The organism is Jatrophihabitans endophyticus (assembly GCF_900129455.1).
Classification (GTDB): domain Bacteria; phylum Actinomycetota; class Actinomycetes; order Mycobacteriales; family Jatrophihabitantaceae; genus Jatrophihabitans; species Jatrophihabitans endophyticus.
Genome location: NZ_FQVU01000002.1, coordinates 675,883 through 791,225, shown reverse-complemented (window position 1 = coordinate 791,225; position 115,343 = coordinate 675,883). Strand labels below are relative to the sequence as shown.

Genomic DNA, 115,343 nt, shown 5'->3' with positions numbered 1-115,343 from the left:
ACTTGTACGTGCCGGCGTTCTTCGGCGTGTATCCCAGGGTCACCTTGCCGTTGACCAGCTTGCCGGTCGCGACGGTGGCCGGCGCCCCGCCACCGGTCACGCGCTTGAGCGTGACGGTGCCGGTGGGGGCCACCCCGTTGCTCGCCGTCACCGTCACCACGCCGCTGAGCTTCTTGCCGTGCGTGGCGGGGTTCGGGGTCATGGTGAGCCCGACGGTGCTCTTCGTCTTGGCGAAGGACACCAGCTGCGCCTTGTTGCCGACCGCGTTGTGGAAGTGGACCAGCAACGCGCCCTGCGCACCGTCGGCCGCGTAGGCCTTGGCGTCCCGCCGGATCTTGACGAACGTGTTCGGCGAGTCGACGTAGAGCAGCGGGTCGGTGTCGCCGTTGTACGAGCCGTACACGGCGACACCCGGGTTGAGCACGTCCATCGTCTTCGCGCCCACCAGCGTGTTGTCGGAACCGACGTCGCCGACCTGGTCGACCGGACCCGACGACGACCCGGTGAAGGTGAGCACCGAGTAGCTGATCCGCGACTTGGTCGAGCTCAGGCCGGGCAGGTACTGCAGCCCGACCGGGAGCACGAGGGTGTCGCTGTCGAACAGCGCGGCGTCGGTGTCGCCCAGCCGGGCGTCCAGACCCTCGACGTCGAGGGTCTTGCCGGTGTTCAGGTCGACCGTCTGGGCGACGAGGACGTCGGTCTGGTCGGCCCCGCTCGGCAACCGCGTGCTGTAGGTGACGACGTCGGCCTTCCCGTCGCCGGTGCTGTCGATGTAGACCTCGGCGTCCTGGTAGCCCGCCGGCGTGCGCCACGGCCCCTGCATGGAGACCGCGAAGTAGGCGAGGCCGTTGCCCTCGGAGGCCAACGGGTCCTCGTCGTTCGCGATCAGCTGCGGCGCGTTCGAGGTCGTCCCCACGTACTTGAGGTCGGCCCCGAGTTCTTCCGCCGAGTGCACGCAACCCGTGGTCACCGTCGCCGAGCACGTCGGCGCCTTGCCGCTCGTCGCCTGCAGCTCGAAGCCGGCGACCAGCGACTGCACCTTGGTGGCGCCGCTGCCCTGGTTGACGCGGTCACCGGTGAACGGCAGCTCGGCGGTGGCCACCTGCCCGCTCGGCAGCGTCACCGACTTGGCCTGCGTCATCGTCGACGTCGGCCGCGGTGCGGCGTAGACCGGCACCCGCAGCCCCGGGACGTTGCCCGAGGTCGGCGTCAGCGTGACCAGACCACTGGCGTCCGCCACGTACTCGCGCGGCACGCCCGCCTGCTCCCGGCTGACGGTCGGGTCGATCGTCTTGGTCAGCTGGTTGCGGGTGAGCGTCAGCGTCACGGTGACCGTCGAGGTCTCGCCGGCCGCGACGGTGACCGTCGCGGGCGAGACCGAGTACTCGGCGCCCGGGATGATCGTGCGGTCGTCGAAGTCGACGTCGTACGTCGCCGCCGCCGCGCCGGTGTTCTGGACCGTGATCGTCTTCTGCAGCTGGGTGTCCTTCGTGACCTCCAGCGGACCGAACGACGCGCTCACCGTGCCGGTCGGAACCCCGGTGCCGGTGGTGTAGGCGAGCACGGTGTTGTCGAGCGCGGCCTTCGCGTCGATCCGGCCCGCGCCGACCCGGTTGGGGGCGTAGGTGTCGCCGGTGTGGTTGGTGCCGGTGTAGAGGTCCTGGCCGGCGGTGTTCATGATGTCGGCCTTGACCTGCTCGGCCGACCACTCCGGGTGCTGCGAGGTGACCAACCCGGCGAGGCCGGCGGTCATCGGCGTGGCCATCGAGGTACCGCTCTCGTTGACGCCCTCGGTGCCGGTGCCGTCGGCGGCGGAGAACACCGTCGAGCCGACCGCGGTGACGTCGGGTTTGACGCCGTCCTTGCCCCGCACGCCGCGCGACGAGAAGTCCGCGAGGGTCTCGTTGAGCGACTCGTCCTCCTGCTTGGTGCCGTTGGCCGTCGTCGAGCCGATGGTGACGGTCGTGCCGGCCGCGAGCTGGTTGCGGATCGCCGTGGCACCCGACTGCGCGACGAGGACGCCCGGGATCTTGGCGCTGCCGGTTATGCCGGCGGAGAAGCTCTCCGCGTCGCTACCGAAGATGAACCCGGTGGCGCCGGCCGCGGCGAGGTTGCCGCTGCGCGCGACCGACCCGCACTCGGGCGCCGCGTCGTGCCAGTTGACGAAGGCGATCTTGCCGTTGACGGCCGCCGCGTCGGCGGCGTTCAGCGCCTTGCAGCCGGTGAGGTTCGTCGGGTCGGTCAGCCGGGCGACGTCGCCGGCCAGGTCGGGGTCGTTCGCCCAGTCGTAGGCGATCGAGCGCTCGGCCGGGTACTTGGCCGGCGCGGGCGCGGTGACGTTCAGCGAGTCGACGACGGCCGAGGCGTCCTGGCTGGCCGCCACGGTGAGCGCGGACGGCGCGTTGCCCGGCGAGCCGCCGGTGTCGTAGAGGTCGCCGTTGTTGCCCGAGGCGATGGCCATGGTCACGCCGGCGTCGGTGGCCTTCTGGACCAGCACCGTGTCGGCGTCACCGGGCGGCGCGAAGTCCGAGCCCAGCGACAGGTTCGCGACGTCGACGTGGTCGGCCGGGTCGCCGTCGCCGTTCGGGTCGATGGCCGCCTCGATGGCGGCACCGGTGAGGTCGGTGCTGCCCTCGCAGCCGAAGACGCGGAACGCGTACAGCTTGGCCTCGGGCGCCATGCCGGGGCCGATCTTGAAGTTGTCGAAGCTCGTGCCGGTGCCGTACGTGCCGGTGTAGGTGGAGCCGTCGGCGTTGACGCCCTGGCCGGCGGCGGTGCCGGCGACGTGCGAGCCGTGGCCGTTGCAGTCCAACGGGTTGTTGTCCGGCCGCGGGATCGGCTGGTAGGGGAAGGAGCCGTCCGGATCGGCGGTGGGGTCGGCGTTGTAGTCGTCCCCGGCGAAGTCGTAGCCGCCGATGACCTTGTCCGTCGGCAAGACGGTCGGGTTCGCCTGCTGCGCGCTCGAGCCGGCCTGGGCGTAGGCGGCCTGCGTGCCCGGGCCGCCGAAGTCGGTGTGGGTGTAGTCGATGCCGGTGTCGATGATGGCGATCGTGGCGTTCTGGCCACGGTCGCCGTACGTCTGCCACGCCTGCGGCGCGTTCTGGTGCGGCACCGCGTAGGAGTTGGTGGGCTTCTTGGGGGTGATCGGGTAGACGCCCGTCACGCCGTCGATGCCACGCAGCGCACCGTAGTTCTTGACGTCGGTGCGGACCGCGACGCCCGCGACCACGGAGCGCGTGCGGTAGATGACCTTCGAGCCGTCGGGCAGGTCACCGGTGACGCTGCGCTGCACCGTGGCGATCTTCGCGCTCTGCGTCTTCGCGGCGCTCCGGGCGGCGGCCTTGCCCTGCGCCCGCGCGGCCTTGGCGGCCGCGACGGTGGACTTCGCGTCGAGGGTGAGCAGGAAGCCGTACGAGCCCTTCTTCGGCACGCCGGCGGGCAGGCTGCCCAGCGACTTGCCGGCCGTCTTCCCGTGCAGCGAGTGCGACGGTGTCGCGATCCCGGGCGAGGGCTTCTTCGAGGCCGGCGCGGCCCCGGCGGTCGTGGCCGCGGCGAAGGAGGTCGCCACGACGGCTGCGGTCGTCACCGCAACGGCCAAGGGCAGGGATCTCCCGCCCGAACGGATCAAAGCCATGCCATCCCCAGCGACAGGGTTCTACGACCGTCGGATGCGCTCGTGACGCACCGGTCGAACGCCGCACCCGCGGACGTTCCGGTCAGCCTGCCGCGCGGATCGTAACCGGCCTCTCAGCGATCCGTCAGCAGCTCGACACACACAGAATTCATGATCGAACGTCATACGGACCACATATGCGGACGAAAGCCGCGGGCGGGAAAAGCCGTTGCCCCCGTCCCGTAGCGTCATCCGATCGTGGCTGCCGACCAGCGTCCGGACCCCGCATCCCCCACCTCCCACCCCGCCGCCGACCCCGTACTCGCCGCCGAGGGCGAGCATCTGGCGCACGCCCGTCGCTGCCTGCTCGCGATGGTCGACACCGCCGAGCACATCGCCGACTACGGCGTCGACGAGCTCGCCAGCCACGCGCTCGGCGCGCTGCGGGCGCAGCGGCTGACCACCCTCACCGCCGACCCCAACGCCCCCGCGTTCTTCGGCCGGACCGACCGGGAACCCGACGACGGCCGTCGCGGCCCCGAGGTGCTGCACATCGGCCGCCGGCACGTCCGCGACGACGCCGGCGACCCGGTGGTGATCGACTGGCGAGCACCGATCGCGCGCGGCTTCTACCGCGCGACCGCCGACGAGCCGATGGGCGTGCGGCTGCGACGCCGCTTCGGCTTCGCCGACGGCCGGCTGACGTCCTTCGAGGACGAGCAGCTCGACCGCGGCGAGGCGCTCGGGCTGGACTCCGAGCTGCTGCGCGCCGAGATCGAGCGACCCCGCGTGGGGCCGATGCGCGACATCGTGGCCACGATCCAGCCCGACCAGGACGAGCTCGTGCGCGCCGATCTCGACACCTCGCTGTGCGTCCAGGGTGCGCCCGGGACAGGCAAGACGGCGGTCGGCCTGCACCGCGCCGCCTACCTCCTCTACACCTTCCCGGAGCGGTTGCGACGCTCCGGCGTGCTGGTCGTCGGCCCCAACCAGGCCTTCCTGCACTACATCGCGCAGGTGCTGCCCTCGCTCGGCGAGGGCGGGATCACGCAGTCCACGGTCGCCGGGCTGCTCGGGCACCAGGCGCGCGGCGACGAGCCCGTCGCGCTGGCCGTCCTCAAGGGCGACGCCCGGCTGGCCGAGGTGATCCGGCGCGCCGTCGTCTCGCACGCGCGCAAACCCACCGAGGACCTCGTCGCGGTCGTGGGGACGAAGCGCTACCGGGTGTACGCGCACGGGCTGCGCCGCTACGTCGACGACGCCCGCCGAGCGCTGGGGCCGGGCCTGCGGTGGGCCGCCGCCCGCGACCGGCTGCGCATGCAGGCCGCCGAGGACGTCCGCCGGCAGCGCGAGGACGCCGGCGGCGCGCCCACCGACGCCGAGACGGCACGGGTCGCCCGCTCGCAGCCGGTGCGCGAGTGGGTGGACTCGGTCTGGCCCGAGCTGACGGCGCCGGCCCTGCTCGCCCGGCTCTACGACGACCCCGACTTCCTCGCGCGGTGCGCCGGCACGAGCCTGTCCGAGGCCGAGCGCGAGGCGCTGCACCGGCCGGCGCCGCGCTCGCTGCGCACGATCCGTTGGACGCCGGCCGACGTCGTCCTGCTCGACGAGATCGACGCGTTGCTGCGCCCCCAGGACACCTTCGTCCACGCCGTCGTCGACGAGGCGCAGGACCTCTCGGCCATGCAGTGCCGCGCCGTCGCGCGCCGCTGCCCCCTGGGGTCGGTGACCGTGCTCGGCGACCTCGCGCAGGCCACGACGCCGTGGGCCCCCGGGGACTGGGCACGCACCCTGGACCACCTCGGCCACGCCGCTGCGGTGCTGCCGCTGACCGCGGGGTACCGCGTGCCGGGCGAGGTGCTCGCCGTCGCGAACCGGCTGCTGCCCCACATCGCCCCCGGCGTCCCGCCCGCGACCTCGGTACGCCAGGGCGAGGACGCGTTCCGCCTCGTCCCCGGCGGCACCGTCGCGGCCGAGGTGCGCGACTGCCTGGCGGCGCCGGGCTCCGTCGGCGTCATCGTCCCCGACGCGCGGGCGAGCGCCGCGCTTGAGGACCTGCAGGCCGCCGGTGTCGCGGCGCGGCTGCTCGACGACGGACCCGACGACGGACCCGACGATGCCGCCACGCGGGTCACCGTCGTGCCGGCCTCGGCGGCCAAGGGACTCGAGTACGACTCGGTCGTGGTGGCCGAGCCCGCGGCGATCGTCGCCGCCGAACCGTCGCGGCTCGACGGCCTGCGCCGCCTCTACGTCGTCCTGACCCGCGCGGTGTCACGGGTGCGGGTCGTGCACGCCGAACCGCTCCCCGCCGAGCTCACCTGATCCTGCACTCTGCGCTCAGACCGCGGTGTGCACCAGCACCGTGAGGGCGACGAAGACGAAGACGAGGGCGGCCACCGCGAGGCCGCACCCCACGACGACGCCGATGATGCCGAACCTGCGCGCGTCAGCCGAGGCCTTGTGGGCACCGGCCACGTCGCCGCGGAACCAGAGGTCGTCCACCTTGTTGGCGGCGAGGAAGGCCGGGATCGCCAGCGGCCAGAACGTCAGCAGCGCTCCGATCGCCCACCCCACGTTGGTCGACGGCTTGAGGTGCGGCGGCAGCAGGCCGCGGGGCGGCGGCCCGTAGCCGTACGGCGCGACGGGGTACGGCGGCGGCACGGGGTACGACGGCGGCACGGGGTACGACGGCGGCACGGCCGGCGGCGATTCGTGCTTGTCCCAGTCGACCATGCCGTCCTCGCGATTTCGTGCGCGCCGCCGTGTCCTGACCGATCACTCGGCCGGCATCCTGCGTTCGGGAGCCGAGGTGACCGCCGTCACGGATATGGTAGGAACCCCTGTGTAGTCCGCCCGGTACGCCACCCCTGTACCAACGGACCGCACGGGTCAAGGCCCGATCGCACGAGGCGGACGTCCGGAAGACCCCGGCCGCCGTCGCCCAGCCGAGGAGTCGCGAGTGAGTGAACACGTCCATGCCGTGCACCCGGAGCCGGACCTCGTCCAGCTGCTGACACCCGAGGGTCAGCGCGTCGAGCACCCGGACTACCCGCTGGACATCACCGACGACGAGATCGGCTCGCTGTACCGCGACCTCGTGATGGTGCGCCGGATCGACACCGAGGCCATCGCGCTGCAGCGCCAGGGCGAGCTCGGCCTGTGGGCGTCGCTGCTCGGCCAGGAGGCCGCCCAGATCGGCGCCGGGCGCGCGCTGCGAACCCAGGACATGGCCTTCCCGACCTACCGCGAGCACGGCCTGGCCTGGTGCCGTGACGTCGACCCGCTCACGCTGCTGGGGCTCTACCGCGGCACCAACCTCGGCGGCTGGGACCCCAACGAGAACAACTTCAACCTGTACACGATCGTCATCGGTGCGCAGACGCTGCACGCGACCGGCTACGCGATGGGCGTCGTGCGCGACGGCGCGGTCGGCACCGGCGACCCGAACCGCGACACCGCGGTCATCGCGTTCTTCGGCGACGGCGCGTCGAGCCAGGGCGACGTCAACGAGGCCTTCGTCTGGGCGGGCGCGGCCAACCTGCCGGTCGTCTTCTTCTGCCAGAACAACCAGTGGGCGATCAGCGAGCCGGTCGGCGTGCAGAGCCGGGTGCCGCTCTACCGGCGGGCGAGCGGGTTCGGCTTCCCGGGGGTCCGCGTCGACGGCAACGACGTGCTCGCGAGCCTCGCGGTCACCCGCAAGGCGCTCGACGATGCCCGGAGCGCGCAGGGGCCGACGTTCATCGAGGCCTTCACCTACCGGATGAACCCGCACACCACCAACGACGACCCGCGCCGCTACCGGCTCGGCAGCGAGGCCGAGACCTGGAAGCTCAAGGACCCCCTCGAACGCGTCCGCGCCTACCTGAGCCGCGAGGCGGGTTTCGGCGCCGACTTCTTCGACGGCATCGAGGCCGAGGCCAAGGGGCTCGCCGAGCACGTCCGCGCCGGCTGCCGCGCCCTGCCCGACCCGACCCCGGAGTCGGTCTTCGAGCACGTCCACGTCACGATGCCCGACGACCTGCGCGGGCAGCGCGACGACTTCGTCGAGTTCGTCAGCGAGGTGTCGGCATGAGCGCGTCCCGCGGTGGTTCCGACTGGCGACTTCCCACGTCGACTGGCGACCTACCCGCCGACTGGCGACCTGTAGGTCGCCAGTCGGGCGGAAGGTCGCCAGTCGACAGAGCACCCGGCAACGCAGGACGACTTGCGGAGGTGTCGGCATGAGCGAGCCCGCCGCCGAGAAGAAGACGATGGCCAAGGCCCTCAACGACGGCCTGCGCAAGGCGCTCGAGGCCGACCCCAAGGTCGTCGTGATGGGCGAGGACGTCGGCAAGCTCGGCGGCGTCTTCCGCATCACCGACGGGCTGCAGAAGGACTTCGGCGAGGCCCGGGTGATCGACACGCCGCTCGCCGAGTCGGCGATCATCGGCACCGCCGTCGGCCTCGCGATCCGCGGGTACCGCCCGGTGTGCGAGATCCAGTTCGACGGCTTCGTCTTCCCCGGTTTCGACCAGATCGTCAGCCAGGTGGCCAAGTTCCACAACCGCTCGGCCGGCAAGGTCAAGATGCCGATCACGATCCGCATCCCGTCCGGTGGCGGCATCGGCGCCGTCGAGCACCACAGCGAGTCGGTCGAGACGTACTTCGCGCACACGGCCGGGCTGAAGGTCGTCGCGTGCAGCAACCCGTCCGACGCCTACTGGATGATCCAGGAGGCGATCGCCGACGACGACCCGGTGGTCTTCATCGAGCCCAAGCGGCTCTATCACGCCGCGAAGGCCGAGATCGCCGGATCGCCGACACCGCTGTACTCCGCGCGCGTCGTCCGCCCCGGCCGGCAGGTGACCCTGGCCGGCTACGGCCCCACCGTCCCCACCCTGATCGAGGCCGCCGCGGTCGCCGCCGAGGACGGGCTCGACCTCGAGGTCGTCGACCTGCGCTCGGTCTCGCCGCTGGACGTCCCCACGGTCGTCGAGTCGGTGCGGCGGACGGGCCGGCTGATCGTCGTGCACGAGGCGCCGCAGAGCTTCGGCGTCGGCGCGGAGATCGCCGCCAAGGTCACCGAGGAGGCGTTCTACTCGCTCGAGGCGCCAGTGCTGCGCGTCGCGGGTTACGACACGCCCTACCCGCCGAGCCGCCTCGAGCACGAGTGGCTGCCCAACCTCGACCGCGTCCTGGACGCCGTCGACACGATCCTGGAGTACTGACCAGCGTGAGCGAAGCCTGCGGAGCGAACCAATGTCACAGCGCGCCTCGTGCCTCGCGCCGTCGCCCGGAACGAAGTGAGGACGCGGCGTGAGCATCGAGCAGTTCAAGCTGCCGGATCTCGGCGAGGGGCTCACCGAGGGCGACATCCTCAAGTGGCTGGTCGCGGTCGGTGACACCGTCGAGGTCAACGACACCATCGCCGAGGTCGAGACGGTCAAGGCCGCGGTCGAGCTGCCGTCGCCGTTCGCCGGCGTCGTCACCGGGCTGCATGCGGTCGAGGGCGAGACCGTGCCGGTCGGCACCCCGATCATCTCGATCGACACCGGCGGCGTCGGCGACGGGGCAGCGGCGGCAGCGCCGGCCGCGGCCGAGGACCTCGTTCCCGCCGTCCCGACCGCCGCCGACGGCGTGGTCGCCGAGGCCGGCGAGGACAAGCAGCTGACCCTGGTCGGCTACGGCCCGCGGGAGAGCTCGGGCGGGCGACGCCGTCGACGCCGCGCCGAGCCGCCGCCGGTCACCGCCGCCGGCGCGCAGGTGTCGTTCAACCTGCCGCCGGCCACCGCCGAGCACCCCGCCCCCGGCCCGGCGGTGGCCGAGCCCCCGGCGCCCCCGGCGCCCCCGGCGCCCCCGGCGCCCCCGGCGCCCCCGGCGCCCCCGGCGCCGGTCGAGTCGGTCACGTCGCTGCGGCCGCTGGCCAAGCCGCCGGTGCGCAAGCTGGCGAAGGAGCTCGGCGTCGACCTGACCCTCGTCGCCCCGACCGGCCCGCACGGCACGATCTCGCGCGACGACGTCCAGCTCGCCGCGAACGGGTCGTCGTCGACACCGCCGGCACCGGCGGCAGCGGCGTCGGCCGCGCCGGCGCGGGCCGGTCACGGTGCGCGCGAGACCCGGATCCCGGTGAAGGGCGTCCGCAAGCACACCGCCGCGGCCATGGTCGCCTCCGCGTTCACGGCACCGCACGTCACCGAGTTCGTGACCGTCGACGTCTCCGCGACGATGGAGCTGCGCGACCGCGTCGCCGCCCGGCGCGAGTTCCGGGACGTGAAGGTGTCGCCGCTGCTCTTCGTCGCCAAGGCCGTCGTCCTCGCCGCAGCGCGCACGCCCGAGGTCAACGCCACGTGGGACGACGCCGCGGGCGAGATCGTGCTCAAGCACTACGTCAACCTGGGCATCGCGGCTGCGACCGACCGCGGGCTCGTCGTCCCCAACGTCAAGGACGCCGACCGCCTCTCGCTGCGGGAGCTGGCCGAGGCCATCGGCGCCCTCACCGCCACCGCCCGCGCGGGACGCACGTCGCCGGCCGACATGGCCGGCGGCACGTTCACGATCACCAACGTCGGCGTGTTCGGCGTCGACACCGGCACCCCCATCCTCAACCCGGGGGAGGCCGGCATCCTCGCCGTCGGCGCGATCCGCCGGATGCCGTGGGTGGTGGGCAGCGGCGCCGAGGAGCGGATCGAGCCACGGTGGGTCACCCAGCTCGGACTGTCCTTCGACCACCGGCTCGTGGACGGGCAGCAGGGCTCGCAGTTCCTGTCCGACGTCGCCACGATCCTCACCGACCCCGGGCTGGCGCTGCTCTGAGGATCCTGCGGTGAGACCGCGGTGAAGTACCTGGTGACGTTAGCCACTTTCGGGCATCCTGCCGTAATCTATTCCGTTCTTCCTCCGATTGACTTAACAAACGAAGGAGGAAGAGATGACCAACAAGATCAGCCGCCGGGTGGCTCGCCGCCGCCAGCTTCGCGAGTTCAACCGCGCCTTCGACAAGGCGTCGCCGGCCATGCAGCAGGAGCTCGTCGCTGCCGCGGCCCGCAGCGGCTTCTACAGCCGCTGACCCACGCGGGACGGTCCGCGGGATTACCGCGGGCGGCCCGCGGCTTGCATCAGGCGTGGACGCCGTGAGAACAGGCCCGCGGGTGCGGGCGCCGGAACTGGTGGCCGGCGACTGGTTCAACTCAGCCGAGCCACTGACCCTCGCCGGCCTGCGGGGCCGCTTCGTCCTGCTGGACTTCTGGACGTTCTGCTGCGGCAACTGCCTGCACGTGCTGGACGAGCTGCGCCCCTTCGAGCGCCGCTACGCCGAGGTGCTGACCGTGGTCGGCGTGCACTCGCCGAAGTTCCCCCACGAGGCCGACCCGGCCGCGCTCGCGGCCGCCGTCGAGCGCCACGAGGTGCACCACCCCGTCGTCAACGACCCGCGCCTCGCGACGTGGCAGCAGTACGCGGTGCGCGCCTGGCCCACGCTGGTGCTGATCGACCCGGAGGGGTACGTGGTCGCGCAGGCCGCCGGCGAGGGGCAGGTCGAGGCCCTGGGCGCCCTCGTCGACACCCTCGCGCCCGAGCACGAGGCGCGCGGGACGCTGCGGCGCGGCGACGACCCGTACCGCCCGCCGGCACCCGTCCCGGGAACGCTGCGCTTCCCCGCCGATGCGGTGCTGCTGCCCGCGCAGCGCACCGGCCGCGACCGGGACTCGCTGCTCGTCGCCGACGCCGGCCACCACCAGCTGGTCGAGCTCGAGCTCGACGGCACCACCGAGCTGCGCCGCATCGGGACCGGCGAGCGCGGCGCCCCCTTCGCCGAGCCGAACGGGCTCGCCCTGCTGCCCGCGGGGCTCACCGACTACGACGTCCTGGTCGCCGACACCGCCCAGCACGTGCTGCGCGGCGTCCGCCTCGCCGACGGTGCGCTGATCGCGACCCTCGACCTGCCGGCGCTGCTCGCCGACGAGCTCACCGTCACCGGCCCGATCCCGCTCGCGCTCTCGCCGTGGGACGTCGTCTGGTGGCCGGCCGCCGACCGTGCCGTCGTCGCCGCCGCGGGCGTCCACCTGCTGCTGGCCGTCGACCCGGTCGCCGGGACCGCCGAGGTGCTCGCCGGCACCACCGTCGAGGGGCTGCGCGACGGCGCCGCGCTCGACACCTGGCTCGCCCAGCCGTCCGGGCTCGCCGTGGCCGGCGAGCGGGTGTGGTTCGTGGACGCCGAGTCCTCCGCGCTGCGCCATCTCGACACCGACGGCGTCGTCCGGACCGTGGTCGGCGAGGGGCTGTTCGACTTCGGCCACGTGGACGGCCCGGCGGCGAGTGCGCGCTTCCAGCACCCGCTCGGAGTCACCGTGTTGCCCGACGGCTCCCCGGCCGTCCTCGACACCTACAACGGCGCCGTCCGGCGCTACGACCCGGCGACCGACGCCGTCACCACGCTGGCTCGCGACCTCGCCGAGCCGTCGGCCGCCCTGCTCGTCGGCGACACGCTCGTCGTCGTGGAGTCCGCCGGGCACCGCCTCACCGCCACCCCCCTGGGCGACGAGGTCGTCACCGGCGCGGCGCAGCGCACCGAGCGCCCGGCGACCGCCGTGGCAGCCGGCGAGGTCGAGCTCGCCGTGCTCTTCCGGGTACCGCCCGGACGCAAGCTCGACGACCGTTACGGCCCCTCGGTCCGGGTGGCGGTGACCGCGTCGCCACCGGAACTGCTCGTCGACGGTGCCGGCGAGTCCACCGACCTGCGGCGCCGGCTGCGGCTCGCGCCGGGCGCCGGCGTCCTGCACGTCACGGCCCAGGCCGCCTCCTGCGACGACGCGCCGGACGCCGACCATCCCGCGTGCTACCTGGCCCGGCAGGACTGGGGACTGCCCGTCACGGTCGGCGACGACGGCACCGGCCGGCTGGATCTCACCCTGCTGGGCTGACCCCACCCGCCCTGCCCGCTCGGGTGGTCGTTCCGCGGGGCGCCGCAGCGACCACGGCGACGGGCAGGCGATCAGTCGATGCGCATCGCGACGACGGCGACGTCGTCGGAGTGCCGCACGGCCGCGGCGGTCAGCCGTTCGATGAGCTGGCGCGGCGAGGCGTCCAGTGGCAGGGCGGCGGCGAGCCGGCACAGCTCGGCGAGCCCCTCGTCCATGTCCGGCTCCGGGCCGAAGGCGTCGGTGAGGCCGTCGGTGAAGCAGATGAGGGTGCTGCCCCGCTCCAGGGACACGACGGCGTCGGCGGGACGCGTCGAGTCCGCGAGCAGCCGCGAGACGCCGATCATGGGTCCCCGGGCGGCGTCGAGCACGTGCACCACGCCGTCGGGACCGCGCACGATCGCCGGTGGGTGACCCGCGCTGGAGTAGCGCAGCTGCGCACCGCGCTCGTCGAGGCTGAGCGTCGCGTAGACGCAAGTGGCCAGGAAGTCCAGGCCGCCGCCCTCGAGCAGCTCGTCGACCGCGGTGAGCACGGTCTGCGGCTCGCTGCCCGGCCAGCCGTAGGAGCGGACGATGGTGGAGAGCTTGCCCATCCGGGCGGCGGAGTCGAAGTTGTGCCCCATGACGTCGCCGACGACGACGCCGACACCCGCCCCGCCGCGCAGGGCGAAGACGTCGTACCAGTCACCGCCGACCGCGGCCTCGTCGGCGGCGGGGATGTACTCGGCGGCGATGGTGACGCCGTCGAGTCGGGGCAGTCGCGGCAGCAGACTGCGCTGCAGCGTCGCGGCGGCGGCGCGCTCGCGGGCGTAGAGCTGGGTGTTCTCGAGCATCAGCCCGGCGCGCACCGCGAGGTCCTGGACCAGTGCGAGGTCGGTCTCGCCGAACGGGGGTCGCGACTCGTCGGCGACGAGCGCGACGCAGCCGAGGATCCCCGAGCGGGCGAGCAGGGGGACCACGACGATGCTGCGGGTACCGAGCCGGCGCAGCAGTGCGGTGCGCTCGTCGTCGCCCGCCCCCGTCTCCGACGCCGGCGTGTCCTCGTAGTCGCGGATGAGCACGTCGCGGACCTCGCCGCGCAGGACCGGCCAGATGGGGCTGCTGCCGCGCAGCTGGTCGGGCACCACCGCGGTCAGCGACTCGACGAGGTCGGCGACCGCCGGGTCGATGTCGGCCCGCTCGTGCATGACGTACGGCCGCGAGACGTGCCCGGCGTCGTCCAGGGTGTAGAGGGCGCACCAGGTGCCGACCTGCGGGACCAGCGCGTCGGCCAGCAGCTGCAGGATGTGCGTGGGCTGCTGGCTCATCGCCATCCGCGACGTGAAGTCCGCGAGCAGCGCGAGCCGGTCGGCGGCGCGCGCGACCTGCGACAACGCGTCGTCACGCGACTGCTGCGCCTCGACGCGGCCGGTGACGTCGGCCTGCACGCCGACGAAGTGCGTCACCGCACCGTCGCTGTCACGCACGGGCGAGATCGACAGCTCGTTCCAGAAGGGCGTGCCGTCCTTGCGGTAGTTCAGCAACGTCGTGGTGAGCGGACGCTCCTCGCGCAGGCAGTCGCGGATCTGGTCGATGATCTCGCGATCGGTGCCCTCGCCCTGCAGGAAGCGGCAGTTGCGCCCGACCGCCTCGTCGAAGGTGTATCCGGTGGTCTGCGAGAACGCCGGGTTGACCCAGACGAGCGGGTCGTCGGGCTCGTTCGGGTCGGTGATCGTGAACGAGACCCGCGTCGCGAGCACGGCGCGGTCGCGCAGGTCGGCGGCGGACTCCTGCACGCCCGCGACCAGCCGGGCGTTGCGCGCGGGCAGGAACACGACCAGCGCCAGGTTCGCGAGCGCCGCGGGCGCGCCGTCGAGGGGCAGGCCGAGCACCCAGAGCACCTCGCGGGCGTCGGTGGCGGCGGTCGCCCGCATCGCGGTGATCGCCTCGCCGGTCGCCGGCTCGCCCTGCGCCACCCGCAGCAGGGACTCCGCCGGGCTGACGGTCGACTCGGTCGGCCCCTCGGGCAGGTGGCCGCCGGTGACGTCCTCGAGCCCCGCGGCCTGCGACCAGTCGTCCACCGAGATCGGCAGGTCGCGCTCGGGGGCCAGCTGCCGGGCCAGGTCGTTGGCGAAGGTGACCTCGCGCCGCTGCAGGTCGACCACCAGCACGGCGGCACTCGCCTCGTGGACGAGAGGGGGCAGCAGCGTCGCGAGGGCGGCGTCCGCTCCCGTCGCACCACCGTCCGTCGACTGCTCGGTCACCGCGTGATGCTATCGGGAAGGGCACGGGCACCGGGAGCCGAGCACTACCGTCGTGGGCATGGCGCGCGCGACGTGGTTCTTCCCGGTCCCCGACGAGGCGGAGCTCCCCGAACGGCTGCGGGGCCTGTTCGCGAAGGCTCGCGAACAGGTCGGCTTCGTGCCGAACGTGTTCCGCGCCTTCAGCTACCGACCGGAGCGCCTCTCCGCCTGGTTCGGGCACTACAAGCTGCTGCACGAGCCGACACCGGGGCTCGACGCGGCCGACCGCGAGATGATCGCCGTGGTCGTCAGCGCGTGGAACCGGTGCACCTACTGCATCGTGTCCCACGGGCACGCGCTCCGGGTCGCCCTGGGTGGGACGGCCGAGGCGGAGCTGACCGCCGACTACGTCGCGACGAACTGGCGGCACGCCGGGCTCGACGAGCGGCGCGCCGCCATCTGCGGGTACGCGGAGAAGCTCACCGCCCGTCCGCACGAGATGAGCGAGGCCGACCTCGTCGGGTTGCGCGACGTGGGCCTCACCGACCACGAGATCTGGGACGTCGCCGAGATCGCCAGCATGTACAACTTCACCAACCGGATGGCACTGGCCACCGGGCAGCGTCCCAACGAGGAGTACCACCACCTCGACCGCGGCCGGTAGCGACCGCTCAGCTGGTGACGTCCTTGCCGCCGAAGCGCGCCCAGGCCAGCGAGACGAACAGCGCCACGTAGCCGAGCGTCACGAGCAGGCCGGCCGCCATCCCGTCGGTGGCGACGGGGTCGCGCAGCAGGTCGACCCACCGCAGCCAGCGGTGGGTCGGCAGCCAACCCTGGATGACGGCGAGCTGCGGGACGGCGTCGGCGACCTGGCTCGCGATCGTGAGGGTGAGCGTGGCCGCGATGGCGGCGATCGGCACCTCGGTCATGGTCGACACGAACAGCCCGAGCGCCGCCACCATCAGCAACGAGGCCGCGACGTACGCCGACACCAGCGCCAGCCGGCCGAGGCCGTCGGTGTAGGAGACGGCACGGCCGGAGAGCAGGGTCAGCTCCCCGGAGGGGAACAGCACGAGTCCCGCGAGCACGCCGAGCACCGCGACCACCGCGACGCACGCGACGCACCATGCCGCGGCGGCGGCGAACTTCACCGCCAGCAGCCGGGTCCGACCGACCGGCACGCTCAGCAGGTAACGCAGCGTCCCGGAGTGCGCCTCGCCGGCGACGGCGTCACCCGCGACGACCGCCACGACCAGCGGCAGGAACAGCGGCCCGGCCACGAGCAGGGCGGCCAGGGCGGCGAACAGGCCGTTCTCGGTGATGCCGCCGAAGATCGTGCTGCCCCGGCCGGACCGTCCGCTGGCCCGCACCGACACGCAGATCAGCACCGGCACGAGGCCGAGCACCGAGAGCAGGACGGCGTTGCGGCGGCGGCCGAAGACCATGCCGAGCTCGGAACGCAGGAACCGGGCGGGGGCGCGCAGCTCAACCGGAGACATCGAACCCCTCTCCCGTCAACCCGACGAACTGCTCCTCGAGGCTCGGCGCCTCGACCCGGAAGCCGCGCACGCCGACGCCGGCGGCGACCAGCGCCGCCACCAGCCGCTCGGGCTGCAGCGCGGCGCCGGCGGTGCCGTGCACCGCGCCGTCCGAGCGTCGCAGGTCACCGACGTCGTGCTCGGCCAGCACCCGCTCGGCGGCCTCGGGTTGCCCGGTGTCGACCCGCACCACGGGGCGCTGCCGGCCGCGCAGCTCGGCCATGCTGCCCTGCCACACCAGCCGACCGACGCTCATCACCCCGACCTCGGTGCACAGGTGCTCGATCTCGCTCAGCAGATGGGAGGACAGGAAGACCGTCGTGCCGCCGCGGGACAGCTCGTCGATCAACGCCCGGACCTCGCGGGTGCCCTGCGGATCGAGACCGTTCGTGGGCTCGTCGAGGACGAGCAGGTCCCGGGGGCGCAGCAGGGCCGCGGCGATACCGAGCCGTTGCCGCATCCCGAGCGAGTAGGCGCGGTAGCGCTTGCGCGCCGCGGCGGCCAGCCCGACCCGGTCGAGGGCCTCGCCGATGCGCGCGGTGGCGGTGCGAGCGCTCGCGGTCCGATCGGCGGCGTCGAGCCGCGCCAGGTTCGCGCGGCCGGACAGGTACGGATGGAACGCCGGCCCCTCGACCAGTGCCCCGACGCGTTCCAGGGACATCGCGCCGGAACTCGCGAAATCGTGCCCCAGCAGCTGGTGGGTGCCCGAGCTCGGGAGCACCAGCCCCAGCAGCATCCGGATCGTGGTCGTCTTGCCCGACCCGTTGGGCCCGAGGAAGCCGTACACCGAGCCGGTCGGCACGGCGAGGTCGAGGCCGTCGACGACGGTGGCGGAGCCGAAGCGCTTCGTCAGCCCGGTCGACGCGATCGCCGACGTCATCGTCGACGTCATCTGCCGCCCCGGGGCTACTTAGCGGCGGCCGCGAAGAGCGCGTCCGGCTCGACGGCGCCGGCGAACACCCGGCCGTCGTCGATGACCAGCGCGTTCAGCAGATCGGAGCTCAGCAGCCGGCCCCGACCCCAACTGCCCGACACCGGGGTGGAGAGCTGACGCGCCGTGCCGTGCGTGAGCTTCGCGGCCCTGGCCCGGCCGACCTGCGCGCTCCACACGCTCGTCCAGCCGCTGCCCGTGACCTGCAGCCGATGCCGCTTCGGCCGGGCGGCACGATCCGTCCCGCTCGCGTCGACGTTGCCGTGCCGGTCCAGCTCGACGTGGCGCACGGTCGCGCCCGAGGGCGGGGTGAAGGAGAAGTACGTCCGCGACGGCCGCTCGAACCTGATGCTGGTGTAGGCGACGTCGATCGAGGGCGTCCGCGAGCCGCGGGCGTAGACCCGCACCCCCAGCGGCACCTTCGTCTTGCCGTCGACGGCGATGTGCACGGAGCCGACCCGCGTCGCGGCGGTGCGGGGCACGAGGACCAGCTCGTAGGCGTCGCGGTTGGCGACGCGGGCGTTCGAGCGGACCGACACCTTCGTCGTGGGATCGAGGTCGTGCAGCACACCGCTCGCCACGCCGGACGGGGTCAGGGTGGTGGCGGGGTCGGGCAGCTGCTCGGCGCCGGCGGGACGGGCCGGCAGCAGCGTGTGGATCGCGACCCGGTCGGCACTCGACCACTCCCACAGCTGGCGGCCGGAGCGGAAGAGGTCGGTCTCGTCGGTGGCGCCGAGCAGCGCGATGCGCTGCTGGGTGGCCCCGCCGTACCAGACCCGCAGGGTGTGCGAGCCGGTCAGCAGCGAGGCGAGCGACGAGCCGTCGTCGTCCCCGCCGAAGGAGGGCAGCTCGGGCAGGCCGAGCGACAGCCGGGAGACGACGGTGCCGGAGAAGCCGCTGTGCTCCGGTGACTGCACCGCGGCGATGATGGCCTTCGGCGACGTCGCCGGCAGCGACTCGGACGTCGCCTGGGCCCGGAAGACGCCGGTGGCCGCGAGCCCGGCGACGCCGACGACGGCGAGCGGGGCGAGCCAGCGCAGCGCCGGATGGCGCCGCACGACCGGAGGGACGTTCACCGGGCCAAGGGTGAAGAGACGGCGCTGTGGTGGGGCTGAGGTATGACCGTGGCTGTCGAGGTCCACACTGGCAGTCTGACAACCGCGTCCACCGACCGCTGACGTGCCCTCGGCACACCCACAGGTCGACCGATACGAGGGAGGTCCGCGCGTGCGCTTGCTGATCGTGGAGGACGAGATCCGGTTGGCCTCGGCCCTGCAGCGCGGTCTCGGCGCGGAGGGGTTCACCGTCGACGTCGCCCACACCGGTCCCGACGGGCTGCACCTGGCCCAGGAGACGACCTACGACGCCGTCATCCTCGACATCATGCTGCCGGAGCTCTCGGGCTACCGGATCATCGAGCAGCTGCGCGCGGCCGAGAACTGGGTGCCCATCCTGATGCTGACGGCCAAGGACGGCGAGTACGACGAGGCCGACGCGCTCGACCTCGGCGCCGACGACTACCTGACCAAGCCGTTCTCCTTCGTCGTCCTGCTCGCCCGGATCCGCGCCCTGCTGCGGCGCGGCGTGCAGCCGCGGCCCGCGTCGCTGACCGTCGGCGACCTGGTGCTCGACCCCGCCGCGCACACCGTCCACCGGGGCGAGACCGGCGTAGAGCTCACGCCCCGTGAGTTCTCGCTGCTCGAGTTCCTGATGCGCCGCGCCGGCGACGCCGTGAGCAAGGCCGACATCCTGCACCACGTCTGGGACGCCAACTACGACGGCGACGCCAACGTCGTCGAGGTGTACGTCGGCTACCTGCGCCGCAAGATCGACGTGCCGTTCGGCCGGCAGACGCTGCAGACGGTGCGCGGAGCGGGGTACCGGCTCACCGCCGAGGCGTGACGCCCCGGACCCGCGAGCACCCGAGCCGGCGATGAACTCGAGCGAGGCGGCGCGGCTGGTCGGCCGCGGCCTCGTGCTGCCGCGCGAGTGGTGGGCCCGCCAGTCCCTTCGCGCGCGGCTGACCCTGCTGGCGACGGCCCTGTTCTCGATCGCCGTCATCACCGGCGCCGTCCTGCTGCTGGTGCTGCAGCGCTACGCGCTCACCCGCGTCCTCGACCAGAACGCCGTGCAGACGGCGCGCGACATCGCGCGCCAGGTCCGTACCGGAGACGTCCCCAAGGTCGTGCAGCCGACGACCGGCGGCATCGCCGCGGTGCAGGTGCTCGACCGCAACGACTCGGTGCTCGCGGCGTCGCAGGGCACCGACCGCACGGTGTCGCTGCTGACGCCCGACCAGTTGGCCGAGGTGCGCGGGGGCAACCGCATCGAGTTCACATCCGGGGACGAGGGCAGCTCGGCACCGCGGTATCGCGCGGTCGCGCGCAATGTCGGCAGCCGCACCGTCGTCGTGCTCACCGACATCTACCGGGTGGACGACAGCCTGCGGATCCTCACCCGTGCCGCGCTCATCGGCGGCCCGCTCGCGGTGTTGCTGATGGCGGCGGCGACGTACGCCTCCGTCGCCCTGGCCCTGCGTCCGGTAGCGGCGCTGCGGCACGGCGCGGCCGACATCACCGCCGCGGGGCTCGCCGAGCAGCGGTTGCCGGTGCCGCGTGCCCAGGACGAGATCCACCGGCTCGCCGTCACGCTCAACGCCATGCTCGACCGCATCGACTCGGCGACCTCGCGGCAGCGCACCTTCGTCGGCGATGCCGCGCACGAGCTCCGCTCGCCGCTCGCCTCGTTGCGCGTCCAGCTCGAGGTGGGCCAGCGGCTCGGGCCGGAGGACGACTGGACGGGGCTCGTCGACGACGTCCTGGTCGACGTGGACCGCCTCGACCGGCTGGTGGAGGACCTGCTCTCCCTGGCGCGCCTGGACGAGACCGGCACCCTGCGGCGCGAAGCCGTCCCCCTGGCCGAGCTGGTCACGACGGTCGTCGGCGGCTACGGCCAGGCGCGGGTGCCGGTGACCGTGACGACCCCCGTGCCCTCCGGGGACCACCCCGGGCCGGCGGTCGACGGCGACCCCGACGCGCTGCGTCGCGTCGTCATCAATCTCGTCAACAACGCGGTGCGCTACGCCGCCACGGCCGTCGACGTCGACCTGGTCGAGGCGGCGCGGAGTGGCCGGCCGGGCGTGCGCCTCGGCGTCCAGGACGACGGCCCCGGCATCCCCGTCGGCGAGCGCGAGCGGGTCTTCGACCGCTTCTACCGGGTGCAGGAATCCCGTTCGCGCGACACCGGCGGCACCGGGCTCGGGCTGCCGATCGTGCGTGACATCGTGCGCAACCACGGCGGCCGCGTGCGGCTGACCGACCGCGCCGACGGCCACCCGGGCCTGCGCGCCGAGGTGTGGCTGCCGCTCGACGGCGGCTGAGGACGCCGGGTCACCGCGACGGCGACCCCGACGAGGACGACGACGTGCAGGCCGGCAGGGACGGCGTGGTCGCCGCCGTGCCCGACGGGTCGGGGGAGGCCGAGGTCGACCGCCCGGTGGGCGTCCCCGTCGGGGACGCCGGCGGCGTCGTGCAGGTCGGCGACGGACGCGAGTAGCGGTAGACCTCGAGGATGATCTTGGTCTTGACCGGGTACGAGCCGGCACCCGGTTCCTGCGCCGCGACGGTGCCGTCCTGCGACTGCTTGCGGGTGGTGCGCTCGCGGATCTCCGGGTCGCCGAAGTCGTCGGGGATCGCGTTGCGCGCGTCGTCGAGGGTCTTGCCCACGACATCGGGGAGCTTCAGCGTGCCGCTCGAGACGTAGAGCAGGATCTTCGTGCCGGGCTTGACCGCCTCGTTGGCCGACGTGCCCTGCTCCAGCACGGTGCCGCGCTTGTCCGCGCTGTTGCGGTACTTGCGGGTGTAGGAGAGGTTCGCGTTGCGCAGCAGCTCGACGGCGTCCTTGAACGAGCGGTCCTCGACGAGCGGGACGATCGAGAGCTTGGCCTTGTACGTGTAGTACTTCACCACCGAGTCCTCGGGGAGCTCGGTCCCCGGCGTCGGGCTGGTCAGGCAGACGTAGCCCTCGTTGACGGTGATGCTGGCGCCGCTGTCGTCCTTGCACGGACCGGGCGACTCGCCGCCGCGCTGTGGCTGCAGGTTCTGCTCGCGCAGCGATGTCACCGCGGCCTGGGGGGTCTGCCCGATGACCGAGTCGAGCGTGACCATCTTCTTCTCGTTGCCCGAGTCCGAGCCGAAGATCAGGAAGGTGCCGAGGCCGATGACGAGCAGCAGGGCGACGACGACGGCGGCCCAGATGAGCCCGGTGCGTCGATGGTCGCCCTCGTCGTCGTCGTAGTCGACGGGACGTGCGGGCACGGGTGCCGGCGCCGGGGTGCGGGCGATGAACTGGGTGCGCTCGGCGTCGGTCATCACCGCCTCGGCAGTGACCGGCTGGTCGGCGAGGGCTCGCTGCAGGTCCGAGCGCATGTCGCCGGCGGACTGGTAGCGATTGAGCTGGTTCTTGGCGAGCGCCTTCATGACGATCGAGTCGACCGCCCGCGGCACGTCGGCGTTGCGTGCCGACGGCATGACCGGGTTCTCCCGCACGTGCTGGTAGGCGACGGCGACCGGCGAGTCCCCCTGGAACGGCGGGACGCCCGTCACGAGCTCGTAGAGCACGCAGCCGGCGGAGTAGACGTCCGAACGCGCGTCGACGGACTCCCCGCGAGCCTGTTCGGGGGACAGGTACTGCGCGGTCCCGATGACGTTCGCCGTTTGGGTGACCGTCGCCGACGTGTCCGCGACCGCCCGCGCGATGCCGAAGTCCATCACCTTCACCGCACCGGCCTGCGTGATCATGACGTTGGCCGGCTTGATGTCGCGGTGGATGATCCCGTTGCGATGGCTGAACTCGAGCGCGTTGGCGATGTCGGCGACGATCTCCATGGCGCGACGTGCCGGCAGCGGCCCCTCGGAGCGCAGGATGTCGCGCAGGGTCCGGCCCTCCACGTACTCCATGACGATGAACGGGGCCGTGGAGCCGTCAGGGGTCGCGTCCTCGCCGGTGTCGTAGACCGCGACGATCGACGGATGGTTCAGGCCCGCGGCCGAGTGCGCCTCGCGCCGGAACCGGTTCAGGAAGGACGGGTCGCGGGCCAGGTCGGCGCGCAGCAGCTTGATCGCGACGTCACGGTTGAGGCGCAGGTCGCGGCCGCGGTGCACCTCGGCCATGCCGCCGTAGCCGATCAGCTCACCGAGCTCGTAGCGCTCGCCGACGATCCGCGGCTGGGTCATCTGTGGTCCTCGTTTCGCATGCTGCCGCCGCCCCGGGGGTGCGACGTCGAACTCGTCACTTGACACCGATCGAGCGCAGGTAGGCCAACATGACCTTCTTCGCCACCGGCGCGGCGGCCAGGCCGCCGGTCGTCTCGTTGCCGCTGACCCCGCCGTCCTCGATGATCACCGACACCGCGATCTTCGGGTCGCCCTTGGCGAGGGCGAAGCCGGTGAACCAGGCGTGCGGCGGCGGGAACTTGCCGTCCTTGCCCCGGACGCCGTGGTCGGCCGTGCCGGTCTTGCCGCCGACCTTGACCTCCTGCAGCTCCGGGATGCGGGCCGGGCCGCCGGTGCCCTGCGAGCTCTCGACCACACCCTCCATCATCTGGACCAGTTCGGCGTCGCGTTCGGGAGTGAGGACCTGGCTGAGCTGCTCGGGGTCGGCCTCGCGCAGCACGGAGAGGTCCGGCCGAAGCTCCTTGTTGATGAGGTAGGGCTTCATCAGCGTGCCGTTGTTGGCCACCGCGGCCGACAGCATCGCCGCCTGCAGCGGGGTGACGCCGACGTCGCGCTGCCCGATGGCGGTCTGCGCCAGGGTGTCGGGCGAGCGGAGGTCGCTCTCGCTGCCCGGCGTCGAGTGGCACACCGGCAACGGCACCTCGAACACCGCCGGCCGACACAGGTCGCCGGGGTCGTCGCCGCTGTACGGGGCGTCGAGACCGAACTTCTGCGCCATCTGCGCCAGCTTCGTCCCACCGAGGTCCTCGGCCACCAGCTTGGAGAACGTCGTGTTGCACGACTTGGCGAGCGCGAGGGCGAGGGTCGCGGTCTTGCCGTTGTCGCACACCTCGCCGTCGAAGTTCTCGACGCATGCCGCCTCGCCGTTGGCCGGGCACGCGCTCTTGCGCTCGGTGTCGAGCGGCCAGTAGCTGTTGGGCGCCGCGAGGCGGGTGCTGGCCGTCAGCTTCGAGTCGTCGGCCAACGCCGCGGCGGTGTCGATGACCTTGAACATCGACCCGGCCGGATACACCTGCTTGGTGGTGCGATTGAGCAGTGGGTCCTTGGTGCTCTTGTTGTAGGCCTCCCAGGCGCGCTGGATCGCGCCGGTGTCGTGCCCGGACAGCTTGTTCGGGTCGTAGGACGGCGTCGAGACCATTGCCAGGATCGCCCCGGTCTTGGGGTCGAGCGCCACGACCGCACCCCGCCGGTTGCCCATCGCCTCGTACGCCGCCTTCTGGGCGCGCGCGTTCAGGGTGAGTTGGACGCTGCCGCCCTTGGGGTCGCGGCCCGTGAGCAGGTCGGCCAGCTTCGTGCCGAACAGATCCGGGTCGTTGCCGGTCAGGATGCTGTTCGTGGAGTCCTCGATGCCTTCCTTGCCGTAGACGATGGAGTAGTAGCCGGTGGCGGGCGCGTAGACCGGGCCGTCGGGGTACTTGCGCAGGTACTTGAGCTGGTCGTCGGTGGCGACCGACTCGGCGACCGCGTCGCCGCCGACGGTGATCTGCCCGCGTGGGTTGGAGTACTCGTTGAGCAGCACCCGGCGGTTGTCGGTGTTATTGCGGTAGGAGCTGCCCTGCAGCACCTGCACCACGTTGAGGTTCACGAACAGCGCCAGGAACAGCACGGCGATCGCGATGGACACCTTGCGGATGGGCTTGTTCACGCCGGCACCGCCTCCTGCATCGCGGTCGTCGTGGGTGGCGGGGACGGGGGCGTGGTCGCCGGCCGCCGCGCGGCGTCGGAGACCCGGACGAGCAGGGCGAGGATCGCCCAGCTGCCCAGCATCGAGCTGCCGCCGTAGGACAGGAACGGTGTCGTGAGGCCGGTGGCCGGCAGCAGCCTCGTCACGCCGGAGACGACGACGAACAGCTGCAGGGCGAACAGGAACGCAAGGCCGCAGGCCAGCAGCTTGCCGAACGCGTCGCGCACCGCGAGGCCGGCGGCGAACCCGCGCGCCACCAGCAGGGCGTAGAGCGTGAGCAGCCCGATGAGCCCGAACAGGCCTGTCTCCTCGCCGAAGGAGGAGATGATGAAGTCGGTCGCCGGCAGCGGGACGAGCTCGGGGTGGCCGCTACCGAGACCGGTGCCGAAGATCCCGCCGGTGCCGAGTCCGAACAGCGACTGCCGCAGCTGGTAGGTCGGGTCGTAACCGGGGGACACGTTGGCCGCCGAGAACGGGTGCAGCCACACGCTCACGCGCTCCTGCACCTTGCCGAAGATCTGGTACGCGACGTACGCGCCGCCGGCGAAGAGCAGCACGCCGACGATGACCCAGCTGACCCGCTCGGTCGCGACGTAGAGCAGGACGACGAACAGGCCGAAGAACAGCAGCGAGGTGCCGAGGTCGCTGCCCCGCACCAGGATGGCGATGCACACCAGCCAGGCGAGCAGCAGCGGGCCGAAGTCGCGCCCGCGCGGGAAGTCGATGCCGAGCACGCGGCGGCCGGCGAGCGCCAGGACGTCCCGCTTCTGGACGAGGTAGGCCGCACCGAAGATCGTCAGCAGGATCTTGGCGATCTCGCCCGGCTGGATCGAGAAGCCCGCGACGCGGATCCAGATGTGGGCGCCGGGTGCTTCGGGGATCTCGCTGAACTGCGCCGGCAGCACGACCGGGAGCATGAGCAGGAACAGCCCGGCCAGGGCCAGCGTGTACGCGTAACGCTGCAACGCGCGGTGGTCGCGCACGACGAGCAGGATGGCGAGGAACAGCACCAGCCCCAGCGCGATCCAGACCACCTGCTTCGGCGCCTGGGCGGCGAAGTCGCTCGGGGACTGTTCCTGGCGACCGAGGTCGAGCCGATGGATCATCACCAGCCCGAGCCCGTTGAGCAGGACGACGATCGGCAGCATCAGCGGGTCGGCGTAGCGCGCCACCTGGCGGATCACCAGATGCGTGATGAGGCCGAGCGCCAGCGGCACCGCGGCGTACGTCAACAGGCGCGACGGCTCGAGCCTGCCCTCGCGCGCGGCCTCGACCGCGGTCTCGGCCGCCACCACGATCAGCACCGCGAAGACCAACAGCATCAGCTCGACGTTGCGGCGGGTCGGGATGCGCTGCAGCGGGGTCAGCGTGCCCGTCATCGGCAGTCCACCCCGGGTCGCGGCCGCGGCGTGGACGCCGTGGGTGCGGGGCTCGCCGCCGAGGTCGTCGTCCCCGCGGACGGAGTGGTCCGGGCGCCGGACGGCGCGCCGCGCCGCGGCTTGGCGGTCGACCTGCCCGGTGCCGCGCTGGACTTCCCGCTGGACTTGACGCTCGACTTCGCCGTGGGCGTCGGGGTCGGCGTGGGGGTCGGGGTGTCCGTCACGCACACCGGCAGCCGGTTGTCGCGGAGGTTGGTCACGATGCGCTCCGCGGCGGCGATGCTGTCGGCCGCGATCCCGCCCTCGACCTGGGAGCGGACCGACGCGTTTAGGTCGGCGATCTCGAGGTTGGTGTTCTTGTAGACGGTGAAGAACTTGAGCGGGCCGAACTCGGTGTTGACGCCGCGGAAGATGGCGACCTCGCTGCCCCTGCCGTCCGGGCCGACGAAGTACTGCGTCTGCGTCCACGCGTAGGCCCCGCCGAGGGCGGCGACCACCACCGCCACCACGGCCAGCCCGATCAACCACGGCTTCCACCGGAAGCGCCGGCGCCGGGTGGGCTCGGCCGGCTCGCTCGGCGGCGGGGCCGCGCCCTTCCGGGCCATCTGCGCGGCGCGCTCGGCGGCGCTCGCGTCGCCGGGGACGTCCGCCGCCGCCGGGTCGACGAAGGCGCCGGCGATGACGGGGACGTCGTCGATGACGTCACCGACGCGGGCGTTGATGACGTCGGCGACGATGACGGTGACGTTGTCCGGCCCGCCGCCGCGCAGCGCGAGCTCGACGAGCCGGTCGGCGGACTCCTGGACGTCGGGGATGCGCAGCGTCTCGAGGATGGTCTCGGACGAGACGACGTCGGACAGTCCGTCGGAGCACAGCAGGTAGCGGTCGCCGTGGCGTGCCTCGCGGATGGAGACGTCCGGCTCGACCTCGGTGCCGAGCAGCGCCCGCAGGATCACCGACTTGCGTGGGTGGTCCTTGGCCTCGTCGGGCGTCAGCTTGCCGCTGTCGACGAGGTACTGCACGTAGGTGTCGTCGTGGGTGATCTGCGTGAGCAGGTTGTTGCGCAGCAGGTAGGCGCGCGAGTCGCCGACGTGGACGAGCCCCACCTGCCCGCCGACGAAGCGCAGGGCGGTGAGGGTCGTCCCCATGCCCTCGAGCTCCTTGCGCTGCTTCACGGCGTCGGCGATGCCCTGGTTGGCCTCGTTGACCGTGTCGCGCAGCGAGCCCATCAGGTCGTCGATGCGGCGGTCCTCGTCCAGCGGCTCCATCGTCCCGATGACGATCTTGCTGGCGACCTCGCCCGCGGCGTGGCCGCCCATCCCGTCGGCGATCGCGAGCAGCCGCGGCCCGGCGTAGACGGAGTCCTCGTTGTTGTTGCGCACGAGACCGAGGTCCGAGCGCACCGCGTAGCGGAGGTACAGCGCCATCAGCGGCACGCTCCGTTGCGGGATGACCCCGCGATGCGCAGGTCCGCACTCATTCCGGTTGCCATCAGCGCAGTTCCAGGACGGTCTTGCCGATGCGCAGCGGAACACCGACCTCCAGCGGGACGGGGCCGTCGAGCTTGCGCTGGCCGAGGTAGGTGCCGTTGGTCGAGCCGAGGTCCTCGACGACCCACTGCGTGTCCTGCAGGCTGATGCGCGCGTGCCGGGTGCTGGCGTAGTCGTCCTCGAGGACGAGGGTGGAGTCGTTGGCGCGGCCGATGAGCACCGGCGCGCCGGTGAGCCCGATCCGGGTGCCGGTGAGGCCGCCCTCGGTGACGACCAGCTGCGTCGGCTGACCGGGCGTGCGGGCGGGAGCACCGGCAGCGTTCTTGCCACGACGGCGGGCCGGCGGGGGCGTCGCCACCCGCGACTGGCCGCTGGTGCGCAGGTCGGAGCGGATGACCCGCGTGCAGCCGAACACGAACAGCCACAGCAGGATCAGGAACCCGAAGCGGAACAGCTGCAGGGCGAGGGCAGAGTTCATGCGATCGCCCCGCGGCGTCTCGACCCGCGCGTCACGTGCGTTCCTGGTGGAAGACGATGCGGGTGTGGCCGATGCGGATCACGTCGCCGTGGCGCAGCAGCTGGCTGCTGATCTCGTGGCCGTTGACGGTCGTGCCGTTCGTCGAGCCGAGGTCGTAGGCGGTGGCGAAGTTGCCGTCGAACTGGATGTCGACGTGACGGCGGGAGATGCCCTGGTCGAGCAGCTGGAGGTCGCTGTCGGTGCCACGGCCGATGACGTTGCTGCCGCTGCGCAGGTCGAAACGACGGTTCGACTGGTCGACGATGAGCATCGCGGCCTGCCGGCGTGGCGGCGGCGGTTGTTGGTACCCGCCGCCGGGCTGGCCCTGCTGACCCTGGTCGAAGGGCGGCTGACCGTACTGCGGCTGGCCGTACTGGGGTTGCCCGTACTGCTGTTGCCCGTACTGCTGTTGGCCGTACTGCTGTTGGCCGTACTGCGGCTGACCCTGGGGCTGGCCGTGGGGCTGCTGCCCGGCCGCCGGGTCGCCGTAGGGGGACTGCCCGAATCCGGGGACCGCGGCCGGCTCGGCCGGCGGGGCGAACTGGCCGTGCGGGTGACCCGAGGCGCCGTTGCCCGCCGGCTCGGGGTACTCGCCGAGCGGGACGCCGGGGACGATCGGCATCGACAGCGAGTCGTGCGGGCGCCGGCGCGGGGGAGCGGCGGACTCCATGCGCGAGGCGACACCGAAGACGCCGGTGTGCAGCTCGTCGTCGCGTGCCAGGTAGACCTCGATGTCGCCCGTCGTCTGCCAGCTGCTCTCGTCCAGGTACTCCTGGACGAGCTCGGCCAGCGAGTTGGTGAGCTGGTTCTCCCACGGCACCAGTCGTTCGTAGTCCGACGGCGAGAGCGTCACGCGGTAACGGTTGGGCGAGAGGACCTGGCCGTTGCCCATCACGTTGCGCTTGTCGGCGGCCTCGCGCTGCAGCGCCGTGCCGATCTCGACCGGTTCGACCTGGCCTTTGAAGACCCGGGCGAACGCGCCGCCGACCAGCGCCTCGAGACGGCGCTCGAAGCGTTGCGCAAGGCTCACCGCGTCCCCCTGTCCTTCGTCGTCGATTCGGGCGTCCGGGCATACGGGGCTGCACGCCTGGCGACGTGAGCGGCGACGAGTCTATCGGGCGTCGCCCCAGGGGCCGATTTCCGGCACGTGGCGCGTGCTAACGTGGCGGAGCCAACCAGCGTTGCCCGGACCCGGTCCAGGTGCGCGAGCCCGGGCAAGTGGCGGAATGGCAGACGCGCACGGTTCAGGTCCGTGTGTCCGAAAGGACGTGGGGGTTCAACTCCCCCCTTGCCCACCCGATCTCTCCTTCCTCGGCGAGTTGGTTGATCAACAGGCTTGATGATCAACCAACTCGCCGAGGAAGGTGATGGGGGCGGCGGGATCAGAGCCGTTCGGCCAGCTTGGTCAGCATCGTCATGTTGCGGGCGGTGGTCGTGTTGTCCGGCAGGGCGTCGCGCCACTCCTTCGGGCCGAGGGTCGTCTCGGTCGACTTGGCGTGGATCAGCCAGTGGACGTCGCGGCCACGGATGAGCAGCTCGTCGTGGTCGTTGGACATGTCCTCGACGGCCTTCGTCTCGGCGGCGGTCATCTTGGTCAGGGGGAACAGCACGAAGTGGGTGTTCGGGGGCTCCACCGTCCCGAACGGCTTCGCCTCGACCAGCGTCCGGATCTGCGCCGCGGTGCGGACGAAGGTGGTGAGCTCGAAGTCGTACTCGGCCTCGAGCGCGGCGCGGATCTTCTTCTCCAGCGCCGCGGACCCGCCCGACGCGTCGAACATCAGGTTGCCGCTGTTGACGTAGCTCTCGACGTCGTCGTAACCGAGGTCCGCGAGCACACCACGGCAGGTGGCCATGGCCACCCGCCGTCTGCCGACGTTCACCGCACGCAGGAGCGCGACGTACCGGGTCATGCCGCCACATCCTGCCCGATGGAGTCACCCGGCGTGCGTAACCGACCCGGCGTCGGCCCGAGGTTCCGGCTCGACGTCCGTCGTCTGCACGACGACCTCGTCCGGCAGGATCAGCCGCAGCAGGATCGGCGTGATGACGGACGTCAGGACGGCGATGCCCACGAGGATGGAGTACATCGCCTCGGTCAGCAGGCCGGCCTTGAGCCCGATCGACGCGATCAGGATCTCGACCATGCCGCGGGCGTTCAGACCCGCGCCGGTGGCCAACGCGGTACGCCGGTTGACACCCGCGCTCCGTGCCCCGACGTAACCGCCCACGACCTTGCCGGCCCCGGCGAGCAGTAGCAGGACGACGCCGCTCACGAGCACGACGGGCTCCCGGAACACCCGGGCGTCGAGATGCATGCCGGCGATGCCCAGGAACAGCGGACCGCAGATCCCGGTCGCGACGCGGGCCAGCAACCGCCGCGCCGGCGCCGGCAGGTCCGGGCACAGGCTGAGCAGGACGCCACCGGCCATCGCCCCGATCGGCAGCTCGACGCCGCTGTACTTGGCGATCAGCGCCGGGACGGCGATGGCGACGAGCGCGACCAGGATGGACCATCCCGGGGGCCGCTCCACGACCCGGGCCAGCAGCGCGGTCGTCGGCCGACGCCCGATCACCGGGACGAGGATCAGCACGACGACCCCCAGCAGGGTCACCGGCAACGCGGTGGCGCCCGCGCGCGCCACGACCGCGGTCAACACGGCCAGCAGCAACCACCCGACGACGTCGTCGATGGCGGCCGCCGACAGGATCAACCGCCCGATCCGCCGCCGGAACAGTCCGAGCTGCTTGAGCGTGATCGCGGCCACCGGGAGCGCGCTGACCCCCAGCGCGACGCCGACGAAGACGACGAACCCGGCCTCGTGCGACGGGTGCCCGCGGACCGCGGCGGGCAGCGCGAGCGCCGCCACGATCCCCAGCAGGCCCGGGACGGCGAGCGCCGCGACCGCGATGCGGACGACCGCGTGCCGGTCGCGCCGCACCGCACGCAGGTTCAGCTCGAGCGCGGTGACCCCCACCAGCAGCGTCGCCGCGAGCGTGCCGACGAGCGCGAAGACACTGGTCGGGCCGGCGTGCGCGCCGCTGAACCAGCGGACGACCGCCGGATCGCGGTCGCCGACGAGCGTGGGGCCGAGCAGCGCTCCGCCGACGAGCTCACCGAGGACGGGGATGCCCACGAGGCGCCGGCACAGCCACCCCAGCGCGGTGGCGACGACGAACACGCAGGCGAGCTCGGCGACCACCGCGAAGGCAGCGGACGACACGTCGGTTCCTCCGGGAGTCTCGGGGGTACGCCGTTGCGACCGTGATCAGGTGGCGTACATGCCCCAGTGCTGGGGCGTCAGCGCGACGTCGACCATGCTCCCGGGGACGAACATCTTGGCCCAGGTGCCACCGCCCCGTTCCGGCGCGATCTTCTCCTGGAAGTACAGCTCGCGCACCTGCTCGTTGCGGACGTGCAGTTCGAGCAAGCGGTAGTAGGACGTGATCGACTTCAGGTGGATCAGCCAGTGCAGCCGGTCCGCGGTGCCGAAGGCCTCCTCGTAGACGAACACGGTGGCCTCGCCGGGCAGGTTCTCGTTGATCGACTCGGCGACCTCGCGCGCGAACTGTCGCCCCTCCGAGCGGTAGTCGTACTCGAGCTGTGCGGTGCGGTGCATGACGATGCCGGAGTTGCCCGAGTGCAGGATCTGCTCGATCGGCAGGGCGACCTGCTCGCGCGCGCCGGGGATTCCGACGACCGGCTTCTCGTCCTTGTAGACGTCGGAGTCGCGTTCCTTCTCGCCGTCGACCTTGGTGCCGTACATCCCCCAGAACTGCGGCAGCAGGACGGTCTCCTGCAGGCCGCCGTCGACGAAGATCTTGTCCCAGCTGGCCGCCTTCTCCTGCTCGGCCGGACTGAGCTGCGCGCGGTACTCGTCGTCCTTGCTGCCCATCGCCACCATGACCTCGTACGCGGCGAGCGAGCTCAGGTGGATGAAGAAGTGCATCTTGTCCTTGATGCCGAACGTCTCCTCGTACACGAAGACCGTGGCGGTGCCCTGCATCTTCGTGTTGATCAGCTCGGCGAGGCCGCGGGCGAATTGGCGCCCTTCCGCGTGAAATCCGTTCTTCAGCTGGGCGGTGCGCTCGACGACGACGCCGGCGTTGGCCGACGTGAGCAGGTCCTCGTCGGCGACCGAGGTCTGGTCCTGGGCCGGCGGGATCGCGAACGTGGTGGTGGCATCACTCATCTGACCGTTTCCTCATCTCTTGTTGGTGTGGTGCCGCCGTCACCAGGTGACGGGCAGCCCGCGAACGCCGTAGACGAACATGTCGAAGCGGAACGGGACCTCGTCGAGCGGGACGTCGAGACGCAGGTCGGGCAGCCGCTCGAACAGGGCAGCCCATGCGCACTCGAGCTGGACGCGCGCCAGCAGGTGCCCGACGCACTGGTGCGGGCCCCAGCCGAAGGCGAGGTGGTCCTGGGTCTTGCGGTTGATGTCGAGCTCGTCGGGATCGGTGAAGACCGACTCGTCGCGGTTCGCCGACGACAACACGACCAGCACGCCGTCGCCCTTGCGGATCGTGGTGCCGCCCACCTCGATGTCGGCGGTGGCGGCCCGGCGGGCGCCGTAGTCGGTCACCGTCTGGTGCCGCACGATCTCGTCCGCGGCACCACGGATCTTGTCCGGATGCGCCTTGAGGTCCGCGAGCTGGTCCGGGTTCTGCAGCAGCGCGACGGTGCCCACACCGATCTGGTTCGCGACGGTCTCGTACCCGGCGACCATGAGCAGCGTCGCGATGCCGACGACCTCCTCGATGCTGACGTCGGCCTCGACCCGGCGCTCGCACATCCGGCTGAGCAGGTCGTCACCGGGTTCGGCGTCCTTGGCCGCGACGAGGTCGTCGAGGTACTCCTTGAGCTGGTTGCGGACGCGCAGCCGTTCCTCGGGCGGCGTCGTCTGCTCGCCCATCACGCGCGTCGTGTCGTGGAAGAACTCGCGGTCCTCGTACGGGACGCCGAGCAGCGTCGTGATGACCTGGGACGGCAGCGGCAGCGCGAAGTCCGCGATCAGGTCGGCCGGTGGCCCCTTCTCGATCATGCGGTCGAGCAGCTCGGCGACGAACCCCTCGACCGTGGGGCGCAGCTCGTCCACCCGCTTGCGTGACAGCTCCGGGTGCAGCAGGTGGCGCAACCGCTGCTGGTCCGGCGGGTCCATGCGGATGAACGTCCCGGGGCCGGGCGGCTGCGACGTGAGCCGGGCGGGGAAGCCGGGCGTCTGGAAGTCCGAGCTGAACCGGGTGTCGGTGAGGATCGTCTTCGCGTCCTCGTACCTCGTGACCAGCCAGACCTCGCTGTCGTCGAAGTCGAGCCGCACCCTCGTGATCGGGTGTTCGGCGCGCAGTGACGCGTACGTCGGCGGCGGGTCGAGGACGGTCTCCCGGGCCATCGGGTACGTCAGCTCGGAGGTCGGCGCGGTGCTCGAGCTCATGATCAGATCCTGCGGTCAGCCGGTCGCTGCCGTCTGCTCAACTGTGGGCAGGGGAGCCGAGGGGTCCGGCGCCGTCGGCTCGTACCCGCGGATCTTGTCGACGAGGTACTCGGCGTCCTCTTTCACCCACCAGATGAGCCCCGAGCCGTAGGTGTACTGGCACTGCATGCCGAGGAAGTAGAGGCCCGGAGCCTCGTCGACGACCCCCCGGACGTGCCGGGGGAAGCCGTCCTCACCGAAGATCGGGAGGGACACCCACTTCGTGTAGTCGGGCCGGAAGCCCGTCGCCCAGACCACCGCGTCGACCTCCGCCGACGTGCCGTCCTCGAAGGTGACGGTCCTGCCCTCGCACGCGACCGTGCGGTCGCGCAGCTGCACGCCGGTCTCCTTGGCGATCTTCTGCAGGCTCTTGCCGACGAGGATCGTCTTCTTGTGGATGCGGTCGCGCTCGCCGAGCAGCGGCTTGGCGATGATGCCGAGCTTGTCGCCCCACCAGTGCAGGCCGATGCCGAGGAACTTGCGGGGGCCGTGCGGGATGGGCGATCCCTGCGACAGCAGCACGTCGTGCGTCTCGTGCAGGTCGACGGCGATCTGCGCGCCGGAATTGGCCGCACCGACGACGACGACCCGCCCGCCCGGGATCGTCGACGGATTGCGGTAGTCGCCGGTGTGGACCTGCACGACGTCGTCGGACAGGCCCGCGGCGATCGACGGCGTGAACGTGTTCCGGTAGGCCCCGGTGGCGAGGACGACCTGCGTGGCGGTGATGTCACCCGCGCTCGTGTGCAGGACGTAGCCGCCGTCGGCCGCTCGGTCGACCATGGTGACCGCGGTGTTCCAGCGGACCGGCTGGCGGAATGTTCGGTGGTACATCTCCAGGTAGTCGGCGAGCTCGTCCTTGTCGGGGAAGCGGTTCCACCCACCGGGGAACCGCATCCCGGGCAGCTCGCAGTACCGGGCGATCGTGAACAGCTCCAGGGAGTCCCACCGGCGCCGCCACGAGTGACCGGCCTCGGGACCGGCATCGAGGATCACGTACGGGATGTCGGCGCGCTGGAGGTAGTAGCCGGCCACGAGGCCGCTCTGTCCGCCGCCGACGATGGCGACCTCGATGTGTTCGGTCATGGGCGTGACTCCTCGTCCTCGGTTGCGCTCGTCGCTGTCACAGGGGCGGATTGGGTCGGTCGCTGCCGTGGGGGGCGCCGCTGTCGCGCAGCGCGGCGATCAGGTGCCGGCGGGTCGCCGCCGGCGCGACGACGGCGTCCACGACACCGGTCTCGAGCGCACGCTCGAGGCCGCCCACACCGGTGAGGTAGTCGTCGGCCAGCTCGGCGAGGCGGTTCGCACGGTCCTGCTCGTCCGCGATCGCCACGAGCTCGCGGCGGTGCAGGATCTCGACGGCGGCCTCCGCGCCCATGACCCCGATCCGGGCCTCCGGCCAGGCGAGGACGTGGTCGGCGCCGAGGCCACGACTGCCCATCGCGATGTAGGCGCCGCCGAAGGCCTTGCGCAGGACGACGGTGAGGCGGGGCACCGATGCCGTGGCGTAGGCGTGCAACAGCTTCGCGCCGCGGCGGACGACGCCTGCCTCCTCCTGGCCGAGGCCGGGGAGGTAGCCCGGGACGTCGACCAGGAACACCAGGGCGATGCCCAGGGCGTCGCACCACTGCACGAAGCGCCCGGACTTGTCGCCGCTCGACGCGTCCAGGCAGCCCGCCAGGTGCAACGGATTGGTCGCGACCACGCCCACGGTGCGCCCGCCGAGCCGACCCAGCCCGGTGGTGACGTTGCGCGCCCAGCCCGCCTGGAACTCGAGGTACTCGCCACCGTCGAGCAGCGCCCGCACGATCGGCACGACGTCGTAGGCCCGGCGCCCCGATCCGGGCAGCAACTCGCCCGGGTCGTCGCGCTCCTCGTCGTCGTCGTGCGCCGAGCCCAACCGCGAGGTGAGCTCGATGATCGCGCGGGACCGTCGGACCGCCTCGTCGTCGGTCTCGCACACCACGTGCGCGACACCGCTGCGCCCCTGCGTGTCCGGACCGCCGAGACGCTCCATGTCGACGTCCTCACCGGTGGCGTTGCGCACCACGTCGGGGCCGGTGACGAAGATCCTGCCCTCGGGGCCCATGACGACGACGTCGGTGAGGGCCGGGCCGTAGGCCGCGCCGCCGGCCGAGGGGCCGACGACGAGCGACAGCTGCAGGACCCGGCCGCTGGCGGTGCTCTTGACGGCGAACACCCGCGCCATGCCGTCGAGCGAGTCGACGCCCTCCCCAAGCCGGGCGCCCCCGGATCGCCAGATGCCGACGACCGGAATCCCTTGCGCGACAGCGAGTTCCGTCGCCGCCACGATGGCGCGACAGCCGTCCGCGCCGAGCGCGCCGCCCTGTGTGCCCGGGTCGGTCGCGAAAGCGACGGTGTCCACGCCCGCCACCGCGCCCCTGGCGACGTCGACACCCTCGCCCCGGTCGATCGCCCGCCACGTGTCGAAGAGCGCATCGAAGCGTTCCGCGCACACGGCGCTCACGGCGCGGGGGGTGTCCCCGGGCCTGGCTGGTTCCAGTTGAGTGGTCATGTCCTCGGTCCCGTCCGATCCGAGCCAAGCAAGCCCCGTGGCGGGGGTCTGCTCAATACAGCGCGTCCCCTCCGCGGTCGGCGCCGCTCGCGGCGTCAGTCGCGGAGGAGCACGATGCTGCTGTTGAAGCCGCCGAAGCCGAAGCTGTTGCTCAACGCGCAGTGCAGCTCGGCGGTCACCGCCTCGGCCCCGACCAGCCGCAGCGAGCGGTCGATCGGGCGATCCAGCGCGGGATTCGGGTGCACGAACCCGTGCCGCATCTGGATCACCGTCGCGACCGCCTCGATGACGCCGGCCGCGCTCAGGCAGTGGCCGATCAGGCCCTTGGTCGCGTTGACCCACGGCCGGCCGGCCCGCAACAGGCTGCGGACGGCCTCGGCCTCGGTGTCGTCGCCGGCGGGTGTGGCCGTCGCGTGCGCGTTCACGTAGTCGACGCGGTCGACGGGGATGCCGGCCTCGTCGAGCGCCTTGGCCATCGCCCGGGCCTCGCCGTGCACGTTGGGGTCGGGCAAAGTCGTGCCGTCCATCGCCTGCGCCACGCCACCGAGCTCGACGATCGTGTCGACGCCGCGCATGCGGGCCGAGCGCGGGGACTCGAGGATCACGCAGCCGGCCCCCTCGCCGGGCACGAAACCGTCGCGGCGCCGGTCGAAGGGGCGCGGGCCGACGTCCTGCTCACCGGGCTCGCCGTCGGCCTCGGCGAGCACGCCGAGCTTGTCCAGCGCGGCGAGCATCGCCGGCTCGAACTGGGTCATCGGGCCGACGGCGAGGCACACGTCCGCGGCGCCGACGGCGAGCAGCCGGGACGCCAGGATCACCGCCGCGTTCCCGCTGGAGGAGGACGCCCCCACCGTGTACCCCTCACCGAGGACGTGGAACGCCTCGCTGATCGCGGCGACGAAGTCGGTGTCCTGGGCCCGCAGCGCGTACCGCGCGGGCAGGTACGCGGGCTCCTCCTCGTACACCTCGCGGTTGTCCGACACGTAGCGCTGCGTGAGGTTGCTGCCGCCGACGAGGATCGCGACGCGGTCCGGCCGCGTCGGGACCGCGTCCAGGCCGGCGTCGGCCCAGGCCTGCGCGCAGGCCGAGAGCGTCGCCTGGACCGGGAGCGGTGCGCGCAGCCCGACGCGGCGCACGGCGTCGCGCCGTTCGGGCGAGAGCGTCGCGGTGTTCTCGAGCGCCGTCTCGAAGTCGAAGTCGGCCAGTGGCGCGAGCAGCCGCACGCCGTCCTCGGCGGTGTCGTCCGACACGGCACGAAAGCCCGACGTACCGGCCCGTAACGCCTTCTCGAAGGCGGCGACGTCGCCCGCGACCGAGCAGACCGCACCCACTCCGGTGACGACGCCCGGCGCGGTCATGGCAATTGCGCCAGCAGCACGTCGACGAGCGTGCCGATGTCCTTGACGCCCGCGAACTCCCTGGCCGGCACCTTCACGCCGAGCTCCATCATCGCCATGGTCGCGATGTCGGCGCGGTCGATGCTGTTGGCGCCGAGGTCGCTCAGGGTCCCGTCGATGGTCATGCCCGACGTGTCCACGTCCGGCAGCACCTTGGCGGTCACCTCGCGGACCACCTCGAAGACCCGTGCCCTGTCTGGTGTCGTGGTTCCGGCAGTCATGTCGTGGCTCCTCGTGACGTGATCCAGTCGTACGTGCGGTGGTAGTCCTTGGTGCCCGTCCACACCAGCAGGTCGCGGGTCGCGCCGCGGGCGTCGTACCAGCGGGCGTACTCGTCCGGATCGACGCTGCGATCGCGCTCCGGCACGAGGCAGTCCCTGCTCCGGGCCAGCAGGTCGACGTAGTCGTCGAACGGCACCTCGACGCGGGCGTCGAGCGCCGCGCCGATCCCCTGCGCGGCGAGCGTCGTGCGCGACGTGCCGTCGACGACGCCGCTGAAGAACTCCGACGAGCAGCCCGATCCGTAGGAGTAGAGGCCGACGCGCGCGCCGTCGTCGACCGCGGCGTTGTCGATGACGCTCGCCAGCGCGAGATAGACCGAGCCCGAGCAGAGGTTGCCGACCCGGCTCGGGTAGCGCAGTGCCGGCGCCAGACGCCGCTCGAAGTCCTCCTCCTGGTCGGCGTCCCGGGCGAAGTCGCGCATCATCTTGCGGTGCGCCGCCCGGACCATGCCGGCGAACGGCGTGTGCATCGCGAGGTAGTCGAACGTCGCGGCGAAGTCGGCACCCTCGACGCGGTCGCGGTAGCCCCGGAACGAGTTCGCCAGGCAGTCGAGATACGCGAACAGCGAGCGGTCCGAGTCGGCGATGTCGAAGGTCGGACCCGGTCGAGCGGAGTCCAACGTCTCGTAGCTGTGGGTGCCGAACGCGCCGAGATCCATCGTCAGGATCCTCGGGCGCGTCCCGAGCAGGACCGCTGCCGCGCCGAAGCCCATGGCCGGCTCGGTGTACTCGGCGTGCTCGTCGACCAGCGGCACGTCCGTCGCGACGACGAGGATCTTCGCGTCCGGCGAGATCCCGGAGGCGAGATAGCCCGTCGCCAGCTGCACCGCCGCGGTCGCGCCGTAGCAGGCCTGCTTGACCTCGACGAGCCGGCACCGCCGCGACAGGCCCAGGTGCTCGTGCACGTAGGACGCGAGCGACTTGCTGAAGTCGACACCGGACTCGGTCGAGGTCACCAGGACCTCGATGCGGTCACGCTCCTCGGGAGCGAGCGCGTCGACCAGCGGCCGGGCCGCGTTCACGGCGTTGGTCACCGGGTCCTCGCACGGCAGGCCGACCGACTTCTCGGTCATCATCAGGTTCTGCTGCCGGTCTGTGTCCAGGCCACGCCCGGCGAACAGCTCGGCGACCCCGATGCGTGCGATGCCGCAGTAGACGTCGAGGGCCTCGATGCCCACGGCGGGCGGGTTCACGCCGTCGCCCGCAGCCGCTCGAGGAGGTCGACCATCGCCTCGATGTCGGGCAGGTCGCTGAAGCTGGACAGCGGCTCGTCGAGCGACAGCCGGTCCAGCACCGCGCCGATGATCTCGACGCGGTCGACCGAGTCGGCGCCCAGATCGCGCAGGTGGCGGTCGGGGCGGATCTCGTCGACGCCGACGTCGGGCAGGATCTCCCGTACCGTCGCCGTCACGACCTCGCGAACGTCGGTCATGCCGGTCCTCCTTCGTGGTCGCGGATCCGTTGGCGTGCGGCGGCGAGCACCGCGCCGGAGCCGGCGCGACGCAGGACGACGTCGACGACCTCGTCCTCGCCGTCGGCCGACGAGGACACCGCGACGTCGAGGACGTCGTCGGCGTCGGCGTTGCCGAGGAAGCAGACCTGCCGGTCGAGCACCTCGCGGGCGAGGAAGCGACTCGCGTCCCGGCCGGCCTCGCGCCACAGCCGCACGATCGCCCAGTCGACGATCGAGAAGTAGGACGCGAAGTACAGCAGCCCGGCGCCGTTGAGGTCCCGGCTCGCCTCGACCGGGTACTGCAGCGCGACGTGGACGTCCGCCGCCGGGTCGTCGGGGGAGCGGAACGAGCCGTGTCGGCGCACCTGCGTGTACGGCACCCGCGGACTGAACTCGTCGGGCACGGGGTCGAGCGAGCCACCGTCGAACCCGGCGGGCGCCGCGGTGCGCAGGTCGTGGTTCGTGTCCGCGCGCGAGCGGGAGATCCACCGGTTGAAGGTCTCGGCGTGGATGGTGTGCGGCGCGGTGCGCGCGAAGAAGTCCGCCAGCCGGGCGGGTGCGGACCCGGTCGTCGGTTCGCGCTGCACCTGGTGCAGGGCGAGCACGGAGGACCGGCCGCACGTCAGCACCTTGGAGCGCACCGCCAACCGGTCACCGAAGCCGATCGACTCGGTGGTCAGCCCGGTGGCCGACGCGACCCGGAAGTAGGCGAAGGACAGGTAGGCGGGCCGGCCCGCGTCGTCGACCGCCGTGTACGGATCGAGCCCGCACGTCGCGCCGACGGCGTCCCACGTCCAGTCGCCGAGCTGGCCGACGAACAGCGAGTTGTGCCCGCACATCGCCGGGGTGACGACCTGCGTCCGTTCGAGCCAGCCGGTGCCGGACGCGGCCAGGGGCGGTCGCCCCGCCAGGACGGTCACGGCTCACCCCACCGTCTCGGGTGACGCCGTCCGCTCGGTCACCAGGGCGGTGATCGCAGCGTTCACGCGCGCCGGGTCGGTGAGGCCGGGGAAGTGTCCGGCCTCGGTCAGCTCGACGTAGTCGGCGTCCTCGATCAGCCCGTGGATCAGATGCGCCGTCTTGACCGGGATCACCGTGTCGTGCGTGCCGTGGACGACGAGGACGGGCGCGGTGATCTCGGGCAGCCGCTCGCGCAGGTCGGGACGCGCCGCGAAGACGTCGAGATAGCGCAGCCCGGTCCGCGGGTCCATGGACTCGCAGCGCAGCAGCAGCTCCTGCCAGCGGTCCCGGTGCGTACGCACGCGCTCGGAGTGCGAGCCCGCGACGACGTTGTCGAAGTCCTCGTCGGCGACGACCTGCAGCCGGTTGACCTCCCCGACGCGATTGCCGATCTTGAACGAGCTGCCGAGCAGGGTGATCGACGCCGTCCGCTCCGGGAACCGCAGCGCGAACGACAGCACGGGCAGGCCACCGAAGGACGCACCCACCAGATGCGCGGGCTCGGTCGGGCCGACGGCGTCGAGGACGTCGCGCAGCATGGCCGTCAGCCCGTCGAAGGTCAGGTCGGCCACCCCCGTGCTGGCGCCGACGCCCGGGTGGTGCACCGCGACGAGCCGGAACCGGTCGGTCAGGCCGGCGAACTGCTCGGCGAAGACGCCCGCGCCGATGTTGAACGGCGGCAGCAGCAGCAGCGTCGGGCCGTCGCCGGCGACGAAGACCTCGACCCTGCCGCCGGCGGCGTCGACGACGCGGCGCTCGACCTGCGGGCAGTGCTCGACGAGCACGGCGGCGTTGTCGCCCGCCGCGGCCGGGTCGGTCGGTTCGGCCAGCGCGTCGGCGACGTCGTCGGGAACCGCGGCGCGCGGATGGAACGCCGCGCTCGCCGCGTCCGAGCCGTCCTGCACCCGGACGAGGTCGACCGGGCCGTCCGCGCGTGACAGCGCCGCGACGATCGCGTGGCCTGCCTCTGCGGCGCGGTCGACGTCGAGCCCGAACGGGACGGCGAAGCGGACGGCCCCGCGCATCGACTCGGCGTCGGACAGGTGCGGGGCGCCGCGCACGCCGCTGTGGCCGAGGATCCAGCCGAGCGTGGCGAGCTGCGGGTGGTCGAAGCCGTCGCAGGCGGGCAGCCGGGTGGTGTCGAGGACGACGCAGTGCCCTGCGGTGTCGAGCACCGGCAGGCCCGCCGCGCGCAGCGGCTCGTGCAGGGCGCGCGCCGCGGCGCGCCGGGCCCGGGCGAGCTCGACGACCCCCTCGGTGTCGGCGAGCGCCACGGCGGCGAGCTTGCGCGCGGTCAGGGACAGGTCGCGGCGTCGTGCTCGGGCGTCGGCCGCGATCGCGGCGCCGAGCTCGTCGTCGTCGGTCGCGAGCAGGCCGCCGGTCGTGACGCCGAAGTTCTTCGTCAGGCTCAGCAGCACGACGTCGCCGGCGGCGAGCGTGTCCCGCACGGCGTCCCACACGGTTCTGTCGTCGGGGTCGTGCGTCGTGTCCTCCGCGACCGCCAGGACGTTGTCGAGCACCCGGGTCGCGTCGAGCACGAGCGGCACGTCGTGGTCGTCGGCCAGTCCGCGCACGGCCGTCAGCTCGTCGGGTGTCACGGGACGCCCGCCGCCGGCGTTCACCGCGAGCTCCAGGCACACGAAGGCGACGTCGCCCTCGTCGAGCAGGGTCGCGAGCCGGCCCACGTCGAGCGACCCAGGCTCGTCACCGGCGCCGATGTCGACCGGTTCGAAGCCGCCGGTGACCAGGGGCGCGACCCAGGTCGGGAAGACCGCGTTGTGCAGGACGCGGCCGCGGGTGCGCAGCGAGCGGCACAGCAGCTCGGTGGCCGACGAACCGGAGCCGGTCAGCGCGACGTGGCGGAACGGCAGCCAGTCCCAGCGATCCGGCACACGTCTGGTGGCGAGGGAGGCGAGGTGCGCGGTGCGGGCGCGGATCGCGGGGCCGTCGAGCTCGGCCCACGAGTCGGTGCCGAGGTCGAGCTCGACGTCGTCGTGCGCCACCGCGAGGGGGTTGTAACCGTGTGCGGCGAGGACGGCGGCCGCGTCGTCCGTGGGGGCGGTCGGCGCGGCATCGTCCTGCTCCGCCGGCCCTGCGGCGTGTCGGGCCGGTGCCGGCGCGGGTGCGGCGGTCGGCTCGGATGCGGCGGCCGGCTCGGGGCCGGCGGCCGGCTCGGGTGCGGCGGCGCCGAGGTCCGGGTCGGCGATCAGCAGGATGACGTCGGCGAGCGGCGTCCGCTCGTCCCCGGCCGGCTGGCACAGGTAGATCGGCACGTTCGTGGGACGGAACTTGTTCTTGAACTTGAAGTTGCCCTCCCCGAAGACGCCGACGGAGCGGAGCTCGGCGAGGCCGTCGGCGATCTCGGGCGCGGGGTTGTCGGTCGCGGCGATCGAGACACCGAAGCTGGCCCCGAAGCTGAACATGGTGTCGCCCTCGCCGGCCAGCTGCTCGATGACGTGCACGAGCGCCGTCTCGAGGCCGCCCAGCGGCGCGTCCGTGGGGTAGAACTCGACGTCGAGCAGGTACCCGTTCTCCGAGCCGATTCGGGTGAGGACGATCGCGTTGGCCAGCTCCTCGTCGCGGTGCGTCAGGAACATCCGATGGCGTTCCGGGAGGCTGCCGTTGCGGATCTCCTCCCGCACGACGGCGACGTAGGGATTCACCATCTCCTTGTTCTCGGCCCACCGGTCGACGAGGTCCGCGACCCGCTCGTCGGTCGCGGCGTCGCTGCCGGGGCGGTACTCCTCGGTGCGCACGTCGGCGCCCCGCGCGAAGCGGCGCACCATGTAGCGCAGCCGACTCATCTTGTTGCCCGCCAGCGTGAACGAGGCGAGATCGTCGAGGCGCTGCACGGCACCGAACGGCGTGCAGGTCACCCGCTCCCCGCCGACCTCGCCGAGCGGCAGCAGGGACAGGAAGTTCGGCCGCAGCGAGTTCGCGCGTGCGAAGCGCAGCAGCTGGGCCGCGAGCTCGCGGAAGTAGTCCTCGGGCCCCACGTAACTCCACGCCAGCAACGCGTTCGTGCCGATGCCGACGTGGAAGTAGCCCTTGCGCTCGGCTCCGAGCAGGACGATCGGCGCGATGTCGCGACCGGCGAGCCCGCCCTCCTTCGCCCACTGCTCGTCGAGCGCCGCGACGACGGCCGCGATCTCGGCGTCGCCGCCGAGGTCCCGCTTGGCGTGCGCGGTGGGCAGCGGCCCCGCCGGCTGCGCCGCGGGCGGTTCGGACTGCTCGCGACCGGCGTGGCCGTTCGCGCCGCCGCCGTTGAGCCGGTGCGACACCGTGTCGCCGTAGCGGGCGTGCAGTTCGTCGACGAGGTCGGGCAGCGTCGGATGGTCGAAGAGCAGCGTCTTGGGCAACGGGCCGAAGCGACCCTCGAGGGTGCTCACGACGCGCAGCATGTCGAAGCTGCTGAAGCCGTTGTCGGTGAAGCTGGCCGTGCCGTCGAACCCGCCCTCCGTCGCCTCGTCGATGAGGGCCTGCATCGTGTCGATGTCGGCCCGGGTGTCGGCCCGGGTGTCGGCCCCGGTGTCGGCCTCGGTATCGGCGTTGTCAGCGGCGTTGTCGGTGTCGGCGGCGGCTGTCGCGACGTCGACATCGGCGGCGGCGGTATCGGCGGCGGCCGCGACGTCGGTGTCGGCCGCGACGTCGGCGGCGGTCTCGGCGGCGGACGGCCGGGCGGGGGCGTCGGCGGCGAGCTCGTCGACGTGCGCCGACAGCGCGCCGACCGAGTCGTGGTCGTAGAGGTCGTCGGCCTTGAGCTCGACGCCGTAGTCGTCGTTGATGCGCTTGACGAGCTCCATGCGGAAGATCGAGTCGAGGCCGAGCTCGCCGAAGGGCGCGTCGTCGTCGACGTCGGCGGCCTCGGTGCCCAGCACGTGCGCGAGCAGCTCACGGATCGTCGTAGCGCTGGAGCCGCCCGCCGTCGTCGCAGGCGTCGGCGTCTCCTCGGTCGTGGCCGTCGTCGGTGCCGCCGGCTCACGGGGCGCCGCCGGGGCGGGGGGTGCCGTCGCCGCGGCCGTACGCGCGGGAGCGAGCGTGATCTTCCCGGTGGCGGTGGGCCGCGCCGGCTCCGGATCGGACACGGCGTCCTCCTCTGGCTGTCCCGTGACGCCGGGGGCCGATGCGGCCGGCGGCGTGGTCGTCGCAGCCGCCGCCGTCGCGGTCGCGGCGTCCTGCGGCTGCTTGCTGTTGCTCGTCTCGGCCGCGGCGGGCGCGGTGTCGTCGAACCAGAACTCGGTGTCGGCGAAGGCGAAGCTCGGGACCCGGGCCCGCGGCGTGCCGCTCGGCCAGCGGGCCGCCCAGTCCACCGCCGCGCCGCCGACCCACGCGGCGGCGACGTCGGCGAGGTCGTCGCCGGCCGGCTGCTCGGCGTCGCGGCGCGCCGCACCGGTCCACACACCGTCGGTGTCCTCGCCCGCGGCGAGCGCGCGCAGCGACCGCACGGCGCCGTCGACGTCCGCGGCGAGGACGCAGCCGCGGTGCCGCAGCTCGGCCCGAGCGCACTGCAGCGTGTAGGCGATCCGGGGCAGCTGTGCGGCACCGGCGTCGGCGACAGCGTCGGCGAGCACGCTCGCGTAGCCGGTCAGCGCCGCGGGCGTGGGCGCGGACAGCGGGAGCAGGAACGGCCCGGCGACGTCGAGCGGACGCTCGTCGCGGCCGGCCGCGGCGTCGAGCACCACGTGCGCGTTCGTCCCACCGAAGCCGAACGAGCTGACCGCGGCGCGGCGCACCCGGCGGCCGTCGACCTCGACCCCCGTCCAGTCGCGCAGCCGGGTGTTGACCGCGAACGGCGACCGCTCCAGCCGGAGATGGGGATTGGGGGTCGTGAAGTTCGCCGCCGGCGGCAGCTGGCCGTGCTCCGCGCACAGCAGCACCTTGACGACGCCGGCGATGCCCGCGGCGGACTCGAGGTGCCCGGCGACGGCCTTGACGGTGCCGAGGGCGACGTCGCCCTCGGTCACGCCGAACTCGGCGAAGGCACGGCGCAGCCCGTCGATCTCGATGGGGTCGCCGAGCGAGGTGCCGGTGCCGTGCGCCTCGACGTAGCTGATGGTCGCCGGATCGAGCCCGGCACGGCGGTAGGCGTCGACGATGACCTCGGCCTGCGCCTGCGGGTTCGGTGCGGTGAGCGACGCGGCGTGACCGCCGTGGTTGACGGCGCTGGCCCGCACGATCGCGTACACGTGGTCACCGTCGCGGCGGGCGGCCGCGAGCGGCTTGAGCAGGACGGCGCCGATTCCCTCGCCCCGGCCGTAGCCGTCGGCGGCGGCGTCGAAGGTCCGGCACCGGCCGTCGGCGCTGAGCATGCCCGACTGCGTGAAGGCGGCGAACAGGCCGGGAGTCAGCAGCAGGTTGACGCCGCCGACGACGGCCTGCGTGCACTCGCCGCTGCCGATCGCCTGGGTCGCGTGGTGCAGGGCGACCAGCGAACTCGAGCACGCGGTGTCGATCGCCTCGCTCGGGCCGCGCAGGTCGAAGTGGTGCGAGACGCGGTTCGCGAGGATGCAGTTGGCGACGCCGCTCGCGGTGTGCGCCTCGATCGGGACGTCGTGCTCGCGCAACAGGTCGTCGTAGTCGCAGGCGGACATGCCCACGAACAACCCGGTGCGCGTCCCGGCGAAGCTCTCCGGCGCGTGTCCGGCGTCCTCGAACAGGCGCCAGACGGTCTGCAGGAACAACCGCTGCTGCGGGTCCATCATCGCGGCCTCGCGCGGGGAGACGCCGAACAGGGTCGCGTCGAAGGCGCGGACGTTCGCGGTGAGGAAGCCGCCCCGCACGCCGGCGGTGACCGGGTCGGCGTGCAGCTCGCGACGGTCCGCGGGCGGCGGCCCGGTCAGATCGTCCCCGGCCGCGAGGTGACGCCAGAACTCGTCGAGGTCGGCGCTGCCCGGCAGCATCGCGGCGACGCCGACCACCGCGATACTGGTCTCGTCCGCGTCGGCCGGCGACGGCTCGCCCCCGGCCGGCGCCGCGGACGCGGCCGGCTCGTCGCCGCCGGTCGCGTCCGTCTCGTCGCTGCCGGTTGTGTCCGGCTCGTCGCCGCCGGGTGCGTCCGCCTCGACCGCGAACGCGGCCTCGTGGTTCTCGACCAGGTGGGCCGCGAACTCGCCGAGGCTGACCGCTTCGAACAAGACGGTGGGCAGCAGCTCCAGGTCGTGCCGCTCGTTGACCGCGTTGACCAGCTCGGTGAGCGAGATGGAGTCGAAACCGGTGTCCATCAGGTCGGCGTCGAGGTCGACGTGCTCGGGCTCGACCATGAGGAAGCCGGCCGCGATGGAGCGCACCTCGTCCTCGACGGCCCGCAGCACCGCCGTCGGGTCGGTCCCCGCGTTCGGTTCGGGCGCCGCGCTCCGGGACGCGTCGGTCTGCTCGCCCACCTCGCCGCCCGGCTCGTCGGTGGCGGCGGCCGGCCGCTCGCTGCTCACGAAGACGCAGGGCAGGCCGGACGCGATCACCCGGTCGAAGGCGTCGAGGCCTGCGTCGGTGGGCAGCAGGGCGCTGTGGAAGACCCGCGCGTGCAGCGCCGCGGTGGCCGGGTCGACGGCCATGCCGCCGTCGGCCCACAGCGGCCAGCCGATCGACACGACACCCTCGCCGGCGTTCTCGGCGTAGGCGTCGAGGTAGGCGTTGGCGAAGGTGTAGTCGGTCTGCCCGAGGTTGCCGGTCCATGCCGCGAGCGAGGAGAACAGCACCAGCAGGTCGGGGCGGTCGTCACCGAGGGCCGCGTCGAGGTGGGCCAGGCCGGTGGTCTTCGGCGCGAGCACCTCGGCGACCTCCGCCTCGGTCTTCACGCCGACCAGGCCGTCGCGGGTGACCCCGGCGGCGTGCACCACGCAGCCGATCCGGCCGTCGACCTCGCGGACCCGTCGCACGAGCGCGGCCACCTGCTCGGCGTCGGCGACATCGGCCTGCTCGTAACGGACCGGTGCGTCCTCGGTCCCGAGCGTCGCGAACTCCCCGGCGTCGGCCGCGCTCCGCCCGACGAGCACCACCCGGTGGCCGCGGGTCGCGAGATGCGCGGCGAGGTGCCGGCCGATGCGGCCGCCGCCGCCGGTGACGAGGCAGACGCCCTCGAAGGTCGGCTCGACCGGCTCGACCGGCTCGACCGACTCGACCGGCACCACCGTGCGGACGGTGCGACGGCCGTCGCGCAGGCGGACCTCACGCACCGGCTCGTCGGCGCCGGCCAGCAGCTCGGCACAGAGCTCCTCGGCAACCCGGTCGGGGTCGGCGTCCACGGCGACGAGGGCACCGCGGAACGTGCTCGACTCGTGGGCCAGGCTGCGCACGGTGCCGCCGAGCGCGGCCTGCCACGGCCGGCCGGAGCCGGTCGCGGCGTAGCCGACGACCGCCCGCAGCGGCGCGGCGCGCCGACCGCCCAGGACGGCGCCGGTCACCCGCAGCAACGGCTCCAGCCCGGCGGCCAGCTCGGCGGCCGGCTCGCCCGACGTCTCCGGGATCCACTGCAGGTAGGCGTCGGGGGCCTGGCCGCCGGCGCGGAGCTCGGCCACGACGTCGCGCACGTCCTCGCGGCTGGCGCGCCGATCGGCGGGCAGCTCGGTGGCGGTGATGCCGTCGGCCGCCAGACGCGCCACGAGCCGGGCGGTCATCGGACCGTCCGCCACGACCAGGACGTGCGTCGGACGCGGGTCCGCCGGGCCACCGCGTTCCTGCTCGACCCACTCCGGACGCAGCAGCCGGACCTCGACCGGGTCGGCGGCCACGGCGGGGACCGCCGCGGTCTCGAGGGCGTCGATCGCCACCCGCACCTCGCCGTCGTCGGCCACCAGCGCCAGGTCGAAGCGGCGGTGCTCGCCGTGGCGCTCGAGCTCGCGCACGGTGATCCAGCACCGCTCGCCGGCCGGCGCGTGACGTCGCAGCGCCCCGACGGCGCTCGGGACGGCACCCCCGCCGCCGCCCAGCACGGCCAGGGTCTGCAGCGCCGCGTCGAGCAGCGCGACGCCGGCGAGCTCCCCCCGGGCGGCGGCGCGGGCGACGGCCTCGCCGTCGCCGACGTGCACCTCGGTGAGCACCCGCAGCCGGTCACCGTGCTCGATCCCGCCGGCGCGCAGGGCCGCGTACACGTCGTCGGGGTCGCGGTCGTCACCGCAGCGCGCGCGCAGGGCGGCGAGGTCGACGTGCGGGGCCGGGGGGCCGGCGGGCTCGGCGAGCGTGCCCCGGACGAGCGCGGGCTGACCACCGGCCGCCCGGAGGACGAAGCGGGTCCCCTCCGCAGTGCGCTCGACGTCGACGCAGACCTCGCCGTCGTCGCGGGTCAGCGGCGCGAGCAGCCGCACGTCGCGCAGCTCGGCGTCGTCGGCGTCCGCCGCGACGCACACCGCGTCGAGCAGGGCCGCGGCCGGCGCCCACACCTCGCCCCGGACGCGGTGCTGGCCCGCGAGGCCCGGCGCCAGCGGCACTTCGGTGCTCGGCCGGTGCGCGGTGTCGTACTCGGGCAGCCAGAACCGGCTGCGCTCCCAGGGGTAGGCGGGCATCCGCACCCGCGGCAGCGGCTGGGGCCACAGCGCGTCCCACCGCACCGGCGCGCCGGCGACCCAGAGCGTCGCGAGCTTGCGCAGGGAGTGGCGGGCGATCAGCCGGTCGAGGAACTCCTCGCCCTCGTCGCCGTCGAGCAGCTCGGCCGAGCCGGAGCCCGCCGTCCCGACGAGGCACGGTGAGTCGTCTCCCGCGGCGGCCGCCCGCAGCGCGCGGACGAGCGCCTCCTCGCCGTCCACCAGCACGGCCAGCCGTTCCGGCAGCTCGGCGCGGCCCACCTGGGTGGTGTAGGCGAGCCGGATCAGGGACTCGATCCGGCCGTCGGCGACCCGGTCGGCGAGCTCACCGGCCATGCGGCGCAGCTGGTCGACGGTGCGGGCGGACAGCACGACGAGCTGCTCCCCGGCGGGTGCCGCGAGGTCGACGCGATCGACCGGCCCCTCCGGGTACTCCTCGAGCACGATGTGGACGTTGGCGCCCCCGGCGCCGAACGAGCTCACGCCCGCCCGTCGCGGGCTGCTGCCGGTCCAGTCGGCGGGTTCCTCGGATACGCGCAACGTGGCCGCCTCGAGATCGATCTTGGGGTTGAGCTGCTCCAGGCCGGCCTGCGGGACCAGCGTGCGGTGCCGCAACTGCAGGACGGTCTTGGTCAGCCCGGCGATCCCGGCCGCCCCCTCGAGGTGGCCGATCAGCGACTTCACCGAACCGACGGCGCAGCCCGCGGTGTCCCCGCCGGCGCGCAGCGCGGTCGACAGCGCGGCGATCTCGATGGGATCGCCGAGCGAGGTGCCGGTGCCGTGCGCCTCGACGTAGCCGAGATCGCCGGCGTCGACACCCGCGCGTCGCAGCGCGCCGGTGATCAGCTCGGCCTGCGCGGCCGGGTTCGGCACCGTGTAGCCCGACGTCTTGCCGCCGGCGTTGGCCAGGCTGCCCCTGACGACGGCCCAGATCTCGTCGCCGTCGCGCTGCGCCGCCGCGAGCGGCTTGAGCAGGACCGCGCCGACGCCCTCGCCCGGGACGAAGCCGTCCGCGCGCTCGTCGAAGACGCTGCAGCTGCCGCTCGCCGAGAGCATCCCCAGCCGCGACAGCGAGATGAAGTGGGCCGGGTGCAGGATCAGGTTGACGCCGCCGGCGATCGCGAGCGCGCACTCGCCGCGACGCAGGCTCTCGCAGGCGAGGTGGATCGCGGTCGCCGACGACGAGCACGCGGAGTCGACCGCGAAGCTCGGGCCGCGCAGGTCGAGGGTGTAGGACACCCGGTTCGCGATCGACCAGTACGCGGAGTGGCCGTCGCCGTAGTGCCCGCGCGGCCACCCGTTCGCCGACGCCATGCGCCCGTACGAGCCGTACATCGTGCCCACGAACACACCGGTCCGCTGCTCGCGGCGGCGGCCGAGGTAGCCGGCGTCCTGCAGCAGCGTCCAGCAGGTCTCGAGGAACAGCCGCTCCTGCGGGTCGATGGCCGCCGCGTCCTTCGGCAGGATCCCGAAGAAGGCCGGGTCGAACTCGTCGACGGCGTCGAGGAAGCCGCCCCACCGGCAGTAGGTGCGCTCGGCGGCCCCGCGCTTCTCGTCGAAGTGCTCGCGCCAGTCCCAGCGCCGGGCCGGGACCTCCTGCACGCAGCGACGGCCCGCGCGCAGGTTGTCCCAGAAGGCGTCGAGGTCCGGCGATCCCGGGTAGCGCCCGGCAAGCCCGACGACCGCGATGTCCTCGCCGTCCCCGCCGTCCCCGCCGTCCCCGCCGTCCCCGCTGTCCCCGACCGGGTCGGCCCGCGGGGGAGGCGGCGATGTCCGGCCGGCGGACGGTGGGGCGGCCGGCGTCGTCCCCGTCGCAGGTTCCGCGGTCGCGGCGCCGAGGAGTTCGGTCAGGGTGTCGGCGTGCGCGCCACGCAGGTGCTCGGCGAGCGCGTCGAGCGTGATGTGCTCGAACAGCAGCGTGCTGGGCTGCGGGCCGAGGTCGGCCTCCAGCGCGGTGACGATGTTCAGGCCGACGAGCGAGTCGACGCCGAACACGTCGAAGTTGGCGTCGGCGTCGAGCTCGGCCTCGTCGAACTTCAAGACGTCGGCGAAGATCCTGCGGACGTACGCGAGCACGTCGCGCCGGGCGACCGTCCCCGGTCCCGCCGTCGACCCCCGGTCGGCGGTCGGCCGCTCCCCGCGGCGCGCGACCAGCACGCACTGGGCCGGGTCGTCGCCCGGCAGGTGCAGGGCACCCTGCGGGGTCAGCCCGGCTGCGCGCAGGGCGGCGTCCCACCGCGGCAGGTCGAGCAGCGGCGTGTGCGGCAGCCGGCCCGCGGGGTCGGTCGCCCGCCACCAGCCGGGCGTCAGCCCGAACGTGACCGTCGCGAAGTCCGAGACGTGCGTGATCTCGTTGACGAGGAGCAGGCCACCGGGGGCGAGCAGCGCCGCGGCGTTGCGCAGCGCGGCGACCACGTCCGCGGTCGCGTGCAGGACGTTGGCCGCGTAGACCGCGTCGAGCGTGCCGACCGGCAGCCCCTGCTCGGCCGGGTCCCGCTCGACGTCGAGGAGGGCGTAGTCGAGCCGGTCGCCGAACCCCTCCCGGCCCTGCGCGAGGAAGGCGGGCGAGACGTCGGTGTAGGTCAGCTCGACGGACTCGTCCACCGCGTCGAGGACGAAGCGGGTGGACGCGCCCGTGCCGGCGCCGATCTCGAGCACCCGTACCGGGCGCTGCTCGGCCGCGGCCACCTCGGCGGCGTGCTCGGCGAGCCGTCGTGCCAGCAGGCGGTGATGATGGTCGGAGCCGGCGTTGCCCGCGTAGACGCCCGCCACCTGCTCGGCCGAGCCGCCGGGGAACAGGACGTCCACCCCGCGGACCGTGCCGCGCAGCACGTCGGGCAGCGCGTCGACGCAGCGGTGGACGAGCTCGAGGTGCGGCGCCAGCTCGGGGTGGGCCGCGCGCAGCTCACGCTCCGCGGCCGACAGGTCCCCGACCAGCTCGACGGCCAGCAGCAGGCCATCGTCCCCGTGCCGGACCGCGCCGGTGCGGTCGAGCAGCTCGAGCAACGCCGCGAACAGGCCCCGCTGGTCGGCGACGACACCGAGGGACTCGGCGAGCGCGGCCTCGGACGTGACGCTGCCGGCCGACCCGAGCAGCGGCAGCAGCGCGGCGGCGGTGACGGCCCGGGTCAGCACCTCGAGCTCCGCGAAGCCCGCGGCGGCGGCCACGGCCGGTGCCTCGTCCCCTGGTATCGCGTCCCCTGGTATCGCGTCCCCGGGTGTCGCGTCCCCGGGTGTCGCGTCCCCGGGTGTCGCGGGCTGCACGCCGAGGCGGGCCAGCCCGGCCGCCGTGCCCTTGACGACGACGGCCTGCGCGAGGTCGGCGGCGAGGACCCGCTCCAGCGCCGCCAACCCTTCGTCGGTGTCGATCGCGGCGATGCCGAGCGACGCGAACCGGTCCCGCTGCTCGGCGGTCGCGACGGCGCCGACGCTGCCCCAGAAACCCCAGTTCACGACCACCGCGGGGACGCCTCGGCGCCGCGCCGCGAGCGCGAGCGCGTCCTGGAAGTGGCCGGCCGCGGCGTAGTTGCCCTGGCCCGGCGCGGCGACGAAGGACAGCGCGGAGGAGAAGAACGCGACCACGTCCAGCGGCTGGCCGGCGAGGGCGTCGAGCAGCGCGATGCTGCCGTGGACCTTGGCGGCGAGGACGCGGTCGAGGTCCGCGCGCGCCATCGCCGACAGCGCGCCGTCGCGCAGCTGCAGCGCGCCGTGGAACGCGCCGTGCACGGGCCCGAACCGGTCGGTGACCGCGGCGACCACCGCGCTGAGGGCGTCGGGGTCGGCGACGTCGGCCGGCCAGTAGCCGGCCTGCGCGCCGGCGTCGGTGAGCTCGGCGACCAGTGCGCGGATCGCGTCGTCCTCGGCCCGGCGACCGACCAGGGCGAGCCGGACGCCCCGGACGGTCGCGAGCCGGCGCGCCAGCTCGGCCCCGATGCCGCCGGCGCCGCCGAGAAGCAGGTAGCAGCCGTCCTCGCGCCACGGCGCGGTGGCAACGGCGGGAGCCGCGGCGGGGACGAGGGTGCGGACCACGCGGCGATCGGCGCGCAGCGCGACGACGGGCTCGGTGGCGCCGGTGACCTCGTCGAGCACCCGCCGGACGTCGGGCGCCGCCGCCACGTCGACCGCGGCGACCGTCCACTCCGGGAACTCCGCCGCCGCCGCCCGGACCAGGCCGAGCACCGCGGCCTGGTCGGCGCGCGGCACGTCGTCGTCGGTGACGGCGCACGCGTCGCGGGTGACGGCGACCAGCCGCAGCGCCGTGGTGCGGGCGGCCGACGCGAGCCGCCCGATCAGGTCGAGGGCGTCGTGCGCCGGCGCATCGGGCTCGCCCGGCTCGGCGGCGCCGAGCCAGCACACGGTGCCGGTGAGGTCGGCCGGGAGCTCGCCGCCGCGGTCGACCAGCACGGCCCGCGGCCCGGCCTCGGCGAGCAGGCGCTGGGCGAGGCCGTCGGTCGCGTCCGCGACGAGGGTGATCGCGGCGGCGCCGTCGCCGTCCGGTGCCGCGGCGTCCACCCACTCGGGTCGGAAGATCGTCGCGGCGGGGTCGTCGGCCGGCGCCGGCGCGGTGGCGCCGCCCGCCGCGCGGAGCGTCAGCCCGGCGATCGCGACCAGCACGGCACCGTCGGCGCCGAGGACGTCCACGTCGAACGTCCGCGACCCGGTGCGGTGGGCGTGGCCGAACCGCGCGACGGCGGTGCGGTCGAACACGTCGACGCGGTCGATCGCGAACGGGAGCAGCGCGTGCTCGTCGCGGACCAGCGCCGCCGCGGCCTGCATCGCGCCGTCCAGCACGGTGGCCGGCAGCAGCTCGCCGGGCTCGACCGGGGCCAGCGTCGCGAGCGCGTCCTCTGCCCCGGTGCGCAGCGCGGTGACGCAGCGGAAGCCCTGCGCGTACGCGACCCCGCTCGCGGCGAGGTCGGCGTAGAAGCCGGCGACGTCCACGCGGGTCGGGCAGCTCGCGCCCAGCTCGGCGAGCTCCGCTCGATCACGCGAGGCCGACGCGTCGGTCGTCGTCGCGGTCACGCTCGGCTCGCCCGCGCGGACCTCGAGCGCGTCGCCGGCACGCACGACGCGCAGCTCGGTCCCGGCGGTGACGACGATCGGGCGCAGCCACCGCAGGTCGCGCAGGGCCGCCTCGGGGGCGGCGGCCGCGAGCAGCGCGATGCCCGCCGCCGCGGGGACGATCGTCCGGCTCCCGACGACGTGGCCGCGGACCAGGTCGTCGTCGGGGGTGACGGCGCGCGTCAGCACGACCGCACCGGCGGCAGCGGTGTCGCCTCCCGCACCGACCTCGGCGGCGTCGGCAGCGTCACCCGCGTCACCGGCGACCCAGTGCGACCGGCGCGCGAACGGGTAGCCCGGCAGCGGGATCCGGCGGACGTCGCGGCCGGCGAACAGCGCTCGCAGGTCGAGGTCCGCGCCGCCGACGAACCCGTCGGCGAGCGGCCGCAGCGTGGCGAGCGCCCGGTCCGCCGCGGCGGCCGCGACGAGCTCGGCCGCACCGTCCCCGGCCGCACCGTCCCCGGCCGCACCGTCCCCGGCCGCACCGTCCCCGGCGCCGTCGGCGGCCGGCCGGTCGCGCAGCGCCTCGCGCAGTTCCGCGACGCTGCCGACGGCGAACGCGGCGCGGGCCGGCAGCGTCGCGCGCCCCAGCGCGAGGGTGGCGGCGAGATCGTCCAGCCGCGGCTCGTAGCCGGCGGGCCGGGTCGCGAGATGCGCCGCGAGCCGCTCCACGACGGCGGCCAGCTCGGCGTCGGTGCGCGCCGACAGCACGACCAGCTCGGGGCCGTCGGCGTCGGGCCGGTGGGCGGGCGGGGCCGGCTCGCCGACGACGACGTGGCAGTTCGTCCCGCTGAAGCCGAAGCTGCTCACCGCGCCGATGCGCCGGCCGCTCGGCCCCGGCGACCACGGGCGCCGCTCGGTGACGACCTCGAACGGTCCGGCCGCCAGCTCGATCTTGTCGTTGCACCGCTCGAAGCCGAGTGACGGCGCGAGCTCGCCGTGCCGGATCGACAGCAGCACCTTGATCAGCCCGGCGACACCGGCGGCCATCGTGGTGTGCCCGACGTTGCCCTTGATCGAGCCGAGGCCGGCCGTCCCCGCCTCGCGGTGACCGTGCACCGCGTGCAGTGCGTTGACCTCGATCGGGTCGCCGAGCTCGGTGCCCGTGCCGTGCGCCTCGACGTATCCGATGTCGGCCGGGTCGAGCCCCGCCCGCTCGTAGACCCGGCTCAGCAGATCGGCCTGGGCGGTCGCGTTCGGGGCGGTGATGCCGTTCGACTTGCCGTCGCCGTTCATCCCACTGCCCAGCAGGACGCCGCGGACGGTGTCGCCGTCGGCGAGCGCGTCCCGCAGCCGCTTCAGCACCACCACCCCGACGCCCTCGCCGAGCACGATGCCGTCGGCCGCGGCGTCGAACGGTCGGCAGTGACCGCTCGGCGAGAGCATGCCGACCTGGCTCGTCCAGACCTGCATCTTGGACGTCGACATGAGCGCGACGCCGCCGGCGAGGGCGAGGTCGCACTCGCCGCGCGCCACGGCCGACGCCGCGAGGTGGACGGCGACGAGGGAGGACGAGCAGGCGGTGTCGACCGCCATGGTCGGGCCGGTGAGGTTGAGCAGGTAGGCGATGCGTGCCGGCAGCACCGACGGCGCGTTGCCCAGGAACGCCTGTCCGCTGCGGGCATCACCGGCGGCGGCGAGCAGATCGGCGTAGTCGCCGGAGCCGCAGCCCACGAACACGCCCCACGGGCGGCTCGGCCCGGCGAGGTCGGGGGCGTGACCGGCGTCCTCCAGCGCGTGCCACGCCTCCTCCAGGAACACTCGCTGCTGCGGGTCCATCGCCTGCGCGTCCAGCGGGGAGAGCCGGAAGAACCGCTCGTCGAAGGTGTCGATGCGATCGAGCAGCGCGGCCCACTTGCTGTACGTGGTGTCCGCCCGGCCCCGCCCGGGTGCGAACTCCTCGCGCAGGTCCCACCGGTCGGCGGGCACCTCGGCGATGCTGCCGCGCCCGGCGGCGAGGTTGGCCCAGAACGCGTCGGCGTCGGGGGCGTCGGCGAAGCGGGCAGCGAGACCGACGACGGCGACCGCGTCGTCGGGGTACGGGTCGTTCGAGGACGTCGCCGCGGCGGTCGCCGCCCCGGACCGGCGCGGGGTCGACGCCGCCTCGGCCACCTCCCCGGGCCCGGCGGGCGGCCCGTCGGCGGCTGCTGCTGCGCCCTCCTTCGCCGCGGCGGGCACGGCGCGCAGGGTGACGACCGGCCGGTCCGGCACCCGCAACGCCGCCCGGCCCGGACCGCTGCCCGCGCCGCCGGTCACCCGCAGCGGGGGCGGCCCGGGCTGCCGTCGCGCCGGCTCGGCCTGCTCGTCGGACCGGTCCGCCTCGACCGGTGACCCGGCGGCCGCGGCGGGCGCGGCGGGCGCGGTGGGCGCGGTGGGCGCGGTGGGCGCGGTGGGCGCGGCGGGCGCGGCCGGCGCGGCCGGCGCCGCCGCGGGTGCCGCCGGTTCCGGCGGTGCGGCGGGTCTCGCGGCGGCCGCCTGCAGCGCGAGCGAGCTCCGGCACTCCGTCGCGACCAGCTCGACGAGCTGCTCGATGGTCGGGTGGTCGTACACCGCCACCGAGTCCAGGTCGATGTCCCACGCCCGGTTCAGCTGCGAGACCAGTTCGACGGCCCCGACGGAGTCCAGGCCGAGCTCGGCGAACGTGCTCTCGCGGTCGAGCTCGTCGGCGCCGAGGTACAGCACGTCGCAGACGTGCTGCTCGATGGAGGCGCGCACGGCGGCGAGGTCGACCGCCGGCTCGGCCGGCTCGGCCACCGGCTCCGGTTCGGGCTCCGGAGCCGCCGGCTCCTGCTCCGGCGCCGGTGCCGCGACCGGGGCCGCCGGCGGCGCGGCGGCGACGTGGTCCGGGAACGCCGCGGCCACGCGCTCGCCGGCCCCCTGCCCGAGCACCTGCTCGTGCATCGCGACCTCGCGGTCGATCACCTGCGGCAGGACGGTGAGCGTGCGGGCGGCCAGGTCGGCCTTGAGCGCGCGGACGGCGGTCGCCGGCTTGCCGGCGATGGTGCGGGCGAGCCGCAGCGTGTGCGGCAGGACCTCGTCGGCGGCGACGACCGTGACGGCGGCCCCGCGCCGGGCCAACTGCGCGCCCGTGAACGCGCGGGCGCTGAGCATCAGGTCCGCGGCGAGGGCGGCCCCGAGCTTGCGTTCGAGGATGTGGGTGGCGCCCATGCCGGGCGTGAAGCCGTAGTCGAGGAAGTTGGCCCGGTACTCCGCGGTGGCCGACAGCACGGCGATGTCGGCGTAGAGGCCGAACGCGAGACCGCCGCCCGCGGCATGCCCCTGCATCGCGCTGAGGACCGGTCGCGAGCACCGCAACATCCCCTCGTAGAGCACCGGGACGTCGCTGAAGCGGCCGTTGCCGGCCGCGAGGGACGCGAGCGCCTCCGGGGTCCCGCCCATGCTGAACACCGGGCCGTCGCCGGTCACGACGACGCAGCGCACGTCGTCGGCGGCGGCGATGCGGCGCCAGGCGTCCTCGACCTGGGCGACGAGCCCGGCGGTGAACATCGCCGGGCGCAGCGTCATGAGCGCGACGCCGTCGTCGAGGAACTGCAGCTCGAGGCGGCCGTCGGCGGCGGGCTCCACCCCGCCGGCCGCCGGGTCCGCGGGCTCGGCCGGCTCCGCGGGCTCGGTCGGCTCCGCCGCCTCGGCCACCGGGTCCGCCACGGGTGCCGCCGGCGCCGCACCCTCGGTGGCCGGTGCCCGTTCGTCCCGCTCCTCCTGGCCCCAGCTGCCCACCCAGTACCGCTTGGGCTCGAACGGGTAGCCGGGCAGCGGCACCCGGCGCGGCCGGGCGCCGTCGGCGGCGGATCGGAGGGCCGCCCAGTCGACGTCCTCGCCGCGCAGCCAGTCGGCGGCCGCGCGCGCGGCCTCGTCGGACAACCCGGCCCGGTCCGCGAGCCCCGCCAGGGCGGCCGCGTCGGTCGCGGTGTGCTCGCCGGCCGCGCCGGCGTCGGCGAAGGCGGCGAGCTCGGCGGCGAGCTCCGCGAGCCCGGCGGTGACCACCACCAGTCGCTGCGACATCGCGACCCGGCCGTCCTGCAATGTCGCGGCGACGTCCCCGGCGCGGACGCCGTCGGGTGCGGCCGACGGCAGCTGCGCGGCGAGCGTGCGCACGGTGTCGTCGAGGCCGCAGCCGACGGCGTCGAGGTGCGTGAGGTCCGCCGCGCGCAGGCCGAGCTCGGCCAGCGTGGCGTCGGGGTCCACGGCGTCGGCGGGGATGCCGAGCAGGGCCGCGACACGCTCGGCACAGGCCGCCAGCTCGGCGCCGGACGGGTCGTCGTCACCGCCGGGGGCGAGCGCCGCGGCCAGCGTCCGGGCGAGGTGGCGCAGCCGGTCGTCGGTGCGGGCGGACACGGGGAACACGAACGGCCCCGTCGAACGCGGGGTAGGCACCCGGGCGGCGTACTCCTCGACGAGCAGGTGGGCGTTCGAGCCGCCGGCACCGAACGCGCTGACCCCCGCACGGCGCAGGCCGCCGGCCGGGCGCGGCCACGCGATCGGTTGCTGCGGCACGTAGAACGGGGTATTCGCGAAGTCGATCGCGGGGTTCGGCTCCGCGGAGTGCAGCGAGGGCGCGATCGTGCCGTGCCGCAGCTGCAGGACGACCTTGGTCAGCCCGGCGATGCCCGCGGCGCTCTCGAGGTGGCCGACGTTCGACTTCACCGAGCCGAGCGCGCAGGACGCGGCGGCCACCTCGCCGAAGGCTCGGGTGAGGCCGTCGACCTCGATCGGGTCCCCGAGCGAGGTGCCGGTGCCGTGCGCCTCCACGTAGCCGACGCTCGCCGGGTTCCAGCCGGCGTCGTCGAGCGCGGCCCGCACCAGCGCACCCTGCGAGACCGGGCTCGGCACCGTCGCCCCGCCGGTGCGACCGGCGTGGTTCACCACGCTGGAGCGGATGACGGCGCGGATGTCGTCGCCGTCTCGCTCGGCGTCGGCAAGACGTCGCAGCACGACCGCGCCGGACCCCTCACCCGGGACGTAGCCGGTGCCGCCCACGCCGAAGGCGCGGCAGCGGCCGTCCTCGGCGAGCCAGTGCCCCTGCGCGAGCTGCAGGTACTTCTGCGGATGGGCGTTGACGTTGACGCCGCCGGCGAGCGCGAAATCGCACTCCCCGGAGCGCAGGCTCGCCACCGCCAGGTGGACGGCCGTGAGCGAGGACGAGCACGCGGTGTCCAGGGTGATGCTCGGCCCGGTCAGGTCGAGGGTGAAGGACACCCGGTTGGCGACGGACGCGTGCATGGCCGTCGGCGCCACGCCGTCGTGCGCGCCGTCGACGAGCTGGTAGTGGTTCCACATCACGCCGGCGAAGACGCCGACCGCCCGGCCGGACAGCCCGCGCGGCGAGTGACCGGCGTCCTCCAGCGCATGCCAGCAGGTCTGCAGGAACAGCCGCTCCTGCGGGTCCATCCGCTCGGCCTCGCGGCGGGAGATGCCGAACAGCGGCGCGTCGAACTCGTCGACGCCGTCGACGAAGCCACCCCACTTGCCGTAGGTCTTGCCGGGGGTGCCCTTGTCCGGGTCGAAGATCGCCGCGTGGTCCCACCGCCCGGCGGGGATCTCGGTGACGCTGTCGACGCCGCCGACGAGGTTCTGCCAGAACCGGGTGACGTCCGCGGCCTGCGGGTAGCGACCGGCGATGCCCACGACGGCGATCGCGGCGTCGTCGCCGCCCGCGCTGCCGGTCGCCGGGCCGACCGACGAGACCGCCGATGCGGTCGGGGCGGGCGCCTCGGCCGGGGGCAGGACGGCGTCGGCCTCGACCGGCAGCAGGGCGGCGTCGACCTCGGCCGGTGTCGCGTAGGCCACGGCCACGACGACGTCGCCGCTGCCGAGCAGCCCGTCGAGCGCCGCCAACCCCACCTCGGACGGCATCGGGTGGCCGTCGCGACCGTCGGCCGACATGCCCCCGTCGGCCCAGTAGGGCCAGGCGATGGCGACGCTGCGGCCGGCTCGCGACGGGTCGGCCGCTCGTCGGCGCACGAGCGCCTCGGCGGCCGCGTTCGACGCCGCGTAGTCACTCTGCCCCGGGTTGGCGACCGCGCCGGACAGCGAGGTGTAGACCGCGAAGAAGGCCAGGTCGTCGCCCGCGGTCGCCTCGTCGAGGTGCGCGGTGCCGTCGACCTTGGCGGTGAAGAGCCGCGCGAAGTCGGCCGCGTCCTTGTGCAGGTAGACGCCGTCGTGGTGCTCGCCCGCGCAGTGCAGGACGCCGTCGATGCGCCCGAACCGCTCCCGGCCGAGGGCCACCGCGGCGCGGACGGCGTCGGCGTCGGCGAGGTCGGCCGTCGCGTGCAGCACCGTCGCGCCGGCCGCGACCCAGTCCGCCGCCCGGCGCCGCAGCGCCTCGTCGGGCTCCCGGCGCGAGACGAGCACGAGTCTGGCGTGGTGGCGGCGGGCCAGCCGATCGGCGGCGAGCTGGGCGAGCGCCCCGGTGGCGCCGGTGACCACGTACACCCCGTCGTCCTCGATCGCGCCCGGCCGGGTGTCGGCGGGCCGCCACCGACGGACGGCGCGGGTGCCCTCGGACCAGTCGAGCTGCGTGTCGGCGGAGTCGTCGGCGACGGCGGCCGCGAGCCAGCCCGGCGCGGGGGCGGGGCCGGTGACGACGCGGCAGCGCAGTGCGGGCGTCTCGGCGTGGATCGTGCGGCACGCCGCGGCGAGCGCCGCAGGCACGACGTCGTCGCGCGCGGTCGGGCACGCCACCGTGATGGTGGTCGCGCCGGCGTCAGGGCGGTCCACGGCGGCGCGGGCCACGTCGACGAGCTGTGCGCACGCGTCCGGTGCCGGGGTGCCGTCGGCGACCACGAGCAGCACATCGGCCCGCTCGGCCGCCGCGGCGACGGGGAGGAGCTCGGCGCCGGCCAGGAGGGCCGCGGCGTCGAGGAGGGCGGTCGCGCGCGCGGCCGCGTCCGCCACGACGGCCGGGCCGCTCACGTCGCGGTGCGCAGCGTCGGCCGCGGCCCACACCGGCGTGCGCAGGATCAGGTCGACGTCCCCGGCGGCCGGTTCCGACGCGGACGACGCCGCGTCCGGTGCATCCGGTGCGTCGAGCGCCCCGGGCGCGAACCGGTGGTGGTCGCGCAGATAGCCGGCGAGCGCGTCGATGGTGCTGTGCTCGAAGAGCAGCGTCGGGTAGAGCGACTCGCCGACCAGCTGCTCGATCTCGCGGCCCAGCGCGAGCACGCCGAGCGAGTCGAGCCCCAGGTCGTAGAACCCGACGTCGGTCGCGAGGCCGGCCTCGTCCACCCCGAGCGTGCGGGCGACCAGCCCGCGCACGACCGCGGTCGGGTCGGTGTCGCCCGACGACGCGGCCGCGGTCGGCCCGGTCGGGTCCGCGGCGGCGACCCGGGGCGATGCGGCCGCCGGGTCGCCGGGCCGCAGCCGCCGGATCGACTCCGGGTCGCGGATGCGCTTGCACGCGAGGCCGACGAACTCGGCGAGGAACACCCCGTCCGCATCGTGCACCCGGTAGTCGCTGGTGATCACGTCGCCGGACTCGGCCAGCCGTTCGGGGCGCTCGCAGTACACGTAGCTGACCGGCGCGAGCCGCCGCGGTGCGCGGAAGCGCTGCACGAACATGGGGATGAACGGGTGGTTGCCGGAGACCTCGGTCAGGGCGAAGCCGGCGAGCGTCGACGCGTCGAGCATCGCGGGGTGCAGGTGGAAGCGGCGCACATGCTCGGGATCGGCCTGTTCCAGCGTGAGCTCGGCGAGCAGGTACCGATCGTCCGCGGGCCCGCGCCAGAGCGGGCCGACGCAACGCATCGCCGGACCGTGGACGATGTCCTCGCGGCGGGCACGCGCGTACAGCTCGCCGAGGTCGCCGGTCTCGGCCGCGCGCTCGCGCAGCCCGGCCAGGTCGACGTCCGCGGGCAGCGGATCGTCGGTGAACGCGAGCTCGGCGGTGACGTGCGAGGTCGGCTCGGCCCCGGCCGACGTCCACCGGCTGCTCACCTCGACGGCGTGCCTGCCGTCGCGGGCCGGGCCGATGCGGCAGTGGAGCTCGCGCTCGGAGCCGTCGGTCGTGGTGATCGCCTCGGCGAAGACGACGTTCTCCACGACGGCCCGCGTCGTGTCGACGCCGGCCGCGGCGAGCATCCGCAGCACCAGGTCGAAGAAGGTGACGCCCGGCAGCACGCTCACGCCGTGCAGGACGTGGTTGCGCAGCACGAAGTCGTCGTCGCGCAGGACGACCCGGCACTCGAGCCCGTCGCGCTCGAGGTCGTACGTCATCGCGGACCGCCGACGAGCTCGAGGTCGAGCAGCGACGAGGTCAGTTCCGGGTCATCCGGGGTAGCCGGGGCGGCCGGCATCGGTTCGGGTCCGGCCGGACGGTCGAACCACAGCCGGCGGCGACGGTAGGTGGGTGGCGGCAGCGGGGAACGGGTCGCCGGTGCCTCCCGGACGACGTCGCTCAGCACGGCGTGCGCATTCGTCCCGCCGAGCCCGAACGAGCTCACCCCGGCGACCCGTCGGCCCGCGGGGTGGTCCCAGTCGCGGTTCGCGACGTTGGGGAAGAACGGCGACGCGGCGAAGTCGAAGCGGGGATTGGGGTTCTCGCACCACAGCGTCGCGGGGACGACGCCGTGCTCGATCGAGAGCATCACCTTGAGCACCCCGGCGATCCCGGCCGCGCTCATCAGGTGGCCGACGTTGGACTTCACGCTGCCGATCGGGACCGACTGCGGTGCCCGGCCGGCGCCGAAGATGTCGGTCAGCCCGCGCAGCTCGATGGGGTCGCCGATCATCGTCCCGGTGCCGTGGGCCTCGACGAGCCCGAACTCGGCGGGCTCGCGACCGGCCTGCTCCATCGCCCGGCGTACGACCCGCTGCTGCGCCTCGTGGCTCGGGGTGGTGACGCCCATCGTCCTGCCGTCGTTGTTGACCGCCACGGCGTCGATGACGGCGTGGATGCGGTCTCCGTCGGCGAGGGCGGCCGCGAGCGGCTTGAGCACGACCAGCCCGCACCCCTCGCCGGGGACGAATCCGTCGGCGGACTCGTCGAAGGTCGCGCACCGCCCGGACGGCGACAACGCCCCGGACGCGCTGAGATCGACGTAGTCGGCCTCGTCGAGCAGGATCTCGACGCCGCCCGCGACGGCCATCGTGCATTCGCCGGCGAGCAGGCTGCGCATCGCGACCTGCACGCCGACCAGCGACGACGAGCACGCGCTGTCCACCACCAGGTTCGGCCCGCGCAGGTCGAAGTGCTGCGCGACGTAGGCGGCGATGAAGTTCTGGTCCGACCGGAGCACGCCGGCCCGGACGCCGACGCGCGCGCCGTAGTCCGACATCCGCGCGCCGACGAAGACGCCGACCTCCGCCCCGGCCACCTCGTCGGGACGGTAGCCGGCGTCGGCGAGGCCGGCGGCCGTGGTCTCGAGCGTCAGCCGGATCGCCGGGTCGAGCGCGCGCGCCTCGTCCTCGGTGACGCCGAAGGCGTCGGGGTCGAAGTCCTCGAGACCGTCGACGAAACCGCCCCACTTGCTGATGCTGTGGCCGAGCTCGCGCCGCTCGCGGTAGACAGCGCGGTGGTCCCAGCGCGACGCCGGCACCTCGATCACGCTGCTGGTGCCGGCGAGCAGGTTGCGCCAGAACGTGTCGAGGTCGGGCGCGCCGGGGAAGCGGCAGGCGGCACCGACGACGGCGACGCGCTGCTCGTCGCGCCGCGGTGCCGGCCCGAGCGGCGCCGGCGCGGCCGGTGCCGGTGCGGCCGCGGCGGGAACGCGCTCGGTGTCGGCAACGGCGGGAGCGTCGGCAACGGCGGGAGCGCTCTCGCCGACGTCGTCGCCGAGCTGGTCGGTGAGGGCGGCGGCGAGCTGGTCGAGGGTCGGGAAGTCGAGGAGGAGGCCCGGGTCGAGGCGACGCTCGACGTGCTGCTCGATCCGCTGCAGCAGCTCGCCCAGCATGATCGACTCGACGCCGAGGGCGTGGAAGTCGACGGCCGGGTCGAGCCGGTCGGCGGGCAGGTGCAGGGCGGTGGCGAAGATGTCGACGAGCCAGCCGGGCGGTCCCGCCGGCGGATCGGCCGCCGCCGACGCTCCCGCGGCCGGGACGCCCCCGGCGGGTGCGGTCTGCCCCGCGGCGGCCGGTGCCGACGGGGCGGCGCCGTCGCCGGCCGCGAGCACGGCGTCGAGGTCGACCGGGCCGGCCACCGCCGGGAGCACCACGGCACGGCGCAGCTGCGGGCGCGCGAGCACGGTCTCCAGCGCGGCGAGGCCGTCCGCGTCGGACAGCGTGCCGACGCCGAGGTGGGCAGCCGGGTTGTCCGCGCCGACGCCCCCGCCGGACTCGCGCCACTGCGGCCAGGCCACCGCCTGCAGGGCCCGGCCGCCGAGCGTGACCTGCGCCGCCGCCGCGGCGTCGACACAGGCGTTGGCCGCCGCGTAGTCGCTGACGCCCCGCGCGACGGTGGGCGCGACCGCGCAGATCGAGCTGAACCCGACCGCCAGGTGCAGGTCGTCGTCGGCGAGCGCCTGGGCCAGGGCGCGCAGCCCGTCCAGCTTGGGCTCGAACACCGCCGCGACGTCGGCGCGCTCCTTGACCGCGAAGGCGGCCGGTCGCGCCGCGCGACCCGCGCAGTGCACCACGCCCCCGATCGGGCCGAGCTCGTCGCGGACCCGGTCCAGGAACAGTCCGAGCGCCGTGCGGTCGGCGAGCGACCCGGTGTGCACGAGCACGGCCGCGCCGGCCGCGCGGAGCGCGTCGGCCCCCGCCTGCCGTTCGGCGTCGAGCGCACCGTGGCCGAGGACGGCGAGCCGGCGCGCGCCGCGTTCGACCAGCCAGCGAGCGACCCGGGCGCCGAGGCCGTGCGTGCCGCCGGTGACGACGTACGTCGCGTCGGCGCGGGCGGTGAACGACGCGGTGTCGCCGCCCACCGCGGTGAGGGCGGCGCGGTGCCGCACCCCGTCGCGATGGCAGACGTCCGGCACGGCGGACTCGGTGCCGAGCTCGGCGAGGATCGCCCGGGCGGCGGTGTCCGGGTCGGTGCCGTCGAGGTCGAGGTCGAGGTCGAGGACGCGGCCGGACGCCACCGCGCCCTCCGCGGCGAGCACGCGGACGAACCCGGCGAGCGGGGCCGCGGCGGTGCTCGGCGGGGCCCCGCCGGGCAGGTCGTGCAGGCCGGAGCACACCTGCAGCACGCGGCAGCCGGCGCCGTTGCGGTCCGCGAGAAACCCCTGCAGCAGGGCGAGCCGGGCCTGCCAGAGACCGATCTCGGTCGGTGGCCGGTACAGGTCGGCGAGGTCGAGCCAGCCGGCGACCGGCGCCCCACGCATCCCGGCGGCGACCGCGGCGGCGTCGTCGGCCGTCACCAGCCCGTGCTCGCCGTCCGGCGGGACACCGCCCTCGCGGACGAGGACGGCGTCGGCGGCCAGCGCGGCGACCGCGCGGGCGACCGGCTCGCTGTGCGGGCTGTACACGACCACGAGCCGGCCCGCCGGGGCGAGCGCGTCGGACGCGACCGGGCCGTCCTCGACCCAGGTCCGCTCGTGGACCGACGTGGCGGCCGGTGTCGGCGCCGGACCGGTGGTGGTCGCGGGCAGCCAGCAGCGCATCCGGTCGAACGGGTAGTGCGGCAGGTCGACGAGCCGGCCCGGGGCTCGGTCGCCGGCCGCGGTCCAGTCGACGTCGCCGCCGGCGACCCACCAGCGGGCCAGGCCGTCGAGAGCCGCACGGTCGGCGTGCGGGGGCAGCGGGCGCGGCGCCCCCTCGGTGTCGGCGACCGTGCCGCGGACGAGCCCCGCGTCGTCCCCGCCGAGGTAGGAGCGCAGCGCGGCGGCGAGCTCGGCGACGTCGTCGGCGACGATCGCCAGCCGCTCGCCCAGCGGCTCGCGGCCGACCTGCAGCGTCCACGCGAGATCGGCCAGGGCCGGCCCCGCCGGCGTCGCGTCCCCGAGCAGCAGGGCCGCGAGCCGGGCGGCGTCGGCGGCGTCGGCGCCGAGCTCGCCGGCCAGCGCGCCGTCGCGGATCCGACGCAGCCGGACGGCCAGTGCCGACCCGTCGTCGGACCCGGCGGCCGGCAGCGTCCCCAGCACCCCGTCGGCGACGCGACGCAGGGCCGGCTCGTCCCGGCCGGACAGCACGATCAGCTGCGGGCCGGCCGCCGCCGGTGACGCCGGGGCGTCGTCGGGCGCCTCCTCGACGACGACGTGCGCGATCGTCCCGCCGGCGCCGAACGAGCTGATGCCGGCACGACGCGCGTCACCGTCCGGTCGCGGCCACGGGGCGCGGCGCCCCTGCACGCGGAAGGGGACCCGGTCCCACTCGATCTCGGGGTTGGGGGTGTCGGCGTGCCGGGTCGGCGCGTACTCGCCGTGCTGCAGCTGCAGCACGACCTTGATCAGTCCGGCCAGGCCCGCGGCGGACTCGGCGTGGCCGATGACGGACTTGACCGAGCCGAGCGGTATCGGCCCGTCCGGCCGTCCGCCCATCGCGCGGAGCAGGCCGGCGATCTCCACCGGGTCGCCGAGCGCGGTGCCGGCGCCGTGCGCCTCGAGATAGCCGGCGGTGGCGAGGTCGTGGCCGGCGTCGCGCCACGCCCGGGTCACCAGGTCGCCCTGCGCGACCGGGCTCGGCACGAGGTAGCCGTTCGTCCGGCCGGCGTGCACGACCGCGGAGCCGGTCACGACGGCGTGGACGCGATCGCCGTCGGCCCGTGCCCGCGCGAGCGGTTTGCAGATCAGCGCGGCGACGCCCTCGGCCGGGACGAACCCGTCCCCACCCTCGCCGAAGCTGCGGCAGTGGTGGTCGGTGGCGGCGAGCTGCATGCGGTGCTGCTGGACGAACTTGTTCAGGTGCAGCGAGAGGTTGGTGGCGCCGACGATCGCGACCTCGGCCTCGCCGCGCAGCAGGCTGTGCCGGGCCAGGTGCAGCGCGGTGAGCGAGGACGAGCACATCGTGTCGACGGACAGGCTCGGCCCGTGCACGTCGAGGAAGAACGAGACCCGGTTGGCGATCCCCCCGAGCGTCGCGCCGGAGTCCTGCCGGGCGCCGACGCCGGACTGCTCGACCCCGAAGTAGGGGTACTCGTTGTGCATGGCGCCGACGTAGACCGCGACGTTCGAGTCATGACGCTCGCGCAGCCGCGCACGGGTGTATCCGGCGTCCTCGAGCCCCTCCCAGACAACCTCGAGGAAGAGCCGTTCCTGCGGGTCCATCAGCTCGGCGTCCCGCGGGGTGATCGAGAACAGCAGTGGGTCGAACCCGGCGACGTCGTCGAGGTAGCCACCCCACATGGCCGCGGTGTCCCAGCCCGGCTCCGCCCGGTCGGCGGGCATGGGCCGGATGCAGTCGACGCCGTCGACGAGCGTCTGCCAGAAGTCGGCCACCGTGGGCGAGTTCGGAAAGCGCACCGCCATGCCGACGATCGCCACGGCACCGTCGACCGCCGCGGCCGGCGCCCCGTGCCGCCCGTTCGCGCTCCGCGCGTCCCGGGCCCGCGCCGCGCCGCGATCCGCCGGGGCCGACGCGCCGGTGGCGTCGGTGGCGTCGGCGTCCCAGTGGCCGGGGTGGCGATCGACCAGGTCACCGGCGACGCCCGCGAGGTCGGGGTGGGTGAAGAACAGCGTGCGGTCCCGCTCGTCGAGATCCTGCTCGAGCCGGCCGTTGAGCTGCGTCACGAGGAACGAGCTGAGGCCGATCTGCGACAGCGGCGTGCGCGGGCCGAATCGGTCGGCGGCGAGCCCCGACACGTCGGCCCAGAGCTCGACGAGGTAGCGCTCGGCCGCCGCGCGCGCCCCGCCGTCGCCGATGCCCCCGTCGTCTCCCCGCTGCCGGTCGGATCCGGCGCCGAAACCCCCGTCGTCTCCCCGCTGCCGGTCGGATCCGGCGCCGGCACCCGACCCGGGGCGGGGAGACCGTGACGGCGCCGGTGCGCTCGGCAGCGAGATCCGGCGCGGTCGGCTGTCCCACAGGGCGGCCCAGTCGACGTCCGCGCCGTCGAGCCACGCGCTCACCGCCTCGTCCGGCCCGGCCACCGTGGTCACCGCCGCCGTCGACACCTCGCCGACGGCCCGCTCCGCGGCCGGATGCTCCTCGCCCGCGGCGACGGCGCGCAGGGCGGCGATCGACTCGTCGGCGTCGGCCGAGCGGACGGCGACCCGGTGCGCGAGCGGCGTGCGCCCCACCTGCAGCGTGTAGGCGGCGGCCGCCAGCGTCGCGCCGGACGTCCCGAGCGCGGCCAGCCGCGTGGCCAGCGCGTCCGCGTAGCGCGCGAGTTCGGGCGCTCCCGGAGCCGAGAGCACCAGCACCTGCCCGATCGCCGTCGAATCCATGTCTTCTCGTTCGTCGAGGTCGCGGGCGCGAGGCGCGGGAGGAATCCCCCGCGTGCGCAGAGGGCGATCGACCCCCTCGAATTGGACGCTAATGAGCGCGCCTGCTCCGAGCCTGCTCAGAACTGAGCAGGGGTTCCGATCGAGCGGTCGGCCCGGCCGAGCAGCTCGCGGACGCGGCGGTCGAGCAGCTCCGCGGCGGCGGCGGTGAGCCGGTCGGCGAGCACGACGACGTCCCGCTCGCGCCAGTCGGCGAGGCCGAGCTCCGGCGCGATGCGGTTGAAGGCACCGACCTCGGGACCGCTCGGGATGTTCCAGTTCAACCGCTGCGCCGGGTCGCCCGCGATCGCCCACGCGGCGGCGCGGTCGAGGTAGCCGACGACGGCGTCGGCCAACGCCCGGCGCGGCTCCGCTGCCGACGCGGCCGGCAGCGCGCCACCGAAGCACTCGCGCGCGATCCGCGCGCGGACGGTCTCGCTCACCTGCGCCAGCGACCCGTGGGTGCGGTAGAGCTGGTGCAGCCGCCCGGCCCGCGCCGCGTAGAGCGACCCGTCGCGCACCACGGGCTCCCGCCCGCCCAGCGCGAACAGCTCCGCACTCGGGGCGAGCACCGTGCCGTCGAGCTCCAGCTGCGCGAGCACGTCCTTGGCGGCGTCCGAGGTACGTGCCTGCGGCGTCGCGTGGTTCACCGCACCGGTGACGACGAAGTCGGCGCCCAGCAGGACGGCGGCCGCGATCTCGGCCGGGGTGCCGACACCGGCGACGCCGACCGGGACGGCGTCGTCGCGACCGGCGGCCGCCCGCAGCGATCGCAGCACCGGCAGCAGCAGCTCCACCCCGGTGCCCTCCCCGCCGGGGCCCGGCTCGGCACACAGGTCGGTGGCGACCGGCGACCGTACGGCGGCCGCCGCCTCGGCCGAAGTGAGGACGTCGGCGGCGAGGAGCTCGGCGACGACGTCGGGGTCGGCCGGCGCGAGGAAGGCGGCCGCGTGGTCGGCGGTGGCGAAGCGGACCAGCAACCGTCGCCCCTCCCCGCCGCCGGTGCCCGCGAAGCGCCAGCGCACGAGCTCCGGCCCCACCCCGGCCCAGCCGCCGGTGACGGCGTGACGCACCTCGGCCGCGATCGCGACGGACGTGACGGCCCGGGTGCGCCGCGCGTCGGGCAGCCGGGCGGGCAGCTCGATGCCCCAGCCGGTCGTGCCGCGGAGCTCGGCGACGTCGGCCGTCAGCTGCTCCGGCGAGCGCCCTCGCGAGCCGAGGAAGCCGAGCAGGCTCGCCTCGGCGAGGCGCCGCACGAGCGCCGGCCCGCTGATGCCGTGGGGGAGTGCGTCGACGAGGTAGGGCAGCCGCACGCCGTACGCCGCGGTGAAGCGGGGATCGCCGAGCGCGCTCACCCAGTGGTGCTCACCGCGCCCGGGCGCCGGGGCGGGGGACGGGGCGGGGGACGGGGCGGGGGACGCGGCGGGCGGCGGCGCCGGCCCGGGACTCGGTTCGGGATCGGCGGTGGCGAGCTGCTCGGCCCACCGCTGCGTGGCGCGCTGCCACAGGTGTGTCAGTACGTCGCCGGGGCCCGCCTCGACGACCTCGTCCACGCCGTCCTGCGAGAGCGCGGTCATCGTGTCCCACCAGCGGACCTGCCCGGTCAGCTGACCCAGCAGCCCGGCCACGATCGTGTCCGACCGGTACGGGCGGACGGTGACGTTCGCGACGACCGGGACGTCGGGCGCCCCGAAGTCCACGGCGTCGAGCGCGGCCCGGTAGCCGTCCACCGCGGGCTGCATGTAGCGCGAGTGCGCCGCGATGCTCACCGTGAGCCGGGTGGTCTTGCCCGCGGTGTGCTCGGCGATCAGGCCGGCGAGCCGGTCGATGTCGGCGTCCGGGCCGGACACCACGATCTGGTCGGGCAGGTTGTGGTTGGCGACGTCGACGGTGTCGATCGCGTGGGCGTCGAGCACCTCGGTCAGCTCCTCGGCGCCGATGCCGAGCACCGCCATCATCGCGCCGGACGGGCACGCAGCCATGAGCTCGCCCCGCGTGCGCACGAGGCGCAGCCCGGTCGCGAGGTCGAAGCAGCCGGCGGCGTGCAACGCGCTCAGCTCGCCGAGACTGTGCCCGGCCATCACGTCCGGAGCCGGGCCGTCCTCGGCGAGCGCCCGGGCGTGGAGCGCGTTCAGCACGAACATGACCGGCTGCACGTACTCGGTGCTGGCGAGTGCCGCGCCGCCCTGCGCGCAGAGCTCGGCCACCGAGTAGCCGAGCACCTCGTCGGCGGTCGCCATCACCTCGGGGAAGCGCGCGAACAGCTCCGCGCCCATCCCCCGGCGCTGGGACCCCTGCCCGGGGAACAGCCAGGCTCGTGCCATGTCAGGACTCCCAGGGGAACTTCCCGGAGCCGGCGAAGGCCGCCAGCCGTTCCTGCACGGCGGGCGCGGCCAGCAGCTCGGCCAGCTCGCTCACCGCCGCCGTCCGCGTGTCGGCGTCGATCGGATCCAGCCGCGCGGCGTAGCGCTTCGCCGCCCCGATCGTCTCGGCGGCCAGCTTGCCGGCCCGGAACACGATCGGCCGCAGCGCCGCGGGCAGGTCGTCGCCGACGACGTCGACGAGTCCCCACGACTGCGCGGTCCCGGCGTCGACGGGTTGGGTGGTCACCATCATCGAGCGCGCCCGATGGCCGCCGATGCGCCGACGCAGGAACGGCAGCACGACGCACGGCAGCAGGCCCCACAACGCCTCGGGCAGCGCGAACGTGCTCGTGCCCGTCGCCAGCACGACGTCCGACGCCGCGACGAGACCGACACCGCCACCGGCGGCCTGGCCGTCGACCAGGGTGACCACGGTGCGCGGCGTGGTGACGAGCCGTAGCAGCAGGTCGAAGTACGCGCCGCCCGGTTCGACCTGGGCGGCCGTCCCGGGCGACGATCCTGCCGCTGCGAGGTCCATGCCGGTGCTGAACACGCCCGCGCCGCCGGTGACGACGAACAGCCGGCACCCGCTGTCGGCCTCGGCCTTGGTCAGTCCGGCGTCGAGCTCGCCGATCATCGCGTCGTCGAGGGAGTTGCGACCGTCACCGCGGTCGATGCTCACCGCGACGACGGCCGGGTGCTCCATCACGTCCACCGGTACTCCCGGTGGAACTCGTCGATGCGATCCAGGACGAGCAGCCCCTGCCCGGCGAACTGCTTGCCGAAGAACGGTTCGAAGTCCCCGCTGTCGAAGGTGGCGCTGCGAACCCCGAAGCTGCGCCGGTCGGCGTCGGCGATGTCGTCGTACTCGGCCACGGTCAGCGAGTGGCGTTCGTCGAGCAGCGCCCCCACCGACCGATCCGGTGCCGGCCCGACGGCACGCGCCGCGTCGGCAGGCACGACACCGCTGTAGAACTCGGACGCGCAGCCCGACCCGTAGCTGAACAGGCCGATCCGCCGCGCCCGGTCGAACTCGGCGTTCTCGACCAGCGAGCACAGGGCGAGGTACAGGGCCGCGGAGAACAGGTTGCCCACCCGGCGCGGGTAGTGCAGGGACGGCGCGACGCGCTCGGCGAAGTCCGCGGCGATGCGGTCGGCGGCGACGGCGTGCTGGCTGCGCAGCAGCGCCCGGTGGGCACCCTTCACCATGCCCGCGAAGGGGGTGTGGAACGCGAGGTGGTCGAAGGTCTCGAACACGTCGGTGTCCGGGACGCGGTCGCAGTAGTTCTGGACGCACGCCTGCACGCAGCTCAGGTAAGCCATCAGCGAGAGGTCGGAGTCGACGAGGTCGGCGTCCAGGCTCGGCCGCGCGGTGTCCATCACCTCGTAGGTGTGGAAGCCGTTGGCCCCCAGGTCGAGATCCAGCACGGCCGGTTCGCGACCGATCACCATGGCGACCCCGCCGGCGCCCTCCGACGGCTCCCAGTACGTCCCGCGGGCGGCCTTGCTCGGCGCGTCCGCGGCGATCGCGAGCGCCTTCGCGCCCGGGACGGGGCTCTGCGCGACGAGCCCGGCGGCCGTGTGCAGCGCGGCCGTCCCGCCGTAGCAGGCGTGCTTGACCTCGAAGGACCGGCAGCGGCGGGACAGCCCCAGGTGCTCGTGGACGTACGTGCTGAGAGGCTTGCCGAAGTCGAGCCCGGACTCGGTGCCGACGACGACGAGCTCGATCCGCTCGCGCTCGTCGTCGGTCATGGCGTCGACGAGCGGCTTGGCCGCGTTCACCGCGTTCGTCACCGCGTCCTCGCACGGCAGGTTGACCGACTTCTCGTCCATCATCAGGTTCTCGAACCTGTCGAGGGCGAGGCCACGGTCGGCGAACAGGTCGCGCACGCCGACGCAGAGCCGCCCCACGTAGGCGTTGACGGCCTCGATGCCGAGGCCGGGCTCGGTCGCCATCAGCGCTCTTCAGTGCTGGGAGGGCATCCGCGGCACGAGCAACGTGTCGTCGATGGTGCCGTCGACGAACAGCTGCTCCCACGTGCCGCCGCCCTTGGACTCGTGCACGCGCTGCTTCGCGTAGACCTCTTCCCGGAAGGCCGGGTCGCGCTCGAGCTCCAGCACGGCCTTGTAGTCCTCGAGGTCGCGCAGATGGATCAGGCAGTGGACGCGGTCCTGCCGGCCCCAGGTCTCCTCGTAGAGGAAGGAGGTCACCCGGCCCGGGAGCGCCAGGTTGACGTGCTCCTGCCAGTCCCACCAGAAGATGCGCCCCTCCTCGCGGAACTCGTACTTGACGTTGCCTGCGCGCATCACGATCGCACCCGCGTTGCCCGAGTGCAGCTGCTCGTCGCGCGGCTGCATCGTCTGGTTGTAGGCCGGCGGGGCGAACAGGTCGGGATCGTCGTCGTCGTCGTGGTGCTGGTTGACGCCGTGCTGCGGCACGAGGATGCGCTCCTGCATGCTCGACTCGATGAAGATCTTCTCCCAGTTGCCGTGGCCCTTCTCGGGCAACCGGTCGCGGATCGAGATGTCCTGGAACTTCTCGTCGTGGTCGACCATGTGCAGCAGCTTCTTGTAGGCGTCGGCCGAACGCATGTGGATCAGCCAGTGCACGCGGTCGCGGACGCCGAACGTCTCCTCGTAGCAGAACGTGGTCGCGGTGCCGAGCTGGTTCTCGTTGATGTAGTTGAGCAGGTCCACCGAGAACCCGTGGCCCTCGTCGGAGAACTCGTACTTGAACTGCCCGACCCGATGGATGATCAGCCCGGCGTTGGCCGAGTTGATCAGCTTGTCGGGGGTGAGCGAGGTCTGCATGTGCGCGCAGGGGATCGTGGTCTGCGGGGCGGTGTCGGTGGCCGCGGCCATGGTGGTCTCCTCGTCCGGTCGTCGGTCGGTCCCTCGTTCGTACCGGGGTCGGCGGCGCCGATCTGCCCTCAGTTGAGCGTCTGTGCGACCTCGCGGGCGAGCACGTCGTTGCGTACCGCGTCGAGGAGCTCGTCGGGCTCGGGCTTGAGGTAGAAGTGATCGCCGGCGAAGACGCGCAGGCTGAACGACCCCGTCGTCACGTCGCGCCAGCGGGCGATCTCGTCGAGGTCGACCTCGGGATCGGCGTCGCCGGTCACCGCCGCGATCGGGCAGTGCAGCACGACGTCCGGATCGTGCTCGTAGGTCTCGTTGACCGCGAAGTCGGCCCGCAGCGTCGGCGCGAAGAGCTCGAGCAGGGTGGGGTCGGCCAGGACCTCCGGCGGGGTGCCGTTGAGGGTGCGCAGGCCGGCGAGGAAGTCCGCCTCCGGCAGGTCGTGGAGCGGGTCGCGCCGTGCCGGCAGGTGGGGCGCGCGCCGGCCGCTCACGACGAGGCAGCGCAGGACGATGCCGTGCTCGCGTTCGAGGCGCCGGGCGAACTCGTACCCGACCGCCGCGCCCAGACTGTGCCCGAACACCGCGACGTCGCGATCGGCGAACGGCCGCAGCGCGGGGACCAGCTCGTCGAGCAGCGCGTCCATCCGGTCGATGGCGCTCTCGCGCAGCCGGCTCTCCCGACCCGGCAGATGCACGGCGCACACGTCGATCTCGGGCGCGAGCGCGTCGCGCCACGGCCGGAAGAAGCTCGGCCCGCCGCCGGCGTGGGCGAAGCAGAACAGCCGGACCTGCGCCGAGTCGTCGCGTTCGCCGGCGAGCCACTGCGTCACTGTTCCTCCTCCGCCGCGCGGATCACGACGTGCGCGTACGAGCCGGTCGCGCCGAGCCCGTTGACGAGTGCACGACGCGGCCGACCCCCGTCGGGCCAGGGCCGGGCGTCCCCGGTCGCGAGCCGCAGCACGTCCTCGTCCCACTCGACCAGGGGGTTGTCGGCCGCGGCCGCGAGGGTCGGCGCGATCCGGGCGTGCGTCAGCTGGAGCAGCACCTTGGTCAGCTGCGACAGCCCACTGGCCGCCTCGAGGTGGCCGAGGTTGGGCTTGACCGTCCCGACGACGACCGGGGTCTCCCGCCCCGCGAACACCGCGGTCAACGCGGCGAGCTCCGCGGCGTCGGCGATCGTCGCACCGGCCGCGGCGCACTCGACGTAGTCGATGTCGGCGGCGGAGAGCCCCGCGGCACGCAGACCGTCGCGCAGGCACTGTTCGAGGCCGTCGGCCCGGGGCGCGCCGAACCGCTGCGCGCGGCCGGCGTGGCCGAGCCAGGACGCCTCGATCACGGCGTGCACCGGATCGCCGGCGTCGCGCGCATCGCTGTCCCGGCGCAGCATCATCGCGCCGACGCCCTCGCCCACGGTCCAGCCGGTGGCGGTCCCGTCGAAGGCGCGGGTCGGGGTGTCGCCGAGCAGCTCGAGACCGGCGAGCAGACCGACGTGGTACGGGTGGGTGATCACGTTGGACGCGGCGACCACCGCGAGGTCGCACTCACCGTCCTGCAGGCTCCGCCGCGCGAGATGCACCGCGGTCAGCGACGACGAGCAGGACGTGTTCACCGCGAGGCTCGGGCCCTGCAGGCCGAAGACGTGCGAGATCCGGTTGGCGAGGTCGGCCGCGATGCCCGACCGCACGGCCGGTTCGCCGTCGCGCCAACCCTGGGCGCCGGTCGCGTGGTGGTCGGGCCACATCGTCGCGACGAACACGCCGACCCGGCCGGCCTTGCCCAGCCGCTCGGCTCGCAGCCCGGCGTCCTCGGCGCAGCGCCGGACGGCGTCGAGCAGCGGCCCGAGCTGCGGGTCCAGCGTGCGGGCCTCTGCCGGCGCGATGCCGTAGCGCACGAGGTCCTCGTCGTCGCCGAGGTCGTCGAGGTAACCCCCGGGCGGCGCGTCCCCGAGGTGCTGCCGACGTGCCACGGGGACGTCACCGAAGGCGGTCCCACCGCTGCTGAGCAGCCCCCACAGCCCGTCCAGGTCGGCACAACCGGGGTAGCGGCCGGCGACGGCGGTGACGACGACCGGCGCCGTGTTCGCGGACGTCGTGGTCGCGGGCTCCGGACGCGGCGGCGATGCGGTGGCGCGGCCGCCGAGGAACGCGTGCAGGAAGCGGTGACCGGCGCCGAGGTCCAACGCGGCGGCCAGGGGGTCGACGGCGACGGTGCCGACCGGACACAGCCCGAGCCCGACGTCGGACTGCCCGTCCAGCAGCAACTGCCCCATGTAGCCCGCCTCGACGTCGAGGAACAGGTCGGCGTCGGGCCCGTACAGCGGCTCGATGCCGTGCCGCTGGCCGATCAGGAACAGCTGGAACGCGGCCCGGTCGAAGATCTCGCGGTTGTAGAAGAAGTGCATCGTGCGCGGGACGTCGGCGTCCTCACCCACCTGCTCGAGGCGGTGGTCGTCGGCGCGGTAGTAGTACACGCCCGCGGCCAACCCGTCGACGCGCTCCGGGCGGACGTGGACGTAGGTCTGGACGGCGTAGGTGTTGCCCCCGGACGGGTAGTGGAACCGCGGCCGCGTGCGGTCCTCGCGCGGCGCGAGCAGCGCCAGCAGCGCGGCCAGGTCCGCGAGCGGGACCGGTGCGTCCTCGAACTCGCGGTGCACCGCGTGCCGCTCGTACGGCACGCCGCCGTGCGGGTGCGGCAGGTCGACGATCGCGGTGTCCGCGGCGGGCACCGGGCGCACGTTCCAGTGCTCGGCGTGGAACTTCTCGCGCTGCTCGTCGTCGAGGAGGTCGACCTCGCCGGGCCCCGCTTCCCGGTCGATGTCGGGTCGTGCTGCGGGTGCGGGAGGCGCTGCCGGTGCGGGAGGCGCTGCCGGTGCGGGAGGCGCTGCCGGTGCGGGAGGCGGGGTCGTCGCGGCCGGGTCGGGCAGGCCGGCGAGCTGTGCCACGGCGGTGGCGATGCCACCGACCGTCGGGTCCGCGAGCAGCGTGGCGACGGGGACGCGCCGGCCGTAGCGCTTCTTCAGCGCCGCCGACACCCGGACCATCGTGAACGAGGTCGCGCCCTGGTCCCACAGGTCGGCGTCCTCGTCGATCGCGCCCACGCCGATCTCCTCGGCGAACAGCGCGGCGACCTCGGCGGGCAGCCCCGCCGCGGTGGCGACGTCGTCCGCGGTGCCGACCTCCGTCACGGCAACGGCCTCCTCCCCGGCGGCACCGTCGTCCGCGGCACCGTCGACCGCCGCGGCGTCGTCGACCTCCGCTGCGTCGTCGACCTCCGCTGCGTCGTCGACCGCCGCGGCGTCGTCGTCCTCCGCTGGGTCGTCGACCTCCGCTGCGCCGTCTATGGGCGCGGGCTCCGCGGCGGCACCCGGCTCGGGCAGCGCGTCACGGTCGAGCTTGCCGTTGGCGGTCGCCGGGAACTCGGCCACCGCGACCACGTGACTGGGCACCATGTAGTCCGGCAGGGTCAGCGCGGCGTGCCGGCGCAGCGCCGCCGGATCGATCGAGTCGCAGGCCGCCTGGACGTATGCGACGAGCACCTTGTCCCCGCGCGGGTCGTCGCGAGCCAGGACGACCACGTCGTGCACGTCGCCGTGCTCGCGCAGCCGGTGCTCGATCTCGCCGAGCTCGACGCGGAAGCCGCGGATCTTGACCTGGTGGTCGCGCCGGCCCAGGAAGACGATCGTGCCGTCCGGCTGGTGGGTCGCGCGGTCGCCGGTGTCGTACATGCGCTCGTCACCGTCGTGGAACGGGTCGCGGACGAACCGCTCCGCGGTGAGCTCGGGGCGGTTGACGTACCCCGAGCTCAGGCACGGTCCGGCGATGAACAGGTCGCCCTCGACGCCCGGCGGACACGGCGTGCCCGCGTCGTCGAGGACGTAGTACCGCGCGTTGTCGATGGGACGGCCGTACGGGATCGAGCGCCACTGCGGATCCTGGGCCACGACGGGGAAGTAGTTCGACCACACGGTCGCCTCGGTCGCCCCACCCAGGCTGATCAGCTGCGTCGTCGGGAACGCCGCGCGCAGCTGCGCGGGCAGCGTCAACGGGATCGTGTCGCCGCTGAGGAAGACGAGGCGGAGGGCGCGGGCGCGCTCGGACGGCTCCTCGAACAGCGGCGCCAGCTGGTTGAGCGTCGTCGGCGCGGAGTTCCAGAAGGTGATCTGCTCCGCCAGCACGACGTCGAGCAGCAATCCGGGGTCGGCCTGCTGCTCGCCGTCGGCGACGTAGACGGCCGCGCCGTGGCCGAGCAGACCCAGCAGGTCGAAGACCGACAGGTCGAAGCCGAGCGACGTGACGCAGAGGCCGAGATCGTCCGGCCCGAACCGGAACAGCCGCTGCGCCCACCGGAACAGGTTGTGCAGCGGGCGATGCGTGACCGCGACGCCCTTGGGGCGCCCGGTGCTGCCGGAGGTGTAGATGATGTAGGCGAGGTCGTCGACGCCCTGCACGGCGACAGGGTTCTCGTCCGTGCCCGACGTCGCCAGCTCGTCGGCCGCGACCGTCGGCAGTTCGCCCGGCGGCTCCCAGCCACGGTCCCCGGCCGTCACCAGCGCGGCCGCGCCGGAGTCGGTGATCATGTCCAGCGCCCGCTCCGCCGGCAGGCCGGGGTCGACGGGGAGGTAGGCCCCGCCTGCCTTGAGCACGCCGTACACCGCCGCGACCATGGCGGGCCCGCGGACGGCGCTGACGGCGACGACCGGCCGGTCCGGCAACCGGAGCTCGCCGAGCCGGTGCGCGATCGCGTTGGCCCACCGGTTGAGCTCGCCGTAGCTCAGCTGGCCGCCTCGCCAGCGCACTGCGGCCGCGTCGGGGCTCGTCGCGGCGTGTGCCTCGAACAGCAGGTGCACCGGGCCGTCGGCCGGGAAGGGCCGCTCGGTGTCGTTCCACGCGCGCAGCATGGTGTCGATCTCGGCCGCGTTCGGCCGGCCGGCCGGGTCGGCGGCGTGACCCCCGTGCGCCGTGAGCACCTCCTGGTAACGCGCGAACAGCTCGTCCGGCGTGCCGTCGGGGAAGTGGGCGTCGACGCAGTCCCACCAGACGTGCAGCTCGTCGGTCCCGGTGTCCATCGCGATGCAGTCCAGCGACACGTCCGGTGTGCAGGTCAGCCACTCGCGGAGCCGGACCCCGGCCGGCCAGGGTCGGTCGGCGAGTTCGAGCAACCCGGTGTGCACGACCGGGTAGCCGGCCCCGGCGGCCTCCGGCGAGGTGAGGACGCGACGCCGGAGGGCGGCGAGACCGCTCGCCGCGTCGGCGACCGCGTCGTCGTCCACCGCGCGCTGCAGCCCGGCCGCGGCCGCGGCCGGGTCGTCGCACTCGGAGACCAGCCAGCTGAGCGCGGTGTGCTCACCCGGTCGTCGACCCTCCGTGCCGGCGGTCCACCGCACGAGCGTCGTCGCGAACCGTTCGTCGTGCACCGAGCCCAGCGCGGCGTTCAGAGCGGCGACGAGCGCCGCGTCGACGGACACGCCGGTCGCCTCGATGCGCTCACGCGTCGCGCGCCAGCCGCCGATCGTCGCGGCGCGCCGCACCCGGGTCGGGTCGGCGCCCGGTTCGCGCCGGAGTCGCGGTCCGGCCGGCAGGTCGGCCACCCGCCGGGCCCAGTGTTCGCGCGCCGCGGCGGGGTCGGCCGTGACGGGGTCGGCCGCGGTGGGCTCCGGCCGGTCGGCAACATCGTCGGGGACGTCCTGGGCGGGGTCGGCGTAGCGCTGCATCAGCTCGCGGGCGACGAGGTGGGTGCTGCGGCCGTCGAGGAGCAGCAGGTCGAGGGTCAGGTGGACGAGCGCGGGGCGCCCCGAGCGCACCGTCACGCGCAGGTCGGACTGCGGCGCGGAGTCGAGCGGGAACGCGTGCGACACCAGCGAGCGGGCCAGGTCCTGCTCGTAGCGGTCGCACTCATCGGTCACGTCGACGACCGGCACGACCCACGCGGGCGGCCCGGCGCCGAGCACGACCAGCTCGCCGTCGGTGACCGCGACCGACCGCAGCGCCTCGTGCCGGTGCAGCATCGCCGACCACGCGGCGCCGAGCCGTTCGGCGTCGAGGTCGTCCACCTCGATCGCCTGGTAGACCTGGCAGCCGTCCCACGCGACCGGCCCCCCGGCGCGGGCCACGTGATACGCCTGCTGCAGCTCGTTCAGCTCGCGGGTCTCACCGTCGACGATCGCGGCCAGCGCGAGCAGGTTGACGAAGCGGGCGAACAGCAGCTGCGCCGTCCCGGTCGGCATGAGCGTCGGCGCGACGTCCCAGTGCACGTGCAGGCCGCCACGCGACACCGCCACCTGGCAGTCGATCGCCACCCCGGACGTCTGGCACGCGCTGTAGGTGACCGCGTCGCCGAAGCTGCCGGCCGGAACCGAGCGCGCGCCGTCGAGCAGGCTGGTGAACACGACCGGTAGCGGCACGCTGCCGGCCGTGCGGGCCTCGCGCATCGCCTCCAGCGCGGACACCGACGTGTGGTCGAGGTCGGCCCACAGCCGGTCGTGCAGGGTCCGCGCGGCGTCGTCGACGCCGCGCTCGACAGCGTCGTCCACCACGACCACCGCCGTCGACGTGAACGGCGCGACGACGTCCGCGGCGCCCCCTGGCAGCCGGTCGCGCTGGTTCGTGGTGAGGACGACGGAGAAGGTGGGTGCGGCGTCCTGCTCGTCGCAGTGGCGGCGCAACGCGTCGGCGAACACCGCGAGGAGGAGCGCGCTGGCCGACACCTCCAGCGCGTCGGCGCGCTGCCGCAGCGCGGCCCACTGCCGCTCGTCCAGGGTGGCGTCGAGGGTCGTCCGCGGCTCACCGGCGGCGGTGTCGGTGTCGCTGTCGGTGTCGCTGTCGGTGTCGCTGTCGGTGTCGCTGCCGGTGTCGAGGTGGGCAAGGACGGGCGGCCCGGCGGGCAGGTCCGTCAGGCGCTCGGTCCAGTGCCGCAGGTCGGCCTCGCGCGTGGCCGTGCCCGCCTCGGCCAGCCAGCCGAGGCAGTCCCGCGGCCGCAGCCGGGGGACCGTGACGGCGAGCTCGGGGTCCGCATAGTGCCGCCACCAGCGCTCGAGCAGGCAGTCGAGCCCGGCCCCGTCGGTCACCAGCGCGTCGATGCTGAGGTGGACGAGGTCCCCGCCGCTCACCTCGATCGCGAACAGCGGCCACCGCTGTGCGTCGTGCACCCGGTGCGACAGCCGGGAGCGCACGTCGGCCGGGTCGTCGTGTTCGGCGATCTCCCAGTCGGGGACGGACTCGAGCACCCGCTGCCGCTGGTCGTCGGTGACGACCGTGCGCAGCATGTCCTGCTCCGCGATCACGTTCGCCCATGCCGCGCGCAGCCGGGCGACGTCGAGGTCGGCGACCGCGAACTCGCGGTACAGGTGGCAGCCGATCGGGTCGCTGCCCAGGCCGGGGTCCTTGCCGAGCAGGTAGGCCTGCTGCATCGGGGTCAGGTCGAACGGCTCGAACCGCATCGCGGGGTCGTGCTCGGGCTCGCCGAGGCCTGCCCCGTCGGCGGCGCGGTCGCGGCCGGCCACCAGCTCGGCGAGCGCGTCCACGTCGGCGCACCCGGCCAGCTCGGTCATCGAGACCGCGACGCAGTGTCGACGCTGCAGCTCGAGTCGCAGCCGGGCCGCCGCGACGGAGTCGAGTCCGCACTCGCGCAGCGATCTCCCGGCGACGGGCTCGTGGCCGAGGACGTCGCCGAGCAGCGCCGTGACCGAGCGTCCGACATCGGCGGCCGGCGCGTCGTGCGCCGAGGCGGTCGCCGTCATCGTCCGGCTCCCACGACGGTCCGGGCGAGGAACTCGTCGAGGGTGGCGAGCATGCCGGGGTCGCCGCGGAAGAGCGAGATGTGGTCCCCGGACTCGTTCACCACGAGCGTCGCCGCGGCGAGTCGTCGCGCGACCTCCCGCGAGCCCTGGGGATGCGCGGTGTCGTCCGTGGCGCTGGTGACGACCAGCGTCGGCTGTGCGATGTCGCGCAGGGTCGCGGTCAGGTCGCAGTGCATGATCGCGCTGTTGAGCCGGCAGTACCGCAGGAACAGCTCCGCAGTGAGGTAGGGGTAGAGGACGAGCGGCGCGAGGTCGGCGGGCACCGTGCCGAGCATCGACTGGCACACCACCTCGTGCATGCTCTCGGCCTGGTCGGGCGCGGCGACCGCCATGTCCATCAGCCCGAGCAGGTTGCGCTGGTGATCGGTCTTCGGCGCGGCGTCGCCGAGGTCGAAGTCGCCGTGCCAGAGGCTCAGCGAGCTCACCCGTTCCGGCTCGGCCGCGGCGCAGCGCGCGGCCACGACCGCCCCGCCGCACAGCCCGACGAGGTGGACGCCGTGCAGGTCGAGTGCGGCGAGGACAGCGCGGGCATCGGCGACCTGCGCGTCGACGTCGGTGTCACCGCGGAAGCCGTCGAGGTCGCCGAACATCCCGCGGCTCTCCCACAGCACGACGCGCCGGCCGACCGCGAGGTGCCGCAGCCAGGGCTCGGCGAGCCGGGCCGGCATGCCGCACGCGGAGGAGAGGACGACAGCGGGCGCGTCGGGGTCCCCGGCGACCCAGGCCGTGACCTCGGCCCCGCCGTCGACGGGGACGGCGACCCGCTCGCACCACGACGCGAGGTCGGCCGCGGCGCAGCGTGCCGCCTGCGCCGCCACCGCGTCCGAGTCGGCCGGGATGCGCGCGAGCGCGGCCGCGAGGCCGCCCAGCGCGATGCGGTCCGACACCACGCCGTGGAACACACCGTCACCATCATCGTCACCGTCACCGTCCCCCGCGGCGGCGAGCTGCGGCAGGCCGAGCGCGGCGGCGACGCGGTTGGCGACCGGCAGCGGATCGGCGGCACCGCCGGTCGCGACACCGCCGGTCGCGACACGCACGGGCGCGTCCAACCGCTCGATCATCGGACGACAGGCGAGGAGCGCCTCGCTCAGGTCCGCGATCGCCTGCCGGCTCTCGAGGTCGACCACGACGTCGTCACCGGGTGGTGAACGGTCGGCCTCGCGTGGTCTGCGTGGCGAGCGTGTTGTGGCCGAAGGAGTCGGTGCCCGAGACCAGGACGGCGCCGTAGCGGTCGAGGCTCACCTTGCCGCCGTACTCCTCGATCTCGGTCGTGTCGGGGTAGACCCGCACCGCGGTCGGGACGTAGCGGCCGGCGAAGCCGAGTCGCATCTGCTCGGTGCTGCCGTCGTGCGGCAGCGAGGCGTGCATGAGCGTCGACCAGAACATGATCGCCTCGCCCGGCCGCATGACCATCGCCGCGGCCTGCGACTCATCCGGCTCCCAGTCCGGATCCTTCTGCAGCTGGCGGTAGTCGTAGCCGAAGAAGCCCCGTTGGACACCGCCCTTGGCGACGGAGTTGATGGTGTCCGGCGAGTACTCCATCCGCTTGGTCTCGTCGTACATCATCTCCTCCTGCGTCCCCGGGATGAACTGCAGGCAGCCGGTGTGCTCGTTGGACTCGGTGAACGCGGTCCAGACGGTGATGGTGCCGCCGTACCCGTTGGTCTCCTCGGGCCACAGGATCTGCGGCGTGCCGGAGGCGTTGGCGAAGGTGTCCGCCTGGTGCCAGTCGGTGCCCTCGTCCCCGGGGTACTTCGGGAAGAACTCGGTGCGCCAGCAGAGCACGTCCGGGCCGAGCACGCTGTTGACCCGGTCGACGATCTCGGGCCGGCTGATGTGATCGGCCAGGAAGTCCATGTCGAGGTGCCGGTCGTAGTTGGCGATGTTGGTGTTGCCGTCGAGCGCTGCGCTGTCCGGGTAGGCGGCGTGGCTGCGGTCGAGCATCGCCAGCCGCTCCCGGTTCCAGGTCGCGACCATCTCCTCGACCTCGTAGACCTGGAACGGGCCGAAGAAGCCGTTCTTGCGAAAGCTGGCCATCTCCTCGTCCGAGAGCGCGAACTCGCCCTTGGTCACGGTGTTCGTCATCGGTGTTCTCCCTCTGCTCGAGCTGCTGGGTCAGGCGTCGGCGGCGGCCGCCGCCGCCTTCGTCAGGCGCACGACGGTCGCCTCGCCGTCGACCTCGCTGCCGTTCAGCGAGAGCTGCCATCGGTTGTTGATCTCGGCGATGACGCGGACGTAGGCCAGCGAGGTCGCGCCCTGCTGGAACAGGTCACCGTCGGGGTCGATCTCGTCGCGCTGCAACACGTCCCGGACGATGCCGGTGATGTCGTCGACGGTCGGTCCTGCGTTCGTGGTCGTCATGTCACTCCGCTCCTGTGCGTCATCGGATCGCCGCGACGCGGCGCTGCACGGTGGTCTCGATCCCGGTGCCGTCGCCGGTCCCCGCCGCCAGCGCGGTCCGGTCGACCTTGCCCTGCGCCGTCAGCGGGATCCGCTCGACCGGGAGGTAGTCCGACGGGCGCAGGTGGGCGGGCAGGTGGGCCCGGGCGTGCTCGCGCAGCACCGCCGGGAGGTCGTCCGCCGCGCCGTCGACGGCCTGGACGTACGCGACCAGGCGCACGTCGCCGGCGCCGTAGTCCTTCCCGCTCACCACGGCCGCGGCGAGCCCCGGATGCCTCAGCAGTGCGGCCTCCACCTCGAACGGCTCGATGCGGAATCCGCGCACCTTCAGCTGGTCGTCGAGGCGCCCCTGGTGCACGAGCTCGCCGTCGTCGACGACCCCGAGGTCGCCGGAGCGGTAGGCCCGATCGCCGCCGTCGTCGACGAACCGCGCCGCGGTGAGCTCGGGGCGGTTCAGGTAGCCCGTCGCCACCCCGGCGCCGGCCACCCAGATCTCACCGGGCTCGCCGTCGGGCACGACCGTGCCGTCGGCGTCGCGGATCGTCACGGTGAGGTCGGGGATCGGCATGCCGATCGGGCTGCGGTCGGGGCGCGCGAGGTCGGCGAGCCGCACGTGCCGGTAGGTCACGTGCACCGTCGTCTCGGTGATGCCGTACATGTTGACCAGCCGCGGTTCCTCGTCGCCGAAGGCGGCGAACCAGTCGCCGAGCAGGGCGACGTCGAGCCGCTCCCCGCCGAACACGACGGTGCGCAGCGCGAGGTCGCGGCCGCGGTCGCAGCCGACGGCGGCGAGCAGCCGGAAGGCCGACGGTGTCTGGTTCAGCACGGTCACCCGTTCGTCGCGCAGCAGTTCCAGCAGCAGCAGCGGGTTCGCGACGGTCTCGGCCGACACGACGACCAGCCGGCCGCCGTGCAGCAGCGCACCCCAGATCTCCCAGACCGAGAAGTCGAAGCTCGGCGAGTGGAACAGCGTCCACACGTCGGTCTCGTCGAAGCCGAACCAGTGGGCCGTGCTGTCGAAGAGCCGCACGACGTTGCGATGGCTGACCAGCACGCCCTTGGGTCGACCGGTCGAGCCGGACGTGTAGATGACGTACGCGGTCACGTCGGGGTCGCTGGGCAGCGTGGGCGCGGCGGCGGCGCCGTCGGCCGACGCGACGTCGACCTGCCGCACCCTGCCGGGCGCCAGCGCGGCGCGACCCGGCCCGTCGGTGACCGCGACCTCGATCCCGCTGTCCTGGACGAGGAGGTCGATGCGCTCGGGTGGGTAGTCGGGGTCGACGGGGACGTACGCCGCCCCCGCGAGGACGATGCCGACCATCCCGACGAGCAGCCCGATCCCTCGTTCGCACACCAGGCCGACCCGATCGCCCGGGCGGACGCCGAGGCCGGCGAGGGTCGCGGCCACGGCCTCGGCCGCGGCGAGCAGATCGCCGTGCGTGACGGTCTCACTGCCGCACGTCACCGCGGGGCGCCCGGCGTGCTCGCGGGCCACGGCGCGGTAGCGCTCGTGCAGCGTCGGCTCGGCTCGCATCACGGGGTCCTGTCGTTCGGCCGCGACGGTGGTCGCGTGCTCCGAACGTAGGAAGCGCGCCCGTGCGGGCGCCGCTCAGTGTTGAGCAGAGGACGACGCGGACCCGGTGAGTTCGCCGAGACGCGTGGCGAGCAGGTCGGCGGTGGCGGTCATCAGCCGGTCGGCGACGACGGCGACGTCGCGCGCGTGCCAGTCCTCGAGGTCGGTGCCGGCGACCCAGCGGTTGAACGTCCCCATGGCCGGCCCGCAGTGCACCTGGAAGTCCACCCGCTCGTCCTCGTCGCCGTCGAGCGCTATCGCGGTGGAGTGGTGGAAGTACGAGCGGAACGCCCACGCCATCCGGCGGCGAGGGTCGGCGTCGGCCCGCTCGAGCTCGTCGGGATGCCGCTGCCGGAGGTACTCGCGGGTCTCGGCCCACACCTCGGCGAACGGCCGGCCGAAGCAGTCCTTCTCGATCGACGCCCGCAGTCTCGGCTCGACGTCCTCCCAGCGCGCGGCCTGCCGGTACGCCTGGACGAGCCGTTGCGCGCGCACGGGGAACAGCGTCCCCTTGCGGGCCACCTGCACCTGCGCCCCCAGCTCGAAGACGTCACCGGCCGGCGCGTACGTCGTGTCCTGCACGTCCAGCGTCGCCAGCAGGTCCTTCACCTCGTCCGACGTGCCGGCCTGCGGGGTGCACTGGTTGATCGAACCGGTGAGCACGAAGTCGGCGCCGAGCACGAACACCGCGGCGAGCGCCTCGGGTGAGCCCAACCCGCCGGCCGCGCCGACCCGGACCGGGACGTCGTAGCCGTGCCGGCTCACCAGCTCGTCGCGCAACTGGATCAGCGCCGGCAGCAGCGCGAGGGCGATGCCCTGGTCGGTGTGGCCGGCGGAGTCGGACTCGACGCAGATCTCCTGAGACATCGGCAGTGTGCGGGCAATCGCCGCCTCGTCCTCGGTCAACCCACCGGCCGCGACGAGCGCCGCGAGGATCTTGTCCGGCGGTGGGTCGAGGAACGCCGTCGCGACCTCCGGTCTGGAAACCTTGGCCAGGATCCGGTGCGGCGCGACGCCGTCGCGGGCGCCGGTGAACCGCCACCGCACGAGCGGCGGCGTGACATGGGGATAGGCGGCCGCCTCGACGAAGCGCACCCCCCGCCGCAGGTACAGGTCGACGAGCTCGTTCTCGAGGGTCGGGTTGTCGAGCGTGCAGAGCAGGTTGACGCCGTACGTCCCGTCGGCACCCAGGGCCCGCTGGATCGTCGTGAGCGCGGCGTCGACGTCGTCGACGGGCAGGCCGCCGGACCCGAAGAAGCCGAGCAGACCGGCCCTGCCCATCGCCGCGACGAGATCGGTGGAGGCGATGCCGTGATACATCGAGCCCGCGACGTAGGCGGTGCGAACGCCGTAGTCGTGCCGGAAACCGCTCGAGCCCAGGGACCCCGCGGTGATGGCGAGCCCGTCCCGGCGGGTCGCACCGTCGTCGTGCGCGGCGCCGGCCGGCCGGGTCGCCACCGACGTCGTGCGCTGCGCGGAGCGCCACAGGCTGGTGAGCACGGTGCCCGGCCCGAGCTCGACGGTCTCGGTCACGCCGTGGTCGACGAGGTAGGCCATCGACTCGCTCCACCGCACCGACGAGTCGATCTGGTCGGCCAGCAGCCGCACGATGCCGTCCGCCTCGTACGGTCTCGCCGTCACGTTCGCGATCACGGGTGTCGCGGGCGGCGCGAAGTCCACCTCGGCGAGGACCTTCTCGAACTCGCGCGCCGCGTCGGTCATCAGGCGGGAATGGAACGCGCCGCTGACGGGCAGGGGCATGACACGGCCGAGGTCGCGGGCGGTGACGAGCTCGAGCGCGGCGTCGAGGGGCCCGTCGGCGCCGGACAGCACGACCTGGTCGGCGCTGTTGTGGTTGGCGACGTCGACGTCGCAGCCCGCGTCGGCGAGCAGCCGCACCAGCTCGTCGGGCTCGACGCCGACCACCGCGGCCATCCCGCCGCCGGCCGCGCGGGCCATCAGCGCCCCCCGGCGCTGCACCAGCCGGACGCCGGTCGCGAAGTCGATGCACCCGGCCGCGAACAGCGCCGCGTACTCGCCGAGACTGTGCCCGGCCACGAAGGCCGGCGCATCGTGGCGCGCGCGCCACTCCAGCCACGACAGCGCGTCGACGGCGAAGATCGCGGGCTGGGCGACCTCGGTGTCACGCAGCCGGCCGGCCGGGTCGTCGCGGCACGTGGCCACGAGCGACCAGCCGAGGATCTCGTCGGCCTGCGCGACCAGCTCCGGGTGCCGCGCGAACAGCTCCACCCCCATCCCCTCGTGCTGGGAGCCCTGGCCGGGGAACAGGCACGCGGTGGTCATGGCCGCGGTCAGCTCCTCTTCTTCGGGGAACTGCGGTCCTCCATCTCCCAGGCGTGGTCGGTGGCGTGCCAGGCGATGCGGCGAGCGGTGTACGCGACCGGCCAGCCCTTCCCGACGGGCTTCTTGCCGTTCGAGCGGTTGCCGATGACGTCGAGGATGTCCTCGCGCATCGCCTTGATCGCCTTGGCGTCGTCGAAGTCCGGCGCCTTGTGCTTGACCCCGACCTTGCGCGCGTAGGCGGCCTCGGTGCTGACGAGGTGGTCGAGCATCTTGTCGCGGTCCCGGCCGCCGCCACGTGGTCCCTTGCGCAACGCCGACGGGGACTTCTTCGCCTGCTTGTCGACCGCCCGCCAGCACGCGCGGACGAGCGCGGCGGTGCGTTCCGCGTCGGCCTGGGTCACCCGCTTGCCGTCCGCGTCGACGAAGGCCGCCGGCGCGCCGAACTCGGTGGTGGCGTTGCCCTTGACCTTCTCGACGACGGTGAAGGTGGGCTCGCCCTCCGGGATCGAGTAGTCCGTCGAGCGGATGACCTTGCGGTAGCGGGGTGCGTACTCGGCCAGGGCCGCCAGCGCCTCGTCGCCGGTCTTGCCCGAACGTGCCCACCCGGGCCAGTCGAGGGCGACGGCGAACGTCTTCTTGTCCGCGACCTCCAGGTAGACCTTGATCCGCTTTCCCGCCATGAGCGCTCCTCAGCTCCTCACTCGTCCGTACTGCTCGCGCAGCACCTGCTTGTGCACCTTGCCCGTCACGCCGCGGGGCAGTCGATCGACGACGTGCACGCGCGCAGGCAGGTCGGCCGGTGCCAGCCGATCGGCCAGGAACGCGAGCAGATCCTCGCCGTGGACGTCGCCCTCGGTCTCGACCGCCGCCTCGGCGAGCTGCCCGCGGTCGTGGTCGGGAACGGCGAACACGGCCGCCGCCCGCACCCCCGGGTGCCACATCAGCGCGTTCTCGACCTGCGCCGACGAGATCCGCCGGCCGTCGCTGACGATCGACTCCGCGACCCGGTCGACGAAGCGCAGGGTGCCGTCCGGGTCGAGGACGCCGAGGTCGCCCATGCGGACCCAGCCGTCCCCGGCGAAGACCCCGGCCGTGCGCTCGTCCACGTCGAGGTAGAAGCGGCGGGGTGCCTCGCTGCGCAACGCGATCTCGCCGATCGTGCCGGCCGCTACCGGCTCCCCGGCGTCGTCGACGATGCGCACCTCGGTGCCGCCCCCGGCCGCACCGAGCGACTCGTAGCCCGCGGTGCGGAAGCGCTCGACGTCGCCGTCGTCTCCGAACGCGGGCTCCGCGCGACGGGCGAACGCCGGCGCCGACTCGGTCGACCCGTAGCCGATCATGATGCTCGCGGTGGGGATCGCCTGCGACAGGGCGGCGACGATCGAATCGGGCACCGCCGACGAGCCGAACATCAGGGCGCGCAGGCTGGTCAGGTCGTAGCGGTCGGTGGCGCCGGAGTGCACCAGCTCGGCCGCGGCCGCGGGGGGCAGGATCGCGTGCTGGATCCCGTCCCGCGCCACGGCGGCCGCGATCGCGTCGGGGTCGATCGAGCGCAGGACGTGCGCCCGCGAGCCGGTGGTCAGTGCGACGACGAGCGCGCTGTGGCCGGCGTTCGTCCCGGGCGGCACCGCGCACAGGATGCTCTCGATGCCGCCGAAGAGCTCGCCGCTGCTGTCGCGACCGAAGGTGAGGTTGCCGTGCGTGACCGCGACCCGTTTCGCGGGCCCGGTGGTGCCCGAGGTGTGGACGATCTCGGCGATGCGATCGGTGCCGTCGCCGGCCGCCGGATCCGGCAGGTCGGGCAGGTCGTCGCTCCCGGCACGGTCGGCGGTCAGCTCGTCGATGCCCCACCAGGGCCGGTCCGGGTCGTCGCGACCGGCCACCCCGGCCGAGCGCAGCACCGCCGCGGCGTCGCAATCGGCCGCGAGCCGGTCGACGGTGTCCGCGCCGAGCCGATCGGTGAAGCCGATCCCGACGCCACCGACGAGATAGACGGCGAGATTCGCGACCGCGTACTCGATCCACGCGCCCGGGTCGATCACCAGGGCGATGCGGTCACCGCGCCGCAGCCCGCGGGCGACCAGGACCCGCGCGAGGTGCTCGGCCCGTTCGAGCCACTCGCCGAGGGTCAGCTCGGTGCCGTCGTCGACCACAAGCGCCCGGTGCTCGGGCTGGTCGGTCGCGCGCTGCCGCACGAGGTGGACGATCGACGTGGACGCGGCGACTGCGGTCATGCTGGCTCCGATCCGGTCGTGCGGCTCAGCCGCCCGCGGCGGCCGGCTCGCGCCCGCTCGGCGACGGCTTCTCGGGGGCGGCGGCGACGCCCTCGGGGCCACCGCTCGACCCGTCGGCGCCGCCCTCGGAGCTGTCGGTCGGTCCGGCGGGCTTCGGGCCCGCGCCGGACATCTTCTTCATCATCGCCTTCATGTCGATGATCGGGACCTCGCGCAGGACCAGGCAGATGACGACACCGATCAGCGACACGACGAACGAGGCCACGAAGGCCAGGTGCAGGCCGTGCGCGAGATCGCCGCGGTCGATGGTCGACAGGCCCGAGCCGTCGGTCCCGATCGCGGTGCCCACGCTCGAGGTGAAGATCGAGCCCAGGATCGCCAGGCACACCGGGCCGGCGATCATGCGCCAGAACTGGATCTGACTGGTCGCGGTGCCGATCTGCTTCATGTCGACCGCGCTCTGGGTGACGGACGTGGCCATCGGGAACGCGATCGCGATGCCGACGCCGATCAGGATCATCGCGCCGAGCGGCAGGGCGTGGGAGCTGTCGGCGTCGACCCGGGTGAGGACGACGAAGCCCAGGGCCATGAGCGCGAAGGCCAGGACCCCGAGCACCCGGTACCGCTTGACCGCCAGCAGGGCCTTGGTCGCGAACGGCGGGATCAGCATCAGGGCCAGTGTCATCGGGATGACGAGACTGCCGGAGTACGTCGCGCTCACGCCCAGGACGCCCTGGTACAGCAGCGGGACGTAGTACAGCGTCCCCATCATGGCGAACGCCGAGACGAACGCGACGCCGGCCATGACCGACACCTGGTTGGACCGAAACATCCCGAACGGCACGATCGGGTTCTCGGCCACCCTGGTCTCGATCAGGAAGAAGACGACCAGCATCACCGCACCGACGACGAGCGGGACGAGCACGCCGGGCGACGTCCACGCGTGGTTGTCGCCGGTGAGCGAGAGCGCGATCAGGATCGGCACCAGGCCCGCGATCAGCGCGGCCATGCCGGCGAAGTCGATGTCGCGCGCCTTCGCGCTGGACGCGACCCGCGGGACCGCCGCCAGCATCATCGCGAAGGACACGACGCCGATCGGGATCGCGACGTAGAACACCCAGCGCCAGCTCCAGTGATCGGTGATGAAGCCGCCGACCGGAGGCCCGACGACCATGCTCAGCCCGGAGACGCTGAAGAAGATCCCCTGCACCTTGGTGCGGTTCTCCGCCGTGTAGACGTCCGCCGCGAGCGTGAAGATGTTCGCCATCAGGAAGGCGGCGAAGATGCCCTGCACGACACGGAAGACGACGAGCTGGGTCATGTTCTGCGCGAGCCCGCAGGCGAGGGAGAGGCCGATCAGGCCGGCCAACCCGACGAGCAGGAACGGCTTCCTGCCGAACATGTCCCCGAGCTTGCCCGCGACGGGGATCAGCACCGCGGACGCGACGGCGTAGCCCACGCCCACCCAGCTGTAGAGGTTGAGCCCGTCGAGGTCGGCGGCGATGTCGGGCATCGCGGTGCTGACCACGGAGATGTCGATCGACGCCAGCGCGAGCGCCAACGCCGCTCCGATGGTCGCGATCAGGCGGGTTCGCGCGCTGAGCCCCTCGGCGGGGTTCGGCGTGGCCGCACCGGCTTGTGTAGTGCTCACTGGGACCTCTCTCGGCTGTTCGTCGTCACTCGGTCTCGCCTCGGTTCAGACGTCCACGCATTCGAAGGGCACGGCGGGGCGGTCGCCGAAGCGCTCGGCCACCGAGCTGGTCAGCTGCTCGAGCCCGAAGCGGGCGGCGCCCTCGGGCAGGCCGAGCCCGGCCAGGTACTCGACATGGGCCTCGACCGACGCGACAGCGGCGTCGAGGCTGTCGGTGACGTCGACGGCGTGCGTCGGATTCGGCGACGCGGCCATGAAGACGTGCTTGATGCCCGCCCAGAGGAGCTCGTCGCCGTCGGCCGCGCTCGGGTCGCCGTCGCTCGGGTCGCGGCCGAGCCAGCGGTTCGCCGCGACGCCGACCGCGTCCAGCGTGGCGCGGCCGACGTTGCGGTGGTCCGAGGTGTTCCACTTCCCGCTGAAGGTCACGTCGTGGTGGTTGTAGCCGACCAGGAGCTCCGGTCGATGGCGCACGATCGCCGCGGCGATGTGGTCGCGCAGCGTCTCGGAGTAGCTGATGCTGCCGTCGGCGTAGTCGAGGAACTCGACGTCGGCGACGCCGACGATCTCGGCGCTGGCGCGCTGCTCGCGCTCGCGCACCTCCCCTGCCTTCTCCGGCGGCATCGAGTCGATGCCGGCCTCGCCGCGCGACAGGATCAGGTAGTGCACCGTCTTGCCGGCGGCGGTCCACGCGGCCACCGCGCCCGACGAGCCGAACTCGATGTCGTCGGGGTGGGCGACCACGATCAGCGCGCGTTCCCAGTCCTCGGGAACGGGTTCGAGGTCGGTCGTCATGATCTCGAGTCTCGACACGAGGCTCCGGACGGGTCTGCTCAACAGTGCGCACGCACCCGGCAACCGTCCGGAGCAGGCACCACTGCGCAATGGTGGGCAGTCCCACCCCCACGATGTCCCTAGCGTCGGCCGGGTGACACGTCTCGCGGCGCAACCCACTGCGCGCGACCGCCTCGGCTCCGACGTCCACGTCTGGGTGCGGCCGGTCGAGCGCGACGCCGGCGCGTGGGGTCTCGACGCGGACGAGTCCGCGCGTGCCGCTCGCTTCGTCCGGACCGAGGACCGCGACAGCTACGTCACCGCGCACCGCCTGCTGCGTGCGGCGCTGAGCTGGGCACGTCCCGACGTTCCTTGCAGGGGCTGGGAGTTCGGCGTCGAGGAGCACGACCGGCCGCGGCTGACCGGTCCCGTCGGCGACCTGCGCTTCAGCCTGTCGCACAGCTCGCGGCAGGTCGCCGTCGCCGTCTCCCGTCACGAGTGCGGCGTGGACGTCGAGTGCGGCGAGCGGGTCCGCGACCTCGACCTCATCGCCCGAGCCGTCCTGACCCGGCGCGAGCTCGCGACGCTCCGCGGCGGCCGGACCGCCGCCGACCGCCGCCGGTACTTCTTCGGCCTCTGGACGCTGAAGGAGAGCTACACGAAGGCTCGCGGTCTCGGCATGCGGCTGCCGTTCGACCGCCTCGAGTTCACGATCGACCCGATCACGCTGATCGACCGCACGGTGTCGGCCCGCCCCACGACGGAGTGGGGATTTGCGCAGTGGTGGCAGGCCGACGTCCCCGTCGCGGTTGCGTTCCGTCGCGAAGTGGGCATAACGGAGCCCACAGTGTTCCGCCACGGACGCGCGGGTGACTCGACCGAGCACCCGGCACACGAGTACCGAGGAGCAAACGCATGACGACCCTGACCAACGCCACCTTCCAGATCACCGGCTGGGACGAGAACCCGGTCGAGGAGTCGACGATCGTCTCGCACAAGCTCACGAAGGCGCACGTGACGTGCAAGTTCGCGGGCGACATCGAGGGCGAAGGCGTCGCGGACTACCTCATGGTCTATCCGACCGACGACAAGGCGAGCTTCGTCGGCATCCAGCAGATCAAGGGCACCGTCCGCGGCAACAAGGGCTCGGTGACGCTCGAGGTCTTCGGCACGTTCGAGAACGGCATCGCGAAGGCCGAGTGGTCGGTCGCCGAGGACTCCGGCACCGACGAGCTCGCCGGCATCTCCGGCAAGGGCGGCTACGAGAGCAAGAGCGACGGCACCGCGGACGCCACCTTCAACTACAACCTGTAGGACGCGTCGGCCGACCGCGACACCGGCCGACGACGCAGGCAAGCGGCGAGCGCCCCTCCCGATCGGGAGGGGCGCTCGTCGTCGGGGCGCGGGCCGGTCAGCACAGCTCGAGGTAGCGCTTGACCGCGGCGTCGTCCACGGCGATCGTGCCGCGCCCGCCCTTGCACACCAGCCCGGCCTCGACGAAGTGCTTGAGGAACAGGCCGATCCGCGAGCGGGTCGTGCCGACCATGGCGGCGAACTCCTCCTGCGTGATGCGCGCGTCGATGGCCAGCATCGCGCCGGTACGGGTGCCGATCTTGCGCGACAGGTGGAGCAGGATCGCCGCGAAGCGGTGCTCGCTGTCGGCGGTGACGAAGTCGGTGATCAGCTGCTGCTGCTCGAGCAGCCGCTGCCCCAGGTAGCGGATGAACTCCTCGCGCACGCCCGGCGAGTCCAGCATCGCCATCAGGCCCGCGCGCGGCATGCGACGCACCACCGCGGGTGTCATCGTCATGGCGCACTCGTAGCGTTCGGAGTCGCCGAGGGAGATCTCGCCGATCACGTCACCGCCGGCGAAGATCCCGAGCAGGCACTCCTTGCCGTCACGCGAGGGCGTGACCAGCTTGATGTAGCCGCTCTCGACGATGTAGAGGCTGGCGTCCTCCGCGGGTCCGCCGTTCGTGCCGTAGCGGCTGTAGACCAGCTCGCGACGTGGGAAGCGCAGCACCGACGAGCCGGTGAGCTCCTGGCGCAGCAGGCCGTTGAGCGCGCGGCGCGGCGCGGCGGGGGGTCGGCAGGCGACCGGCCGGCGACTGCCGACCGCCCCGTCCGGAGCCGGGCGCGGCCACGGCCCGCCGGTCGTCGGCTCGCGTCGGCCCGCCACCCGGCTCGCGCTCGCCGGCACGGCGTTCGGGGCGGCCCGCACCGGAGGCGGCATCATCGGGGTCTCGCGAGCGTGGCGTCGCCGCCCCCGCCGGGACAGCGAGGTCGCGCCGACGGGGGCGCTGCGTGACTTCGGCGCATGTGATCACTCCATGGCTTGAAGCGTCGTGTACACCGGCCAGGACGTGCCAGGCGCGGAACATCGGTCGGGTTCACGCGGGGCTCCAGAGTGGCGCGCCCTTTACTACTTCTGCAACCTTTCTCGGTTAATTGTCGGAACTGCACCGCGAACTCACATCGGACGAATCGCCCGGGGCGTCGGCGATATCCGCGGCGTTGTGATCTTGGAATTCGACGAATTCCGCCGGAGCGGTGGGGCGGTCAGGCGTTGCTTATCGAAAAGCGTCCTATTCGACGGCCCGACCATTAGTGCTCACTATTGCGCAGTGCCGAAAAGGGGCCGGGTGGACACGGGTACAAGGGTGGCGCAGGGGTTCGCGCGACCGTTTCCGGGCCGGTCCGGCCCGCCGTCGCCGACGCGGCGCCGACCCCGGGACGGAGCCGAGATGACCACGGACCGACGGGCGCCGCAGCCCGCCACTCCCGCACCCGAACCGGTCCCGCCCGTACGCGGCGCGCTCCGCTTCCTCGCCTTCATGGGGCCGGAGGGGCCGATCGCGATCGTCCGTGGCTGGGCGGTGGACCGTCGCGCGGCCGCCCGCTCCCGGCGCCGCCGCGCCGGCTGAACGCCCCGGCTACGGCCTCGCGAGCGAGTCGTCGTACGTCGCCGTCAGCGGGCCCCCGGCGCTGCCGGTGTTGACCACGCCGGCGGGTTCGACGAGGACCGCGTGCACCAGCCCGTCGGTGATCGGGCAGTGCTCCACCCCCCGTGGGACGACATAGAGCTGCCCCGGGCCGAGCGTCACGTCGCCGTCGCGCAGTGCGATGGTGAGGCTGCCCGCGAGCACGAGGAACAGCTCGTCGGTGTCGGGGTGGTCGTGCCAGACGAATTCACCGTCGAGCTTGACGACCTTGATCTCGTAATCGTTGAGCCGTGCCACGACCTTGGGTGACCACGTCTCGGCGAACTGCGTGAATGTGTGGGAGAGGTCGACGACGTCCATCGACCGAGTCTGTCACGACGCGCAACGGGGACCGCTGTCGAATGTCTTGTTGGCCGCCAGCCGGTTTGTGCGGTGTGCGCTAGTCGAACGCCTTGGTGGCGAGCAACCGTTTCTCCAGAAACGGCTTGAGCGTCAACATGAACGTCTGCGTGATGTGGTGCTTGTCGCGGTAGACGAGGATGTTGCCGACGACCGGCTTGCACACCTTCGGCGCGCAGACGAGGTCGTTCATGGTGACCGCGTGCGCCTGGGTGCGACGCGCGGCCACCACCATCGGCGTGCCGGGCCGCAGCGCGTCGGAACGCGTCGCGCTGCACTGGTCGAAGTCGTCGTCGGTGCTGGCCAGGCAGTCCGGGACGTCCTTGTGCATCTCGGGGGTCTCGGCGATCGGCACCACCGGGATCCCCGCCGCGGTCAGCCTGTTCCAGTAGGCGACCGCCCCGCTGCCGATCGCACGCCAGGCGGCGGTGCCGACCTCGGGGTGGTCGGTGGTCCCGAGCGACGGCCGGGCCGAGGTGATGACGACGTCGGGCCGCTGCTTCAGCAGCGCCGCCGTGAGCTTCGCCCCCCACGTGTGGCAGGCCCGGTAGGCCTCGCCGTCGCCGGTCACGGTCATCGTCGCCGACCACGGGCAGAGGCTGTGCAGGTTCAGGACCAGCTTCCAGTGCCGCTCGAGCGCGATCGCGTTCAGCGCGGGGAACCACTGCCCGGCGACCGAATCGCCGACGAGTGCGACGGTCCTGATCGGGTGCTTCGTGTCCCCGTAGGTGCACGACAGCAGGTCGGACGACGTCTGAGCGGCCTGGCAGCCGCCCGGCCCCTTCGTGTAGGCGCCCATGTCCTGCTCCGCCGCCTCGACCGGCGGCGCGAACGGCACCGCCGACCTCGACGCCGGCGTCGCCTTCGTGGCCGACCTCCGCGGCGACGCCGACGACGAGGACGCACCTGCAGCCGCCCCGGTCGTCGGTGTCGCGGACGGTGTGCTGGATCCGGCCGCGTCCTGCAGCAGCGAGGCCGCGCCGGGCCGGTCGGCCTGGACCGTGGCGTGGTAGGGCGCCGGCTCGTTCCCGATGTAGATCGAGGCCAGCAGGACGGGAACGGCGGCGGTGGCGACGGTCGCGAGGGAGCGCCACCGGTGCCCGGCGAGGATCCCGGCGAGCCGGACGCGGTCCTCGACGAACACCTTCGTCGCCCACGACAGCAGCACGGCCACAACGAGGAGGACCGGGCCGTCCAGGTAGCCGATGTCGTCGCCGGAGTGCGCCTCCCACAGGATGATCAGCGGCCAGTGCCAGAGGTAGAGCGAGTACGAGATGTCCCCGACGAACACCACCGGTCGCAGCGACATCAGCCGCGACGGCCCGAGCTTGGCCACCGACGAGCCGCTCGCGAGGAGCAGCACCGCCCCGCCGACGGGCAGCGCGGCGACGCTGCCGGGGAACGGGGAGCCCTCGTCGATGAGGAACGCCGACGCGACCACGAGGCCGAGCCCGAGCCAGCCGAGCACGCCCACCCGGCCGACGCGGGACGCCACCCGATCGGTCAACAGGGCGAGCGCGGCACCGAGCGCGAGCTCCCACACCCGGGTCGTCGTCACGAAGTAGGCCGCCGACGGGTTGACCCGCGTCTCGTGCACCGAATACCAGAACGAGACCGCGACCACCGCGACGGCGAGCAGGAACATGACGCCGCGGGTACGGGCCGCGCGGCGAGCCGCGACCCGCTCGTCGGTGGCGCCGGCGGCACGCAGCCGGCGCGCCGCGAGCGTGCCCACCCCGAGCGCGACCAGGACCAGCAGCGGCCAGAACAGGTAGAACTGCTCCTCGACCGACAGCGACCAGAAGTGCTGCACCGGCGACGGGGCGTCGTCCGCGGTCAGGTAGTCGACGGCGTCGTGTGCCAGCACCCAGTTCTGGAAGTACAGCGCGCTCGCCCGCACCTGGGTGGCCGTGGCCGCGAGCTGCGTCGAGGGCAGCACGGCCCACGAGGCCAGCCAGGTCGCCGCGAGCACCAGCACGGCCGCGGGCATCAACCGGCGGGCCCGGCGCCCGTAGAAGTCGACGAAGCCGACCCGCCCGGTCGTGCGCACCGTCCGCAGCAGGTGCCCGGTGATGAGGAAGCCCGAGATCGCGAAGAACACGTCGACGCCGACGTACCCGCCGGGCAAGGCGTCGGGGTAGAGGTGGTAGATCACGACGAGCGAGACCGCGACGGCCCGCAACCCCTGGACGTCGGGCCGGAACCCGCTCGGCACGCGGGGCGGGGTCGCGACGGCCCGGTGCCGACCGCCGGGTCGGCCGGCGCCGTCGGAACGACCGTTCGCCGTGCTCACCGGGCCTCCTGACCGCGACCGGGAACCGCCGGCGAGGGCGGCTCGGACAAGCGTGATCGTCCGGGCAGCGTCCTGTTCAGCTGCGCGTGGGGACGACACGAACCCTATCCGCGGACCAGGGAATGGGCACCCCGGCGGTCAGTCGACTGCCAGCCCTGGCGGCGTCCTGTGGGGCAGCCCACAACCCCGGCGCTCACAGGTAGCCGAGCAGGTGCGCGGCGTCACGCAGCTCGGCGGGCACGTCGTTCGCCGCCGGGTTCGGCGGTGCCGGCTTGATGGTGCCGCTACGGATGTTGTCGCTCCAGTCGCCGAGGCCCCGCTTGTGGCGGCCGTCGTGCTTCTTCTCGCCGTAGGCGAGCATCTCCGGCTCCCAGGCCACGCCGAGCCAGTCGCAGATCTCCCGCGTCACCCGCGCGGGCTCGGTCGTGAAGTCCTCGTAGCGCGTGGTGTAGCCGTCGAGTCGTGCCTGCGCCTCGTGGAGCGCGACCGCGTATGCCGTGACCCGGGCGTAGTGGTCCGCGTCGGGGACGTCGGGCCGCGACGCGATCAGCGACTCGGCGATGCGCAGCGGGTGGCGCAGCAGGAACAGCGGTCGCAGCCGGGGCCAGAACGCGGCCACCCGCTGCCACTGCAGCGTGGTGTGGGGGGTCTTGTCGACGATGCGCGACTTGCCGGACTCGGCGAGACGCAGGTGCAGCACGCGGTCCCACAACAGGTTCCCGAGGGTTTGCTCGTCGAGCTCCATCATGCGCAGCGCCTTGGCCGCGTTGCCCCGGGTGGCACGGACCTCGAGGGCGGCCAGGTGCATCTCGTGCGGCGCGCAGATCTGCGAGTGGCTGTCGAGCACCAGCCGCAGCAGGGTCGATCCCGACCGCACCGAGCTGAAGACGAAGACGGGCTCGGGGACGAGCAGGCCCGCCGCGCCGTCGCGTGCGGAGAAGCGGCTCGGCCGCGGCGGCGTCGCCTCGTCGCCGGGGTCGAGGTCTTCCTGGGCCGGGGAGTGCGACCGATCCGCCGGGCCGGCAGCGGGGGCCGCGTCCCGGCCGCCGTACCGCGCCACGCGGCGACGCGCGGCGCGCGCCTTGCGGCGCAGGGCGGCGGCGAGGGGATGATCGTCGGTGGGCACGTCGGTGATCTTCTTACCGTAACCTGAGCGCCGTTCTTCGGCGTTCTTGAGGATCGCTTAACGCGGCTGCCTCAGCGGCGGCGCGCGAGCACCCGGTGCAGCTGCGGGTCCTCCTTGCCGAACGGCGCCAGCCCGACACCGTCGGTCACGTCGATCGTGTCGAAACCCGCCGCCGTCAGCCGCCCGTCGAACGCCGCGGCCGGGACGAAGCGCCGGACGTGGTTGCCGAAGGCCTTCGGCAGCGTGGTGTCGAGATCGGTCCGGAACTCGGCCGCGACGACGTCCCCGGGACGTGACACCTCACCGAGCACGTGCAGCAGCGTCTGCTCCGCCCGTGTGGTGATCGCGTGCACCAGGAAGCGGAAGTAGAACAGCGTCGGGCCGTCGGTCGCCGCCAGGAACGTCGTGAGCGCGGCGCGCAGCTCGGCGTCGTCCTGGATGTCACAGCGCGCGAACTCGGCGGTGCCGGCGTCGGCCCGCGCCGCGGCGAGCGCGACCCCGCGCGGGGAGCGGTCGAGTCCGAGCACGCGGCGACCGGTCGCGGCGAACGCCACGGTGTCCCGGCCGTCGCCCGACCCGATGTCGACGACGGTGCCCGGCAGGTCGTCGCGGCCGGTGACGGCCGTGAAGAACGAGGTCGGCTCGGCCTGCGCAGGCCGGTGCGCGTAGGCGTTCTCCCAGAGCACGGTCGTCGTGTAGTCGAAGGGCAGGATGCCGGCACGCGCGCGGTCGGTGCGCTCGCGGTTCCACTCGAAGCCCGGCTTGGGCAACCGCCACGACGCGCCGTAGAGGTGCTCGGCGAACTTCTCGGCGACGCTCGGCACGAGCCCGCGCCCGCCGCAGAAGTCGATCTCGGTCATGCCGGTCCACTCGTCGCGGGTGATGACGTTCGTCCCCGCGACGCCGAACGGGGCGGCGAGCCGGTCGTTCTCGTCGAAGTACAGGTGGAACAGGTCGATGCGAACCTTCGGGTCGTCGGCGTCGTGCAGGTGCAGCGCGGTGCGGCGGCAGTCCACGTCGAACCCCTCGTCGACCAGCAGCAGGCCGATGTCGCGCATCTCGGCGGCGGCCAGCGGGCCCTCGCTGTGACGGGAGACGAACGCGCAGTCGAAGTCGACGTCGTGGCCGATCACGCTGCCCTCGCGCACCGCGCCCAGCAGCGTCCCGTAGACGAAGAACACGTCGTAGCCGTACGCGCGGTGCAGCACCTGCCGGACGCGCTCGTACAGGCCCATCACGGTGTCCTGCCACTCGGTGTCCAGCTTCTTGGACAGCTGCAGCCGGCCGCCCTGGCCGAACACGTGACCGGAGTCCAGCAGCACGCCCAGCTTGGCCAGGTTGCTGCGTCCCTTGCGCTTCGGCACCAGGTACATGCCGTGCCCGGCGATCGGCAGGGACTTGCCGTTCACCCGGACGGTCAGCTTGTCGCGGGGGGAGACGTAGGACCAGACGTCGCGCAGGCGCAGCTGGAAGCCGCGGACCTCGCCCCAGTTGTGCCGGTCGTCCAACACGTCGGCGGCCCAGGCCGCGGCGATGTCGCGGTTGCCCGCGCGCAACGCGATGCGGACGGGGGCGGCCTGCGGGTCGACCGCGACCCAGCCCGCGACCCGGCCGTTGGAGAACTCCTCGACCAGCCCCGGCAGCCGCCGGCCGCGTGGAGCGGGTGCCGGCGTGCCACCGAGCCGGCGCGCCACGCGCTTGCGGGTGGTCCGGACCCGACGACGCACGGCGGCGGCGACGCGCGCCGTGGTGACTGCGCGATCGGACATCCTGCACACCTCGCAACTGGGGAAACGACCGTGTGGACCCTACTCGGGCCGGTGGGCGGCACCGGGTCACCGCCGCCGCGGCGCGTGTCCGCTCGTCGGGACCGGCGCCGTCCCCCCGGTAAGGTCTTCGCGGTGACGCAAACGTGACGTTCCGACTCACACGAGCCGGCAGCGCACCAGCAGGGGAGACGGACACCTCGTGGGAACCTTCGCCAGCGGCAGCCGGGGCACCATCACCGCCGTCATGCCGACCTACGGAGTCGCCGAGTACCTGCCGGAGTTCCTCGCCTCGATCGATCGGCAGTCCGGCGACCTGACGGGGGTCGAGTTCGTCTTCGTCGACGACGGATCGCCCGACGACTCCGCCGAGATCATCACGGACTGGATCGCGCAGCACCCCGCACTCGACGCGCGTCTGGTGCGCAAGGAGAACGGCGGGCTGTCCTCGGCCCGCAACGCCGGTCTCGACGTCGCCACCGGTGAGTGGGTCACGTTCCCGGATCCCGACGACTTCTTCAGCCCCGGCTACTGGGCGGCGATGACCACGTTCGTCCGCTCGCCCAAGGCCGACAAGGTCCACATCGTCGCCGGTCGCTTCATCTACTTCAACGAGGACACCGCCACCGAGAGCGACACCCATCCGCTGCGGTTCCGCTTCGACGAGGGCACGCGCGTCATCGACCTCGGCCGGCACCCCTACTTCATCCACGTGGCGGCCAACACCGGCCTGTTCCGCCGCGAGGTGATGCAGCAGTACGACCTGCGCTACGACGGCCGGATCCAGCCGGTGTGGGAGGACGGGCACCTCACCGCCCGTTACCTGAGCAAGTTCGAGCGGCCGCGGATCGCCATGATCGCCGAGGCCCAGTACTTCTACCGCCGGCGCTCGGACGGCAGCTCGCTGATGGACGGCCAGTGGCGCAATCCCGGCAAGTTCCTGAGCGTGCCCCGCGGCTGGCTCGACGCGTTGCGCATCGCGGCCGCCGAGCACGACGGCAGTGCGCCGCCGTGGATCCAGAACATGGTGCTGTACGACATCATGGGCTACTTCAAGCAGGAGCGGCGCAGCCCGTCGCCGACCGCCGCCGTGCCGCGCGACGTCAGCGACGGCTTCTTCGAGCTCCTCGCCGAGTGCCTCGAGCACATCGACGTCGACGCCGTCGACGCGTACCGGGTGACCCGCATCGACGTCGAGATCCGCAACGCGCTGCGGATGTACTTCAAGAAGTGCGACCCGCGACCCACCACCGTCTTCATCGACCGCATGGACAGCGGCCGCGGGCTCGTCCGGCTGCACTGGTTCTACACCGGCGACGCGCCGGTGGAGGAGTTCCGCGCCCGCGGCTTCACCGTCGCACCGGTATTCGCGAAGACGCGGCCGTGCTCGTTCTACGGCCGCACCCTGCTCACCGAGCGCGTCGTGTGGCTCCCCTCGGACGGTTCGCTGTCGGTCACCCTCGACGGCACGCGCGTCCCGTTGCGGGTGGGGCCGGTCGAGACGCGGGCCATGCTGGTCGGCCCCACCGCGATCCGGGCCGGTCTCGTCCCCGACCTCGACCGCGACCGCGACCGTCCGGAGCCCAAGCCGCGCCCGGCCGGGCTGCGTCCCGCTCTCGGTCGCCTCAAGCGCGACGGCCTCGAGCGGATCCGCGACCTGCGCGACGAGGAGCAGCGCGAGCAACGCCGCGCCGACAACACCGTCCGGCTGGCCGACACCCCGTACTTCCGCCGCAAGTTCGCGGGGGCGTGGCTGCTCATCGACCGTGACTCGCAGGCCAAGGACAACGCCGAGCACCTCTACCGGTGGTTGCGCGACAACCGCCCCGACGTCAACGCGTGGTTCGTGCTCGCGCGCGAGAGCAACGACTGGGACCGGCTCGCGAAGGACGGGTTCCGGCTGCTCGCGCACAAGTCGCGCGAGCACGAGATCGCGCTGCTCAACTGCGAGCACGTCGTGTCGTCCCAGATCGACGGGTACATCACGTCACCGCTGCCGGCACGACTGTTCGGCAAGGACCGCGTCAACACGTGGCACTACACGTTCCTGCAGCACGGCGTGACCAAGGACGACCTGTCCATCTGGATCAACCCCAAGCCCATCGAGCTCATGATCACCGCCACGCCCGCCGAGCGCGACGCGATCGTCGCGGACACCTCGCCCTACATCTGGGGCGACCACGAGGTCGCGCTCACCGGCTTCCCGCGTCACGACCGGCTGCACCGGCTCGCGACGGGGGAGGACGGTCGGGACCCCAAGCTGATCCTCGTCATGCCGACCTGGCGCCGCGGCCTCGTCCTCGACCAGGTGGCCGGGGGCAACGACCGGGCGCTGCGAGCGGACTTCTGGAGCTCCGAGTACGCCCGGCAGTGGCGGACGGTCATCGAGTCGCAGGAGCTGCACCGGCTCGCCGACGAGCACGGGTACCGCATCGCCTTCGTCCCGCACCCGAACATGCAGACCTACCTCGACAGCAGCCCGCTGCCGGACTGGGTCCAGGTGTACCGCTTCCGCGACGTCGACATCCAGCAGCTGCTGGCCAGGAGCGCGGCGCTCGTCACCGACTACTCCTCGATGGGCTTCGAGATGGCCTACATCGAGCGGCCAGTCGTGTACTTCCAGTTCGACCAGGAGGACTTCTTCGACGGCGGTCACGCCTACCGGCGCGGCACCTGGCGGTACGAGACGGACGGCTTCGGGCCGGTGACGACGCAGGCGGACGAGGCCGTGGCGGCCGTGGCGGCGGTCATGCGGCGTGACGGCGCCGCCGAGCCGGTCTACGCCGAGCGGATGCGCGACACCTTCCCGTTCCGGGACGGCCGGTGCTCGCAGCGGACGTACGACGCGATCGCGGCGATCACGAAGCGCATGCCCTACGACGAGCGCTACCTCAAGCTCGACCCGAAGTCCGTGCTCGACGGGCGCCCCGTCGCCGAGGAGTTGCAGCACTGAGGTCCCGCACCGGGCGGTCGGCCGGCCCGGCGCCTCAGACCCGCCGCAGCACGAGGCGGCACAGCTGCGGGTCCTCGCCCGGCACCGGCGACAGGCCCGTGCCCTCGCTGCGCTCGACGACGTCGGTGGCCATGCGGGCGCCGACCTCGGCCAGGAACGCGTCCCCGTCGAGGAAGCGACGCCGCGGACCGGTGCGGGCCTTGGGCAGGTCCTCGTCGGCGCGGGTGCGGAACTCCACCGCCAGCAGGTCCCCGGGGACGGTCACCCCGGCGAGCACGTCGAGCAGCGTCCGCTCGGTCTCCTCGTCGACGGCGTGCAGCACGAAGCGCAGCAGGTAGAGGACCGGGCCGGTCCCGTCGGGGCGTCGTGTCAGGGCCTGGGCGATCGCCTCGCGCAGGGCCGCCGCGTCGGCGAGGTCGACCTCGACCGCGTCGACCCGGCCGGCACGACCGGCCGCGCTGCCCCGCAGCAGGTCCAGCGCCGCAGGCGCCCGCTCCATCGCGGTCACCGAGCGCACGCCGGCGTCGGCGAAGGCCACCGCGTCCCGCCCGTCGCCGGCGCCGAGGTCGACGACGGTGGCCGGCAGGTCGGCCAGCGCCGTCAGCCGCCGCGCGAACGGCGACGGCTCCTGCATCGCGCTCCGGCTGTAGTGGTCCTGCCAGCGGATCTCCTCGACCATGTCCGGCGGCATGATCCCCGCCGGCGCCCGGTCGGTCCGGTCGAGGTACCACATGAAACCCGGCTTGGGGTCGCGCCAGTCCCGGCCGTACATGTGCTCGACGAGCCGCTCCGCCTGGCGTGGCACGACGCCGCGATGGCCGAGGAACTCGATCTCGTGCACGCCCTGCCACTCGTCGCGCGTGATCCGTCCCGGACCGGCGATCCCGAACGGGAAGCTCAGCCGGCCCTCGTCGTCGAAGTAGAGGTGGAACAGGTCGATGCGGGTGCCGGCCGCGTCGACGATGTGCAGGTGGGTCAGGAAGCTCTCGACCGCGTAGCCGGCGGCGACGAGCGCGAACGCGATGTCGCGCAGCTCGGCGGCCGCGGCGGCGCCGTCGGTGTGCCGGGAGACGTAGGCGCTGTCGAAGTCGAGGTCGTGACCGATGAAGCCCTGCTCGCGCACCGCGCCCAGCAGCGTGCCGTAGACGAAGAACGGGTCGTAGTCGTACCGGTCGGCCAGCAGCGCGCGGACCTCGCCGAAGAGCGCCAGGACATCGCGCTGCCACGCCGTGTCCACCGTCTTCGACAGCTGCAACCGACCGGTCTGACCGAAGATGTGGTCCGCGGCGAGGAGCTCGAACAGCTCGGTCACCGATCGCTCGCCGGCGGTCTCGGGCCGGGCGAGCATGCCCCGACGCGCGATGGGCAACGGCCGGCCGTCGAAGCAGACCGTGATGGCGTCGTCCGGCGACAGGAAGTCCCAGAGGTCCCGCAGCCAGAAGCGGAACGGCCGGACCACGCCCCAGTTGCGTCGGGAGTCGTCCGGCTCGCTCGACCAGGTCGCGGCGACCCGCTGCCCGTTGACCTCGAGCGTGACGCGACTGGCCGGCGCGTCGTCGGCGACCGCGACCCACCCGACGATGCGGTCCTGCTTGAACTGCTCGACCGCGCCCGGGACGCGACGGGGAGAGCCCGCGGCGGCGTCGGCCGGCGTCATGCGGGCACGTCGGCGGCGCGCAGGTCGGGCCCGCGTCCCTGCGCCTGCAGCTCGCGCAGCGTGCGCAGACCGTGCTTGCCGTTGCGCGGGGGCGCGAAGTACATGCCGTGGCCGACGATGGGCAGCGAGCGGCCGTTGACCCGCACCGTCACCTTGTGGTCGGTGCGCAGGTAGGGCCACAGCTCGCGCATGGCGAAGCCGAAGCCGACGGTGGGTGCCCACGCCTCGCGCTCGGCCGGCGCGACGGCGTCGGTCGCGGCGACCTCGGTGCCGTTGACCAGCAGCGCGACATGCACCGGGCCGCTGCCCGGCGGCGGGGCTATCCACCCCGTGACCCGCTCGCGGCCGAAGGACTCGACGAGCCCGGCCGGGGTGTGCTCGGCGGTCTCGGGTCGCGCCTGCGATGACGACGCCGTCATCGCCCGCCCGCGCCGCGCGAGCCTGTCGACACCGTCGCGGATGACGCCCCGGATCGACATGCCGGTCACGCTACCCCAGCGGTTCGGGCCTGCGACGACGCTGCGAACGAGGGTCCGGGAGCGCGCGCGATAGGGTCCAGGCGGCGGGCGGCGCACGGCGCGCACCACGGCGATCGGGACGGCGAGGCGGCTACGTGCGAGCGATTCTGCGAGGCGCGGCACGGCGCGGCAGCCACCGCGCCCGGCTCGCCGTGGGGCGTCGCTACCGCGTGTCGCTCGAACGCGATTCGCCCGAGTTGCGCGCCTACCTCCTGGTCGGCGCCACCCTGGCCCGCGCCGTCCGGCTGCGCGAGACGCTGCGGTCCGGTTCGTGGAGCTCGCTCGAGGACGTCACGCTCGCACTCTCGCGTCGGACGCACCGCGCACGACGGTCGGCGGCCGGCGAGCTGGAGCTGCGCGGCGCGGCCGTGAGCGGCGGCGGCGAGCTCAGCCTCTCCCTCGCCGGGCCCACCGACCGCTGTGCGGACGTGCACGCCGTCGCGTTCTCGACACCGACCGAGACCGTCGAGGTGGCGGCGTTCGCGGTCCCCGGCGACCGCGCCGTCCGGCTGGTGGCGCCGGTCCCGCCGGCGGTGCTCGCCGGCGCGACCGCGGAGCTGCGCGTCGTCACCGGGCGGCGCAGCGTCGACGTGTTCGTGACCTCGCGCGACACGCTGGCCGACCCGCCCGGTGCGCCGGCACGGCTCGCCCTCGCCCGCGACGGCCGACTGCGACTGCTCGGCGCGCTCTCCGGAGGTCCCTTCGTCGCACACTCGCTCGCGCCGGGGTTGCGCACGCTCGAGATCGGCTGGGACGGCACGGGCGAGGCCGCCCTGCGCCTGGACGGTGCCGACGGCGAACGGGTCGAGCTGGCCGGCACCGTCGGCGCGGACGGGCGACGGCGCGTGTCGGTCCCGCTGGGCGATCTCGTGCGCGCCCACCCGGTCCGGTGGCTGGCCGCCGTCGGGGGGTCCGCCGCCGGGACGTGGACGCCGCTGCGTCAGCCGCTCGACGCGCGACCGCTGCACGAGGACACCGCCGCCTTCCTCGTGCGCACCGACGACGGCGTGGCCGACGTCGCCACCGGTTACGCCGAGGACAACGTGCTGCGGATCAGCACGGGCCCGCCGCGATGAGCCGGCCGAGGCTCACCTGGATCGCCGAGTCGCTGCGACCCAACGGCGCGCTGACGATGACCCGCCGGCGTATGCACGCCCTGCGGACCGTGGCCACCAGCCGCCTCGTCGTCCTGTCGCGCGACCCCGCCACCCGCGCCCAGGACGCCTCGCCGTACCGGGGCGTCCACGCGCTGGCCGGATTGTCGGGGGAGGCGCTGGTCGCGCGGGCGGACGTCGTGATGACCACCTCCGCGCGCAGCCTCGCCTCGGCCACCGCCCGCCGACACGGCGGCATGCGCATCGTCCACTTCCTGCACGGCAACGCGATGTCCGCCCTGCGCAACGAGCTGTTCCTCCGCTCGATCCCGGCGGCCAGCCGGGTCGTCGTCCCCCTCTCGATCGACCCGGTCGCGTTCGCCCGCGACGCGGGCATCGCCGCCCACCGCGTGGTCGCGTGCGACGACTTCGTGCTCCCGCAGGACGCACCCCTCGCGACGGCGCTCGCGCCCGTCGTCCTCGCCGTGGGTCAGGTGACGACCGACACGACGCTGGTCGACGTGGTGGAGGCGTTCCGCCTGGCGCTGCCCGGCCTCGCCGGCTGGCAGCTGCGCATCGTCGGCGCGGGCGGCGGGACCCGGCTGCTCACCCAGGCGATCGAGGACGCGGGTCTCGTGGGACGCGCGATCCTGCTCGGTGCCCGCCACGACCTGCCGACCCACTACCTCGACGCCGGCCTGGTGGTCCGGACGCAGCCCAACGACGCGAACGGACTGTCGGTCCTCGAGGCGCTGGCCGCCGGCGTGCCCGTGCTGGGCGCCGCCACCGTGCCTGCCGTGCAACGGCTCGTCCGCCACGGCGAGACCGGCTGGGTGCTCGAGCGCAATGAACCCGACGCCATCGCCGAGGCGCTGCTCGCGGCGTGCGACGATCCGGTGCGCGCCGGCATGGCCGCGGCCGTCCGCGCGCAGCGACCGGTGTCGCCCGTGGAACGCGACGCCGACATCGCCCGCCTGATCGCCGAGGTGATGGCCGAACGACCACCCGCAGCGGAGGTGCACACGAGGTGACCGGGACGAACCACGACACCGGCGACGTCGGCAACCACGGTGGCGGTGACCACGGCGGTGTCGACCGCGACGTCGTCACCGTCGACGGCTTCGCGTACCGGCGCGTCGACCGGCTCACCCCGCGGGAGGCCCGCAACGACCTCGCCGACGACGTCCTGGCCGCCCTCGCCGACGCCGGTGTCCGCGGCTTCGTGGTCAAGCCCATCATCGAGCCCGGCATGCACCGCGGCATCCGCATCGGCGTGCCGCCCGGCGGTCGCCACGACGCGCTGCGGGCCCTCGCCCGGCTCGCGGGCCCCGCCGTGCACTACCAGGAGCGGTACCCGCGCGCGCTGGCGCCGCAGGCGGTCCGCCCCCTCACGCCGGAGTCGATGAGCGCGCTGCCGAGCCACTGCGGCTCGCTGCTGCTGGCCCGGTTCTGGTCAGTCGCCGGCGGCAGTCTGCTCTACGGCCTCGAGTACGCCGTCGGCATCGAGTTCTGGACCGTCAGCGAGACCGACCCGCACGTCGTGCTGGCCTCGCGGCGGAACGCGGCGGCGGTGGAGACGAGCGACGACCTGCTCGCGGACGCCACCATCACCGTCGACGGCCGGAGCCGGCCGTCCATCGCCCTGTTCGACCGCGCGATGCTCGGCGAGGCGACGTTCGAGGTCGACGCCGTCTACACCTGGGTCGACGGCGACGACCCGGCCTGGCGGGAGCGCATGCTGCGGGCTCGCGCGGACTCCGAGGGCGTCGAGTACCACCCCGAGTCGTTGGCGGTGAACCGCTTCCTGAGCCGTGACGAGCTGCGCTACTCGCTGCGCTCGCTGGCGATGTACGCCCCGTGGATCCGGCGGATCTTCCTCGTCACCGACCAGCAGGTACCCGCGTGGCTGGACCCGGACGACGATCGCATCACCGTCGTCGACCACCGCGACATCTACACCGACCCGAGCGTGCTGCCCGTCTTCAACTCGAGCGCGATCATCACCCAGCTGCACCACATCGAGGGCCTGGCCGAGCACTACCTGTACCTGAACGACGACATCTTCCTCGGCCGGGACGTGCGACCGGAGAACTTCTGGTTCGGCAACGGGATCACGAAGATGTTCCCGAGCCGGCTGACCCGCCCGTTCGGTGCGGCGCACAGCGAGGACGCGCCGCACTTCAACATCTCGAAGAACATCCGGACCGTGCTCGAGCGCGACCTCGACGTGTCGATCTCGAACTCGATCCGTCACACGCCCTACCCGCAGGTGCGCTCGGTGAACTACGAGCTGGAGGAGCGCTTCGCCGCGGAGCTGCGCGCCACCGCCGGGCACCGCTTCCGGCACCACACCGACATCGCGCAGGACCAGCTCTTCCACTACTACGCCCAGGCCACGGCGCGCGCGGTGCCGGTGCCGCGGACCGAGTTCACCTACGAGTACGTCAACGTGGGCGTCGCCCGGTCGGTGCACCGGCTGCGCCGCATCCTGCGCGGCCGTGACATCGACACCATCTGCCTCAACGACGCGCCGGAGCCGGGCGAGGAGCCGCTCGACGACACCGTCGTCGCGGAGTTCCTGGCCGACTACTACCCGCTGGCCGCCCCCTGGGAGCGTGCCGACGGGTGACCGGCGGCGCTCAGCCCCGGCGGGCGATGACGCGGTACAGCTGCGGGTCCTCGCCCTTGTAGGGCGAGAAGCCGTTGCCCTCCTGCTCGAGCAGCGGGGTGAAGCCGTAGGTCTCGCGCAGCGAGCGACCGAAGGCCGGCCCGTTCTGGAAGCGCCGGTAGTGGTTGCCGTGCACCTTGGCGATCGTCTCGTCCCGGTCGGTGCGGAACTCGGCGGCGATGTAGTCGCCCGGCCGCGAGCACTCGGCGACGACGCCCATCAGCACCTTCTGCACGTCCTCGGGGATCGAGTGCAGGAAGAAGCGCAGGTAGAACGTCATTGGCGCGTCCCCGCCGCGAGCCGCCTGCAGCGTCTGGCGCAGCAGCGCCGCGTCGCCGACGTCGCACGCGCTGAAGGACAGCGTGCCGCCGTAGCCCATCTGCTCGGCCTTCCTGGTGGCCTGCCGGACGCCCACGTGCGAACGGTCGAGCCCGGTGACCCGCGCCCGGCCGCCGCCGGCGAAGGCGTAGGAGTCGCGCCCGTCGCCGCAGCCGATGTCGACCACCGTGTCGGGGACGTCGGTGCGCGACTGCACGAGCTGCTGGAACGTCGACCCGGTGGTGTAGACGGTGCGGGCGTAGAAGTCGGCCCAGTAGATCTCCTCGACGACCGGCGCGGGCAGGAACCCGTCGCTGGCCTGCGCGGTGCGCTCGGTCGCCCAGCTGAAGCCCGGGTTCGGGGTGCGCCAGTCGGGGCCGTAGACGTGCTCGAGGACGGTGTCGGCACCGCTCGGCACGAGCGCCTTGGCGCCGGCGAAGTCGACCTCCTCGGTCGTGTTCCACGGCGCGAGCGTCCCGCTGCCGGCGACGCCGTGCGGGAACTGCACCGTCCCGCTCTCGTCGACGTAGAGGTGGTACAGGTTCACGAGCACGCCCGGCTGGTCGGGCACGGTGATCTTCAACGACGTGGGGCGGGCGTGGACGCCGAGGCCGGCGTCGATGAGGGCGAAGCCGATGTCGCGCAGGTCGCGTGCCGCGGCCGCGGCGTCGCGGTGCGACGACACGAAGGCGGCGTCGAAGTCGAGGTCGTGGCCGATGAAGCCGCCCTCGCGCACGGCGCCGAGCAGCGTGCCGTACGCCAGCACGGCGTCGTAGCCGAAGGCCTCGGCCAGGTAGGCGCGCACCCGGCCGTAGAGCTCCAGCACCCCGCCCTGCCAGGCGGTGTCGAGCGTCTTGGACAGCTGCAGCGCGCCGGTGCGGCTGAACACCTCGCCCGCGGCGAGACGCTGGGCCAGATCGGCGGGCGTGCGCGTGCCGGCGGCGTCGGGCACGTGCACCATGCCGCTGCCGGCGATCGGCAGGGCGCGCGTCCCCACTCGCACCGACAACCGGTTGCCGGGGCCGACGAAGTCCCACAGGTCGGCGAGCGCGAAGGAGAACTGCCGGGCGGTGCCGCTCACGTGGCGCTCGGCCGGGTCCGCGGCGAACGCCGCGTCCACCTCGGTGCCGTCGACGTGCAGCGTGACGCGCGTGGGCTCGGCGTCGGGCGAGACCTCGACCCACCCGCTGACGGTGTCGCGGTCGAAGGTCTCGACGAGACCGTTGCTGCCGACGGGCCCGGCGTGCGTGCTGGTCATGGTGGTGGCTGCCTCTTTCGGACTCGCGGTTCCGGACTCAATGACGGCTCTGGCACGTCTCGTCGGCGCCCCGCGGGCCCGGTCTGGCCGGGCCCGCACCGAGCGCTGCGCGGCGACGTGCGGCCTGAACGCTACCGAACCGCGTTTCGGACGACCCGGCGTACGGCCGGTAACCTGCGGGCGAACGGCACGGTGAGAGGAGGTTGCGCATGGCGGGCCGGCTGAACCACCCACGCCTGCTCGGCCGCTTCCCCGAACCCATGCGTCAACGCGCGCAGCGACTCCAGCACCGCGAGACCCCCTGGTTGACGCGGCCGGTCTCCCGTGGGGTCGGCCGGGGGGTCACCCCCCAGTCGGTGACCTCGTTCGCCGCGCACGAGGTCCGCGCCGAGGTCGCCGCCGCCGTCGTGGACGCCCTGACGCACCGCGACGTCCCCCACGCCCTCGTGCCCGGTCCCCACCGCACCGTGCGCCAGGTCGCGGTCGCCGCCGCCGACCGCGAGGCGGCGATGGCCGCGCTCGACAGCGCCCTCGCCGGCCCGGGATGGGTCGTCGAGCCGGCGGGCAGCCGCCGCCACCGCGCCCCCGTCGTCACCGTGCACCGGGTCCTGGCCGCGCCCGGCGGCCAGGTGCTGTGCGGGGACGACACCAGCTGCGAGATCGGCTTCTGGCCGCTCGTGACCGACGCCGGCACGTGCCGCACCGAGGGCGGCGAGCACCGGCCCGGCACGCTGCTCGCCCCGTCGCGCAACGGCGTCGCCGCCTACCTGACGCCCGAGACCTGGGCTCGGGCCACGTCGTCGACCCCCCACTGGGTCGTCGCCGACCCGCGGCCCGACGCCTTCGAGGTCACCGAGCCGATCGACATCGTCTACACGTGGGTCGACGGCGACGACCCGGCGTGGCAGGCGAGGCGCTCCGCCTACGCCCCCGGCAGCGACCTCAACGCCTCGGCCGCCCATGCCTCGCGCTACGCCAGCCGCGACGAGCTGCGGTACTCGCTGCGTTCGGTGGCGATGTACGCGAGCTGGGTGCGGACCGTCTTCGTCGTCACCGACGACCAGGTGCCGAAGTGGCTCGACACCACCCACCCGAAGATCCAGGTGGTCGACCACCGCGACATCTTCCCCGACCACGCGGCGCTGCCCGTGTTCAACAGTCACGCCATCGAGTCGCGGCTGCACCACATCGAGGGCCTCGCCGAGCACTACCTCTACCTCAACGACGACATGTTCTTCGGCCGGCCGGTGGAGCCCGAGCTGTTCTTCCTCGGCAACGGGCTGCAGAAGGTGTTCCTGTCCAAGGACACCATCGACCTCGACCCGCCGACGGCCCGCGACCTGCCGGCGATCACCGCGGCGAAGAACCAGCGCGACCTCCTCGAGCACGACTTCGGGCTGACCGTGCGCCGTAAGTACCAGCACGCCGCGCACCCGCAGCTGCGCAGCGTCCTGGCCGAGATGGAGCGGCGCCACCCGGAGCTGTTCGAGGCGGTCGCCCGATCGCGCTTCCGGCACCCGGCCGACCACTCGATCCCGTCGTCGCTGCAGCAGTCCTACGCGCTCGCGCTCGGCCGGGCCGTCCCCGGCGAGTGGACCTACCAGTACCAGGACATCGGCCGGGCCACGACGCCGCGCGCACTCGACGGAGTGCTGCGCCGCCGGCCGCAGTCGTTCTGCCTCAACGACATGGGCACCGAGGAGATCGACCCGGTGGTCGCCGAGGAGGCGCTGACGCGGTTCTTCGGCGAGTACTTCCCCCTCCAGGCGCCCTGGGAGATCCCCGGCGAATGAGCGCGCCGGTGTGAGCCAGCGTGCTCGCCGCGCGAGCTTGCCGGGCTCCCGGAACGGGGACGGCTAGATTCGGGGTATGTCCGCCGCCCCCGACGACGCCGCCGACGCCGCGGACGCCTCCGGTGTCGGGTCGTCCCCGGCACCGCCGCCGACGGTCACCGTGATCATGACGGCGCTGGAGGAGGAGAAGCACCTCACCGCGGCCGTCGAGAGCGTCTTCACGCAGGACTACGACGGCCCGCTGGACCTCGTCGTCGCCGTCGGGCCCTCCCGCGACAGCACCCGCGCCCTGGCCGATCGGCTGGCCCGCGAGCACGCCGACCGGATGCAGGTCGTCGACAACCCCACCGGCCGGACGCCCGCCGGGCTGAACCGGGCCATCGCCGCCATCGGCCCCGGCACCACCGTCGTCGTGCGCACCGACGGGCACGCGACGCTGCCGCCGTCCTACGTCCGCACCGCGGTGGACGTCCTGCAGCGCACCGGCGCGGCGAACGTGGGCGGGATGATGGTCCCGGAGGGCTCCACCACCTTCGAGCGCGCCGTCGCCCGGGCGATGTCCGAGCCGATCGGGCTCGGCTCGGTGCCCTTCCACGTCGGCGGGGAGGCCGGCCCGGCCGACACCGTCTACCTGGGTGTGTTCACCCGCTCCGTCCTGGACAAGACCGGCGGCTTCGACGAGCACTTCGCCCGCGCGCAGGACTGGGAGCTCAACCACCGCATCCGCGACCTCGGCGAGACGGTGTGGTTCGACCCGCGGCTGCAGGTCACGTACCGGCCGCGGCCCAACCTGCGCCGGCTCGCCACGCAGTTCCACGGCTCGGGACGCTGGCGATGGCAGATCATCCGCGCCTACCCGGCCACCGCCAGCGCCCGCTACCTCGCCGCCCCCGGGACGACGTTCGTGCTCGGGGCCGCCGCGGCCACGCTGATCGGCAACGCCGCCACACGACGCAACCGGGTGGTCGGCGCGATCGCCGGCGCGGCACCGGCCGGCTACCTCGCCGTCGTCCTCGGCGGCGCCGCCCGCAGCCGCCGCGGTCTCTCCCGCGGCGCGAGTGCCTGGTACCCGGCCGTGCTCGTCACCATGCACCTGTCGTGGGGCAGCGGGTTCCTCGCCGAGATGTTCTCGGACGCGGTGACGGCGGCCCGCGGTCGACGCCGGCGGGTGCCGGTCGGAGGAGGACGATGACCGGGTCGGCCATGACGTGCATCACGCTCCCAGGGCCGGCGGCCCGATGAGGCAGCAGGTCGCGATCCTCGCGGCCGGGCGCGGTACCCGGCTCGGGCGACCGCACCCGAAGCCGCTGACCCCCCTCGCCGACGGCAGCACCATCCTCGGCGGCCAGCTGGCCAAGGTGGCCGAGACCTTCGGGGATCCGCAGGTCTACGTCGTCGTCGGCTTCAAGCTGGAGATGATCCTCGAGGCGCACCCCGGGGCGGTGTTCGTCTACAACGAGGCCTACGACGAGACCAACACCTCGCAGAGCCTGCGCCGGGCCCTCGCCGCCACGAACGACGGCGGCGTGCTGTGGATGAACGGAGACGTGGTGTTCGACCGGGCCCTGCTGGCTCTTACGATTCCGCTCATCGATGCACAGCAGTCCTTCGTCGCCGTCAACACCGCGAGTGTCGCCGACGAAGAGGTGAAGTACACGGTCGACGAAGAGGGTTGGATTCGCGAGTTGTCCAAGACGGTGACCGGCGGCCTGGGCGAGGCCGTCGGCGTCAACTACGTGTCGGCGGCGGACAAGCCGGTGCTGCTGCGTCGGCTCGCCGAGGTGGCCGACCAGGACTACTTCGAGCGCGGCATCGAGCTCGCCATCGAGCACGACCGCATGCGCGTCGCCGCCCTGGACATCTCCGCCCTGGACGCCGTCGAGGTCGACACCCCCGACGACCTCGTGCGCGCCAACCGCTCGCTGCGCACCCACGGCGGCCCGGCATGACCGCGGCCAGCCTGTACAGCCGTCCCGAGGGGTTCACCTCCGGGTCCGGGCGCGCGACCGCCGTCCAGCGGATCAAGCGGGTGGCCCAGTACCGGCGCATCCTCACCCTGCTGGTGCGCCGCGACCTCAAGGTCCGCTACGCCGGGTCGGCGCTCGGCTACGTGTGGACGGTGCTCGACCCGCTGCTGATGAGCGCCGTCTACTGGTTCATCTTCGTCAAGGTGTTCGGGCGCAACGTGCCCGGCGAGAACCCCTACATCATGTTCCTGGTCATGGGGCAGCTGATGTGGGCCTGGTTCAACGGCGGCGTCACCGGGGCGGCCCGTGCCCTGCGTTCCGAGTCGCAGATGGTGCGCTCCAGCAACGTGCCCCGCGAGCTCTGGGTGCTGCGCTCGATCTGCTCCAAGGCCGTCGAGTACTTCCTGAGTCTGCCGGTGGTCGTCATCTTCGCGCTCGTCTACACGAAGAAGCCCACGTGGCACATCCTGCTGCTGCCGCTGTCGTGGGTGATGATGTTCGTGCTGCTGGCCGGTCTCGGGCTGCTGCTCGCGCCGATCAACATCCTGGTGCGCGACACCGAGAAGGTCATCCCGATCGTGCTGCGGCTGCTGTTCTACATGTCGCCGATCATCTACAGCATCGACACGGTGGCCAAGAAGCTGCACGGCTTCACGTTCATCTACCACATCAACCCGGTGGTGGGCCCGATCTCCATGGCCCGCGCGACGTTCTTCCCGTCCGAGTTCCGCTGGCCCATCATCTGGCACTCCGCGATCATCTGCGTCGGCATCTTCGTCCTCGGCCTGTTCACCTTCGGACGCCTGGAGCGCCAGGTGCTCAAGGAGGTCTGAGCGTGAGCGAACTCGACATCCCCCCGGCGGCGCCGGGCGAGCCGCTGATCTCGCTGCGCGACGTCGGCATCCAGTTCTCCCGCGGCCGCCGCCGGCACCGCAGCATCCGCGAGCTGATCACGAAGGGCTCGACCGGCACCCGCACCGACGAGTTCTGGCCGTTCCGCCACGTCTCGTTCGACATCCACCGCGGCGAGGCGATCGGCGTCGTCGGGCGCAACGGCCAGGGCAAGTCGACGTTGCTGAGCCTGCTCGCGGGCGTGCTCATCCCCGACGAGGGCACCGTCGACGTCCGCGCCGGGGTGGCGCCCCTCATCGCCAT

General features: G+C 73.5%; 69 protein-coding genes and 1 tRNA gene (2 of these 70 only partly in view). 22 read left to right on the top strand and 48 right to left on the bottom strand.

Annotated elements, in window-relative coordinates; genetic code table 11:
- Window positions 1-3,586, bottom strand: partial view of a S8 family serine peptidase gene (locus BUE29_RS08920; RefSeq protein WP_073388765.1) — the 5' portion only. 74 nt of this gene lie to the left of the window's left edge; 3,586 of the gene's 3,660 nt are visible here — the first part of the coding sequence; its start codon is at window positions 3,584-3,586; its stop codon lies beyond the left edge, outside the window.
- A gap of 285 nt (window positions 3,587-3,871) precedes the next feature.
- Between BUE29_RS08920 and BUE29_RS08915 the strand changes: the two genes are divergently transcribed.
- On the top strand, window positions 3,872-5,935 hold the full coding sequence (locus tag BUE29_RS08915) for a HelD family protein (RefSeq protein ID WP_073388763.1): 2,064 nt from the start codon (window positions 3,872-3,874) through the stop codon (window positions 5,933-5,935).
- A gap of 15 nt (window positions 5,936-5,950) precedes the next feature.
- On the opposite strand, the gene BUE29_RS08910 is transcribed toward BUE29_RS08915, so the two are convergent.
- Window positions 5,951-6,346, bottom strand: a complete 396-nt coding sequence (locus BUE29_RS08910) for a CD225/dispanin family protein (protein WP_073388760.1) — start codon at window positions 6,344-6,346, stop codon at window positions 5,951-5,953.
- 226 nt (window positions 6,347-6,572) lie between these two features.
- Between BUE29_RS08910 and BUE29_RS08905 the strand changes: the two genes are divergently transcribed.
- From BUE29_RS08905 to BUE29_RS08890, 5 genes are all read left to right on the top strand, one after another.
- Window positions 6,573-7,685, top strand: coding sequence for a thiamine pyrophosphate-dependent dehydrogenase E1 component subunit alpha (locus BUE29_RS08905; RefSeq protein ID WP_073388757.1), 1,113 nt, complete (start codon window positions 6,573-6,575; stop codon window positions 7,683-7,685).
- A gap of 148 nt (window positions 7,686-7,833) precedes the next feature.
- Window positions 7,834-8,820, top strand: a complete 987-nt coding sequence (locus BUE29_RS08900) for an alpha-ketoacid dehydrogenase subunit beta (RefSeq protein ID WP_073388754.1) — start codon at window positions 7,834-7,836, stop codon at window positions 8,818-8,820.
- Between the two features lie 88 nt (window positions 8,821-8,908).
- Window positions 8,909-10,405, top strand: a complete 1,497-nt coding sequence (locus BUE29_RS08895; RefSeq protein ID WP_073388751.1) for a dihydrolipoamide acetyltransferase family protein — start codon at window positions 8,909-8,911, stop codon at window positions 10,403-10,405.
- 115 nt (window positions 10,406-10,520) lie between these two features.
- Entirely contained in the window at window positions 10,521-10,658 is a 138-nt protein-coding gene (locus tag BUE29_RS22440; protein ID WP_159440851.1) for a hypothetical protein, read from the top strand.
- A gap of 64 nt (window positions 10,659-10,722) precedes the next feature.
- Window positions 10,723-12,510 (top strand): thioredoxin-like domain-containing protein, encoded by a 1,788-nt coding sequence (locus BUE29_RS08890; RefSeq protein WP_084180865.1) that lies wholly within the window; start codon window positions 10,723-10,725, stop codon window positions 12,508-12,510.
- A 71-nt stretch (window positions 12,511-12,581) separates the two neighbouring features.
- Here BUE29_RS08890 and BUE29_RS08885 read toward each other — a convergent pair whose 3' ends face one another.
- Entirely contained in the window at window positions 12,582-14,750 is a 2,169-nt protein-coding gene (locus BUE29_RS08885) for a SpoIIE family protein phosphatase (protein ID WP_073388745.1), read from the bottom strand.
- A 58-nt stretch (window positions 14,751-14,808) separates the two neighbouring features.
- Between BUE29_RS08885 and BUE29_RS08880 the strand changes: the two genes are divergently transcribed.
- Complete coding sequence (locus BUE29_RS08880) at window positions 14,809-15,393, top strand: peroxidase-related enzyme (protein ID WP_073388742.1); 585 nt, start codon at window positions 14,809-14,811, stop codon at window positions 15,391-15,393.
- Between the two features lie 7 nt (window positions 15,394-15,400).
- Here the strand turns inward: BUE29_RS08880 and BUE29_RS08875 are convergent, their stop codons facing one another.
- The 3 genes from BUE29_RS08875 to BUE29_RS08865 are packed head-to-tail and all read right to left on the bottom strand — an operon-like array spanning window position 15,401 to window position 18,274.
- A complete protein-coding gene (locus BUE29_RS08875; RefSeq protein WP_073388739.1) occupies window positions 15,401-16,228 on the bottom strand; it encodes an ABC transporter permease in 828 nt (275 codons plus the stop codon).
- Window positions 16,215-17,147 carry an ABC transporter ATP-binding protein gene (locus BUE29_RS08870; RefSeq protein ID WP_084180864.1) on the bottom strand — a complete coding sequence of 311 codons (933 nt, stop codon included), beginning with the start codon at window positions 17,145-17,147 and terminating at the stop codon, window positions 16,215-16,217. The genes BUE29_RS08875 and BUE29_RS08870 overlap by 14 nt, the downstream gene beginning before the upstream one ends.
- A 26-nt stretch (window positions 17,148-17,173) precedes the next feature.
- Window positions 17,174-18,274, bottom strand: coding sequence for a LolA family protein (locus tag BUE29_RS08865; RefSeq protein ID WP_073388732.1), 1,101 nt, complete (start codon window positions 18,272-18,274; stop codon window positions 17,174-17,176).
- A 151-nt stretch (window positions 18,275-18,425) separates the two neighbouring features.
- On the opposite strand from BUE29_RS08865, the gene BUE29_RS08860 reads away from it, so the two are divergent.
- Both BUE29_RS08860 and BUE29_RS08855 read left to right on the top strand, forming a co-directional pair.
- Entirely contained in the window at window positions 18,426-19,100 is a 675-nt protein-coding gene (locus BUE29_RS08860; RefSeq protein WP_073388729.1) for a response regulator transcription factor, read from the top strand.
- A 31-nt stretch (window positions 19,101-19,131) separates the two neighbouring features.
- Window positions 19,132-20,577 carry a sensor histidine kinase gene (locus BUE29_RS08855; protein WP_084180862.1) on the top strand — a complete coding sequence of 482 codons (1,446 nt, stop codon included), beginning with the start codon at window positions 19,132-19,134 and terminating at the stop codon, window positions 20,575-20,577.
- Between the two features lie 10 nt (window positions 20,578-20,587).
- Here the strand turns inward: BUE29_RS08855 and pknB are convergent, their stop codons facing one another.
- The 6 genes from pknB to BUE29_RS08825 all read right to left on the bottom strand — a co-directional run bounded on the left by pknB (window position 20,588) and on the right by BUE29_RS08825 (window position 28,532).
- Complete coding sequence (gene pknB / locus BUE29_RS08850; RefSeq protein ID WP_073388726.1) at window positions 20,588-22,432, bottom strand: Stk1 family PASTA domain-containing Ser/Thr kinase; 1,845 nt, start codon at window positions 22,430-22,432, stop codon at window positions 20,588-20,590.
- A gap of 55 nt (window positions 22,433-22,487) precedes the next feature.
- A complete protein-coding gene (locus tag BUE29_RS08845; protein ID WP_073388724.1) occupies window positions 22,488-24,077 on the bottom strand; it encodes a peptidoglycan D,D-transpeptidase FtsI family protein in 1,590 nt (529 codons plus the stop codon).
- Window positions 24,074-25,495: an FtsW/RodA/SpoVE family cell cycle protein gene (locus tag BUE29_RS08840; protein ID WP_073388721.1), complete on the bottom strand. Its 1,422-nt coding sequence runs from the start codon at window positions 25,493-25,495 to the stop codon at window positions 24,074-24,076. The genes BUE29_RS08845 and BUE29_RS08840 overlap by 4 nt, the downstream gene beginning before the upstream one ends.
- On the bottom strand, window positions 25,492-26,922 hold the full coding sequence (locus tag BUE29_RS08835; protein ID WP_073389592.1) for a PP2C family protein-serine/threonine phosphatase: 1,431 nt from the start codon (window positions 26,920-26,922) through the stop codon (window positions 25,492-25,494). The genes BUE29_RS08840 and BUE29_RS08835 overlap by 4 nt, the downstream gene beginning before the upstream one ends.
- Window positions 26,923-26,986: 64 nt before the next feature.
- Window positions 26,987-27,463, bottom strand: a complete 477-nt coding sequence (locus BUE29_RS08830; RefSeq protein ID WP_073388718.1) for an FHA domain-containing protein FhaB/FipA — start codon at window positions 27,461-27,463, stop codon at window positions 26,987-26,989.
- Window positions 27,464-27,494: 31 nt separating this feature from the next.
- The gene (locus BUE29_RS08825) at window positions 27,495-28,532 is read right to left on the bottom strand and encodes an FHA domain-containing protein (RefSeq protein ID WP_073388715.1); all 1,038 of its coding nucleotides are present in this window, start codon (window positions 28,530-28,532) and stop codon (window positions 27,495-27,497) included.
- Between the two features lie 182 nt (window positions 28,533-28,714).
- Between BUE29_RS08825 and BUE29_RS08820 the strand changes: the two genes are divergently transcribed.
- Window positions 28,715-28,797 (top strand) — tRNA-Leu (locus tag BUE29_RS08820).
- Window positions 28,798-28,884: 87 nt separating this feature from the next.
- Here the strand turns inward: BUE29_RS08820 and BUE29_RS08815 are convergent.
- From BUE29_RS08815 to BUE29_RS08685, 28 genes are all read right to left on the bottom strand, one after another.
- Window positions 28,885-29,412: a DUF1697 domain-containing protein gene (locus BUE29_RS08815; RefSeq protein ID WP_073388712.1), complete on the bottom strand. Its 528-nt coding sequence runs from the start codon at window positions 29,410-29,412 to the stop codon at window positions 28,885-28,887.
- Between the two features lie 24 nt (window positions 29,413-29,436).
- Window positions 29,437-30,723, bottom strand: coding sequence for a cation:proton antiporter (locus BUE29_RS08810; RefSeq protein ID WP_084180861.1), 1,287 nt, complete (start codon window positions 30,721-30,723; stop codon window positions 29,437-29,439).
- A 45-nt stretch (window positions 30,724-30,768) separates the two neighbouring features.
- Window positions 30,769-31,692 carry a DUF6039 family protein gene (locus BUE29_RS08805; protein WP_073388706.1) on the bottom strand — a complete coding sequence of 308 codons (924 nt, stop codon included), beginning with the start codon at window positions 31,690-31,692 and terminating at the stop codon, window positions 30,769-30,771.
- A gap of 39 nt (window positions 31,693-31,731) precedes the next feature.
- On the bottom strand, window positions 31,732-32,934 hold the full coding sequence (locus tag BUE29_RS08800) for a cytochrome P450 (RefSeq protein ID WP_084180860.1): 1,203 nt from the start codon (window positions 32,932-32,934) through the stop codon (window positions 31,732-31,734).
- A 15-nt stretch (window positions 32,935-32,949) separates the two neighbouring features.
- Window positions 32,950-34,059 (bottom strand): flavin-containing monooxygenase, encoded by a 1,110-nt coding sequence (locus tag BUE29_RS08795; RefSeq protein WP_073388703.1) that lies wholly within the window; start codon window positions 34,057-34,059, stop codon window positions 32,950-32,952.
- Between the two features lie 37 nt (window positions 34,060-34,096).
- A complete protein-coding gene (locus BUE29_RS08790; RefSeq protein WP_084180859.1) occupies window positions 34,097-35,509 on the bottom strand; it encodes an acyl-CoA carboxylase subunit beta in 1,413 nt (470 codons plus the stop codon).
- Window positions 35,510-35,604: 95 nt separating this feature from the next.
- The gene (locus tag BUE29_RS08785; RefSeq protein WP_073388697.1) at window positions 35,605-36,867 is read right to left on the bottom strand and encodes a beta-ketoacyl synthase N-terminal-like domain-containing protein; all 1,263 of its coding nucleotides are present in this window, start codon (window positions 36,865-36,867) and stop codon (window positions 35,605-35,607) included.
- Entirely contained in the window at window positions 36,864-37,070 is a 207-nt protein-coding gene (locus tag BUE29_RS08780) for a phosphopantetheine-binding protein (RefSeq protein ID WP_200800108.1), read from the bottom strand. The genes BUE29_RS08785 and BUE29_RS08780 overlap by 4 nt, the downstream gene beginning before the upstream one ends.
- 53 nt (window positions 37,071-37,123) lie before the next feature.
- Window positions 37,124-38,380: a hydroxymethylglutaryl-CoA synthase family protein gene (locus tag BUE29_RS08775; RefSeq protein ID WP_073388691.1), complete on the bottom strand. Its 1,257-nt coding sequence runs from the start codon at window positions 38,378-38,380 to the stop codon at window positions 37,124-37,126.
- Window positions 38,377-38,619 carry a phosphopantetheine-binding protein gene (locus BUE29_RS08770; RefSeq protein WP_073388688.1) on the bottom strand — a complete coding sequence of 81 codons (243 nt, stop codon included), beginning with the start codon at window positions 38,617-38,619 and terminating at the stop codon, window positions 38,377-38,379. The genes BUE29_RS08775 and BUE29_RS08770 overlap by 4 nt, the downstream gene beginning before the upstream one ends.
- Entirely contained in the window at window positions 38,616-39,560 is a 945-nt protein-coding gene (locus tag BUE29_RS08765; RefSeq protein ID WP_200800107.1) for an LnmK family bifunctional acyltransferase/decarboxylase, read from the bottom strand. The genes BUE29_RS08770 and BUE29_RS08765 overlap by 4 nt, the downstream gene beginning before the upstream one ends.
- A 3-nt stretch (window positions 39,561-39,563) precedes the next feature.
- Window positions 39,564-61,409, bottom strand: a complete 21,846-nt coding sequence (locus BUE29_RS21950) for an SDR family NAD(P)-dependent oxidoreductase (protein WP_073388686.1) — start codon at window positions 61,407-61,409, stop codon at window positions 39,564-39,566.
- Window positions 61,406-67,450: an SDR family NAD(P)-dependent oxidoreductase gene (locus BUE29_RS08755; protein WP_073388684.1), complete on the bottom strand. Its 6,045-nt coding sequence runs from the start codon at window positions 67,448-67,450 to the stop codon at window positions 61,406-61,408. Before BUE29_RS08755 ends, BUE29_RS21950 begins: the two co-directional genes overlap by 4 nt.
- 116 nt (window positions 67,451-67,566) lie before the next feature.
- Window positions 67,567-69,810 (bottom strand): ACP S-malonyltransferase, encoded by a 2,244-nt coding sequence (gene fabD / locus BUE29_RS08750; protein ID WP_073388683.1) that lies wholly within the window; start codon window positions 69,808-69,810, stop codon window positions 67,567-67,569.
- Window position 69,811: 1 nt separating this feature from the next.
- The gene (locus tag BUE29_RS08745; protein WP_073389587.1) at window positions 69,812-70,555 is read right to left on the bottom strand and encodes an enoyl-CoA hydratase-related protein; all 744 of its coding nucleotides are present in this window, start codon (window positions 70,553-70,555) and stop codon (window positions 69,812-69,814) included.
- Complete coding sequence (locus BUE29_RS08740; protein WP_073388681.1) at window positions 70,555-71,805, bottom strand: hydroxymethylglutaryl-CoA synthase family protein; 1,251 nt, start codon at window positions 71,803-71,805, stop codon at window positions 70,555-70,557. Before BUE29_RS08740 ends, BUE29_RS08745 begins: the two co-directional genes overlap by 1 nt.
- Window positions 71,806-71,814: 9 nt before the next feature.
- Window positions 71,815-72,711, bottom strand: a complete 897-nt coding sequence (locus BUE29_RS08735; protein WP_073388678.1) for a DUF6039 family protein — start codon at window positions 72,709-72,711, stop codon at window positions 71,815-71,817.
- 68 nt (window positions 72,712-72,779) lie between these two features.
- A complete protein-coding gene (locus BUE29_RS08730; protein WP_073388676.1) occupies window positions 72,780-73,535 on the bottom strand; it encodes a thioesterase II family protein in 756 nt (251 codons plus the stop codon).
- Window positions 73,532-80,440, bottom strand: a complete 6,909-nt coding sequence (locus BUE29_RS08725; protein ID WP_073388672.1) for a non-ribosomal peptide synthetase — start codon at window positions 80,438-80,440, stop codon at window positions 73,532-73,534. Before BUE29_RS08725 ends, BUE29_RS08730 begins: the two co-directional genes overlap by 4 nt.
- Entirely contained in the window at window positions 80,437-81,630 is a 1,194-nt protein-coding gene (locus tag BUE29_RS08720; protein ID WP_073388661.1) for an alpha/beta fold hydrolase, read from the bottom strand. The genes BUE29_RS08725 and BUE29_RS08720 overlap by 4 nt, the downstream gene beginning before the upstream one ends.
- A 7-nt stretch (window positions 81,631-81,637) precedes the next feature.
- A complete protein-coding gene (locus tag BUE29_RS08715) occupies window positions 81,638-82,588 on the bottom strand; it encodes a chlorinating enzyme (protein WP_073388658.1) in 951 nt (316 codons plus the stop codon).
- A gap of 30 nt (window positions 82,589-82,618) precedes the next feature.
- On the bottom strand, window positions 82,619-82,864 hold the full coding sequence (locus BUE29_RS21945; RefSeq protein WP_143168077.1) for an acyl carrier protein: 246 nt from the start codon (window positions 82,862-82,864) through the stop codon (window positions 82,619-82,621).
- A gap of 19 nt (window positions 82,865-82,883) precedes the next feature.
- A complete protein-coding gene (locus BUE29_RS08710) occupies window positions 82,884-84,437 on the bottom strand; it encodes an amino acid adenylation domain-containing protein (protein ID WP_143168076.1) in 1,554 nt (517 codons plus the stop codon).
- A gap of 75 nt (window positions 84,438-84,512) precedes the next feature.
- Complete coding sequence (gene fabD / locus BUE29_RS08705; protein ID WP_073388656.1) at window positions 84,513-86,780, bottom strand: ACP S-malonyltransferase; 2,268 nt, start codon at window positions 86,778-86,780, stop codon at window positions 84,513-84,515.
- An 8-nt stretch (window positions 86,781-86,788) separates the two neighbouring features.
- Complete coding sequence (locus BUE29_RS08700; RefSeq protein WP_073388654.1) at window positions 86,789-87,460, bottom strand: hypothetical protein; 672 nt, start codon at window positions 87,458-87,460, stop codon at window positions 86,789-86,791.
- 9 nt (window positions 87,461-87,469) lie between these two features.
- Window positions 87,470-89,014, bottom strand: a complete 1,545-nt coding sequence (locus BUE29_RS08695; protein WP_073388651.1) for a class I adenylate-forming enzyme family protein — start codon at window positions 89,012-89,014, stop codon at window positions 87,470-87,472.
- Window positions 89,015-89,039: 25 nt separating this feature from the next.
- Window positions 89,040-90,665 carry an MFS transporter gene (locus BUE29_RS08690; RefSeq protein ID WP_073388648.1) on the bottom strand — a complete coding sequence of 542 codons (1,626 nt, stop codon included), beginning with the start codon at window positions 90,663-90,665 and terminating at the stop codon, window positions 89,040-89,042.
- Between the two features lie 45 nt (window positions 90,666-90,710).
- Window positions 90,711-91,457 carry a PIG-L deacetylase family protein gene (locus BUE29_RS08685; RefSeq protein WP_073389586.1) on the bottom strand — a complete coding sequence of 249 codons (747 nt, stop codon included), beginning with the start codon at window positions 91,455-91,457 and terminating at the stop codon, window positions 90,711-90,713.
- A gap of 133 nt (window positions 91,458-91,590) precedes the next feature.
- Between BUE29_RS08685 and BUE29_RS08680 the strand changes: the two genes are divergently transcribed.
- Together BUE29_RS08680 and BUE29_RS08675 are read left to right on the top strand one after the other, a co-directional pair.
- Window positions 91,591-92,355, top strand: coding sequence for a 4'-phosphopantetheinyl transferase family protein (locus tag BUE29_RS08680; RefSeq protein ID WP_073388645.1), 765 nt, complete (start codon window positions 91,591-91,593; stop codon window positions 92,353-92,355).
- Window positions 92,352-92,750 (top strand): DUF3224 domain-containing protein, encoded by a 399-nt coding sequence (locus tag BUE29_RS08675; RefSeq protein ID WP_073388643.1) that lies wholly within the window; start codon window positions 92,352-92,354, stop codon window positions 92,748-92,750. Before BUE29_RS08680 ends, BUE29_RS08675 begins: the two co-directional genes overlap by 4 nt.
- Before the next feature lie 97 nt (window positions 92,751-92,847).
- Here the strand turns inward: BUE29_RS08675 and BUE29_RS08670 are convergent, their stop codons facing one another.
- Entirely contained in the window at window positions 92,848-93,672 is an 825-nt protein-coding gene (locus BUE29_RS08670) for a Crp/Fnr family transcriptional regulator (protein WP_084180857.1), read from the bottom strand.
- A gap of 508 nt (window positions 93,673-94,180) precedes the next feature.
- Between BUE29_RS08670 and BUE29_RS08665 the strand changes: the two genes are divergently transcribed.
- Window positions 94,181-94,360, top strand: a complete 180-nt coding sequence (locus BUE29_RS08665; protein ID WP_073388640.1) for a hypothetical protein — start codon at window positions 94,181-94,183, stop codon at window positions 94,358-94,360.
- A gap of 9 nt (window positions 94,361-94,369) precedes the next feature.
- On the opposite strand, the gene BUE29_RS08660 is transcribed toward BUE29_RS08665, so the two are convergent.
- The 4 genes from BUE29_RS08660 to BUE29_RS08645 form a co-directional block, all read right to left on the bottom strand.
- The gene (locus BUE29_RS08660; RefSeq protein WP_073388637.1) at window positions 94,370-94,738 is read right to left on the bottom strand and encodes a cupin domain-containing protein; all 369 of its coding nucleotides are present in this window, start codon (window positions 94,736-94,738) and stop codon (window positions 94,370-94,372) included.
- A 79-nt stretch (window positions 94,739-94,817) separates the two neighbouring features.
- A complete protein-coding gene (locus BUE29_RS08655) occupies window positions 94,818-97,070 on the bottom strand; it encodes an acyltransferase family protein (protein ID WP_143168075.1) in 2,253 nt (750 codons plus the stop codon).
- 193 nt (window positions 97,071-97,263) lie between these two features.
- Window positions 97,264-98,196 (bottom strand): sulfotransferase family protein, encoded by a 933-nt coding sequence (locus BUE29_RS08650; protein WP_159440850.1) that lies wholly within the window; start codon window positions 98,194-98,196, stop codon window positions 97,264-97,266.
- A 71-nt stretch (window positions 98,197-98,267) separates the two neighbouring features.
- Window positions 98,268-99,965, bottom strand: a complete 1,698-nt coding sequence (locus tag BUE29_RS08645) for a methyltransferase domain-containing protein (protein WP_073388634.1) — start codon at window positions 99,963-99,965, stop codon at window positions 98,268-98,270.
- 199 nt (window positions 99,966-100,164) lie between these two features.
- Here BUE29_RS08645 and BUE29_RS08640 point away from each other — a divergent pair, with 199 nt between their 5' ends.
- Window positions 100,165-102,915, top strand: coding sequence for a bifunctional glycosyltransferase/CDP-glycerol:glycerophosphate glycerophosphotransferase (locus BUE29_RS08640; protein WP_073388632.1), 2,751 nt, complete (start codon window positions 100,165-100,167; stop codon window positions 102,913-102,915).
- A gap of 34 nt (window positions 102,916-102,949) precedes the next feature.
- Here BUE29_RS08640 and BUE29_RS08635 read toward each other — a convergent pair whose 3' ends face one another.
- Together BUE29_RS08635 and BUE29_RS08630 are read right to left on the bottom strand one after the other, a co-directional pair.
- Entirely contained in the window at window positions 102,950-104,572 is a 1,623-nt protein-coding gene (locus BUE29_RS08635; RefSeq protein WP_073388630.1) for a class I SAM-dependent methyltransferase, read from the bottom strand.
- A complete protein-coding gene (locus BUE29_RS08630) occupies window positions 104,569-105,051 on the bottom strand; it encodes a hypothetical protein (RefSeq protein ID WP_143168073.1) in 483 nt (160 codons plus the stop codon). Before BUE29_RS08630 ends, BUE29_RS08635 begins: the two co-directional genes overlap by 4 nt.
- 134 nt (window positions 105,052-105,185) lie before the next feature.
- On the opposite strand from BUE29_RS08630, the gene BUE29_RS08625 reads away from it, so the two are divergent.
- The 3 genes from BUE29_RS08625 to BUE29_RS08615 are packed head-to-tail and all read left to right on the top strand — an operon-like array spanning window position 105,186 to window position 108,813.
- Window positions 105,186-106,166: a hypothetical protein gene (locus tag BUE29_RS08625; protein ID WP_143168072.1), complete on the top strand. Its 981-nt coding sequence runs from the start codon at window positions 105,186-105,188 to the stop codon at window positions 106,164-106,166.
- Window positions 106,163-107,215, top strand: a complete 1,053-nt coding sequence (locus BUE29_RS08620) for a glycosyltransferase (protein ID WP_073388622.1) — start codon at window positions 106,163-106,165, stop codon at window positions 107,213-107,215. Before BUE29_RS08625 ends, BUE29_RS08620 begins: the two co-directional genes overlap by 4 nt.
- The gene (locus BUE29_RS08615) at window positions 107,212-108,813 is read left to right on the top strand and encodes a stealth family protein (RefSeq protein WP_073388620.1); all 1,602 of its coding nucleotides are present in this window, start codon (window positions 107,212-107,214) and stop codon (window positions 108,811-108,813) included. Before BUE29_RS08620 ends, BUE29_RS08615 begins: the two co-directional genes overlap by 4 nt.
- Window positions 108,814-108,823: 10 nt before the next feature.
- On the opposite strand, the gene BUE29_RS22780 is transcribed toward BUE29_RS08615, so the two are convergent.
- A complete protein-coding gene (locus BUE29_RS22780) occupies window positions 108,824-110,428 on the bottom strand; it encodes a methyltransferase domain-containing protein (protein ID WP_073388618.1) in 1,605 nt (534 codons plus the stop codon).
- A gap of 209 nt (window positions 110,429-110,637) precedes the next feature.
- Here BUE29_RS22780 and BUE29_RS08605 point away from each other — a divergent pair, with 209 nt between their 5' ends.
- The 5 genes from BUE29_RS08605 to BUE29_RS08585 all read left to right on the top strand — a co-directional run.
- Complete coding sequence (locus BUE29_RS08605) at window positions 110,638-112,221, top strand: stealth family protein (protein WP_073388614.1); 1,584 nt, start codon at window positions 110,638-110,640, stop codon at window positions 112,219-112,221.
- Window positions 112,222-112,297: 76 nt separating this feature from the next.
- A complete protein-coding gene (locus BUE29_RS08600; protein ID WP_073388611.1) occupies window positions 112,298-113,413 on the top strand; it encodes a glycosyltransferase family 2 protein in 1,116 nt (371 codons plus the stop codon).
- Between the two features lie 46 nt (window positions 113,414-113,459).
- Window positions 113,460-114,170: a phosphocholine cytidylyltransferase family protein gene (locus BUE29_RS08595; RefSeq protein ID WP_073388608.1), complete on the top strand. Its 711-nt coding sequence runs from the start codon at window positions 113,460-113,462 to the stop codon at window positions 114,168-114,170.
- Window positions 114,167-115,021, top strand: a complete 855-nt coding sequence (locus BUE29_RS08590; protein WP_084180854.1) for an ABC transporter permease — start codon at window positions 114,167-114,169, stop codon at window positions 115,019-115,021. The genes BUE29_RS08595 and BUE29_RS08590 overlap by 4 nt, the downstream gene beginning before the upstream one ends.
- A 2-nt stretch (window positions 115,022-115,023) precedes the next feature.
- Window positions 115,024-115,343, top strand: the 5' end (the start) of a protein-coding gene (locus tag BUE29_RS08585; protein ID WP_084180853.1) for an ABC transporter ATP-binding protein. It continues 499 nt past the right edge of the window; the window shows 320 of its 819 coding nt (coding positions 1-320); the start codon lies at window positions 115,024-115,026; the stop codon falls past the right edge of the window.

What these genes read in the sequence shown, in the direction of transcription:
- BUE29_RS08620 (WP_073388622.1), top strand. Translation starts at nt 106,163, where the DNA reads ATGAGCCGGCCGAGGCTCACCTGGATCGCCGAGTCGCTGCGACCCAAC.
- BUE29_RS08665 (WP_073388640.1), top strand. Translation starts at nt 94,181, where the DNA reads ATGACCACGGACCGACGGGCGCCGCAGCCCGCCACTCCCGCACCCGAA.
- BUE29_RS08695 (WP_073388651.1), bottom strand. Translation starts at nt 89,014, where the DNA reads ATGACCGCAGTCGCCGCGTCCACGTCGATCGTCCACCTCGTGCGGCAG.
- BUE29_RS08735 (WP_073388678.1), bottom strand. Translation starts at nt 72,711, where the DNA reads ATGGCCGCGGCCACCGACACCGCCCCGCAGACCACGATCCCCTGCGCG.
- BUE29_RS08630 (WP_143168073.1), bottom strand. Translation starts at nt 105,051, where the DNA reads ATGTCGATCCGGGGCGTCATCCGCGACGGTGTCGACAGGCTCGCGCGG.
- BUE29_RS22780 (WP_073388618.1), bottom strand. Translation starts at nt 110,428, where the DNA reads ATGACCAGCACGCACGCCGGGCCCGTCGGCAGCAACGGTCTCGTCGAG.
- BUE29_RS08805 (WP_073388706.1), bottom strand. Translation starts at nt 31,692, where the DNA reads ATGAGTGATGCCACCACCACGTTCGCGATCCCGCCGGCCCAGGACCAG.
- BUE29_RS08880 (WP_073388742.1), top strand. Translation starts at nt 14,809, where the DNA reads ATGGCGCGCGCGACGTGGTTCTTCCCGGTCCCCGACGAGGCGGAGCTC.
- BUE29_RS08635 (WP_073388630.1), bottom strand. Translation starts at nt 104,572, where the DNA reads ATGACGCCGGCCGACGCCGCCGCGGGCTCTCCCCGTCGCGTCCCGGGC.
- BUE29_RS08685 (WP_073389586.1), bottom strand. Translation starts at nt 91,457, where the DNA reads ATGACGACCGACCTCGAACCCGTTCCCGAGGACTGGGAACGCGCGCTG.
- pknB (WP_073388726.1), bottom strand. Translation starts at nt 22,432, where the DNA reads ATGACCCAGCCGCGGATCGTCGGCGAGCGCTACGAGCTCGGTGAGCTG.
- BUE29_RS08605 (WP_073388614.1), top strand. Translation starts at nt 110,638, where the DNA reads ATGGCGGGCCGGCTGAACCACCCACGCCTGCTCGGCCGCTTCCCCGAA.
- BUE29_RS08840 (WP_073388721.1), bottom strand. Translation starts at nt 25,495, where the DNA reads ATGACGGGCACGCTGACCCCGCTGCAGCGCATCCCGACCCGCCGCAAC.
- BUE29_RS08835 (WP_073389592.1), bottom strand. Translation starts at nt 26,922, where the DNA reads ATGGCGCTGTACCTCCGCTACGCGGTGCGCTCGGACCTCGGTCTCGTG.
- BUE29_RS08670 (WP_084180857.1), bottom strand. Translation starts at nt 93,672, where the DNA reads ATGATGCCGCCTCCGGTGCGGGCCGCCCCGAACGCCGTGCCGGCGAGC.
- BUE29_RS08600 (WP_073388611.1), top strand. Translation starts at nt 112,298, where the DNA reads ATGTCCGCCGCCCCCGACGACGCCGCCGACGCCGCGGACGCCTCCGGT.
- fabD (WP_073388683.1), bottom strand. Translation starts at nt 69,810, where the DNA reads ATGGCACGAGCCTGGCTGTTCCCCGGGCAGGGGTCCCAGCGCCGGGGG.
- BUE29_RS21950 (WP_073388686.1), bottom strand. Translation starts at nt 61,409, where the DNA reads ATGACGTACGACCTCGAGCGCGACGGGCTCGAGTGCCGGGTCGTCCTG.
- BUE29_RS08590 (WP_084180854.1), top strand. Translation starts at nt 114,167, where the DNA reads ATGACCGCGGCCAGCCTGTACAGCCGTCCCGAGGGGTTCACCTCCGGG.
- BUE29_RS08740 (WP_073388681.1), bottom strand. Translation starts at nt 71,805, where the DNA reads ATGGCGACCGAGCCCGGCCTCGGCATCGAGGCCGTCAACGCCTACGTG.
- BUE29_RS08660 (WP_073388637.1), bottom strand. Translation starts at nt 94,738, where the DNA reads ATGGACGTCGTCGACCTCTCCCACACATTCACGCAGTTCGCCGAGACG.
- BUE29_RS08815 (WP_073388712.1), bottom strand. Translation starts at nt 29,412, where the DNA reads ATGACCCGGTACGTCGCGCTCCTGCGTGCGGTGAACGTCGGCAGACGG.
- BUE29_RS08715 (WP_073388658.1), bottom strand. Translation starts at nt 82,588, where the DNA reads ATGACGAACACCGTGACCAAGGGCGAGTTCGCGCTCTCGGACGAGGAG.
- BUE29_RS08870 (WP_084180864.1), bottom strand. Translation starts at nt 17,147, where the DNA reads ATGACGTCGGCGATCGCGTCGACCGGGCTGACGAAGCGCTTCGGCTCC.
- BUE29_RS08675 (WP_073388643.1), top strand. Translation starts at nt 92,352, where the DNA reads ATGACGACCCTGACCAACGCCACCTTCCAGATCACCGGCTGGGACGAG.
- BUE29_RS21945 (WP_143168077.1), bottom strand. Translation starts at nt 82,864, where the DNA reads ATGACGACCACGAACGCAGGACCGACCGTCGACGACATCACCGGCATC.
- BUE29_RS08790 (WP_084180859.1), bottom strand. Translation starts at nt 35,509, where the DNA reads ATGACCACTCAACTGGAACCAGCCAGGCCCGGGGACACCCCCCGCGCC.
- BUE29_RS08785 (WP_073388697.1), bottom strand. Translation starts at nt 36,867, where the DNA reads ATGACCGCGCCGGGCGTCGTCACCGGAGTGGGTGCGGTCTGCTCGGTC.
- BUE29_RS08910 (WP_073388760.1), bottom strand. Translation starts at nt 6,346, where the DNA reads ATGGTCGACTGGGACAAGCACGAATCGCCGCCGGCCGTGCCGCCGTCG.
- BUE29_RS08855 (WP_084180862.1), top strand. Translation starts at nt 19,132, where the DNA reads ATGAACTCGAGCGAGGCGGCGCGGCTGGTCGGCCGCGGCCTCGTGCTG.
- BUE29_RS08700 (WP_073388654.1), bottom strand. Translation starts at nt 87,460, where the DNA reads ATGGCGGGAAAGCGGATCAAGGTCTACCTGGAGGTCGCGGACAAGAAG.
- BUE29_RS08595 (WP_073388608.1), top strand. Translation starts at nt 113,460, where the DNA reads ATGAGGCAGCAGGTCGCGATCCTCGCGGCCGGGCGCGGTACCCGGCTC.
- BUE29_RS08875 (WP_073388739.1), bottom strand. Translation starts at nt 16,228, where the DNA reads ATGTCTCCGGTTGAGCTGCGCGCCCCCGCCCGGTTCCTGCGTTCCGAG.
- fabD (WP_073388656.1), bottom strand. Translation starts at nt 86,780, where the DNA reads ATGACCACCGCGTGCCTGTTCCCCGGCCAGGGCTCCCAGCACGAGGGG.
- BUE29_RS08645 (WP_073388634.1), bottom strand. Translation starts at nt 99,965, where the DNA reads ATGTCCGATCGCGCAGTCACCACGGCGCGCGTCGCCGCCGCCGTGCGT.
- BUE29_RS08770 (WP_073388688.1), bottom strand. Translation starts at nt 38,619, where the DNA reads ATGACCGACGTTCGCGAGGTCGTGACGGCGACGGTACGGGAGATCCTG.
- BUE29_RS08745 (WP_073389587.1), bottom strand. Translation starts at nt 70,555, where the DNA reads ATGGAGCACCCGGCCGTCGTCGCGGTGAGCATCGACCGCGGTGACGGT.
- BUE29_RS08795 (WP_073388703.1), bottom strand. Translation starts at nt 34,059, where the DNA reads ATGACCGAACACATCGAGGTCGCCATCGTCGGCGGCGGACAGAGCGGC.
- BUE29_RS08725 (WP_073388672.1), bottom strand. Translation starts at nt 80,440, where the DNA reads ATGACGGCGACCGCCTCGGCGCACGACGCGCCGGCCGCCGATGTCGGA.
- BUE29_RS08710 (WP_143168076.1), bottom strand. Translation starts at nt 84,437, where the DNA reads ATGCGAGCCGAGCCGACGCTGCACGAGCGCTACCGCGCCGTGGCCCGC.
- BUE29_RS08830 (WP_073388718.1), bottom strand. Translation starts at nt 27,463, where the DNA reads ATGAACTCTGCCCTCGCCCTGCAGCTGTTCCGCTTCGGGTTCCTGATC.
- BUE29_RS22440 (WP_159440851.1), top strand. Translation starts at nt 10,521, where the DNA reads ATGACCAACAAGATCAGCCGCCGGGTGGCTCGCCGCCGCCAGCTTCGC.
- BUE29_RS08800 (WP_084180860.1), bottom strand. Translation starts at nt 32,934, where the DNA reads ATGAGCTCGAGCACCGCGCCGACCTCCGAGCTGACGTACCCGATGGCC.
- BUE29_RS08900 (WP_073388754.1), top strand. Translation starts at nt 7,834, where the DNA reads ATGAGCGAGCCCGCCGCCGAGAAGAAGACGATGGCCAAGGCCCTCAAC.
- BUE29_RS08755 (WP_073388684.1), bottom strand. Translation starts at nt 67,450, where the DNA reads ATGGATTCGACGGCGATCGGGCAGGTGCTGGTGCTCTCGGCTCCGGGA.